Annotated in this window: 112 protein-coding genes, 1 rRNA gene and 2 pseudogenes (1 of these 115 only partly in view); 49 read left to right on the top strand and 66 right to left on the bottom strand. The window is 75.2% G+C overall.

Annotated elements, in window-relative coordinates:
• Positions 1-93, top strand: a 5S ribosomal RNA gene (rrf, locus tag ABT006_RS16645); the annotation flags it as partial.
• A 68-nt stretch (positions 94-161) separates the two neighbouring features.
• Here the strand turns inward: rrf and ABT006_RS16650 are convergent.
• Genes ABT006_RS16650 through ABT006_RS16660 form a run of 3 tightly spaced genes read right to left on the bottom strand, consistent with a single transcriptional unit; the run spans position 162 to position 1,532 of the window.
• Positions 162-461 carry a BON domain-containing protein gene (locus ABT006_RS16650; protein ID WP_350707203.1) on the bottom strand — a complete coding sequence of 100 codons (300 nt, stop codon included), beginning with the start codon at positions 459-461 and terminating at the stop codon, positions 162-164.
• 40 nt (positions 462-501) lie between these two features.
• Positions 502-1,164, bottom strand: a complete 663-nt coding sequence (locus ABT006_RS16655) for an STAS domain-containing protein (RefSeq protein WP_350707205.1) — start codon at positions 1,162-1,164, stop codon at positions 502-504.
• Complete coding sequence (locus tag ABT006_RS16660; protein ID WP_350707207.1) at positions 1,161-1,532, bottom strand: GlsB/YeaQ/YmgE family stress response membrane protein; 372 nt, start codon at positions 1,530-1,532, stop codon at positions 1,161-1,163. Before ABT006_RS16660 ends, ABT006_RS16655 begins: the two co-directional genes overlap by 4 nt.
• Positions 1,533-1,744: 212 nt before the next feature.
• Here ABT006_RS16660 and ABT006_RS16665 point away from each other — a divergent pair, with 212 nt between their 5' ends.
• The 3 genes from ABT006_RS16665 to ABT006_RS16675 are packed head-to-tail and all read left to right on the top strand — an operon-like array spanning position 1,745 to position 4,370.
• The gene (locus ABT006_RS16665) at positions 1,745-2,419 is read left to right on the top strand and encodes a response regulator transcription factor (protein ID WP_350686351.1); all 675 of its coding nucleotides are present in this window, start codon (positions 1,745-1,747) and stop codon (positions 2,417-2,419) included.
• 23 nt (positions 2,420-2,442) lie between these two features.
• Positions 2,443-3,771 (top strand): sensor histidine kinase, encoded by a 1,329-nt coding sequence (locus ABT006_RS16670; RefSeq protein WP_502890994.1) that lies wholly within the window; start codon positions 2,443-2,445, stop codon positions 3,769-3,771.
• Entirely contained in the window at positions 3,768-4,370 is a 603-nt protein-coding gene (locus ABT006_RS16675) for a GerMN domain-containing protein (protein ID WP_350707210.1), read from the top strand. The genes ABT006_RS16670 and ABT006_RS16675 overlap by 4 nt, the downstream gene beginning before the upstream one ends.
• Before the next feature lie 235 nt (positions 4,371-4,605).
• Here the strand turns inward: ABT006_RS16675 and ABT006_RS16680 are convergent, their stop codons facing one another.
• Both ABT006_RS16680 and ABT006_RS16685 read right to left on the bottom strand, forming a co-directional pair.
• Positions 4,606-6,345: a sulfatase-like hydrolase/transferase gene (locus ABT006_RS16680; protein ID WP_350707212.1), complete on the bottom strand. Its 1,740-nt coding sequence runs from the start codon at positions 6,343-6,345 to the stop codon at positions 4,606-4,608.
• Positions 6,338-7,132 carry a CDP-alcohol phosphatidyltransferase family protein gene (locus tag ABT006_RS16685; protein WP_502890990.1) on the bottom strand — a complete coding sequence of 265 codons (795 nt, stop codon included), beginning with the start codon at positions 7,130-7,132 and terminating at the stop codon, positions 6,338-6,340. The genes ABT006_RS16680 and ABT006_RS16685 overlap by 8 nt, the downstream gene beginning before the upstream one ends.
• Before the next feature lie 91 nt (positions 7,133-7,223).
• On the opposite strand from ABT006_RS16685, the gene ABT006_RS16690 reads away from it, so the two are divergent.
• The 7 genes from ABT006_RS16690 to ABT006_RS16720 all read left to right on the top strand — a co-directional run bounded on the left by ABT006_RS16690 (position 7,224) and on the right by ABT006_RS16720 (position 12,923).
• Complete coding sequence (locus ABT006_RS16690) at positions 7,224-8,204, top strand: zinc-dependent alcohol dehydrogenase (RefSeq protein WP_350707214.1); 981 nt, start codon at positions 7,224-7,226, stop codon at positions 8,202-8,204.
• A 3-nt stretch (positions 8,205-8,207) separates the two neighbouring features.
• Entirely contained in the window at positions 8,208-8,606 is a 399-nt protein-coding gene (locus ABT006_RS16695; protein ID WP_350707216.1) for a 6-pyruvoyl trahydropterin synthase family protein, read from the top strand.
• 118 nt (positions 8,607-8,724) lie between these two features.
• Positions 8,725-9,753 carry a glycosyltransferase family 4 protein gene (locus ABT006_RS16700; protein WP_350707652.1) on the top strand — a complete coding sequence of 343 codons (1,029 nt, stop codon included), beginning with the start codon at positions 8,725-8,727 and terminating at the stop codon, positions 9,751-9,753.
• The gene (locus ABT006_RS16705; protein WP_350707218.1) at positions 9,750-10,565 is read left to right on the top strand and encodes a methyltransferase domain-containing protein; all 816 of its coding nucleotides are present in this window, start codon (positions 9,750-9,752) and stop codon (positions 10,563-10,565) included. The genes ABT006_RS16700 and ABT006_RS16705 overlap by 4 nt, the downstream gene beginning before the upstream one ends.
• A 69-nt stretch (positions 10,566-10,634) precedes the next feature.
• A complete protein-coding gene (locus ABT006_RS16710; RefSeq protein WP_350707220.1) occupies positions 10,635-11,567 on the top strand; it encodes a lysylphosphatidylglycerol synthase domain-containing protein in 933 nt (310 codons plus the stop codon).
• An 11-nt stretch (positions 11,568-11,578) separates the two neighbouring features.
• The gene (locus ABT006_RS16715; protein WP_350707222.1) at positions 11,579-12,238 is read left to right on the top strand and encodes a GTP cyclohydrolase II; all 660 of its coding nucleotides are present in this window, start codon (positions 11,579-11,581) and stop codon (positions 12,236-12,238) included.
• The gene (locus tag ABT006_RS16720) at positions 12,231-12,923 is read left to right on the top strand and encodes a RibD family protein (protein WP_350707224.1); all 693 of its coding nucleotides are present in this window, start codon (positions 12,231-12,233) and stop codon (positions 12,921-12,923) included. The genes ABT006_RS16715 and ABT006_RS16720 overlap by 8 nt, the downstream gene beginning before the upstream one ends.
• A 101-nt stretch (positions 12,924-13,024) precedes the next feature.
• Here the strand turns inward: ABT006_RS16720 and ABT006_RS16725 are convergent, their stop codons facing one another.
• The 4 genes from ABT006_RS16725 to ABT006_RS16740 all read right to left on the bottom strand — a co-directional run bounded on the left by ABT006_RS16725 (position 13,025) and on the right by ABT006_RS16740 (position 16,678).
• Positions 13,025-13,588 (bottom strand): GNAT family N-acetyltransferase, encoded by a 564-nt coding sequence (locus ABT006_RS16725; protein WP_350707226.1) that lies wholly within the window; start codon positions 13,586-13,588, stop codon positions 13,025-13,027.
• A gap of 80 nt (positions 13,589-13,668) precedes the next feature.
• Positions 13,669-14,505, bottom strand: a complete 837-nt coding sequence (locus ABT006_RS16730) for an ABC transporter ATP-binding protein (RefSeq protein ID WP_350707228.1) — start codon at positions 14,503-14,505, stop codon at positions 13,669-13,671.
• A 47-nt stretch (positions 14,506-14,552) separates the two neighbouring features.
• Entirely contained in the window at positions 14,553-15,581 is a 1,029-nt protein-coding gene (locus tag ABT006_RS16735) for a FecCD family ABC transporter permease (protein WP_350707230.1), read from the bottom strand.
• Positions 15,578-16,678 (bottom strand): FecCD family ABC transporter permease, encoded by a 1,101-nt coding sequence (locus ABT006_RS16740; protein WP_502890995.1) that lies wholly within the window; start codon positions 16,676-16,678, stop codon positions 15,578-15,580. The genes ABT006_RS16735 and ABT006_RS16740 overlap by 4 nt, the downstream gene beginning before the upstream one ends.
• Before the next feature lie 67 nt (positions 16,679-16,745).
• On the opposite strand from ABT006_RS16740, the gene ABT006_RS16745 reads away from it, so the two are divergent.
• Positions 16,746-17,783 (top strand): ABC transporter substrate-binding protein, encoded by a 1,038-nt coding sequence (locus tag ABT006_RS16745; RefSeq protein ID WP_350707234.1) that lies wholly within the window; start codon positions 16,746-16,748, stop codon positions 17,781-17,783.
• Positions 17,780-18,625: a siderophore-interacting protein gene (locus tag ABT006_RS16750; RefSeq protein WP_350707236.1), complete on the top strand. Its 846-nt coding sequence runs from the start codon at positions 17,780-17,782 to the stop codon at positions 18,623-18,625. The genes ABT006_RS16745 and ABT006_RS16750 overlap by 4 nt, the downstream gene beginning before the upstream one ends.
• A gap of 67 nt (positions 18,626-18,692) precedes the next feature.
• Here the strand turns inward: ABT006_RS16750 and ABT006_RS16755 are convergent, their stop codons facing one another.
• From ABT006_RS16755 to ABT006_RS16780, 6 genes are all read right to left on the bottom strand, one after another.
• Positions 18,693-19,178 carry a GNAT family N-acetyltransferase gene (locus tag ABT006_RS16755; protein ID WP_350707238.1) on the bottom strand — a complete coding sequence of 162 codons (486 nt, stop codon included), beginning with the start codon at positions 19,176-19,178 and terminating at the stop codon, positions 18,693-18,695.
• Between the two features lie 127 nt (positions 19,179-19,305).
• Positions 19,306-20,853, bottom strand: coding sequence for a serine hydrolase domain-containing protein (locus ABT006_RS16760; RefSeq protein WP_350707240.1), 1,548 nt, complete (start codon positions 20,851-20,853; stop codon positions 19,306-19,308).
• A gap of 29 nt (positions 20,854-20,882) precedes the next feature.
• Complete coding sequence (locus tag ABT006_RS16765; RefSeq protein ID WP_350707242.1) at positions 20,883-21,203, bottom strand: hypothetical protein; 321 nt, start codon at positions 21,201-21,203, stop codon at positions 20,883-20,885.
• Positions 21,200-21,535: an ArsR/SmtB family transcription factor gene (locus tag ABT006_RS16770; protein ID WP_350707244.1), complete on the bottom strand. Its 336-nt coding sequence runs from the start codon at positions 21,533-21,535 to the stop codon at positions 21,200-21,202. The genes ABT006_RS16765 and ABT006_RS16770 overlap by 4 nt, the downstream gene beginning before the upstream one ends.
• A 227-nt stretch (positions 21,536-21,762) precedes the next feature.
• The gene (locus tag ABT006_RS16775) at positions 21,763-21,957 is read right to left on the bottom strand and encodes a hypothetical protein (protein ID WP_350707246.1); all 195 of its coding nucleotides are present in this window, start codon (positions 21,955-21,957) and stop codon (positions 21,763-21,765) included.
• Between the two features lie 109 nt (positions 21,958-22,066).
• Positions 22,067-23,620, bottom strand: a complete 1,554-nt coding sequence (locus tag ABT006_RS16780) for an NAD(P)/FAD-dependent oxidoreductase (protein ID WP_350707248.1) — start codon at positions 23,618-23,620, stop codon at positions 22,067-22,069.
• Between the two features lie 231 nt (positions 23,621-23,851).
• On the opposite strand from ABT006_RS16780, the gene ABT006_RS16785 reads away from it, so the two are divergent.
• The 3 genes from ABT006_RS16785 to ABT006_RS16795 all read left to right on the top strand — a co-directional run bounded on the left by ABT006_RS16785 (position 23,852) and on the right by ABT006_RS16795 (position 27,702).
• Positions 23,852-25,099, top strand: a complete 1,248-nt coding sequence (locus ABT006_RS16785; RefSeq protein WP_350707250.1) for a hypothetical protein — start codon at positions 23,852-23,854, stop codon at positions 25,097-25,099.
• A 123-nt stretch (positions 25,100-25,222) separates the two neighbouring features.
• Positions 25,223-26,608, top strand: coding sequence for an FAD-binding oxidoreductase (locus ABT006_RS16790; protein WP_350707252.1), 1,386 nt, complete (start codon positions 25,223-25,225; stop codon positions 26,606-26,608).
• Positions 26,605-27,702, top strand: a complete 1,098-nt coding sequence (locus tag ABT006_RS16795; protein ID WP_350707254.1) for a (Fe-S)-binding protein — start codon at positions 26,605-26,607, stop codon at positions 27,700-27,702. The genes ABT006_RS16790 and ABT006_RS16795 overlap by 4 nt, the downstream gene beginning before the upstream one ends.
• Before the next feature lie 26 nt (positions 27,703-27,728).
• Here the strand turns inward: ABT006_RS16795 and ABT006_RS16800 are convergent, their stop codons facing one another.
• The 3 genes from ABT006_RS16800 to ABT006_RS16810 are packed head-to-tail and all read right to left on the bottom strand — an operon-like array spanning position 27,729 to position 31,209.
• Positions 27,729-30,011 carry an ABC transporter permease gene (locus ABT006_RS16800; protein WP_350707256.1) on the bottom strand — a complete coding sequence of 761 codons (2,283 nt, stop codon included), beginning with the start codon at positions 30,009-30,011 and terminating at the stop codon, positions 27,729-27,731.
• Complete coding sequence (locus ABT006_RS16805; RefSeq protein ID WP_350707258.1) at positions 30,008-30,688, bottom strand: ABC transporter ATP-binding protein; 681 nt, start codon at positions 30,686-30,688, stop codon at positions 30,008-30,010. The genes ABT006_RS16800 and ABT006_RS16805 overlap by 4 nt, the downstream gene beginning before the upstream one ends.
• On the bottom strand, positions 30,685-31,209 hold the full coding sequence (locus ABT006_RS16810) for a PadR family transcriptional regulator (RefSeq protein WP_350707260.1): 525 nt from the start codon (positions 31,207-31,209) through the stop codon (positions 30,685-30,687). Before ABT006_RS16810 ends, ABT006_RS16805 begins: the two co-directional genes overlap by 4 nt.
• 78 nt (positions 31,210-31,287) lie before the next feature.
• On the opposite strand from ABT006_RS16810, the gene ABT006_RS16815 reads away from it, so the two are divergent.
• Complete coding sequence (locus tag ABT006_RS16815) at positions 31,288-31,863, top strand: GNAT family N-acetyltransferase (RefSeq protein ID WP_350707262.1); 576 nt, start codon at positions 31,288-31,290, stop codon at positions 31,861-31,863.
• On the opposite strand, the gene ABT006_RS16820 is transcribed toward ABT006_RS16815, so the two are convergent.
• Entirely contained in the window at positions 31,834-32,430 is a 597-nt protein-coding gene (locus ABT006_RS16820; protein WP_350707264.1) for a TOPRIM nucleotidyl transferase/hydrolase domain-containing protein, read from the bottom strand. The genes ABT006_RS16815 and ABT006_RS16820 overlap by 30 nt on opposite strands.
• Positions 32,431-32,585: 155 nt before the next feature.
• Positions 32,586-33,371 (bottom strand): RNA ligase family protein, encoded by a 786-nt coding sequence (locus tag ABT006_RS16825; protein ID WP_350707266.1) that lies wholly within the window; start codon positions 33,369-33,371, stop codon positions 32,586-32,588.
• Positions 33,372-33,535: 164 nt separating this feature from the next.
• Between ABT006_RS16825 and ABT006_RS16830 the strand changes: the two genes are divergently transcribed.
• The gene (locus tag ABT006_RS16830) at positions 33,536-33,961 is read left to right on the top strand and encodes a type II toxin-antitoxin system Phd/YefM family antitoxin (protein ID WP_350707268.1); all 426 of its coding nucleotides are present in this window, start codon (positions 33,536-33,538) and stop codon (positions 33,959-33,961) included.
• A 45-nt stretch (positions 33,962-34,006) separates the two neighbouring features.
• Here the strand turns inward: ABT006_RS16830 and ABT006_RS16835 are convergent, their stop codons facing one another.
• The 4 genes from ABT006_RS16835 to ABT006_RS16850 are packed head-to-tail and all read right to left on the bottom strand — an operon-like array spanning position 34,007 to position 37,111.
• Positions 34,007-35,071: an ABC transporter ATP-binding protein gene (locus ABT006_RS16835; protein ID WP_350707269.1), complete on the bottom strand. Its 1,065-nt coding sequence runs from the start codon at positions 35,069-35,071 to the stop codon at positions 34,007-34,009.
• Positions 35,068-35,880, bottom strand: a complete 813-nt coding sequence (locus tag ABT006_RS16840; protein WP_350707271.1) for an ABC transporter permease — start codon at positions 35,878-35,880, stop codon at positions 35,068-35,070. Before ABT006_RS16840 ends, ABT006_RS16835 begins: the two co-directional genes overlap by 4 nt.
• Positions 35,877-36,644, bottom strand: coding sequence for a molybdate ABC transporter substrate-binding protein (gene modA / locus ABT006_RS16845; protein WP_350707654.1), 768 nt, complete (start codon positions 36,642-36,644; stop codon positions 35,877-35,879). Before modA ends, ABT006_RS16840 begins: the two co-directional genes overlap by 4 nt.
• A gap of 44 nt (positions 36,645-36,688) precedes the next feature.
• Positions 36,689-37,111 carry a TOBE domain-containing protein gene (locus ABT006_RS16850; protein WP_350707273.1) on the bottom strand — a complete coding sequence of 141 codons (423 nt, stop codon included), beginning with the start codon at positions 37,109-37,111 and terminating at the stop codon, positions 36,689-36,691.
• 356 nt (positions 37,112-37,467) lie between these two features.
• Here ABT006_RS16850 and ABT006_RS16855 point away from each other — a divergent pair, with 356 nt between their 5' ends.
• Together ABT006_RS16855 and ABT006_RS16860 are read left to right on the top strand one after the other, a co-directional pair.
• Positions 37,468-38,655, top strand: a complete 1,188-nt coding sequence (locus ABT006_RS16855; protein ID WP_350707275.1) for a transporter substrate-binding domain-containing protein — start codon at positions 37,468-37,470, stop codon at positions 38,653-38,655.
• Positions 38,547-39,653 carry a hypothetical protein gene (locus ABT006_RS16860; RefSeq protein ID WP_350707277.1) on the top strand — a complete coding sequence of 369 codons (1,107 nt, stop codon included), beginning with the start codon at positions 38,547-38,549 and terminating at the stop codon, positions 39,651-39,653. The genes ABT006_RS16855 and ABT006_RS16860 overlap by 109 nt, the downstream gene beginning before the upstream one ends.
• Positions 39,654-39,755: 102 nt before the next feature.
• On the opposite strand, the gene smpB is transcribed toward ABT006_RS16860, so the two are convergent.
• Both smpB and ABT006_RS16870 read right to left on the bottom strand, forming a co-directional pair.
• A complete protein-coding gene (smpB, locus tag ABT006_RS16865; protein WP_350707279.1) occupies positions 39,756-40,250 on the bottom strand; it encodes an SsrA-binding protein SmpB in 495 nt (164 codons plus the stop codon).
• 52 nt (positions 40,251-40,302) lie between these two features.
• Complete coding sequence (locus ABT006_RS16870) at positions 40,303-41,196, bottom strand: LysR family transcriptional regulator (protein ID WP_350707281.1); 894 nt, start codon at positions 41,194-41,196, stop codon at positions 40,303-40,305.
• A 93-nt stretch (positions 41,197-41,289) separates the two neighbouring features.
• Between ABT006_RS16870 and ABT006_RS16875 the strand changes: the two genes are divergently transcribed.
• The 5 genes from ABT006_RS16875 (at position 41,290) to ABT006_RS16895 (ending at position 46,612) form a co-directional block, all read left to right on the top strand.
• Complete coding sequence (locus ABT006_RS16875) at positions 41,290-42,111, top strand: NAD(P)-dependent oxidoreductase (protein WP_350707283.1); 822 nt, start codon at positions 41,290-41,292, stop codon at positions 42,109-42,111.
• Positions 42,108-42,530, top strand: a complete 423-nt coding sequence (locus ABT006_RS16880; protein ID WP_350707285.1) for a RidA family protein — start codon at positions 42,108-42,110, stop codon at positions 42,528-42,530. Before ABT006_RS16875 ends, ABT006_RS16880 begins: the two co-directional genes overlap by 4 nt.
• A gap of 287 nt (positions 42,531-42,817) precedes the next feature.
• Positions 42,818-44,770: an ABC transporter ATP-binding protein gene (locus ABT006_RS16885; protein WP_350707656.1), complete on the top strand. Its 1,953-nt coding sequence runs from the start codon at positions 42,818-42,820 to the stop codon at positions 44,768-44,770.
• 203 nt (positions 44,771-44,973) lie between these two features.
• Positions 44,974-46,023, top strand: coding sequence for an aldo/keto reductase (locus tag ABT006_RS16890; RefSeq protein WP_350707286.1), 1,050 nt, complete (start codon positions 44,974-44,976; stop codon positions 46,021-46,023).
• Positions 46,024-46,072: 49 nt separating this feature from the next.
• Positions 46,073-46,612 (top strand): RNA 2'-phosphotransferase, encoded by a 540-nt coding sequence (locus ABT006_RS16895; protein WP_350707288.1) that lies wholly within the window; start codon positions 46,073-46,075, stop codon positions 46,610-46,612.
• 129 nt (positions 46,613-46,741) lie between these two features.
• Here the strand turns inward: ABT006_RS16895 and ABT006_RS16900 are convergent, their stop codons facing one another.
• From ABT006_RS16900 to ABT006_RS16910, 3 genes are all read right to left on the bottom strand, one after another.
• The gene (locus tag ABT006_RS16900) at positions 46,742-47,254 is read right to left on the bottom strand and encodes an NUDIX domain-containing protein (RefSeq protein WP_350707290.1); all 513 of its coding nucleotides are present in this window, start codon (positions 47,252-47,254) and stop codon (positions 46,742-46,744) included.
• Between the two features lie 53 nt (positions 47,255-47,307).
• A complete protein-coding gene (gene ybiA / locus ABT006_RS16905) occupies positions 47,308-47,868 on the bottom strand; it encodes a riboflavin biosynthesis intermediates N-glycosidase (protein WP_350707292.1) in 561 nt (186 codons plus the stop codon).
• 61 nt (positions 47,869-47,929) lie between these two features.
• On the bottom strand, positions 47,930-48,301 hold the full coding sequence (locus ABT006_RS16910; protein WP_350707294.1) for an ArsR/SmtB family transcription factor: 372 nt from the start codon (positions 48,299-48,301) through the stop codon (positions 47,930-47,932).
• A gap of 273 nt (positions 48,302-48,574) precedes the next feature.
• Between ABT006_RS16910 and ABT006_RS16915 the strand changes: the two genes are divergently transcribed.
• From ABT006_RS16915 to ABT006_RS16955, 9 genes and pseudogenes are all read left to right on the top strand, one after another.
• Positions 48,575-49,081, top strand: coding sequence for a hypothetical protein (locus ABT006_RS16915; protein WP_350707296.1), 507 nt, complete (start codon positions 48,575-48,577; stop codon positions 49,079-49,081).
• Entirely contained in the window at positions 49,081-50,487 is a 1,407-nt protein-coding gene (locus tag ABT006_RS16920; RefSeq protein WP_350707298.1) for a hypothetical protein, read from the top strand. Before ABT006_RS16915 ends, ABT006_RS16920 begins: the two co-directional genes overlap by 1 nt.
• Positions 50,484-50,774 (top strand): annotated as a pseudogene (locus ABT006_RS16925) (VWA containing CoxE family protein); the annotation flags it as partial. The gene ABT006_RS16920 and the pseudogene ABT006_RS16925, both read left to right, overlap by 4 nt.
• Positions 50,775-50,939: 165 nt before the next feature.
• Positions 50,940-52,010 (top strand): annotated as a pseudogene (locus ABT006_RS16930) (vWA domain-containing protein); the annotation flags it as partial.
• Between the two features lie 15 nt (positions 52,011-52,025).
• Complete coding sequence (locus ABT006_RS16935; RefSeq protein ID WP_350707300.1) at positions 52,026-53,138, top strand: ATP-binding protein; 1,113 nt, start codon at positions 52,026-52,028, stop codon at positions 53,136-53,138.
• Positions 53,135-55,963: a DUF5682 family protein gene (locus ABT006_RS16940; RefSeq protein WP_350707301.1), complete on the top strand. Its 2,829-nt coding sequence runs from the start codon at positions 53,135-53,137 to the stop codon at positions 55,961-55,963. The genes ABT006_RS16935 and ABT006_RS16940 overlap by 4 nt, the downstream gene beginning before the upstream one ends.
• 178 nt (positions 55,964-56,141) lie before the next feature.
• A complete protein-coding gene (locus ABT006_RS16945) occupies positions 56,142-56,492 on the top strand; it encodes a YciI family protein (protein WP_350707303.1) in 351 nt (116 codons plus the stop codon).
• A 2-nt stretch (positions 56,493-56,494) separates the two neighbouring features.
• A complete protein-coding gene (locus ABT006_RS16950; protein ID WP_350707305.1) occupies positions 56,495-57,706 on the top strand; it encodes an RNA polymerase sigma factor in 1,212 nt (403 codons plus the stop codon).
• A 306-nt stretch (positions 57,707-58,012) separates the two neighbouring features.
• Positions 58,013-59,149 carry a carboxylate-amine ligase gene (locus ABT006_RS16955; RefSeq protein ID WP_350707307.1) on the top strand — a complete coding sequence of 379 codons (1,137 nt, stop codon included), beginning with the start codon at positions 58,013-58,015 and terminating at the stop codon, positions 59,147-59,149.
• Between the two features lie 177 nt (positions 59,150-59,326).
• Here ABT006_RS16955 and ABT006_RS16960 read toward each other — a convergent pair whose 3' ends face one another.
• Positions 59,327-61,111 (bottom strand): N-acetylglutaminylglutamine amidotransferase, encoded by a 1,785-nt coding sequence (locus ABT006_RS16960; protein ID WP_350707309.1) that lies wholly within the window; start codon positions 61,109-61,111, stop codon positions 59,327-59,329.
• Between the two features lie 201 nt (positions 61,112-61,312).
• On the bottom strand, positions 61,313-61,738 hold the full coding sequence (locus ABT006_RS16965; RefSeq protein ID WP_350707311.1) for a MarR family winged helix-turn-helix transcriptional regulator: 426 nt from the start codon (positions 61,736-61,738) through the stop codon (positions 61,313-61,315).
• Between the two features lie 79 nt (positions 61,739-61,817).
• Here ABT006_RS16965 and ABT006_RS16970 point away from each other — a divergent pair, with 79 nt between their 5' ends.
• Together ABT006_RS16970 and ABT006_RS16975 are read left to right on the top strand one after the other, a co-directional pair.
• Positions 61,818-63,611 (top strand): ABC transporter ATP-binding protein, encoded by a 1,794-nt coding sequence (locus ABT006_RS16970; protein ID WP_350707313.1) that lies wholly within the window; start codon positions 61,818-61,820, stop codon positions 63,609-63,611.
• Positions 63,612-63,692: 81 nt separating this feature from the next.
• The gene (locus ABT006_RS16975; protein ID WP_350707315.1) at positions 63,693-66,785 is read left to right on the top strand and encodes an NACHT domain-containing protein; all 3,093 of its coding nucleotides are present in this window, start codon (positions 63,693-63,695) and stop codon (positions 66,783-66,785) included.
• A 51-nt stretch (positions 66,786-66,836) separates the two neighbouring features.
• On the opposite strand, the gene ABT006_RS16980 is transcribed toward ABT006_RS16975, so the two are convergent.
• Positions 66,837-67,595 carry a TetR family transcriptional regulator gene (locus ABT006_RS16980; RefSeq protein WP_350707317.1) on the bottom strand — a complete coding sequence of 253 codons (759 nt, stop codon included), beginning with the start codon at positions 67,593-67,595 and terminating at the stop codon, positions 66,837-66,839.
• A gap of 108 nt (positions 67,596-67,703) precedes the next feature.
• On the opposite strand from ABT006_RS16980, the gene ABT006_RS16985 reads away from it, so the two are divergent.
• Both ABT006_RS16985 and ABT006_RS16990 read left to right on the top strand, forming a co-directional pair.
• The gene (locus tag ABT006_RS16985) at positions 67,704-68,645 is read left to right on the top strand and encodes an ABC transporter ATP-binding protein (RefSeq protein WP_350707319.1); all 942 of its coding nucleotides are present in this window, start codon (positions 67,704-67,706) and stop codon (positions 68,643-68,645) included.
• Positions 68,642-70,267, top strand: a complete 1,626-nt coding sequence (locus ABT006_RS16990) for an ABC transporter permease (RefSeq protein WP_350707321.1) — start codon at positions 68,642-68,644, stop codon at positions 70,265-70,267. Before ABT006_RS16985 ends, ABT006_RS16990 begins: the two co-directional genes overlap by 4 nt.
• Before the next feature lie 108 nt (positions 70,268-70,375).
• Here ABT006_RS16990 and ABT006_RS16995 read toward each other — a convergent pair whose 3' ends face one another.
• The 5 genes from ABT006_RS16995 to ABT006_RS17015 are packed head-to-tail and all read right to left on the bottom strand — an operon-like array spanning position 70,376 to position 75,376.
• On the bottom strand, positions 70,376-71,371 hold the full coding sequence (locus ABT006_RS16995; RefSeq protein ID WP_350707323.1) for a transketolase family protein: 996 nt from the start codon (positions 71,369-71,371) through the stop codon (positions 70,376-70,378).
• Positions 71,368-72,261 (bottom strand): transketolase, encoded by an 894-nt coding sequence (locus tag ABT006_RS17000; protein ID WP_350707325.1) that lies wholly within the window; start codon positions 72,259-72,261, stop codon positions 71,368-71,370. Before ABT006_RS17000 ends, ABT006_RS16995 begins: the two co-directional genes overlap by 4 nt.
• Positions 72,262-72,280: 19 nt before the next feature.
• Positions 72,281-73,603 carry an MFS transporter gene (locus tag ABT006_RS17005; RefSeq protein ID WP_350707327.1) on the bottom strand — a complete coding sequence of 441 codons (1,323 nt, stop codon included), beginning with the start codon at positions 73,601-73,603 and terminating at the stop codon, positions 72,281-72,283.
• 17 nt (positions 73,604-73,620) lie between these two features.
• Entirely contained in the window at positions 73,621-74,673 is a 1,053-nt protein-coding gene (locus ABT006_RS17010; RefSeq protein ID WP_350707329.1) for an NAD(P)-dependent oxidoreductase, read from the bottom strand.
• Positions 74,645-75,376, bottom strand: a complete 732-nt coding sequence (locus ABT006_RS17015) for a FadR/GntR family transcriptional regulator (RefSeq protein WP_350707331.1) — start codon at positions 75,374-75,376, stop codon at positions 74,645-74,647. The genes ABT006_RS17010 and ABT006_RS17015 overlap by 29 nt, the downstream gene beginning before the upstream one ends.
• Positions 75,377-75,583: 207 nt before the next feature.
• Here ABT006_RS17015 and ABT006_RS17020 point away from each other — a divergent pair, with 207 nt between their 5' ends.
• Together ABT006_RS17020 and ABT006_RS17025 are read left to right on the top strand one after the other, a co-directional pair.
• A complete protein-coding gene (locus ABT006_RS17020; protein WP_350707333.1) occupies positions 75,584-77,920 on the top strand; it encodes a hypothetical protein in 2,337 nt (778 codons plus the stop codon).
• A 54-nt stretch (positions 77,921-77,974) separates the two neighbouring features.
• Positions 77,975-78,214 (top strand): hypothetical protein, encoded by a 240-nt coding sequence (locus ABT006_RS17025; RefSeq protein WP_350707335.1) that lies wholly within the window; start codon positions 77,975-77,977, stop codon positions 78,212-78,214.
• Here the strand turns inward: ABT006_RS17025 and ABT006_RS17030 are convergent.
• From ABT006_RS17030 to ABT006_RS17050, 5 genes are all read right to left on the bottom strand, one after another.
• On the bottom strand, positions 78,164-79,126 hold the full coding sequence (locus ABT006_RS17030) for a hypothetical protein (protein WP_350707337.1): 963 nt from the start codon (positions 79,124-79,126) through the stop codon (positions 78,164-78,166). The genes ABT006_RS17025 and ABT006_RS17030 overlap by 51 nt on opposite strands.
• On the bottom strand, positions 79,123-79,728 hold the full coding sequence (locus ABT006_RS17035) for a hypothetical protein (protein WP_350707339.1): 606 nt from the start codon (positions 79,726-79,728) through the stop codon (positions 79,123-79,125). The genes ABT006_RS17030 and ABT006_RS17035 overlap by 4 nt, the downstream gene beginning before the upstream one ends.
• On the bottom strand, positions 79,728-80,897 hold the full coding sequence (locus tag ABT006_RS17040) for a hypothetical protein (RefSeq protein WP_350707341.1): 1,170 nt from the start codon (positions 80,895-80,897) through the stop codon (positions 79,728-79,730). The genes ABT006_RS17035 and ABT006_RS17040 overlap by 1 nt, the downstream gene beginning before the upstream one ends.
• Positions 80,898-80,904: 7 nt before the next feature.
• Positions 80,905-81,333, bottom strand: coding sequence for a hypothetical protein (locus ABT006_RS17045; RefSeq protein ID WP_350707343.1), 429 nt, complete (start codon positions 81,331-81,333; stop codon positions 80,905-80,907).
• Between the two features lie 293 nt (positions 81,334-81,626).
• A complete protein-coding gene (locus ABT006_RS17050) occupies positions 81,627-82,154 on the bottom strand; it encodes a hypothetical protein (RefSeq protein ID WP_350707345.1) in 528 nt (175 codons plus the stop codon).
• A gap of 60 nt (positions 82,155-82,214) precedes the next feature.
• On the opposite strand from ABT006_RS17050, the gene brig1 reads away from it, so the two are divergent.
• The gene (brig1, locus tag ABT006_RS17055; RefSeq protein WP_350707347.1) at positions 82,215-83,099 is read left to right on the top strand and encodes an anti-phage DNA glycosylase Brig1; all 885 of its coding nucleotides are present in this window, start codon (positions 82,215-82,217) and stop codon (positions 83,097-83,099) included.
• Positions 83,096-84,007 (top strand): hypothetical protein, encoded by a 912-nt coding sequence (locus ABT006_RS17060; protein WP_350707349.1) that lies wholly within the window; start codon positions 83,096-83,098, stop codon positions 84,005-84,007. The genes brig1 and ABT006_RS17060 overlap by 4 nt, the downstream gene beginning before the upstream one ends.
• A 79-nt stretch (positions 84,008-84,086) precedes the next feature.
• On the opposite strand, the gene ABT006_RS17065 is transcribed toward ABT006_RS17060, so the two are convergent.
• Together ABT006_RS17065 and ABT006_RS17070 are read right to left on the bottom strand one after the other, a co-directional pair.
• Positions 84,087-84,437, bottom strand: a complete 351-nt coding sequence (locus ABT006_RS17065; protein WP_502890991.1) for a hypothetical protein — start codon at positions 84,435-84,437, stop codon at positions 84,087-84,089.
• Complete coding sequence (locus ABT006_RS17070) at positions 84,434-84,727, bottom strand: DivIVA domain-containing protein (RefSeq protein ID WP_350707351.1); 294 nt, start codon at positions 84,725-84,727, stop codon at positions 84,434-84,436. The genes ABT006_RS17065 and ABT006_RS17070 overlap by 4 nt, the downstream gene beginning before the upstream one ends.
• A 313-nt stretch (positions 84,728-85,040) precedes the next feature.
• Between ABT006_RS17070 and ABT006_RS17075 the strand changes: the two genes are divergently transcribed.
• The 3 genes from ABT006_RS17075 (at position 85,041) to ABT006_RS17085 (ending at position 87,314) form a co-directional block, all read left to right on the top strand.
• The gene (locus ABT006_RS17075; RefSeq protein ID WP_350707353.1) at positions 85,041-85,280 is read left to right on the top strand and encodes a winged helix-turn-helix domain-containing protein; all 240 of its coding nucleotides are present in this window, start codon (positions 85,041-85,043) and stop codon (positions 85,278-85,280) included.
• Positions 85,281-86,070: 790 nt separating this feature from the next.
• Positions 86,071-86,634 (top strand): restriction endonuclease, encoded by a 564-nt coding sequence (locus tag ABT006_RS17080; protein WP_350707355.1) that lies wholly within the window; start codon positions 86,071-86,073, stop codon positions 86,632-86,634.
• Between the two features lie 80 nt (positions 86,635-86,714).
• A complete protein-coding gene (locus ABT006_RS17085) occupies positions 86,715-87,314 on the top strand; it encodes a hypothetical protein (RefSeq protein ID WP_350707357.1) in 600 nt (199 codons plus the stop codon).
• A gap of 45 nt (positions 87,315-87,359) precedes the next feature.
• Here ABT006_RS17085 and ABT006_RS17090 read toward each other — a convergent pair whose 3' ends face one another.
• The 20 genes from ABT006_RS17090 to ABT006_RS17185 form a co-directional block, all read right to left on the bottom strand.
• On the bottom strand, positions 87,360-88,268 hold the full coding sequence (locus ABT006_RS17090) for a hypothetical protein (RefSeq protein ID WP_350707359.1): 909 nt from the start codon (positions 88,266-88,268) through the stop codon (positions 87,360-87,362).
• A 240-nt stretch (positions 88,269-88,508) separates the two neighbouring features.
• Positions 88,509-89,237: an HD domain-containing protein gene (locus ABT006_RS17095; protein ID WP_350707360.1), complete on the bottom strand. Its 729-nt coding sequence runs from the start codon at positions 89,235-89,237 to the stop codon at positions 88,509-88,511.
• A 90-nt stretch (positions 89,238-89,327) separates the two neighbouring features.
• Entirely contained in the window at positions 89,328-90,101 is a 774-nt protein-coding gene (locus ABT006_RS17100) for a hypothetical protein (RefSeq protein ID WP_350707362.1), read from the bottom strand.
• Between the two features lie 17 nt (positions 90,102-90,118).
• Positions 90,119-90,577 (bottom strand): hypothetical protein, encoded by a 459-nt coding sequence (locus tag ABT006_RS17105; protein WP_350707364.1) that lies wholly within the window; start codon positions 90,575-90,577, stop codon positions 90,119-90,121.
• On the bottom strand, positions 90,574-91,503 hold the full coding sequence (locus ABT006_RS17110; protein ID WP_350707366.1) for a carbohydrate-binding protein: 930 nt from the start codon (positions 91,501-91,503) through the stop codon (positions 90,574-90,576). Before ABT006_RS17110 ends, ABT006_RS17105 begins: the two co-directional genes overlap by 4 nt.
• Complete coding sequence (locus tag ABT006_RS17115; RefSeq protein WP_350707368.1) at positions 91,500-92,015, bottom strand: phage tail protein; 516 nt, start codon at positions 92,013-92,015, stop codon at positions 91,500-91,502. Before ABT006_RS17115 ends, ABT006_RS17110 begins: the two co-directional genes overlap by 4 nt.
• Positions 91,996-94,590, bottom strand: a complete 2,595-nt coding sequence (locus tag ABT006_RS17120; protein WP_350707370.1) for a putative baseplate assembly protein — start codon at positions 94,588-94,590, stop codon at positions 91,996-91,998. The genes ABT006_RS17115 and ABT006_RS17120 overlap by 20 nt, the downstream gene beginning before the upstream one ends.
• A complete protein-coding gene (locus ABT006_RS17125; protein ID WP_350707372.1) occupies positions 94,587-95,063 on the bottom strand; it encodes a GPW/gp25 family protein in 477 nt (158 codons plus the stop codon). Before ABT006_RS17125 ends, ABT006_RS17120 begins: the two co-directional genes overlap by 4 nt.
• Positions 95,060-95,398, bottom strand: a complete 339-nt coding sequence (locus ABT006_RS17130; RefSeq protein WP_350707374.1) for a hypothetical protein — start codon at positions 95,396-95,398, stop codon at positions 95,060-95,062. The genes ABT006_RS17125 and ABT006_RS17130 overlap by 4 nt, the downstream gene beginning before the upstream one ends.
• A complete protein-coding gene (locus tag ABT006_RS17135) occupies positions 95,398-96,987 on the bottom strand; it encodes a contractile injection system protein, VgrG/Pvc8 family (RefSeq protein WP_350707376.1) in 1,590 nt (529 codons plus the stop codon). Before ABT006_RS17135 ends, ABT006_RS17130 begins: the two co-directional genes overlap by 1 nt.
• Positions 96,984-97,727 (bottom strand): CIS tube protein, encoded by a 744-nt coding sequence (locus ABT006_RS17140; RefSeq protein WP_350707378.1) that lies wholly within the window; start codon positions 97,725-97,727, stop codon positions 96,984-96,986. Before ABT006_RS17140 ends, ABT006_RS17135 begins: the two co-directional genes overlap by 4 nt.
• Before the next feature lie 1,536 nt (positions 97,728-99,263).
• Entirely contained in the window at positions 99,264-99,746 is a 483-nt protein-coding gene (locus tag ABT006_RS17145) for a phage tail protein (protein ID WP_350707380.1), read from the bottom strand.
• Between the two features lies 1 nt (position 99,747).
• The gene (locus tag ABT006_RS17150) at positions 99,748-101,025 is read right to left on the bottom strand and encodes a phage tail sheath family protein (protein WP_350707382.1); all 1,278 of its coding nucleotides are present in this window, start codon (positions 101,023-101,025) and stop codon (positions 99,748-99,750) included.
• Between the two features lie 55 nt (positions 101,026-101,080).
• A complete protein-coding gene (locus ABT006_RS17155) occupies positions 101,081-101,776 on the bottom strand; it encodes a carboxypeptidase-like regulatory domain-containing protein (RefSeq protein WP_350707384.1) in 696 nt (231 codons plus the stop codon).
• Positions 101,773-102,381 (bottom strand): glycine zipper family protein, encoded by a 609-nt coding sequence (locus ABT006_RS17160; RefSeq protein ID WP_350707386.1) that lies wholly within the window; start codon positions 102,379-102,381, stop codon positions 101,773-101,775. Before ABT006_RS17160 ends, ABT006_RS17155 begins: the two co-directional genes overlap by 4 nt.
• An 11-nt stretch (positions 102,382-102,392) precedes the next feature.
• Positions 102,393-102,737, bottom strand: a complete 345-nt coding sequence (locus ABT006_RS17165; RefSeq protein WP_350681930.1) for a hypothetical protein — start codon at positions 102,735-102,737, stop codon at positions 102,393-102,395.
• Positions 102,738-102,865: 128 nt separating this feature from the next.
• Positions 102,866-103,690, bottom strand: coding sequence for an LppM family (lipo)protein (locus ABT006_RS17170; RefSeq protein WP_350707388.1), 825 nt, complete (start codon positions 103,688-103,690; stop codon positions 102,866-102,868).
• 155 nt (positions 103,691-103,845) lie between these two features.
• Positions 103,846-104,778, bottom strand: a complete 933-nt coding sequence (locus ABT006_RS17175; protein WP_350707390.1) for an AraC family transcriptional regulator — start codon at positions 104,776-104,778, stop codon at positions 103,846-103,848.
• A gap of 74 nt (positions 104,779-104,852) precedes the next feature.
• Positions 104,853-105,557 carry an alpha/beta hydrolase gene (locus ABT006_RS17180; RefSeq protein ID WP_350707392.1) on the bottom strand — a complete coding sequence of 235 codons (705 nt, stop codon included), beginning with the start codon at positions 105,555-105,557 and terminating at the stop codon, positions 104,853-104,855.
• Between the two features lie 111 nt (positions 105,558-105,668).
• The gene (locus tag ABT006_RS17185) at positions 105,669-106,655 is read right to left on the bottom strand and encodes a LacI family DNA-binding transcriptional regulator (RefSeq protein WP_350707394.1); all 987 of its coding nucleotides are present in this window, start codon (positions 106,653-106,655) and stop codon (positions 105,669-105,671) included.
• Between the two features lie 158 nt (positions 106,656-106,813).
• On the opposite strand from ABT006_RS17185, the gene ABT006_RS17190 reads away from it, so the two are divergent.
• Both ABT006_RS17190 and ABT006_RS17195 read left to right on the top strand, forming a co-directional pair.
• Positions 106,814-108,034 carry an MFS transporter gene (locus ABT006_RS17190; protein WP_350707396.1) on the top strand — a complete coding sequence of 407 codons (1,221 nt, stop codon included), beginning with the start codon at positions 106,814-106,816 and terminating at the stop codon, positions 108,032-108,034.
• Positions 108,035-108,128: 94 nt separating this feature from the next.
• Positions 108,129-108,464 carry a hypothetical protein gene (locus tag ABT006_RS17195; protein WP_350707398.1) on the top strand — a complete coding sequence of 112 codons (336 nt, stop codon included), beginning with the start codon at positions 108,129-108,131 and terminating at the stop codon, positions 108,462-108,464.
• A 19-nt stretch (positions 108,465-108,483) separates the two neighbouring features.
• Here ABT006_RS17195 and ABT006_RS17200 read toward each other — a convergent pair whose 3' ends face one another.
• Positions 108,484-109,233, bottom strand: a complete 750-nt coding sequence (locus ABT006_RS17200) for an MBL fold metallo-hydrolase (RefSeq protein WP_350707400.1) — start codon at positions 109,231-109,233, stop codon at positions 108,484-108,486.
• Between the two features lie 39 nt (positions 109,234-109,272).
• Positions 109,273-110,721, bottom strand: coding sequence for a serine hydrolase domain-containing protein (locus ABT006_RS17205; protein ID WP_350707402.1), 1,449 nt, complete (start codon positions 110,719-110,721; stop codon positions 109,273-109,275).
• A gap of 108 nt (positions 110,722-110,829) precedes the next feature.
• Here ABT006_RS17205 and ABT006_RS17210 point away from each other — a divergent pair, with 108 nt between their 5' ends.
• Positions 110,830-111,981, top strand: a complete 1,152-nt coding sequence (locus tag ABT006_RS17210) for a sensor histidine kinase (protein WP_350707404.1) — start codon at positions 110,830-110,832, stop codon at positions 111,979-111,981.
• A protein-coding gene (locus ABT006_RS17215) for a response regulator (protein ID WP_350707406.1) crosses the window boundary here: on the top strand, positions 111,974-112,290 show its 5' portion. It continues 340 nt past the right edge of the window; 317 of the gene's 657 nt are visible here — the first part of the coding sequence; its start codon is at positions 111,974-111,976; the stop codon falls past the right edge of the window. Before ABT006_RS17210 ends, ABT006_RS17215 begins: the two co-directional genes overlap by 8 nt.

Raw genomic sequence — 112,290 nt, forward strand, 5'->3', positions numbered from 1 at the left:
ACGCCCGGTTACATTCCGAACCCGGAAGCTAAGCCCTCCAGCGCCGATGGTACTGCACTCGGGAGGGTGTGGGAGAGTAGGACACCGCCGGACAATCTTCCGTTCAGGGCCACCCCCGTTTTCGGGGGTGGCCCTGAACGCATTTGTCGAGCCCGGGCCGGTCAGCGGCGGGGACGCCGGGGGCCGGCGAGCCGCAGCGCGTTGCAGACGTCGACGACACCGCGCACGTCCCAGGCGATCTCGGCGGCCACCTGCCGGGCGTCCCGGCCCGCCACGACGCCCGTGAGGATGACGACCCGGTTCTGCGCGGTCACCACGATCTGCTGGCCGCGCGTGGTCCAGTCGCTGCTCACCCGCTGGGCGACCAGCGCGGCCAACCGGGCGTCCTCGTCCTCGGGCGTCGGCCGGGGCGGCTCGGGACGGAACGCGCCCTCGTCCGGGTACGGCCAGGGCATGAGCATGTGGGTGTCCTCTCGCCAGAGTGCGGGTGACGGTGTCGGCTCAGCGGGACGGCGCGTCGGCCGGCGCCGGGTGGCCGGCCCGGTCCGGTCCGGCCACGGTGGCCGTCAGCCCGGCGGGCTCGCCCGCCCCGGCCGGGCAGAGCCGCCGGACGGCCTCCTCCGGGCTGGCGAAGATCGGGAACAGGCCGTCCAGCCGCATGGTGTGCAGGACGGTGAGGATGAAGCGGGACGGGGCGGCGAGGCAGAGCACGGCGCCGCGTTCGCGGGCCTCGCGATGGGCCCGGACGAGCAGGCCGAGCCCGTTCGCGTCGATCAGGTGGACCCGGGTCAGGTCGACCACGATGTGCCCGCAGACGTCGACCGCCTGCCGCAGCGCGGCCCGCAGGTCGTCGGCGATGTCGACGTCGATGTCACCGGAGGCGGTCGCCACGGCGACGTCGTCGAGGTGGTCCACCCCCAACACCCCGCCGGCCACCTGGGCGCCGCGACCGGCCTCGCCGCCGCGCCCGGCGTCCGGGCCGAGGAGGCTGCAGCGGGGGCAGCGGTGCGGGCCCGTCGCGAAGGGCGAGCCGCTCCAGCCGTGCTCGGCGACCAGGGTCCAGACGACCTCGGCGTCCGGCAGGACGCAGGCGGTTCCCGTCGTCACGTCTCCGCAGCTGTCGCAGATCAGCGTCATCGAGTTGTCGTCCGGTACGACGGTCATGATGTCTTCCTCCACGGGAGGTCGGGCGAGGCGACGCGCCGGTCCGCGACCGGCGGCGTCGGGTGGGAATCGAGGTCCGGCCGCGTCCGGCGGGCCGGCACGGGCGGGCGCCGCGGGCCCGCCGTGGCGGCCACGAGAGCGACGCCGAGGACGGCGGAGCCGGCCGGTACGGCCAGGTGCCACAGGCCGGACCGGCCGGTGTCGAGGCCGACGATGCGGGCCAGGATGACGCCGAGGACGGCGGTGACGATCCCGGTCACCAGTGCCAGCCAGGCCGGCACCTTCCGCCGGCGGGGGAGCGCCAGCCAGCCCGCCGCGGCGATGAGGAGACCCACGGCGAGTGCGGTGAGAAGACCGGCGACGGTCATCTAGCTCCCTCCTCCGCAGGACCGGTCGGTCGACGGCTGCCGCTCCGGCGGGCCCGGCCCGACCGCGGTGACTGGCGGCCGGACCGGTGTCGTACACCACCCTGGGCGGCGCCCGTGGCGCGGGCCACGCGGTTGTATGACAGTTGCGTGACAAAACCGTCGAACGCCGGACACGGTTGGGCGCTCGCGCCCGCCTTGGGGATGATGCGGGTATGACGGGCGTGCTGGTGATCGAGGACGACGACCGGATCCGTCTGGCGCTGCTGCTCGCGCTCGAGGACGAGGGCTACGCCGTCCGGGGGGCGGCCACGGCCGAGGAGGGCCTGCGGATGCAACGCCGGGAGCCGGCCGACAACGTGCTGGTCGACCTGATGCTGCCGGGCCTCGACGGCTTCGAGTGCATCCGGCAACTGCGCCGCGACGACGACGTACCCATCGTGGTGGTCAGCGCCCGCGACGACACCCACGACATCGTGGCGGCGTTGGAGGCCGGCGCCGACGACTACGTGGTCAAGCCGGTGGCGGTCAAGGAGCTGTCGGCGCGCCTGCGGGCGCTGCGCCGCCGGGCCCGGGCGGTGCCCGCGCCCGTGCCGGTCCTCACGTTCGGCCCCTTGGAGATCAGCCCGGACGCGGGGGAGGTGCGCCGGGCCGGCCGACCGGTGCCGGTGACCCGCACCGAATTCCGGTTGCTGTGCGAGCTGGCCGAGCACGCCGGCCGGGTGCTGTCGCGCCAGCAGCTGCTCCAGCGGGTCTGGGGCTACGACACCGGTGACGAGCGGCTCGTCGACGTGCACGTGGGTCGGCTGCGGCAGAAGATCGAGGACGACCCGGGCAGCCCCCGGCACCTGGTCACCCTGCGCGGCCTCGGCTACAAGCTGACCCGGTGAGGCGGCTCGGGCTGCGGGCCCGGGTGTCCGCCGGATTCGCCGTCGGCGCGCTGCTGCTGTCGGCGTCCATGGCGCTCGTCTCGTACGAGTTGACCAGGCGGTCCCTGCTCGACGAGCGGGAGCGCACCGCGGTGCGGGCGGCGTACTTCGACGCGGCGGTGGTGCGTGCCGGGCTGGACACGGAGGACCCCGACGTCGTGGAGGTGCTGCGGTCACTCGACACCGGCGGCAACCGCCGACCGCTGTTGCACCGCGGCGACGACTGGTACGCCCGCAACGCCGACGCCGGCCTGACCGCCGCGATCCCGGTCGACCTGCAACAGCTCGTCCGGACGGGGGAGCCGGCCGTGCAGCGGGTGCGGGTCAACGGCCAACCCACCCTGCTCGTCGGCCTGCCGCTGGCCCCGTCCACCAGCTACTACGAGCTGACCTCGCTGCGCGAGCTGGACGAGACCCTCCAGGTCCTGGCGCTCGCGCTGACCGCCGTCGCCATCGTGGTCGCCGGCTCCGGCGCCGCCCTGGGCTGGTACGCCACCCGGCACAGCCTGCGCCCGTTGACCGCGGTGGCCGACGCCGCCCAGGAGATCGCCGACGGCAACTTCTCCGCCCGGCTCGCGCCGACCACCGACCCGGACCTCACCCGCCTGTCCACGTCGTTCAACCACATGGTCGACCAGCTCTCCCAGCGCATCGAGCGGGACCGCCGCTTCGCCGCCGACGTCAGCCACGAGCTGCGCTCGCCCCTGCAGACCCTGGCGGCGGCGGCCAGCGTCCTGGCCCGCCGCCGGGAGCACCTCGACGACCGGACCGCCACCGCGGCCGGCCTGGTGGCCGACGAGATCACCCGGTTCCAGCAGCTGGTCAACGACCTGATCCAGCTCGCCCGCAGCGACCAGCCGGCGGACCGGGGGCCGGTCGACGTGGCGGCGCTGGCCCGTCGGGTGTGCCAGGCACGCGGGCTGCCGGGCGCGCTCGTGCACGCGGCCGGCGGGGCCGCCACGACCTGGCTGGTCGACCAGCGCCGCGTCGAGCAGATCCTGGCCAACCTTGTCGACAACGCGGTCCGCCACGGCGGTGGCCCGGTGGCGGTGCGGCTGTCGCAGCGGGGCGGGACGGGCATCGTCGAGGTCGACGACGAGGGGCCGGGCGTGCCCCCGGCCGACCGGGACGTCGTCTTCGACCGTTTCGTCCGTGGCCGCGCCGCGCACGCCCGCGCGGCCGGCGACGGCACCGGCCTCGGGCTCGCCATCGTCGCCCAGCACGCCGCCGCGCACCGGGGACGCGCCGGTGTGGGCGACCGTCCCGGCGGGGGCGCCCGCTTCCGGGTCGAGCTGCCCGGGGTGTCGTCGTGAGCCGCCGCGCGCGCCGGCCGGGACGGTGGCGGGGGGCCGGTGCTGCGCTCGTCGCCCTCGGGCTGCTCGTCGGCTGCGGCGTCCCGACGGAGGACACCCCCCGCACCGTGGCGCCGCCGCCCGGGCCGTTCCCCACCTCGGGCACGGTCGTGGCGACCCCGACCCCGACCCTGACGGCGGGGCGGGCGACGGCGGTGCTCTGCTTCGTCCGCGACGACCGCCTGGTGCCCGTCGAGCGCCGGGTGGACGCCACGCCCACCGTCGACGCCCAGCTCCAGCAACTGCTCGCCGGCCCGACCGCCGCCGAGCGCGACAGCGGCCTCAGCACCGCACTCCCCGGGGCCGTCGCGGCCGCCGTCGCCCGACCCCGGGGCACCGACGTCGACGTCGACGTCGGTGAGGCAGGCGACGAGACGGGCCGCAGCGACGAGGTCCTCGCCTTCGGCCAGATCGTCTGCACCCTGACCGCCCGCTCCGACGTCGACACCGTGGCGTTCCTGCGGGGCGGAGTGCCGCTCGGAGTGCCGCGCGCCGACGGCTCGCTGTCCCGGCGCCCCCTCACCGTCGCCGACTACGCCGACCTCGTCGCGCCCCGGTGACGGCCGGCCTCCCCGCCGGTCGGAGCCGCCGGGTCGCCTGCGACGGCCGGCAGAAGCAGGCGGGGCCGCCCGCCGGCACCGCAGCAGGGCGGCCCGCCGGCAGACCGGCACCGGAGCAGGCAGGGCCGCTCGCAGACCGGCACCGGAGCAGGCGGCCCGCCGGCAGACCGCCGGGGCCGCGACTGGGCAGGTGCCGATGGCGTCGCCCCCGGTCAGCCCCGGAGCGCCGGGGGAGTCATCCGCCGAAGGCGGTCAGGAACCGGTCGCGGAAGGCGTCCATGGGCCACACCGGAGCGTCCGGGTCGGGCCGCAGGCCGTCGGTCCAGCCCCAGCCCGCGATCCGGTCCAGCACGGCGGGATCGCGGGCGACGACGGTGACCGGCACGTCCCGGCCGGCGCCGTCGCCGGTGACGACCGGGGCGGGCTGGTGGTCGCCGAGGAAGACCAGCACGAGGTCGTCGTCGCCGTGCCTCTCCACGTAGGACACGAGGGCGGCCAGCGAGTATCCGACGGCCCGGCGGTAGCCGGCACGCGCCTGCGACGACGGGCTCTCCTCGGTCTCCCCGTGGAAAACGCTGCCGTCGCCGACCGCCGCCCAGTCGACCAGCCGGGGGATTTTCGTCCAGGGGGAGTGGCTCGACACGAGCGCGATCTCGGCCATCACCGGCGCCCGGTTGGCCCGAGCCCGCTCCAGGCGCTCGAAGGCGGCCAGCGTGTACTGGTCGGGCATCGGCGCGTAGCCGAACCTCGGCCCCCGGTAGCCGAGGCTGCGACCGTCGTAGAAGCGCTGGTAGCCGAAGAAGGCGCCCTCCGGCCAGGGCCGGGTGGCGGCCGGCATCACGCCCACCGTGCGCCAACCGGCCCGGCGGAACGCGCCGCCCAGCGTCAACCGGTCGCTGGCCAGCAGGCTGCGGTGCCGCTGCTCGTTGTCGATCCACAGCCCGGACAGCAGCGTGGCGTGGGCCAGCCAGCTGCCGCCGCCGACCGTCGACGAGGTGAGGAAGCCGCTGCGGGAGGCGTAGCCGGCCGCGCGCAGGCGGCGGTCCCCGTCGGCGAGCACCGCGCCGACGGCCGGGGCGAACTCCGGGTCCTCCACCGCGTCGCGGCCGTAGCTCTCCACGAAGGCGACCACCACGTCCTTGCCCCGCAGCGCGGTCAGCAGCCGGTCGCCGGGGACGTCCCGGAACGGATCGGCCCCGACCTGGGCCGCGAAGACCTCCCGGTCCCGCAGCCGGGCGCGTACCTGGAGCGCGTGACCGCCGACCAGGTCGGTGGCGGCCGTGTCGGCGACCGGTACGCCGGGGACGATCCGCACGCCGAACGCGGCGCAGGCCAGCCACACGACCACCAGCCCCGCGACTCCCCGCCGCGTGGCCGTGCGGCGCCGGACCAGCAGGCGGGTCAGCCGCAGCACGGACCGCGTCGTCCCGACGACCAGGGCGGCGAGCAGCAGCACGGCCGCGACGACCGCGCCGGTCGCGCCCGCCCGGCCCAGCGAGTCGGTGAGGAACCCGACGGCGTCGTCGAGCAGCGCCCAGTCGAGCACCATGTCGAACGGGCGGCCGAGCGCCGCGAGGAAGCCCAGGTCGGCGACCTTCAGCACGGTCAGCAGGCCGAGCAGCGCGCCGGCGAGCGCCGCCACCGGCCGCCGCGCCCGCCCCGGCAGGGCGAGCAGCAGGGCGACGGCGAGCAGCCCCTCCAGGGGGATCCGCACGAACCCGCCGGGCGTGAGCCGACCGGGCTGGTGCGGCACGGTCAGGGCGGCCAGCACCAGCAGGGCGGCCGACGCGGTGATCACCCGCGCCGCGACCCGGCGCGCTCCCCGCCGAGCCCCGACCGGCCCGGGGGTACGTGCCGTCGAGTCGCGGTCGGTCGGCGCGGGCGAGCGGCGGTCGGTCGCGGGCGGCGGCGGGTCCGGGTGCGGCGCGGGCGGCGGCGGGTCCGGGTGCGGCGCGGGCGAGCGGCGGTCAGTCACGGGCGGCGACGAGTTCCCGGCGTACCGGCGACGGCCGCGCGCCGACCGGGCTCGCCGCCCCGGGCCGCCGGGGCGGGGCCGGTCGGGCGGGCCGGTGCCGCCACAACCAGCCGACGTCGCGGCCGAACGACTCGACGAGCAGGGCCAGCGCCACCACCAGCACGAGTGCGGTCCCCGACCCCGGCAGTACCCCGGCCGCCGCCACCAGCAGCAGGACGCCCTGCGCCGCCGCGACGACCTTGCGCCAGTACCGCGCCGGCAGCGGCTGGCGCATCCAGGGCAGCGCCCAACCCGCGGCGACGAAGGCGTACCGCATGGCGCCGAGGAGGAGCACCCAGCCACCCACGGCAGGCGCGACGTGCAGGCCGAGGACGAGGATGAGGAACGCGTCGACCTCCATGTCGAAGCGTGCCCCGAGCGCGCTGGCGGTGCCCGTACGCCGGGCCACGTACCCGTCGACCGCGTCGAGCGCCAGCGCCACGGCGGTGAGGGCGACCAGCATCCCCACCGGCGCGGCCCGGTCGACGGCGGGCGGGAGCGCGTCCACGGTCAGCGCCGTCACGCCGCCGACGAGGAGGGCCCGGGCCAGCGTCACCCGGTCGGCCGGCCCGAGGACGCGCCCCGCCACGCGGCGCAGCCCCCGGCTGAGCGCCAGGCACAGCACCGCCCCGTACGCGGTCCCGGCGAGCCAGCCCGCCGGCCCGAGGCCGACCGTGCCGGCCAGTCCCGCCAGCAGGACGATCTGGACGACGAACCCGATTGCCGGGCCTCTTCGAACCGTGGGCACCGTGCCTCCGTGTCTATGATCGATGACTCTCGACAGGAACTACGGGAAATGTCGCCGTCCGGTTCGCTCCGGACGCGGGTGAGGGGAGCCGGTGACCCGTGAGGCGCGCGCCTTCTGGCTCCGTACGCCCGGCGAGGGCGAGATCCGGGCGGCGCCGCTGCCCGTCCCCGGCCCCGGTGAGGTGCTCGTGCGCAGCCGCTACTCCGGTGTCAGTCGGGGCACCGAGACCCTGGTCTTCGCCGGTCGCGTCCCCGCCGACCAGCATCGCGCGATGCGCGCGCCGTTCCAGGAGGGCGACTTCCCGGCGCCGGTGAAGTACGGCTACCTCAGCGTGGGCGTGGTCGAGCAGGGGCCGGCCGAGCTGCGCGGCCGGACGGTGTTCTGCCTGCACCCGCACCAGACGGCGTACGTGGTCCCGGCCGAGGCGGTGGTGCCCGTACCGGATGCGGTGCCGCCGGCCCGCGCGGTGCTCGCCGGGACCGTGGAGACCGCGGTGAACGCGCTCTGGGACGCCGCGCCCCTGGTCGGCGACCGGGTGAGCGTGGTCGGCGGCGGTATGGTCGGCTGCTGCGTCGCGGCCCTGCTCGGCCGCTTCCCCGGCGTGCGGGTCGAGTTGGTCGACGCCGACCCGGCCCGGGCGGAGGTCGCCGCCGCGCTCGGCGTCGGGTTCGCCCCGCCCGCGCGGGCCGCCGGCGGGCGGGACCTGGTGGTGCACGCGAGCGCCACCGCCGCCGGCCTGCGGCGGTCGCTGGAACTGCTCCGCCCGGAGGGCACGGTCGTGGAGCTGAGCTGGTACGGCGACCGGACCGTCGACCTGGCGCTGGGCGGGGCGTTCCACTCCGGACGGTTGAACATCCGCAGCAGCCAGGTGGGCGCGGTCGCGCCGGCCCGGCGGGACAGCCGCACCCTCGCCGACCGGCTGGCGCTGGCCCTGGAGCTGCTGGCCGATCCCGCCTTCGACGCGCTGCTGACCGGGGAGTCCCCGTTCGCGGAGCTGCCCGACGTGCTCGCCCGCCTGGCCGCGGGCAGCCTGCCCGCGCTGTGCCACCTCATCACCTACGACGGGAAGTGATCCGTGTTCAGCGTTACCGTCCGTGACCACATGATGATCGCGCACAGCTTCCGGGGGGAGGTGTTCGGCCCGGCGCAGCGCCTGCACGGGGCGACCTTCGTCGTCGACGCCACCTTCCGCCGCGCCGACCTCGACGCCGACGGCGTCGTGGTCGACATCGGACTGGCCACCGAGCAGCTCAGGGCCGTGCTCGGGGAGCTGACCTACCGCAACCTGGACGACGAGCCGGCCTTCGCCGGGGTGAACACGACCACGGAGGTGCTCGCCCGGACCGTCGCCGACCGCCTCGCCGCGCGGGTGCGGGCCGGCGACCTCGGCGCGGGCGCCCGCGGGCTCGCCGGCATCACCGTCACGCTGCACGAGTCGCACGTCGCCTGGGCCAGCTACGAGCGGCCCCTCTGAGGCCCGGGTGGGCGACCATGGGGCCGCGCCGGCCGGAAGCGGGGCCGCGTCGGGCGACCACAAGGCCCCGCCGGGCGGAGGCGAGGGCCCGACCGTCGCCGGGCGTCGCCGGGCGACCGTGCACGTCGTGCTGCCGAACGACATCGACGACCCGGCCACGCCGAGCGGCGGCAACACGTACGACCGCCGGCTCTGCCGGGGCCTGTCGGCGGCCGGCTGGGCGGTCCGGGAGCACGCCGTGCCCGGCGACTGGCCCCATCCCGACGCGACCGCGCGCGCCGGGCTCGCCCGGGTGCTCGCGGCGCTGCCCGACGGGGCGGTGGCCCTGCTCGACGGGCTGGTCGCCTCGGCCGCGCCGCAGGCGCTCACCCCGCACGCCCGGCGGTTGCGCCTCGTCGTCGTCGTGCACCTGCCGCTGGAGCACGACGCCGAGGGGGCGGCCCTGAGCGCCGCCGTCGCGGTGGTCACCACCAGCGAGTGGACCCGGCGGCGACTGCTCGACCGGTACGCGCTGCCCGCCGACCGGGTGCACGTCGCCCCGCCGGGCGTCGACCCGGCCCCGCCCACGCCCGGGACGCCGGCCGGCGGGAACCTGCTCTGCGTCGCGGCGGTCGCCCCGCACAAGGGGCACGACGTGCTGGTGGAGGCCCTGGCGGCGGTTGCCGACCTGCCGTGGGACTGCGTCTGCGTGGGCGCGCTGACCCGGGACCCGGGCTTCGTGGCGCGGCTGCGCCGGCAGTTGGTCGGGCGCGGCCTCGCCGACCGGGTGCGCCTGGTCGGCCCGCGCACCGGGCCGGCTCTCGACGCCGCGTACGCCGCCGCCGACCTGCTGGTGCTGGCCTCGCGCCGGGAGACGTACGGGATGGTGGTCACCGAGGCGCTCGCGCGCGGGATCCCGGTGCTGGGCACCGCCGCCGGCGGGCTGCCCGAGGCCCTGGGCCGCGCGCCGGACGGCACGCCGCCGGGCCTGCTGGTGCCGCCCGACGACCCGGCGGCCCTGGCCGGCGCCCTGCGGCGCTGGCTCGGCGAGCCGGGGCTGCGCCGGCGGCTGCGGCGGGCGGCGCGCGACCGGCGGGACACGCTCGACGGCTGGCCGGTCGCCGCGACGGTGGCGGGCGCCGTGCTGGAAGGGGTGACGACCGCATGACCGTGGAGCTGCCGCCGCACTTCGCGGACTGGCTGACGCTGCGCGAGCCCGCCGACGCGGCGGCCCGCGCCGGGGACCTGGTGGACCTCGTCCGCGGCCGGTTGGCCGGGCCGCTCGTCGTGCACGACCTCGGCACGGGCACCGGGTCGATGGGGCGCTGGCTGGCCCCGCGACTGCCCGGGCCGCAGCACTGGGTCCTGCACGACCAGGACGCCGACCTGCTGGCCCGCGCGGCCGCCGGGCTGCCCCGGGCCGCCGGCGGCGGCCCGGTCACCGCCGAGGTCCGGCGCGGCGACCTCACCCGGCTGACCGCCGCCGACCTGGCCGGCGCGTCGCTGGTGACCGCGTCCGCGCTGCTGGACATGTTCACCGCCGAGGAGGTCGAGCGGCTCGTCGTGGCCTGCGCCGGGGCCGGCCGCCCGACGCTGCTGGCCCTCTCGGTGACCGGCCGGGTGCGGCTCACCCCGGCCGACCCGTGGGACGCGGAGATCGCCGCCGCGTTCAACGACCACCAGCGCCGCACGGTCGGCGGGCGCGCCCTGCTCGGGCCCGACGCCGTCGACGCCTGCGCGGCGGCGTTCGCCCGGCACGGCGTCGACGTGGCGCTGCGGCCCAGCCCGTGGCGGCTCGGCCCGGAGCAGGCCGCGCTGGCCGGCGAATGGTTCACCGGCTGGCTCGACGCGGCCATCGAGCAGCGGCCCGAGCTGGTCGGCCCGACCCGGGCGTACGCCCGCCGGCGCCGCGCCGAGATCGCCGCCGGCCGGCTCGGCGTGCTGGTCGACCACCTGGACCTGGTGGCAGGGTGTGGCTGAACCCGGGAGGTGTCCGGTGCGTGCCTACCGACAGGAAGACCGCCGAGGGAGGGCCGAGGTGGAGGCGACGTGACCGTGCCGGCGCGGCGGTTCGGGGCGTGGGCGCGGGCGCTCGGCGGCCTGGCCGTGCTCCTCGTGCTGCTGGGCTGGCTGGGCGCCGGCCCGTTCCTCGACGGGCTCCGGCTGATCGACGCCCCGGCGCTGGCCGCCGCGCTCGCCATCGGGGCGGTGACCACCGTCTGCTGCGCCTGGCGGTGGAGCCTGGTGGCCGGGGGACTGGGTGTGCGGCTGCCGCTGCCGACCGCGGTCGCGCACTGCTACCGCGCCGTGTTCCTCAACGCGACGCTCCCCGGCGGCGTGCTGGGTGACGTGCACCGGGCGGTGCGGCACGGCCGCGACGTCGGCGACGTCGGCCGGGGCGTCCGCGCGGTGGTCTGGGAGCGCACCGCCGGGCAGGTGGTGCTGGCCGCCGTCGCGGTGGTCGTGCTCGCCGCGTTCCCCTCCCCGGTCCGGCCGTACCTGCCGGCCGTCAGCGTGCTGCTGGTGGCGGCCGGGCTCGGCGCCGTCGTGCTGGCCCGCGCGCTGCCCACCGCCGGGCCGTCGCGGTGGGCGCGGGCGGCCCGCGCGGCGACGGCCGACGTCCGGGCCGGGCTGCTCGCCCGCCGGACCTGGCTGGGGGTGCTCGTGGCGTCCACCGTGGCCGTCGCCGGCCACCTGGCCACGTTCGTGCTGGCCGCACGCACCGCGGGCTCCACCGCGCCGCTGACCCTGCTGGTGCCGCTGACGCTGCTGGCCCTGCTGGCCACGGGGTTGCCGGCGAACGTCGCCGGCTTCGGCCCCCGGGAGGGCGTGGCCGCGTGGGCCTTCGACGCCGCCGGCCTGACCGCCGCCGAGGGCGTGGCCGCCGCGACGGTGTACGGGGCCCTGGTGCTCGTCGCGAGTCTTCCCGGCGCCGCCGTCCTGGTGGCCCGTCGTGTCCGCGTGTCCGCCGGCACCGTCTGACGAGGAGTCCGATGTCCGAAACCCCGCCCGCCGCCACGGTCCGTACGCAGGTCACGGTCCCGTTGAGGTTCCCCGACGGATACGCCACCACCGCACGGGTGTTCTCCTTCGACGGCCTGGCCGACGGCCGGGAGCACCTCGCGTTCGGCCTCGGTGACCGGGCCGGCCCGCGCGACCGGGGGGCGGCGCCTCCGTCGTCGCCGCCGCTGGTGCGCCCGCACAGCGAGTGTCTGACCGGGGACGTGTTCGGCAGCCAGCGCTGCGACTGCGGCCCCCAGTTGCGCGAGGCGGTCGAACGCATCGCCGCCGCCGGCGGCTACCTGCTCTACCTGCGCCAGGAGGGACGCGGCATCGGCCTGTACGCCAAGCTCGACGCGTACGCGCTGCAGGACGCCGGGCTGGACACGTACGAGGCGAACCTGGCGCTGGGGCACCGGCCCGACGAGCGGGACTACACCGTGGCCGCGCAGATGCTCGCCGCCCTGGGCGTGGACCGGGTCGCGCTGCTGAGCAACAACCCGGACAAGGCGGCGCAGCTCGGCCGCCTCGGGGTGGCGGTCGCCTCGCGGGTCGCCACCGGGGTGTACCTGTCCCCGGCCAACGCCGGCTATCTGGCGGCGAAGGCCAGCCGCGGCGACCACGCCCTCGACCTCCCGCTCGTCCGTGACTGAGCGCCCGTACGTCCTGCTCAGCTGCGCGACGTCGATGGACGGCTACCTGGACGACGCGAGCGGGCAGCGGCTGGTGCTGTCCAACGAGGCCGACCTGGACCGGGTCGACGAGGTCCGGGCCGGCTGCGACGCGATCCTGGTCGGCGCGGGCACGGTCCGGCGGGACAACCCGCGCCTGCTGGTCCGCTCCGCGCGGCGCCGCGCCGCCCGCCTCGCCCGCGGCCTGCCGGCCTCACCGCTCAGGGTGACGTGGACGGGCTGCGGCGACCTGGACCCGACCGCCCGGCTCTTCACCACCGGCGGCGCCGACCGGATCGTCCACTGCGCCACCTCGACGGTGGAGAAGACCGCGGACCGGCTGGCCGGCCTGGCCACGGTGGTGGACGCGGGCGAGCCCGTGGACCCGGCGCGGGCGCTGGCCGACCTCGCCGCACGGGGCGTGCGCCGGCTGATGGTGGAGGGCGGGCCGACCGTGCTCGCGCAGTTCCTCGCCGCCGGCCTCGCCGACGAGTTGCACCTGGTGGTGGCCCCGTTCTTCGTCGGCGACCGCCGGGCGCCCCGGTTCGTCGGCGACGGCCGGTTCCCGTGGCACCCCGGCCGCCGCGCCCGGGTGGCGGAGGCCCGCCAGATCGGCGACGTGGTGCTGATCCGCTACGCCCTCTCGGCGCGGTGCGACGGGGACTGAGCCCACCCGGCGTTGCCCGCCGGCCGGACCGTGCACGGCCGGGCCGGGGTGGCACGTGGGGCGGGGCCCCGCCGCCTGGCCCCGGGGAGCGCCTCCGGCGGTCAGCGGCGTGCCTCGAACGACTCCCGGTCGAGGAACATCAGCCGCGCCCGCTTCTCGGGCAGGTCGATCAGCGGGCCGGCGACGAAGCCGGTCCGCAGCAGCCGGTCCACCGCCTTGTCGTTGCGCGCGTCCGGCTCCATCACGATCCGCCGGCGCAGCGGGTCGGCGAAGACGAAGCCGAGGAACACGTCCAGCAGCGCGCCCGTGAAGCCCCGCTCGGTCGTGGTCGGCGGGCCGATCAGCAGGTGCGCGCCGTGGTCGCCGGGCCGGACGTCGTAGCACTGGCCGACCGGGTCGGCCGCCGGCTCGTACGTCTGGAACAGCGCGACCGGCACGCCGTCGCGGTGCACGAGCCACGCGTGGTGGGTGGTCAGCGAGTCCAGGTAGCGGTAGATCTCGGCGACCCGCTCGCGACCGGCGTCGCGCATGCCCCAGAAGCGGGCCCGTTCCTCGCTGACCCAACCGTGGATCAGGTCGACGTCGGTGTCCGGGTCGACGGGGCGGATCGTGACCCGGCCGAACCCGTCGACGTCCTGTCCGTAGGTGCTGGTCGCCTCACGCATCGCGCCCACCGTACGACGATTCCGGTCGATGCGCACGGACGTGGCCCCCGCGTGGCGCCCGGCCGACGGGAGGCGGGGGCTCAGGCGGGGCCCCCGCCGGCGACCGCGACCGCCGGGGCGCCCGCGCCGGTCCGGCGGCGGGCGGCGGGGACGACCAGGGGGGTGCCGGTCTCCGGGTCGTCGATGACCCGGCAGGGCAGCCGGAAGACCTCCTCGACCAGCTCCGCGGTGACCACCTCCCGGGGCGGGCCGGCGGCGACCACCCGCCCGTCGCGCATCGCGATCAGGTGCGTCGCGTAGCGGGCGGCGTGGTTGAGGTCGTGCAGCACCGCCACCAGGGTGCGGCCCTGCTCCTCGTGCAGCCGGGCGCAGAGGTCGAGGATCTCGATCTGGTGGGCGATGTCCAGGTAGGTGGTCGGCTCGTCCAGCAGCAGCAGGGGCGTCTGCTGGGCCAGCGCCATTGCGATCCACACCCGCTGCCGCTGCCCGCCGGACAGCTCGTCGACCGGCCGGTCGGCCAGGTCGGCCACCCCGGTCGCGGCCATCGACTCGGCGACCACCCGCTCGTCCTCGCGCGACCACTGCCGCAGCAGCCCCTGGTGCGGGTACCGGCCGCGCGCGACGAGCTCGGCGACGCCGATGCCGTCCGGGGCGACGGACGTCTGCGGCAGCAGGCCGAGGGTGCGCGCGACGCCCCGGGCCGGCAGCCGGTGGATGTCCTCCCCGTCCAGCAGCACCGCCCCGGCCGTCGGCTTCAGCAGCCGGGACAGGGCGCGCAGCAGGGTCGACTTGCCGCAGGCGTTGGGGCCGATGATGACGGTGAAGGAGCGGTCGGGCACGGCGACGCTCAGGTCCTCGGCGATGGTCCGCCGCTCGTAGGCGAGGGTCATCGCGCTGCCGCTCAGCCGGGACTGCATGCTCCGTGCTCCGTTCTCGTCGTGGGCGGCCCGCCGGCCGTGCGCGGTCACAGCCGGCCGGCCCGGCGTTCGGTGGCGAGCAGCCAGATCAGGTAGGCGCCGCCCAGCACCCCGGTCACCACGCCCACCGGCAGTTGGTGCCCGGGGAACGCGCGTACCGCGAGCTGGTCGGCGGCGACCAGCAGCACCGCCCCGACGGCCGCCGACGGCAGCAGGTTCGGCCCCGGCGCCCGGGTCAGCCGCCGGGCCAGGTGCGGTGCGGTGAGCGCCACGAAGTTCACCGGCCCGGCGGCGGCCGCGGCGAGGGAGACCAGCAGCACCGCCGCCGCCAGCACGACCAGGCGCACCCGCTCCACGCGTACGCCGAGGGCGGAGGCGGTGTCGTCGCCCATCTCGACCAAGCGCAGGGCCGGCCCGAAGCCGACCAGCAGCACGGGCACCAGCACCGCCAGCGCGACCAGCAGCGGCAGCGCGTTGACCCAGCCGCGCCCGTCCAGGCTGCCGGTGAGCCAGAGCACGGCGCGGGCGGCGTCCATCAGCTGGGCCCGGGTCAGCAGCCAGCCGTTGACGCCGGTGAGGATCGCCATGGTGCCGATGCCGACCAGGATCAGCCGGAACCCGTGCACGCCGCGCCGCCAGGCGAGCGCGTACACCAGGATGCCGGTGGCGAGGCCGCCGACCACCGCCGCCGAGGCCAGCAGCACGCTGCTGCCGCCGAGCACCACCACGACCAGCGCGCCGGTCGACGCGCCCTGGGTGAAGCCCAGCATGTCGGGGCTGCCCAGCGGGTTGCGGACCAGCGACTGGAAGACCGCGCCGGCCAGCGCGAGCGCGGCGCCGACGCAGAGTGCGGTCACCAGCCGGGGCAGCCGCAGCTCGGTGACGATGAACTCCTCGGCCGGGCTGCCCCGGCCGGCGAGGGCGCGCAGCACGTCGGCGGGGCTCATCGGGTAGTCGCCGCTGCCGATGGCGAGCACGCTCAGCGCCAGGGCGAGCACCACGCAGGTGAGGCCGACGGCGATGGCGCGGGGGCGCAGCCGCAGGGACAGGCCGCCGGGGGTGCGGATGGTGATCACGGGTGGGCCACCCGCCCGCGCAGCACCAGCCAGAGGAAGAGCGGCCCGCCCGCCACGGCGGTCACCATGCCGACCTGGAGCTCGCCCGGCCGGCTCAGCACCCGGCCCAGCACGTCGGCGCCGAGCAGCAGCACCGGGGCGAGCACCGCGCAGTACGGCAGCAGCCAGCGCAGGTCCGGTCCGGTGAGCGCGCGGACCAGGTGCGGCACCAGCAGCCCGACGAAGACGATCGGCCCGCAGGCCGCCGTGGCGGCGCCGCAGAGCAGCGTGATCGCCACGATGACCGTGCCCCGGACGAGGGCCGGCCGGGCGCCGAGCGCGCGCGCCGCGTCGTCGCCGAGCGCCAGCGCGTTGAGCGCGCGGGTGGCGGCCAGGGCGACCAGCAGGCCCGCCGCGATGAACGGCGCGACCGTGCGCACGGTCGACGCCTCGGCGCTGGCCAGCGAGCCGACCGTCCAGAACCGCAGCCGTTCCAGCGACGCCGTGTCGAGCAGCATCACCGCGCTGACGTACGAGTAGAGGGTCGCGTTGAGCGCCGCGCCGGCCAGCGCCAGCCGGGCGGGGGTGGCCCCGCGCCCGCCGCCGACGAGGTAGACGGCGGCGGTGACGACGGCCGCGCCGAGCAGCGCGAACCAGACCTGGCCGCCGACGCCGCCGATGCCGAGCAGCGCCGCCGCGCTGGCCACCGCCGCCGAGGCGCCGGCGTTGATGCCGAGCAGCCCGGGGTCGGCCAGCGGGTTGCGGGTCAGCGCCTGCATCACCGCGCCGGCCACGCCGAGCGCCGCGCCGGCGAGCAGGCCGAGCAGCGTACGCGGCAGCCGCATCCGGTGCACGACGGCGTACTCGGCGGCGTCCCGGTGCAGCAGGCCCTGCCACACGTCGGTGAGCGGGAGCTGCTTGGCGCCCACGGCGATGCTGAGCACCGCGACGGCGACGAGCAGCAGCACCGACGCCGCGAGGCCGGCGGCCCGCGGCGCGGCGCGGTCACGCCGGGGCGTGACGGGCGGTGCCGGTGGCGCGCCGTTGCGTGAGGTGAGGGTGGCGGACAGTGTGGGCTCCGATGTGGTGCGTGATTTCGGGCGGGGCTTGACAGCGATTTAGGTTAGGTTAACCTAACCCCGCTGTCCATGGTCCTTCGCCCGACCCTGATCGAAAGACACCGTCATGCCGCATCCCGTGTCCGCCCGCCGACTCTCCCGCCGGGGCCTGCTCGCCGCCGGTGGCGCCGCCACCCTGGCCGCCCTGCTCGCCGGCTGCGGCCGGGACGACGACTCCGCCGCCCCCTCCGCAGCCGGCTCCGGCGGACCCTGGTCGTTCACCGACGACCGCAACGAGAAGGTGAGCGCCGCCAACCGCCCGACCCGGGTGGTCGCCTTCACCGGGGTCGCCGCGGCGCTGGTCGACTTCGGACTCGACAAGCAGATCGTCGGCGTGTTCGGCGAGACGAAGCGCGCCGACGGCACCGCCGAGCCGCAGGCCGGCGACCTGAACGTGGACGCCGTGGAGGTCCTCGGCAACGTCTGGGGCGAGTTCAGCCTGGAGAAGTACGCGGCCCTGCGACCGGAACTGCTCGTCACCCACATGTACGACCCGGGCGCCCTGTGGTACGTGCCGGACGAGAGCAAGGACAAGATCCTCCCGCTCGCCCCCAGCGTGGCGATCACCACCGCCCGGGTGCCGATGACCACGCCGATCGAGCGGTACGCGCAGCTCGCCGAGTCCCTCGGCGCCGACCTGTCCGCGAAGAAGGTCACCGACGCGAAGGCCCGTTTCGAGGCCGCCGCCGAGGCGGTCCGCCAGGCGGTCAGGGCGAACCCGGGCATCAAGGTGCTGGCCTCCTCGGGCAGCCCCGACCTGTTCTACGTCTCCAACCCGAAGGTCAGCACCGACCTGATGTACTTCGCCGAGCTGGGCGTGGAGATCGTCGTCCCCACCAAGCTGGAGGCCGGCGACTACTTCGAGGCCCTCAGCTGGGAGAACGCGGGCAAGTTCCCGGCCGACCTGATCCTGCTCGACAACCGCAGCACCGCCCTGCAGCCCAAGGACATGGCCAGCAAGCCGACCTGGCAGCAACTCCCGGCGGTCACGGCCAACCAGATCACCCCGTGGGACGCGGTGCCCCGCTTCTCGTACGCCGGCGCCGCGCCGCTGCTGGAGAACCTGGCCACCGCCATCCGGAACGCGAAGAAGGTGACCGCGTGACCACGGCTGTCGCCCTCCAGTACCGCTTCTACGCCGCGCAGGTCGTCGGCGCGCGGCGGATCGGCGCCTCCCTGATCCGGGTCACCCTCGGCGGGCCGGAACTGGCCGACTTCGCCGGCGGCGGCCGGGACCAGAGCGTCTCCCTGTTCCTGCCGCACCCCGGCCAGCCCGCCCCGGTGCTCCCGGTCGAGGCGGGGGAGGACTGGTTCGGCGCGTACCGGGCGATGGACCCCGACGTGCGCGCGGTGATGCGCTCCTACACCATCCGGGAGCAGCGGCCCGAGCGCGCCGAGGTGGACATCGACTTCGTCAGCCACGGCGACACCGGCCCCGCCTCCCGCTGGGCGGGGCACGCCCTGCCGGGCGACCGGGTGGTGCTGCTCGGCCCGGCCGTCCGCGACAACCGCAGCGTCTGCTTCCGCCCGCCGGCCGGCACCGACTCGGTCCTGCTGGTCGCCGACGAGACCGCGCTGCCCGCCGCCGCCGGGATCCTGGCCTGGCTGCCCGCCGACGCCCGGGTCCGGGCCTGGATCGAGGTCCCCGACGTGGCGGACATCCAGGAGCTGCCCACCGCCGCGCGCGCCGAGGTGAGCTGGGTCGTCCGGGGCGGCACCGCCCCGGGCAGCACCCTGCTGGCGGACGCGGTCCGCGCCGCGCGGCTGCCGGCCGGCACCCCGTACGCCTGGGTCGCCGGCGAGTCGTCGATGGTGCGCGCCGTGCGGCGACACCTCGTCGGCGAGCGCGGCCTCGACCGGCGCCACGTCACGTTCGCCGGCTACTGGCGTCGCGGCGCCTCCGAGGAGGACCTGCGCGCCGAGGCGACCGCCGCGGCCGTCGCCTGACGGCCGGCGGCCCGCCGGCGGGCCAGCGGCGGTTCGGGCGCCGCCCGGTGGACCGGGCGGCGCCGGGTCAGAACTCCCGGTACATCACGTGCAGACCCACCCGGCCGAGGGTGGGGTGCGCGAACGCGCCGGGCACGGTGCCGACCACGGCGAAGCCCTCGCGCCGGTACAGCTCGACGGCCGAGGTGTTCGTCTCGACCACCGCGTTGAACTGCATGCCCGCGTACCCCCGGTCGCGGGCCCAGTCGAGCGCGTGCCGGCACAGCGCGGTGCCCACGCCCCGGCCGCGCGCCGCGCGGTCGACCATGAAGCTCGCGGTGGAGACGTGCGACCCCGGCCCGGGGCGGTTGGTGCCCATCTTGGCGGTGCCGAGCACCCGGTCGCCGTCGACCGCCACCACGGTGCGGCCCGGCGCGGCCTCCACCCACATGTCGTACGCCTGCTCGGCGGTCATCTCCGGGTCGTAGGGGAAGGTCTCCCGCGACCGGACCACCTCCCGGATGATCGGCCACACCTGGGCCCAGTCGGCCTCGTCGAACTCACGGATCAGCACGCCGGCACCCTAGGGGGCCGCCACCGGGTCGGCAAGGCGTTTCCGGCGGGACCGGACCGCGCACGACAGCGGGTCGCCGACGCCGCGCGGGCCGGGCACCGCCGGATCCGGCACCCGTGCCACGCCACTACACCGATGCGGGCAGGGGGTCCTCCTCGGAGGCGGCGCGCGCGGGCCGGGAGCGGCCCACGGCGTTGCGCGCCCCGGCCAGGGCGAACACGGTACGGGTCAGCGCGAGGGCCCCGGCCGCCACGGCGACGGCCACGGTGGCGTGACCGATGTCCGGTGCCCAGAGCATCAGCGTGCCCAGGCCGCCGCCCAGGGACGAGGGCAGCACCCAGAGCGCGGCAGCGGCCAGCGCCGCCCAGCCGACCGCCCAGGCGGCGGCCGCGACCAGCGCCCGTACGCCCGGCGGGGGACCGGTGCGGCGCCGACGCAACCCGCCGAGCACCGTCCCGACCAGGACGACCACGAGCAGGCCGGCGACGCCGAACAGCGCGGGGGCGACCGAGAACAGGAGGGTGTCGTTCGCCGCCGGTGCGGGCGGAGCGCCGAGCAGTATTCGCGCGATGTCGAAACCGGCCGAGGCGAGCGCCGGGTCGGCGGCCGGGTGGTAGAGGTTGGCCAGCACGATCACGGCCAGCTCGGAGTCGGGCACCAGCACGACGTGCGCGAAGTAGCCGGGGGTGGCGCCGGCGTGCCAGACCAGCCGTGCGCCGTTGCCGTCGAGGGTCGTGTCGCGCCAGCCCAGGGCGTACCGGCCGCCGCTGCCGAGGGCGGCCTGGCCACGGTGCATCTGCTCGACGCCGGCGGCCGACAGCAGCCGGGAGTCTCCGTACCGGCCGCCGTCGAGCTGGGCGACGGCGAAGTGGCCGAGGTCGGTGAGGCTGGCGGTCAGGTAGCCGTACGGGACGCCGGAGGTGTCGTACGGCGGGTCGAAGCCCTGCGGCCGACCGAGGTAGCGGCGATGGCCGGCGGGCAGGTCCACCCGCTCCGCCTCGTCGTCGGCGGCCGCCGCCTGCCGCATCCGCAACGGATCGAGAACGGCGCGACGCAGGTGGTCGGCGAAGGTGCGACCGGTGACCTCCTCGACGAGCGCGCCGAGCACCATGTAGTTGCCGTCGCTGTAGCGGTGTTTCGCACCCGGCGGCCCGGCCAGCGGCACGTCGGCGAGGTCCCGTACCGACCGGGCCAGCCCGCCGGGGGTGTTGTCGTAGCGGTCGGTCAGGCCCTTGCTGGCGACCTCGGGCAGCCCACTGGTCTGGGTGAGCAGGTGCCGGACGGTGATCCGTGCGGTCGCCGTCGCGTCGCCCAGCCGCAACCAGGGCACGTACGCACGGGCCGGCGCGTCGAGGTCGATCCGGCCCGCCTCGGCGAGCTGCAGCACCGCCAGCGCGGTGAACGGTTTGCTCACCGAGCCGAGCAGGAAGGGTGTCCGCGCGGTCACCGGCGCGCCGTCGCCGGTGACCCCGGCGACGTGTTCCTGCACGACCCGGTCCCCGCGTACGACGGCCGCTGCGAGCCCGGGTATGCGGTTGGCGTCCCGGTAACGGTCCAGGTACGCCCGTACCCGGGCGGTCTCGTCCTCGGCGGCGTGCGCCGGGATTCCGCCGGCGGTCGCCAGGCAGACGACCGCGGCCAGGACGGCGACGGTACGTCGTAGCTGATGTCTCACTGTGCTGTCCCTGTCTGTGGGATTCCGGTTCACCCGATCTGGCTGAGCAGGCGCTCCAACTCGGTGAGGCGCGCCCTGACCTGCGCCAACTCCGCGTGGGTCGCCTGGACGTCCGACCGCAGGCCGGTCAGCTCCGTGGTCGTCTGCCGTGCGTTCTCGGCCAGCCGGGCCTGCGCGTCGCCGGCCTGCTCGGCGAGGGCGCGGTACTGCGCCTCGCGGGCGGCGGCGTGCCGGGCCCGGTAGATGCCCAGCGCCACGAACGCCACGATCGCCACCAGGGCGATCAACAGAACCGTCCACGTGACGATCGCGACCTGGGCGATGTCGTCCTCGGCTGCTGCTGTGATCACTTCTTGTCCTTTCCGAAGCCACCGGCTTCCAACGTCGGTACGGCTGCCGCGACCGTCGCGGGTGTCAGCGTCAGCGCGAACGGAACCACCTCGAACCACTTCACCGAGTTGCCGTCGGGCGCCGTCTCCAACGAGCCGGTGACGAGCCCGGCGGCCTCCAGCCGCTGCAGGTGCATGTAGAGCAGGGGCCGGTTCATCTCCAGACGCCGTGCCAGCGCGCTGACGTAGCTGCGGCCCTCGGCGAGCGTGGCGATGATCCGCAGCCGGTGCGGACTCGCGAGCGCGGCGAGCGCGGCGAGCAGTTCCTCCCCGTTCGGCGGCGTCTCGTCCATCACCTGCACCTTCCCGGGTGTCAGAAATCAATGACACCCCCTGTCAGAAGATACTGACATGGGAGGGGCGGGAGCGCCAGCGAACAGTGTTCGACGCCACCGTCGTCCGTGCCCGGACCCGTGATCCAGTCGGCTCCCGGCCCCGGCGACCGGGGACACCGCGATCTTCCGGGGCATGCCGAACCGCTGCCGCCGTCGGGCGAGCGGAGCGTCACGCGGCGACCGCGTCAGCTCCGGGCGAGGCCGGCGAGGTCGCGGCGGAGCAGGTCGGCGGGGAGGGCGTGCCGCCGCGGGGCGGCGGGCGTGGTGATGCCCCGGCTCGGCATCGCCACCGTGCGCCGGCCGGGGCCGAGGGACGCCCGGAGGCAGCCGGCCACGTCGCCGGCGGTGAGCGTCCGCTGCGCGGGGTCGGGCCTGCTCACCGCCCGCGCCGCCGGACCAGGCTGGTACGGCGGTCGCCGCCCGGCTGTCCCGTCGACCCGTCGCCGTCCCGGCCCGTGCGCGCCCACCCTCGGCCGCGCGGCGGGCGGCTCAGCCGAGGCGTACCTGCGCCGGCCGTTCGGGCCGGGGGGCGCCGTCGAGCGTGATGCCGGCCGGGGCGACGGGCCGGGCCGGCACGATGGGGGCGTCCCGGCCGGTGCCCCCGCGGCCGTTCCCGTCGCGCGTCGACTCCTCGTGGTAGTCCTGCTCCACGTTGACCGACCAGACGTCGTGGCAGGTCCCGCAGGCGATGTTCTCGGCGGTCAGCATCGCCGTGAGCATCGAGTGGTCCTGGTTGTTGTAGCGGTGCATGCCGTTGCGGCCGACCGGGTGCACGTTCGGCACCTCCCGCGCCAGCCAGTCCCGGATCACGCCCACGTTGCGCTGGTAGCGCTCGTCGTAGACCGGGTAGGCCTTCGGCATCCGCACCACGTACCCGGCCTCGACGACGCCCGGCCGGACCAGGCCGAGCCGCTCCAGCTCGGCCGTCGCGGCGGCGACCAGCTCGGCGTCCGGCGTACGCCAGGTCTCGTCGTCCTCGAAGACGAAGTACTCCAGCCCCAGGCAGGTGCGGCCGTCCTTGACCAGGTACGGCGACCACGACCCGAAGTTCTGGATCCGGCCGACCTTGACCGCCGGGTCGTGCACGTAGATCCAGTTGTCCGGGAACGAGAACTCCTCGGGCACCACGAGCGCGACGGTCAGGAAGTCCCGGTACCGCAGGTCGGCCGCGGCGGCCAGCACCTCCGGCGGGGCGGCCGGGCGCAGCGCGGCCACCAGTTCCGAGATCGGCATTGAGGAGACGACGTGCTCCGCCGGCTCGGTCCGCTGCCCGCCCACGCCGTTGACGGTGACCGCCACCGCCCGGCGGTGCGTCGGGTCGCGGTGCACGGCGGTCACCCAGCTGCCGGTCTCCACCCGGCCGCCGCGCCGGCGGACCTCCTCGGCGCAGCGTTCCCACATCATCCCGGGGCCGAGCTTCGGATACTGGAACTCCTCGATCAGGCTGGTCACGTCCTTGCGGTTGCGCCGGGGCAGCACGGCGTTGCGCACCGCCTTGGCCAGCGACAGGTTCTTGATCCGCTGCGCGGCCCAGTCGGCCTGCAACCGGTCGGCCGGCATCCCCCAGACCTTCTCCGTGTACGTCTTGAAGAACATCGAGTACAGCCGCCAACCGAACCGGGCCGAGACCCAACCCTCGAAGTGCGACTGGTCCTTCGGCGGGCGCAGCCGGGCGCGGGCGTACGAGCCCATGCACAGCGCCGCCTCCCGGACGCCCAGGTTGCGCAGGGCGTTCGCGGCGCTCAGCGGGTAGTCGAACAGCGCGCCCCGGTAGTAGATCCGGCTCATCCGGGGCCGCAGCAGGAAGTCCTCGTCGGGCAGGATCTCGTGCCAGAACTCCTCGACCCTGGCGACCTTGGTGAAGAACCGGTGCCCGCCGATGTCGAAGCGCCACCCGTCCCGTTCGACGGTGCGGCTGATCCCGCCCACCACGTCGTCGGACTCGAACACCCGGACCGGGGCGCCCAGCCGGAGCAGCTCGTACGCCGCGGTCAGCCCCGCCGGTCCCGCGCCGATGACCACCGTGCCGCGCTGTTCGTCCATGCCGTGCCGCTCCCTGCTTCCGCCTGCCGGAGGCGGCCCGCTTACCCGGCATCGGCCCGAACTCACCCCGGATCCGGATGCCGGTTCCGCCGCCCGGCGACCTGGCCGGGCGGCCACCGGCGGCCCCGAGCGCACCGCCGGGCGGCCGGGCCCGCGTGCCGCGTACGCGTGTCAAGCGCCCCGGAACGGGGATGTGGCACCGTTCTGGCGGCCGGATCGGGAGACGCGGTGATGGACAGGTGGCGGGCCGTCGCGGACGCGCGGCGGCGGGTCGGACGCCTGCCCGCCCGGCTCGCCCGGCGTGGCCACGACCTGCGGCGCGCCGCCGGCCGGGTGCCGGCGCCGTGGCTGTTCGTCGTCGGCGTCTTCCTCGGCACCAAGATCGTGCTCAGCCTCGTCGGGCTGCTCGCGTTGAGCGCCTTCGACGACGTGCCGTGGGCGCCGCCGCCGGACGAGGCGACGATGCGCGAGCAGCAGCGGGCGGTCTCCGGGCACCGCGCGGTCTGGCTCTGGTTCGCCTGGGACTCGTTCCTCTACGACCACCTGGCCCGGGTCCCGCTCGACGAGCCGTGGCGGGACTTCGGCTTCCCGCTGCTCTATCCGTTCCTGGCCCGGCCGCTGGCGCCGCTGCTGGGCGGCGACACCGCGCTGGCACTGCTGCTCGTCGCCAACGTCGCGTTCCTGCTGATGCTCTACTACGCCCACCGGCTGGGCGAGCGGCTGCTCGGCGACGACGCGGCGGCCCGCCGGTTCGTCCGCTACCTGGTGCTGCTGCCGGCCGCGTTCCTGTTCCAGGCGGCGCTGACCGAGTCGCTCTTCCTCTGCCTCGCGCTCGCCGCCTTCCACTACGCCGAGCGGCGGCGCTGGCTGCTCGTTGGCGTCGTGGGGTTCTTCCTGGCGCTGAGCCGCTCGGTCGGGTTCTTCGTGGTGCTCCCGCTGGCCCTGGTGCTGCTGCGGCAGCACGGCTACCGGCTGGGCCCGCGCGCGCTGGGGACGTACGTGCGCGTCGGGTGGCCGTTGGTGCTGGTGCCCGCCGGCTGGCTGACGTTCATGGCGTTCTGCCGGTGGCAGAGCGGCGACTGGTTCGCCTACAAGCACACCCAGGAGAGGGGCTGGGGCATCTCCGTGCAGAACCCGCTGGCGGTGCTGTGGCACGGCCTGACCGGCACGCCGGCGCGGGACGCCCTGCGGGTGTGGCTCGCCGTCGTGGTGCTGGTGGTCCTGGTCGCGGGCGTCCGCCACCTCGGGCTGCCCTACCTCGCGTACGGGTTGATCATGGTCCTGGTGCCGCTGTCGATGGGGCCGCCGGTCTACAAGAGCCTGCTGCGCTACCTGCTCGCCGCGTTCCCGGTGGGCCTGGTGCTGGCCCGCTGGGCCCGGCACGCCACCGCCGACGCCTGGCTGACCGCCGCCCTCGCCCTCCTCCAGGGGACCCTCTTCGTCACCTGGCTCGCCTACTGGACCCACTTCATCATCTGACGGGCCCGGTGCCGTCTTCACCTGACGGGCCTGGCTCTCTATGATCGGTTGAAAATTTCGCCGACCGTCAGGTTGGAATTGGCAAAAAGCTACGGGCGCGGAGCCGCGCCGGGAAGGGCTGGCATGGCGCTCTCCGCGACCGTCCTCGCCGAGCTGCGCGGCATCGTCGGCCCGGCCCACGTGCACGACGCGGCCGGCGACCTCGTGGCGTACGCCCGGGACGCGACCCCGCTCTTCTCGCACCGGCCCGACGCGGTGGTGTTCCCGGCCGACACCGCCGAGGTCGCCGCCGTGCTGGCCCTGGCCACCCGGCACGGCGTGCCGGTGGTGCCGCGCGGCGCGGGCTCCAACCTGTGCGCCGCGACCGTGCCGCTGCGCGGCGGGATCGTGCTGGTGCTGACCCGGCTGAACGCGATCCTGGAGGTCAGCGCCGACGAGCTGCTGGCCCGGGTGCAGCCCGGCGTGACCAGCGCCGCGCTGGCCGACGCCGCCGCGGCGCGCGGCCTGCTCTGGGCGCCCGACCCGGGCAGCCGCACCGTCGCCACCGTCGGCGGCACCATCGCCACCTGCGCCGGCGGGCTGCGCGGGCTGAAGTACGGGGTGACCCGCAACTACGTGCTGGGCCTGGAGGCGGTGCTGCCCACCGGCGAGGTGATCCGCACCGGCGGTCGGCTGTGGAAGGACGTCGCCGGCTACGACCTGACCCGGCTGCTCACCGGCTCCGAGGGAACCCTCGCGGTGATCACCGAGGCGACGGTGGCGCTGCTGCCCGCGCCCGCGTCGAGCAACACCGGGGTCGCCTACTTCCCGACGCTCGCCGAGGCGGGGGAGGCCGTCGCCCGGGTGATCCGGGCCGGCGTGGTGCCGGCGACGCTGGAGTTCCTCGACCGGGCCTGCATCACGGCGGTGGAGGACTTCGCCCACCTGGGGCTGCGCGCCGACGCGGGAGCGCTGCTCCTCTTCGGCGACGACGGCCCGCCGGACCTGGTCGCCACCCACCTCGACCGGATCGGCGCGGCCTGCGTCGACGCCGGCGCGGTGGAGGTCACCACCGCCCGCGAGGTCGCCCAGGCCGAGGCGCTGCTGGCCGCCCGCCGCTGCGCGCTGCCGGCGCTGTCCCGCCGGGGCGGGGTGACGATCCTGGAGGATGCCACCGTGCCCCGGCCGCGGATCGCCGAGATGGTCGACCGGATCGACGCGATCGCCGTCCGGCACGACGTCGCCATCGCCACCTTCGGTCACGCCGGGGACGGCAACCTGCACCCCACCTGCGTCCTCGACTCCGCAGAGGACCACGACGCGGTACGCCGGGCCGAGGCGGCCTTCGCCGACGTCTTCGCCGCCGCCCTCGACCTCGGCGGCACCATCACCGGCGAGCACGGGGTGGGGGCGGCGAAGCTGCCGTTCCTCGCCGCCCGGCTCGGCGACGACCAGCTCGCCCTGCTGCGCCGGATCAAGAGCGCCTTCGACCCGGCGGGCGTCCTCAACCCCGGAAAGCTGGGCTCGTGAGCGGCGACGTGTTCAACCCGGAGCAGCTGTCCCGCTGCATCTCCTGCGGGTTCTGCCTGCCGGCCTGCCCCACGTACGCGATGACCGGCGACGAGGCGTCGTCGCCGCGCGGGCGGATCACGCTGATGCGGGCGCTCCAGGACGGCACCCTGCCCCCGGACGACGACACGCTCGCCGAGCAGTCCTCGTTCTGCCTGGGCTGCCGCGCCTGCGAACCGGTCTGCCCCGCCGGCGTGGAGTACGGCAGCCTGCTGGAGCAGTGGCGGGTGCACCAGTGGCGCGGCCCCCGCCGGCCACTGGTGGCCCGCGCGCTGATGCTGCTGGTCGAGCAGCGGTGGGTGCTGCGGCTGCTCGGCCTGGTCCGCCGCGCCGCCCACGGTCCGGCCGCCGCCCCGTCGGCCGGGCCCGGTGCTGCCGGCGGGCCCGAGGCGCAGCTCATGCTGGGCTGCGTCGAGCGGGGCCTGTTCCCGGCGGTCAGCCGGGCCGCCCGGGCGCTCGACCCGGGGCTGGCCGTCCCCACCGCGCAGGGCTGCTGCGGCGCGCTGCACGCGCACAACGGCGACCTGGCCGGCGGCGAGCGGCTGGCCGAGCGCCTCGGCGAGGACCTGCCGGGCACGATCGTCACCACCTCCGGCGGCTGTGCGGCGCACCTCGCCTCCGTGCTCGGCCGCGACCGGGTGCGCGAGCTGTCCACCTGGCTCGCCGAACGGCCCGCCGGCGCGGAGCTGCGGGTGGCCGGCCGGCGCGCTCGGGTCGCCCTGCAGGACTCCTGCCACCTGCGCAACGGCCTCGGCGTCTTCGCCGAGCCGCGGGCGCTGCTGCGCCAGGTCGCCGACTACGTGGAGCTGCCCTCGGCGGCCACCTGCTGCGGCGCCGCCGGCACGTACTCGCTGCTGCGGCCGAAGGAGTCGCGGCGGATCCTGGACGCGAAGCTCGACGAGATCGAGGCCGCCGGGGTGGACCTGGTGGTGGCGGTCAACCCGGGCTGCCTGCGGCAGCTGCGCACCGGGCTGCGCCGGCGCCGGTCCCCCGTCCGGGCCGTGCACCTGGCCGAGCTGCTCACCCGCGTGGAGCCGGCGTCCCGACCGGTCTGAGCGGGTCGGGACGCCGGCTCGCGGCCTCACTCGGTGCGGATGCCGTCCGGCCGGGTCAGCCGCCACAGCGCCGGCAGGCTGAGCCCGGTGACCAGCAGCACCACCGCCGCGCCCAGCCCGGTGGAGATGCCCAGCGCCGACCAGGCGACCGTGACCGGCTCCCGCACCATGCGCAGCAGCACCGCGCCGAGACCCAGCCCGAAGACCACCGCCAGGACGAGCCCGATCACCACCGGCACGGCGGTCTGCCACAGCACCGACCAGCTCAGCGTGCCGCGCCGGGTGCCGACCGCGACCAGCATCGCCAGCAGCCGGCGGCGCTCCCGCAGCTGCTCCAGCACGCCGACCAGCATGCTGGCCCCGATCAGCAGCAGGGTGACCGCCGCGCCGACGTAGAGGCCGCGCCGGATGTTGACGAACTGGGTGGCCTGCGTGGTCCCGGTCAGGGTGAGCACCGAGGCGAACGGGTCGACGCCGGCGGCGACGTTGCGGACGTGCTCCAGCGCGTCCGGCCGGTCGGGCGCGAGCCGCAGGTACGCGTCCGCGCGCAACGGGCCCAGCCGGGCGGCGTCGACGGCACCGGGGGTGGCCAGCACGCTGGTCTGCGCGTGGCCGGCGGGGCCGGGACGGATCGGCGCCTCCCGGGCGTCCCGGGGGATCTGCCAGGCCGACCCGTCGACGTCCGGCACCGTGACGGTGGTGCCCGGCCGGATCTCCGCCTGCGGCGCCGTGGCGTCGCGGACCAGGAAGACGTCGCCGTCGGCGCACCCGTCGAGCCGGGCGAACTCGGCCAGCGCAATGCAGTCGCCGATCCGCAGGTCGACCAACGTGCCGCCCCCGGCGGCCCCGACGACGCTCCGCAGGGTGGCGTTGCTGCCGGTCACGCCGGGCGCGGCGGCCAGCCGGCCCAGCGCCGCGGCGGCGTCGGGGCGGGCGGGGAACTCCACCTGCACCTGGGCCCGGGAGGTGTCCTGCCCGGTGGCGACGGTGAACCGGTCGGAGACGCCGGCGAAGAGCATCTGCAGCCCGATGGTGCCCGCCACGGCGACCGCGATGCCGTTGACCAGGCGCGCCGAGGCGGCGCTGTCGAGCTGGATGCGCCGCACCGCGAGCTGCCACGGCACGGGACCGCCGCGCATCCGGCGTACCAGCAGGTCCGTCAGCCAGGGCAGCAGGGTGACCACGCCGATCAGCAGCAGCACCGCACCGGCCGCCGTCTGCTGCTCGGCGCCCAGCGGGGCGACATCGGCGGCGCCGGCCAGCAGCAGCCCGAGCCCGGCGGCCGGCAGCAGCAGCCGCCACGCCAGCCGGCGGCGCACCGGCGTCGCGCGCCGGGTCACCCCGAGCGGCTCGACGAGCACCGTGCGCATGGACACCAGGGTCACCACGACGGCGAGCGCCGGCACCGCCACCACCACGGCGGCGACCAGCGGCAGCGGCGGGCGCACGTCCGCGGCGTACACGCTGAGGTCCATCAGGGTGACCAGCGGCGCCACCTGGCGGCCGAGCGCGAAGAGCGCGCCGCCGACCGCGACGCCGAGCAGCGCGGCGCTCGCGGCCTCCCCGGCGGCGATCCGCCGGACCATCGCGGCGTCCGCGCCCACCAGCCGCAGCGCGGCCAGCCGCCGGTCGCGGCGTTCGCTGCCGAACCGCACCGCCGCGCCGAGGAAGACGGCGATGGGCAGCAGCAGGACGACGAAGATGACGACCACCAGCACCATCAGCACCGGGCCGAAGCCCTCGCCGGGCAGCCCGCCGCCGAACGCGTCCAGCCGGGTCGCGCCGTCGTCCGCGCTCAGCCGGTCGCTGCCCAGGTAGAAGGCCAGCTCCCGGGGGCCGGCCAGGCCCTCGTCGCCGATGATCCCGGTGACCCGGGCCCCGCCCAGCCGGGGTGCGAACAGCGCGCCGTCGGGGGAGTCGAGCAGGTCGCGCAGCGCGGGGGAGACCACGACCTCGCCCGCGCGGGGCAGCGTCGCCACGCCCGGCGGCGTCGGTGCGGCCGGCCCCTCGGCCTGCAGCATCCGGCCCCGCACGGGCCGCTCCCGGAACGCGGTGTCGACCTGCCGGAGCAGCAGCGTGTTCGCGGCGGCCGGGATCTGCCCGCCCATCCGCAGGTCGTCGCGGGCGTCGCCGCGCGCCTCGCGGGCGTCCAGCGCGCCGGGCACCGATGCGGCGAGCAGCAGCATCGCCACCCCGACGCCCACGCCGACCGCCGTCAGCACCGCCCGCAGCCAGCCGTCGCGGCCGCCGGTCAGCACCATGCGGGCGCCCATGGCCAGGTCGGCCGCGCCGTGGCGCAGCCGCGTCACGCCACGACCTCCAGGTCGCGGGTGCGGCCGTCGCGCACCACCACCTCCCGGTCGGAGTACGCGGCGACCCGCGCCTCGTGCGTCACCAGCACCACCGCCGCGCCGGTCTCCCGGGCGGCAGCGGTGAGCAGCCGCATCACCCGCTCGCCGTTGAGCGAGTCCAGCGCGCCGGTCGGCTCGTCGGCGAAGACCACCCGGGGGCGGGTGACCAGCGCCCGGGCGACCGCCACCCGCTGCCCCTGCCCGCCCGAGACCTCGCCGGGCCGCTTGCCGGCCACCTCGGCGACCTCCAGGCGCTCCAGCCACTCGGCGGCCCGGCGCTCCGCCTCGCGGCGGCCGACCCGGTCCAGCCGCAGCGGCAGCGCCACGTTCTCCAGGCAGGTCAGTTCCGGCACGAGCTGGCCGAACTGGAAGACGAAGCCGAACGACTCCCGGCGTAGCGCGCTGCGCTCGGCGTCGGTGAGGGTCGCGAGGTCACGGCCGGCGAAGAGCACCTGGCCGGAGTCGGGCCGGACGATGCCGGCGAGGCAGTGCAGCAGGGTGGACTTGCCGGAGCCCGACGAGCCCATCACGGCGAGCACCTCGCCCTCGTGGACGCGCAGGCTGGCGCCGGCGAGCGCCCGGGTGGGGCCGAACGAGCGGTGCAGGTCCTCGGCGACCAGCAGCGGCGCGGTCACGACCGGACCGCCGCGGCGAGGTCGTCGAGACGGGCGGCGGTCAGCTCCAGCCAGCGCAGGTCGGCCTCCAGGTGGAACAGCGCGTGGTCGCAGATCAACTGCTCGGCGAGGTCGCCGTCGCGCTTGCGGCGGGTCAGCTCGCGCATCATTCGCAGGTGCTCGCCGCGCTGCACGTCGAGCAGGTCGGCGGCGGAGCGGCCGGTCAGCAGGGCCAGCACCACCTTGGTGTAGAGGATGCTCTGCAGGTACGGCTCGGGCTTCTCCGCCCGGGCCAGCCACTGCCCGACATCGGTGACGCCGGCTTCGGTGATCGCGTACCGCTTGCGCTCCGGGCCCTCGCCGGGCTCGACCGCCTCCACCTCCACCAGCCCGCTGCGCAGCAGGCGGGAGAGGGTGGCGTAGACCTGCCCGTACGCGAGCGGGCGGGCGTGACCGAAGCGCTCGTCGTAGAGGCGTTTGATGTCGTAGCCGTGGCGGGGGGTGGCCTCCAGCAGGCCGAGGAAGGTCTGTCCGATCGACATGACGGGCACTATACACATCATGTATACGCGGTGTGTATACCGGTAGGGTGTGGCGGTATCCGCCGCATGGGAGGTCATGTGTTCGCCCTGTCCCTGACCGAGGACGTCGAGATGCGTCCCCTCGAACCCTGGCGGGCCGAGGAGTTCCTCGCCCACCTGGACCGCGCCCGCGAGCACATCGCGCCCTGGGTGTCGCCGGCGTTCGTGGCCACCGACCTCGACTCCGCCCGGGCCGTGCTCCAGCGCCACGCCGACCGGTACGCGCGCGGCGCCGGCGGCATCTGGGGCCTCTGGCGGCAGGGCACCCTGGTCGGCGGGGTCCTGTTCGTCTCGCTCGACACGGCGACGGGCGTCTGCGAGGCGGGCTGCTGGCTGGAGCCCGCCGCCGAGGGCCACGGGCTGGTCAGCCGGGCGGTGGAGCGGATCGTCGACTGGGCCGTCGAGGAGCGGGGCATCCACCGGGTCGAGTGGCGCACCAACGCCCGCAACGCCCGCAGCATCGCCACCGCCAAGCGGCTGGGCATGCGCCACGACGGGACGCTGCGCGAGGTCTACCCCGGCCCGGACGGGCGGATCGACCTTCAGGTGTGGTCGGTGCTGGCGCCCGAGCGGCGGGCCCGCCGGTCAGACGTGGGCGAGCACCGCGTCGAGTGAGCGGGGCACCCGGTCCGGCTCCAGCGCGCGCACCAGCAGCTTCGCGTACGCGCTCTTGCGGCCGGACCGGGTGCCGAGGAACCGGCGCAGCTGCGCCTCGACGGCGCGCCCCTGCTGGGCCGGCTGCCGCTGGAAAAGCTGGAACGTGCGCAGCTCACCCTCGGCGGCGATGACCTTCCGCACCCCGGCCACGCCGACCGCGCGGATCAGCTCGTCCTCCAGGTCGGCCACGCAGGCGTGGAACCCCAGGGCCGCCAGGTCGGACCGGGACAGGCCGGCGCCGAGGCCGCACCGTTCCAGCCCCCGCCGGAAGAAGCCCTCCTCGGCGTCGTCGTAGAGGCCCGCCAGCCGCAGCCGGCGCCCGGACGGGCCGAACAGGTCGAGGAAGTGGCCGATGTTCGTCGCGCCGCCCATCGACACCACCCGTACGCCGTCGGCGTCGAGGTCCCGGCCCCGCCTGGCGGCGAGCGTCTCCAGCGCGACCCGGTCGCTCCTGCCCTCGACGAGCACCACGGCCCGCGCGTCGATCCCGGCCGTCAGCTCGTGGATGCTCCGCACGGTCGCCACCCCGCCTCCTGGTACGTAGCCCGTCGGGCCGCACGTTGCGGCGTGCGCCCGGCCCGGATCAGTCAGGGGATCGTGGCCCGGCGTGCCCGGCGGTGCAAGCGAGTTGCGCCGGGACCGGCCCGGCGGCGCGTACGGGACGCGCCGCCGAGCCGGGGTCAGCGCCGACCCTCGCGGCGCCTCAGCGTGCGCTCGTAGTCCTGGAACCGCGCCTTGGCGATGACCGAGCGGTCCGCCGTGCGGAGCACCAGCCCCTCGGACCGGCCGGCCGGCCCGTCCAGGGCCACCGTGGTCCGCGGCAGGTGGTCGACGAGGAACGTGTGGGTCTTGTCGATCTCGCGGGGCAGGTCCCCGGCGGCGACGGTGGCGAGGCGGGGCACGGTCGCCAGGCCCAGCGCGTCGGCCCGCGCGACGAGGTCGGCCTCGCCGAGGAATCGCTGGCCGCCGCCGTCGCGCCAGGCCGAGATCCGCTGGGCCGGCCAGGAGAGCATCGGCGCGGGGTCCTCCAGCACCGCCACGTCGAACAGCCGGTGCCCGACCCGCCGGCTGGCCGTGTAGTGCCGGGAGGCGGCGGTGACCTTGCCGCCGTACACCTCGAGGTAGAAGACGGTGACTCGGTCGTCGGCCGCCGCGCCGGTCAGCCGCTCGGCCACGTCGCGCAGCGCGTCGACGATGCCGAGCGCCGGGTTGCCGATCAGGTCGCCCCGCGCGTACAGCAGCTCCTCCCGGCTGCCGATCAGGTACGCGCCGTCGGGCAGCGCGACGATCCGGGCGTTCGTCCCGTCGATCTTCTCGGTGAGGGTGACCGGCCCGGTGAACTCGACGCACTCCGCCAGCAGCCCGCCGTCGCGGGGGTCGAGGGCGTGGTAGGTCGGGATCGACGGGTACTTGGTCAGCGAGTTGATCGCCCGCAGGTCGACCGTCCGGACGTCGAGGCTGGACACGGCTTCCTCCTGGGTGGCAGCTTCGCCGCACCGGGCTGCGGCGCGGCGCTGGGCGAGCAGCGTATCCGCCCGCGACGGGGCGCCTCGTGGCAATTTCCGCCCGCCGCGTCCACCCTGGACCGTCGACGGGCGGAAATGTCGTACCCGGCGGCGACCATCCATCCATGGCTGTCCCCGCTCTCACCCCGCACACCGACCAGCCGCGTTCGGTGCCGCTGCGCGAGGCGCGCACCCGGCTCACCCAACTCGTCGCGCTGGCCGAGCTGACCGACGCAGTCACCGTCGTCACCCGCGACGGCGATCCCCGACCGGTCGCGGCGATCGTGCCGGCCGCCGCCGCCCGCACGGCCGCCCAGGCCCGCGCCGACGCGGACCGCCTCGCCGCCGTGACCGCCGGCTGGGCCCGCCGGCTCGACGAGGCGCACCGACGCAGCAGCCGGCGGCACTCCGCCGAGCTGCGCGCGGTCACCGCCGCCCTCGCCGAGGCGTGGGCCGAGCTCGACCGCCGCGTCCGGCCGGGCAGCGACCCCGACCTCGCCCGGCTGCGCGCCGCCCACGCCGACCTGCTGGCCGCCGACCCCGCGCCCTGACGGCGGCGATCCCGTGCCCGGACGCGCCGCGACCCGCCGGCGGCGTCAGACGGCGGGGTACGCGTGGGTCTCCGCCGCCTTGACGGCGGCCCAGACCGGCTGCCCCGGAGCCAGCCGGAGCTGGGCGGCGGCGGCCGGGGTGACGTCCGCCGCCACCTCGACCGGCCCGTCGAGCCGCACCCGCAGGTTGTCTCCGTGCCGCTGCACCCCGACCACCGTCGCCGCCCAGGTGTTGCGCGGGCTGCCCTCCGGCCGGGACGGGTACAGGGCCACCGCCGACGGCCGGAACGCGACGAACGCGTCCCCGTCGAGCCGGTCGGCGACGGTGAGGGTCAGCCCGTCGGCGACCCGGACGCGGTGCCCCTCGGCGCGGCCCCGGTGCAGGTTCAGCCCGACCAACCGGGCCACGTAGTCGGTGCGGGGCCGCGCGGTGACCGTCGCGGCGTCCCCCTCCTGCACCACCCGCCCCTCCTCGACGATCACCAACCGGTCGGCCAGCACCAGCGCGTCCAGCGGATCGTGGGTCACCAGCAGCGTGGCCCCCGGGTGCGCGGCGAGGTGCCGGTGCAGCTCGGCCCGGGTGTCCAGTTTGGTGCGCGCGTCGAGCGCGGCGAGCGGCTCGTCCAGCAGCAGCAGCGCCGGCGCGACGGCGAGCGCGCGGGCCAGCGCCACCCGCTGCGCCTGCCCGCCCGAGAGCTGCCGGGGCCGGCGGTGGGCGTGCTCGGCCAGGCCGACCCGGTCCAGCCAGGCGCGGGCAGTCTCCCGGGCGGCGCGCCGGTCGGCGCCGTGCCGCCGCGGCCCGAACGCCACGTTGTCCAGGGCCGTGAGATGCGGGAAGAGCAGGTAGTCCTGGAACACCACGCCGACCGGTCGGCGCTCCGTCGGCGTCCAGGCGCGCCGCGCCGGCCGGTCCAGGTCGACGCCGTCGAGGGTGAGGTGGCCGGCGGTCAGCGGGAGCAGGCCCGCGAGGGCCCGCAGCGCGGTGGTCTTGCCCGCGCCGTTGGGGCCGAGCAGCGCGACGACCTCGCCGGCGGCGAGCCGCAGGGGCACGTCGAGGCGGAATCCGCCCCGGTCCACGACGAGGTGGGCGTCGAGCAGGGGCGCGCTCACGGGCTGGTGATCCAGCGGTCGCGCAGCCCGGCCAGGATGGCCACCGAGACGGTGAGCAGGACGAGGCTGAGCACCACGGCGGCCTGCACGTCCGTCTCCAGCGCCAGGTAGACCGCCAGCGGCATGGTCTGCGTCCGGCCGGGATAGTTGCCCGCGAAGGTGATGGTGGCGCCGAACTCGCCGAGCGCCCGGGCCCAGCACAGCACCGCCCCGGCCGCCAGGCCGGGGGCCACCAGGGGCAGGGTGACGTGGGTGAACGTCGTCCACCGGCCCGCGCCGAGGGTCGCCGCCGCCTCCTCGTACCGGCGGTCCGCGCCGCGCAGCGCGCCCTCGACGGCGATGACGAGGAACGGCATCGCGACGAACGCCTCGGCCAGCACGACGCCGGCGGTGGTGAACGGCAGGGTGATCCCGAAGGTCGCGTCGAGCCAGCCGCCGAGCAGGCCCCGCCGGCCGAAGACCAGCAGCAGCGCCACCCCGCCGACCACGGGCGGCAGCACCAGCGGCACGGTGACGAGGGCGCGTACCAGGCGGCGGCCGGGGAACTCGACGCGGGCCAGCAGCCACGCCAGCGGCACCCCGAGCAGCAGGCAGAGCAGGGTGGCGAGGGTGGCGGTCAGCAGGGACAGCCGCAGCGCGGTGAGCACGCCCGGCTCGGTGAGCCGCTGCGGCAGGGTGGCCCACGGCGTACGGGCCAGCAGCCCGACCAGCGGCAGGACGAGGAACGCCAGGCCGAGCACGGCCGGCAGCAGCAGCGCGACCGGCACCCCGGCGCCCCGCCGTCGCCGCACGCCGTCGGTACGCCTCACGGCGTCTGGAAGCCGGCCTCGGTGAGCACCGTCCGCCCCCGCTCCGAGCGGACGTACGCGACGAAGGCCCGCCCGCCGTCCCGGTTGGGCGCGTCGCGCAGCGCCACGATCGGGTAGTCGTTGACGGCGCGGGCGGACTCGGGGAACTCGACGGCGGTCACGTCGGCCGCGGCGGCCAGCGCGTCCGTGCGGTAGACGAGGGCCGCGTCGACCTCGCCGAGGCGCACCTTCGACAGCGCGCCCCGGACGTCCTGCTCCAGGGTGACCGGGGTGAGGCTGACCGAGGCGGCGTCGAGCGCCGTGCGTGCCGCCGCGCCGCAGGGCACCTGCTCGGCGCAGAGCGCGACGGTCAGCCCGGGGCGGGTCAGGTCGGCCAACCCGGTCACGCCGCGCGGGTTGCCCTTCGGCACGGCGACGACGAGCTGGTTGCGGGCGAAGGTGGCGGGGTCGCCGTCGGCGTTGCCGGCCTCGGTGACCGTGGCCATGTTCCGCGTCGCCGCCGAGGCGAACACGTCGGCCGGCGCGCCCTGGTTGATCTGGGCGGCCAGCGCCGAGCTGCCGGCGAAGTTGAAGACCACGGTGGTGCCCGGGTGGGCCGCCTCGAAGTCCCGGCCGAGCCGGGTGAAGGACTCGGTCAGCGAGGCCGCGGCGAACACCGTCACCGTGCCGCCGACGCCCGTGCCGCCGGCCGGGCCCCCGGCGGCCGAGCCGCCGCCGCAGCCCGCCAGGCCCGCGAGGGCGAGCACCGCCGCCACCGTACGCAGCCAGCGCCGGCCCGGGCGTCCGGGCCGTGGCCGGGGTGTCGCCGTCAAGATGTCTGCCTCCCTCTGCTGGTCGGGGTGGTGGCCCGTTCCACCACCACCGTGGTCGACTTGATCACCGCGACGGCCAGCGAGCCGACCCGCAGGTCCAGCTCGTCGACGGCCTCCCGGCTCATCAGCGAGACGATCCGGAACGGCCCGGCCTGGATGTCGACCTGCGCCATGACCGTGTCCTTGACGACGTTGACCACGATGCCGCGCAGCCGGTTGCGGGCCGACGAGGAGTCCGACCGCTCGTCGGGGTCGGCGGCCTGCCCGCGCGCGAACGCGGCGAGGTCGACCCCGTCGATCACCCGGTGCCCGTGCTCGTCGCGGCCGGCGGCGAGCCGGCCGGCGTCCACCCACCGGCGCACGGTGTCGGCGCTGACCCCGAGCAACTCGGCCGCCTCGCCGATGCGGAACGTCGTCACCGGCCCATCCTAACCATCCGGCAGATGCGATGGGTCAGCCCCCTTTCGCCCTCGCGATTGCCGCCTCCTGAGCGGCTGGCCCTGGCGTTCGCGGGTGGCGACACGCATCGTGCGGTTGGCACGCGGGGAGGCGGCATGCGTCGGGGGTGGACGCCGCCAGGGGAGGGCGGGTGACGTCGACGCACGGCGGGGTCGGCCGGCGGCACGGGCGCCGCCGGCGGGCCGGCGACACGGGCCGTCGCAGCAGGGCGGGTCGGAAAACGGGTGCGTGGCCGGGGGCCGGCCGGCGGCGCGGGCGCGATTCGGCCGGGGTGGCGACACGGGCCGTGCCGGTCGCCTTCCGTACTGTCGCGGCGGTGCGGCATGGACCACAATGGAGGGCTCGCGCGGGCGGCGACCGGGAGGCCGAGTTGGGTCAGGACAAGGAGACCGGCGGCGACTCGCCGGGGCTGCCGGCCGTGGCGGCGGCGTCCGGTGGCGTGTCGCGGTCCCGGCAGGTGCGCCTGGCGGCGCTGCTGCTCCTGCTGGTGGTGGTCGCGGTCGCCGCGGTGCGGGTGATCGTCGCCAGCGGCCCGCCCACCTGGGACGAGCTGCGCGAGCGGGCCGGGCTGACCAACCGCGACAGGCTGCTCATCGGGGTGAAGGACGACCAGCCCGGGGTGGCGCAGAAACTGGAGAACGGCGCGTTCGAGGGCTTCGACATCGACATCGCCTACATGATCGCCGAGGACCTGGGCTTCGACGCGCCGGAGGTGACGCTGCTGCCGATCGAGAGCGAGGACCGGGCCCGACGGCAGGCCCGCGACACCGACGGCAGCTTCGTCACGGTCGACCTGGTCATCGCCTCCTACAGCATCACCGAGGAGCGCCGGGACCAGGGCGTGGTCTTCTCCTTCCCGTATCTGGAGACCGAGCAGTCGGTGCTGACGCGGGCGTCCGACCGCCGGCAGGTCGCCAGCCTGCGGGACCTCGACAAGGCGAAGGTCTGCACGCTGGGGACGTCCACGTCGGAGCAGCGCCTGCGCGAGGCGGGCGCGAACCCGATCGGTCGCAACCGGATCAGCCAGTGCGTCCAGGCGCTCTACGACGGCGAGGTCGACGCCGTCACCACCGACGCGGCGATCCTGGCCGGCTTCGTGGGCCCGCGTCCGCCCGGCGAGCTGCCGCCGGCGACGAAACTGCTGCGGCGTACGGAGTTGCGGCACTGGGACATCGGCGCGGACGCGGCGGAGAAGTGGGGGGTGAACACGGGGCCCAACCCGGCGATGCGGGACCTCGTCAACCTCTCCCTCTACCAGTCCGCGAAGGGCCCGGACGGCGACCGGTGGAAGGCGGCGTTCGACCGCTATCTGGCCTCGGAGCAGCAGCACAGCAACCCGCAGCAGGTGGCGGTCGGCCGGCAGCCGGAGCCCGAGGAGAAGGTGGAGGTGCGGCAGTGGCCGTGGGAGAGATGGGCGCTGCCGTCTCCGAGCCGGCCGCCGTCGGGCGTCCGGACCGCCGCCCGGGCACGAAGCAGGCGCAACAGGCGCAGCAGTGGCTGCTGACGCTGCTGCCCGCGTTCCCGGTGCTGCTGCTCGTGCTGCGGCTGTGGCGGCTCAGCCGGCAGGACATGCCGACGATGCTGCTGCTGGTGCAGTACGTCAGCCCGCTCGGGCTGCTCAGCGCCCTGCTGATCGCGCTGGTGTGGGCGTTCCCGCTCGTCGTGCTGGTGCTGGCCGCCCTCGGCCGGCTGCTCCAGGTCAGCGCGCCTGACCGGTTCGACCCCGAACGCTCGCTGCTCGCCTACGGCACCGTGCGTACCCCCGGTTGGGTCCTGGTGGCGGCGATCGCGCTGGCGGCCCTCACCTGGCAGTTGCGGTTCCTGCCGCTGCTGCTGATGCTCGCCCTCTGGCTGCTGGCGCTGCGGACCCGGCTGCGCCACCCGGACCGGCCCCGCCGGCTCCTGGTCACCGGCCTGGTGCTGCCCGTCGTCGCGGGGGCCGCGAGCTACGCCTGCCTGGCGCCGGCCGTCGTGGCCGCCGGCCGGCAGGGGGAGCTGGCCACGGCCCTGCTGCTGGTCGTGCCGCCGCTGGGGGCGGCGGTGCTCACCGGCCCGGTGCCGCGCCCGGTCGCCCCGGCGCTGACCCGCACCCTGGCGTACGCGGTGGCGGCGGTGGTGCCGCTGGTGATGGGGGTGGTCTTTCTCCGGGTCCCGCTACTGCCCGCCGTCGCCGTGGAGGTCGGCGCCGAGTCGGGCCCGGCCCGGGAGGTGGTACGCGGCCAGGCGGTCACCGTCACCGACCGGATGACGATCGTGCTCGACGGGCGGGGCGAGGTGCGCTTCCTGCCCAACGACCTGGTACGCGGCCAGCGGCTCTGCCCCGACCCCGGGCGGATCCCGGTCAGCCGGGTCGACGTGTACGGCTGGCACGTGGAGGAGACGGCGCTGGACTGGATGATCCCCCGGCAGCCGGTGGGCCGGCCGGACCCGCGCTGCCTCGGCCGCCTGCCGGCCCCCGGTCCCGCCGCCCCGCCCACGCCGCCCTCCCCGGGCCCCCGCTGACGGAGTCGACCAATGCGGGCCGCGCGTCCGCGCTGCGGTGGCGACGCAGCGTGACGCGACGCCACCGCAGGCGGCGAACCAGGGAAGAGGTGGCGGCGGCGGTCAGCCCCGCCGGGCGGTGCGGCCCTTGAGGCGGCGGCCCAGCTCGCGGGCGATCTCCCGGTCGGCGTCCCGCGCGGCCAGCGCCTGCCGCTTGTCGTACGACTTCCGGCCCTTGGCCAGGGCGAGTTCGACCTTCGCCCAGCCGCCCGCGAAGTACATCGACAGCGGCACCAGGGTCAGCCCGCCCTCGCGGGTCTTCTCCAGGATCCGGGCGATCTCCACCCGACGCAGCAGCAGCTTGCGGGTCCGTCGGGGCGCGTGGTTGGTCCAGCTGCCGAAGCCGTACTCGGCGATGTGCAGGCCGTGCAGCATGAGCTCGCCGTCGTGTTCCTGGGCGAACGCGTCGACCAGCGACGCCCGGCCCTCGCGCAGCGACTTGACCTCCGTGCCGGCCAGCACGATGCCCGCCTCGTAGGTCTTCAGGATCGTGTAGTCGTGCCGCGCCTTCTTGTTCGAGGCGATCAGCGTGCGCTCGGTCTGCCGGCCCGCGTTCACCCGGTGGAGGATATCCGCCCGGCGCCCCGGGTGACGGGCCTGGTCGCCGTGTTCAGAGCTGGCGGGCCTCCCCGGCCAGGCCGGCGAGCAGGCGGGCGACCGTGGGCGGGTGGTGCCGCCCGGCGGCGGTGGCCGCGTACACCCGGCGGGCCGGGGCGTCGTCGGCGTGCAGGCGCAGCAGGGCCAGGTCGGCCGGGGCGGCCGGGACCGCCAGCGCCGGCACCAGCGCGACCCCGAGACCGGCCGCCACGCAACCCAGCTTGCCGGTCCAGTCGGCGGCGACGATGTCCACCCGGGGCCGGAAGCCGGGCGGCATGGTGGCGCGCATCAACGGGTCCTCGCCGTTGGGCGACCCGGCGACGAACGGGTCGTCGGCCAGCTCCGCCAGGCGCACCGTGCGGCGCCGGGCCAGCCGGTGCTGCCGGGCGACCGCCACCAGCAGGCGCTCGTCGAGCAGGTGGTGCAGGTCGAAGCGCCCGGGGTCCAGCGGGCGGTCGGGCGGCGCGCTCACCACGGCGACGTCGGCGTCGCCGGCGAGCAGCCGCTCCAGCAGGTCCGGCGTCCGCCCCTCCACCACCGACAGGGCCACCCGCGGGTGCGCGTCCCGGAACCCGGCCAGCGCGCGCGGCACGAGGGCCGCCATCGCGGTCGGGAACGCGCCCACCCGCAGCCGGCCGCCGCCCAGCCCGCGCAGCGCGTCGAGGTCCCGGTGCGCGGTGGCCAGCCGCTCCAGCACCGCGTCGGCGTGCGGCAGCAGGCACCGCCCCGGCTCGGTCAGCGCGACGCCGCGCGGAAGGCGGTCGAACAGCACCACCCCGAGGTCGGCCTCCAGCGCGGCGACCTGCCGGGAGACCGCCGACTGCGTGTAGCGCAGCTCGCGGGCGGCGGCCGTGATCGAGCCGTGCCGGGCCACCGTCCGGAACACCTCCAGGGCCAGCGGTTGCATCCCGCGAGCGTACGCCGACCCATGCGCGTCTCGCATGGCGGCTATCGGAAAGATTCGTTGGTCGCATGGCGGCGCGCTGCCTACGGTTTCCGCATGACGAAGATCGCCGTACTCGGCACCGGGCGGATGGGGGCGTCGATCGCCCTGCGCCTGCTCGACGCCGGACACCAGGTGACGGTGTGGAACCGCACCGCCGCCCGCGCCGCCCCGCTCGGGCAGGCCGGCGCGGACGTGGCCCGGACGCCGGCCGGGGCCGCCCGCGACGCCGAGGTCGCCATCACGATGCTCACCGACGCCGCCGCCGCCGAGGCGGTGCTGTTCGGGCCGGACGGGGCCGCCCCGGCCCTCCCACCGGGCGCCTGCCTCGTCGAGATGTCCACCATCGGCCCGGCCGCCGTCCACGCTCTGGCGGCGCGGCTGCCCGCCACCGTCGACCTCGTCGACGCCCCGGTGGGCGGGAGCGTGGCCGCCGCCCGCGCCGGCCGGCTGCGGGTGCTCGCCGGCGGCACCGACGCCGCCGTCGCCCGGGTTACCCCCGTCCTGGCGGCGCTCGGCGCCGTACGCCACTGCGGCGGCACCGGCAGCGGGGCCGCGCTGAAGCTCGTGCTCAACACCGCGCTGCTCGTGGCCCTCGGCGGGCTGGCCGACACCCTCGCGGTCGCCCGCGCCGTCGGCGTCGACCCGGCCGCCGCCCTCGACGCGCTGGCCGGCGGTCCGCTCGGCGGCGTGCTCGGGCGGGCCGCCGCCCGCGACGCCGACTTCCCGGTCGCCCTCGCCGGCAAGGACCTCGACCTGGCCCGCGCCGCGCTCGGCGCCACGGCCGCCCCGCTGGTCCGGGCGACCCGCACCGTGCTCGACGCCGCCCCCGACCCCACCACCGACATCGCCACCCTCGTCAGCCTGGAGCGCTCGTGAACCTCACCCTCGACAACCCGCCGGCCGTCGCCGCGCCGTTCGGCGACCGGTTCGCCCACGTGGCCCGCCTCGACCTGCCCGGCGGCGCCCTGCTGGTGCTCGCCGGCCAGGTCGCCGTCGACGACGCCGGTCGCCTGGTCGGGCCGGGCGACATCGTCGCGCAGTCCGAACGGATCTTCGAGATCGTCGGCGGCGTGCTGTCGGCCCACGGCGCGGGACTGGCGGACGTGCTGCACATCCGGACGTTCATGACCGACCTCGGCGACCTGCCCGGGTACGCCTCGGTCCGGCGCCGGCTCTTCACCGCCACGCCCCCGCCCGCCAGCACGACGGTGGAGGTGAACCGCCTCTTCCTGCCGGGCGCGCTGATCGAGGTGGAGATAACGGCCGCCGTCACCGGTCCGGGCGCCGCGGCCTGATCCATGCCGGCCCGGTCACATCCGGCGGTGGCCGGGCCGGCGGGCGTGGTCGCGGTCACCCCGGGTCGACCGTAGGGGCGGGACGTCGCCGGACCGGCCGGGCGGCGGCGCGGGCCGCCCCGCGACACGCCGTTAGCACGCTCGTTCGACACGCCGACCACGTGGAGACATCGCGCGATCGCAGCCAGTAGTCTCGGGCGGTCCTCGCCGGTCGGACGCGTCACGGCCACCCCGCCCGGCGGGGGCATCCGGTCAGCCCCGCCGCCCGAGGAGCGTCCGTGGAGTCGATGACCCGCCAGCGCCAGCCGTCCGGGGAGGACGACCACCCCGACGACGCCTCCGCCACCGCGCTGCTGCCGGAGCTGGAGGACGCGGACTGGATGCACCACGCGCGGGAGTTCGCCCACACCAGCTTCGGGGCGGTCGCCCGCCGACTGCCCCGGCTGGTCCGGGAGGCGGTCGCGCTGGCCTGGGCCACCAGCCGCCGGGACACCGTCGCCTCGATCGGCCTGAACGTCGCCGCCGGGGTGATGACCACCTTCGGGCTGCTCGCCACGACCAGCGTCCTGCGCGAGCTGTTCACCGCCGGGCCCACCCCGGACCGCGTCCGCGCCGCGCTGCCGGCGCTGACCCTGGCGGCGGCGGCCGTGGCGGCCCGTGGCGGGCTGACGATCGCGGCCGGCTGGGCGCAGGCCCGGCTGACCCCCCAGATCAACTACGAGGTCGAGCTGCGGCTCTTCGAGGCCACCACGGCGGTCGACCTGGCCGCGTTCGACGACGCCGGGTTCGCCGAGGAGATGGACCGGGCCCGGGACCGGGGCATGGGCGAGGCGGCCTACATCGTCGACCACACCGTCAACCTGGTCACCGGGGTGGTGGGGATGCTCGCCACCGCGGTGGCGGTGACGGTGATCCAGCCGGTGCTGCTGCCCTGCCTGCTGCTCGCGGCGGTGCCGCAGGCGGCCACCGCCGTCCGGATCGCCCGCCGGCAGTATCTGGCCATGCTGGCCAGGATCACCCGGCAGCGGCGGATGCGGATGCTGGCCCAACTGATGGCCAACCGGCACACGGCCGCCGAGGTCCGGTCCTACCAGATGCGCGACTTCCTGCTCGCCGAGTACCGCGCCATGATGACCGTCGAGACCCGCGCCCACCTGCGGCTCGTCCGCGCGCAGACCACCACCCGGGTGGCCGGCGCGACCGCCGCCGGCCTCGCCGCCTTCGGCGTCTACGCGGTCCTCGCCGCGCTGCTGCTGAACGGCATGGTCGCGCTCGCCGCCGCCGCGACCGCCCTGTTCGCCCTCCAGTCCGCCCGCACGAGCCTCAACGTCGCGGTCCTCGCCACGAACTCGCTCTACGAGGACGCCCTCTACTACCAGGACTACCGCGACTTCCTCGACCGGGCCGGGGCGCGGGTCCCGGCCGGCGGCGGGCGGGCGGTGGACGGGTTCGACGCGGTCGAGCTGGACCGCGTCAGCCTGCGCTACCCGGACACCGAGCGGCCGGCCGTCGACGAGGTCAGCCTCACCGTGCGGCGCGGCCAGGTGGTCGCCCTGGTCGGGGAGAACGGCTCCGGCAAGACGACCCTGGCCAAGCTCATCGCCGGGCTCTACCGGCCGACCGGCGGCGCGGTCCGCTGGGACGGGGTCGACGCCCGCGAGCTGGATCCGCGGGCCACGGGCGGACACGTGGCGGTGATGACGCAGGACTGGTGGAGGTTCCCGTTCACCGCCCGGCAGAACATCCGCATCGGGCGGCACGACCGGGCGCCCGAGCGGCCGGGGCCCAGCGTGCACGACGCCGCGCGGGCGGCGGCCGCGCACGACATGATCGCGGGCCTGCCCTTCGGGTACGACACCCTGCTCGACCGCGAGTTCAAAGACGGCCAGGACCTCTCCGGCGGGCAGTGGCAGCGGCTCGTCGCCGCCCGGGGCCTCTACCGGCACGCCGCCCTGTTGATCTGCGACGAGCCGTCGGCCGCCCTGGACGCGCGGGCCGAACACGCGCTCTTCCAGCACCTGCGTCGCCGTCCCGACCGGGCCGTCGTGCTGATCACCCACCGGCTGGCCAACGTCCGGCACGCCGACCAGATCTTCGTGATGGCGCAGGGCCGGCTCGTCCAGCAGGGCACCCACGACGAGTTGATGTCGGCCGACGGCCTCTACCGGGAGCTGTTCGACCTGCAGGCCAGCGGCTACCTCGCCCGTTCCCCGGCGACCGACGACGGCCTGCCCCGCTGACCGACCGCCCCGCGCTGACCGACCGCCCCGCGGGTGGCCGGGCGGTCCGCTGGCCGGCGGCCCGACGTCGGCGGCGAGGCGCGCCGGAGACCGACCGGCGGCCCGGGTGGCTCCGGTGTTGACTTCCAGCGCACTCGAATTCCTAACGTGGCCCGGACGCCCGGCGGACCCACGCCGGGCGCGGCGACACGAGGAGCACGAGCATGCGTTACCGCGTCCTGGGCGGCACCGGCATCGAGGTGAGCGTCCACGCCCTCGGCACGATGATGTTCGGCGCGGTCGGCAACCCCGACCACGACGACTGCGTCCGGATCATCCACGCCGCCCTCGACCGCGGCGTCAACCTGGTCGACACCGCCGACATGTACTCGGCCGGCGAGAGCGAACGCATTGTCGGCCGGGCGCTGCGGGGCCGCCGGGACGACGTCGTGCTCGCCACCAAGGTGCACTTCCCGATGGGGGAGGGGCGCAACCGGGGCGGCAACTCCCGACGCTGGATCCTGCGGGCCGTCGAGGACAGCCTCCGCCGGCTCGACACCGACTGGATCGACCTCTACCAGGTGCACCGCCCCGACCACACCACCGACATCGAGGAGACCCTCGGCGTCCTGAGCGACCTCGTCCGGGCCGGCACGATCCGGGCGTTCGGCTGCTCCACCTTCCCGGCCGAGGAGATCGTCGAGGCGCAGCACGTCGCCGAGCGGCGCGGCCTCGGCCGGTTCCGCACCGAGCAGCCGCCGTACTCGATCCTGGCCCGGGGCATCGAGGCCGACGTGCTGCCGGTCTGCCAGCGGTACGGCATGGGGGTGCTCGTCTGGAGCCCGCTCGCCTCGGGCTTCCTGTCCGGCCGCTACCGCCACGGCCGTCCCGTCGACCTGGCCGCCGGGCGACCCGCGCTCACCCCGGCCCGGTTCGACCCGTCGATCCCCGGCAACGCCGCCAAGTACCAGGCGGTCGAGCGGCTGGTCGAGCTGGCCGGGGAGGTCGGCTGCTCGCTGCCGGAGCTGGCCGTGGCGTTCACCGTGGCCCACCCCGCGGTCACCTCGACGATCCTCGGGCCGCGGACGATGGAGCAGCTCGACGGCCTGCTGGCCGGCGCCGCGCTGACCCTCGACGACGCCGCGCTCGACCGGATCGACGAGATCGTCCCACCCGGCACCGACCTGTATGCCCCGGACGGCGTCTGGCGCCCGCCGGCGCTCACCGACCCGGCCCGCCGTCGCCGCCCGACCGCCGACCGGCCCGCCGCCTGACCGCCCAATCGCCTGGCGCGGATCATGCTCGGGGAGGCAGACTTCGGGGGTGGATCATCGGGCGATGGTGGGGCTGAGCAAGCGGATGTCCCTGGCGTTGCGGCACCAGCCCGCCCGGTTCGGCCTCGTGCCCGACGGGGCCGGCTGGGTGCCGGTCGACGACCTGCTCACCGCGCTGCGGGTCGACCGCGTCGACCTCGACGCCGTCGTCGCCGGCAACGACAAGCAGCGTTTCGCCGTCGAACGCGGCGCCGACGGTGTCGAGCGGATCCGGGCCAACCAGGGGCACTCCATCCCGGTCGACCTGGGGCTCACGCCGTGCCCGCCGCCGGCGCGGCTCTACCACGGCACCAGCAGCGTCGCCCTCGACTCCATCCGGGCGTCCGGCCTGCACCGGGGCGGCCGGCACCACGTCCACCTGTCACCGGACGTGGCGACCGCCCGGCAGGTGGGCGCCCGCCGGCGGGGAGCCGTGGTGATCCTGACGGTGGACGCGGCGGGGATGGCCCGCGACGGGCACGCCTTCTACCGCAGCGCCAACGGGGTCTGGCTCACCGACGCGGTCCCCGCCCGCTACCTCGCGGTCTGACCGGCCACGCCCCGAGCCCGACCGGACCGGCGCCGGACGGTACGGGCCCGGTCAGGCCGCGCGTCGTGCCGGCCCGGATCAGGTAACGCGGTGCCGGCCCGGGGGCAGGCCGCGCGGTGCCGGCCCGGGTCAGGCCGCCCGCTGCGCGAGGAAGTCGGCGAGCACCCGGGTGTGGGTGGAGAAGGCCAGCTCCGTCGGCTCGGTGAGCACCAGCCACTCGGTGGCCTCCTCGGTGGGTGCCGAGGGCGGCAGCGCCTCGGCCCGCTGCTCGGGCAGCTCCCCGAAGACCATCATGGTGCCGCCGGCCGGGGCGCTGTGCACCGCGAAGATGCGGGCGTCGGCGGCGTCGGCGCGTAGGCCGGTCTCCTCCCACAGCTCCCGGACCAGGGCCTCCTGCCACTCCTCGCCGTACTCGATGAAGCCGCCCGGCAGCGCGAGCAGGCCGCGCGCCGGCTCGATGTCCCGGCGGACGACGACCACGCCGAGGCCCGCGTCCGTGCGGACCGGCAGCACCGCCACCGCGACGGGCAGCGGGTTGCGCCAGACGGTCTCGCCGCAGGCCCCGCAGACCCGCGGCCACCCGGTCGCCGCCGGGTAGGCCACGCCGCAGAAGGAGCAGTGGGAGTACGCGGCGGCCGTCATGCCGAAGCACGTTACCCGCCCCGCTCCGGAGCCGCCCGGCAGCGGTCCCGCGGTCAGGGAGCGCCCGTGCGGAGGGCGTCGCGGGCGTCCATCAGGGCGAAGCCGAGCAGGTTCGCGCCCTGCCATGCCTGCGGATCCTCCGCGCGCGGATCGTCGGCGGCCAGCCCGATGCCCCAGACGCGGTCCACCGGGCTGGCCTCCACGAGCACCCGCTCGCCGGTGGCCAGCAGGAACGCCCGCAGGTCGTCGTGCTGGCCGAACTTGGCGACGCTGCCCGCCACCACGATGTCGTAGCGCCGGGCCGCCCAGGTCGCCTCGTCGAAACCGCGCACGCGGCGGCCGAGCGACTTGGCGCGGTGCGGGTGCCCGGCCGCCAGGACCTGGGCAGCGACGTCCGCGTCGCCGAACAGCACCGCCTTGTGCCACATCATCCAGTGCTCGGCGGTGGCATACGTCCGGCCGCCGTCGCGGAACGGCGCGGGCCACCACTGGCTCAGGCAGCCAGGCCCGACGCTGCCGTCGCGGCGCGGCCGGTGGCCCCAGAAGTGCAGGTAGCGGACCCTCTCGCCGGCCTGCGTGGCGGCGACGAGGGCGGCGACGGATCGCGGCGACATGTCGGAGAGTCTGCCCGACGGCTCCGACAGAACGCCGCACGTCTCTCCGGCGGCGGCGTCCTCAGCGGTCGCCGCCGTCGTCGGGCGCGTCGCTGGGGCGCCCGCGTAGCCGCCGTTCGCGCATGCCTCGGGCGAGCTCGGTCGCGAGGGCCTGCAGGGGCGGCGTCCAGAACCGACGGAAGTGGTCGAGCCACTGGTCGACCTCCCGCAGGGGCCGGGGGTCGACGGCGTAGAGCCGTCGGGTCCCCTCCGCGCGCACGGTGGCGAAGCCGTTGTCCCGCAACACCTTGAGGTGCTGCGAGACGGCGGGCTGGGAGATCCCGAACTCGCGCCGGATCACGTCGCACAGCCCACCGGCGGTCATCTCACCGTCGGTGAGCAGTTCGAGGATGCGGCGCCGCACCGGGTCGCCGAGCACATCGAAGGCGTGCACCGGTCATTTATATCAACTTCAACTTAATTAGGCGATACCTGATGTACGCGGGTCGGTGTCGGAGACACGACGCCAGGTCGTACGCCCGTGCCGCCCTGACCGCGACCGACCGCGACACCCCGCGCCGGCGGTCGTCGCCCCTGGCGTCGCCGGCCCCCGGCGACGATGTCGGACCCGTGGTCCATGATCCTCGTCGTGACGGCGACGCCGGGTCCATCCGGCGTCGGCGTGGTCACGGCGGCGCCGCGCGGCGGCGGACGGGAGGTTCGGACAGTGGCGGACGCGGAACTGGCCGCGTGGAGACGGCGCAGCACCGTGCGGGTGGTGCCGCCCGCACGGCCCCGCAAGCTGGCCAAGGTGCCCTTCGTGGAGCTGGCCGACGGGCGGTTGCAGGGCGTGGTGTCCAGCGGGTCGGACGTCGAGCGGGTCTACGTGTCCTCGATCGCGGCCGGCACCCACGCCTACCACTGCAGCACCAACAACAACCGCCCCTGCGGCGGGCTGCGCGGTGTCCTGTGCAAGCACCTGCACGCCCTCGTGGACGAGGCCGTCCTCCAATACGGCGTCGACCGGGTCGCCCGCTACCTGCGGGTCGAGGCCGGCGACGGGGCGAGCACCGGCGGGGACCTGATCGCCGCCCTGGACGAGCGGCACGAGCCGACCCCCGCCGCGGTCGTGTTCAGCCGCTTCCTGCGCCACCTGTCCTATCTGGAACTTCCCGGCAGCACGGCGCCCCTGCCCGAGCTGCACTGGTTCCCGGCCACCGGGGCGGGCCGCTGATGCTCGGCACGCAGCTCGCCGTCCTGCGCGACGGCGCACCGACCGGTCTGACCGACGCCCTCGACCTCGTCGCCGGCCTCGACGACGCCCTGGTCCGCGGGTTCGCCCGGGTCAACGAGGAGGACGCGGCGGCGCTGGCCGCGCTGGCCGGAGCGCTCGCCCCCACGCCGCTCGGTGACCTGGTGGCCGAGGCGGTCGGCAAGGTGACCGCCGGTTCGGTGACCGAGGAGCATCTCGTCGCCCTCGCCGGTGCCCGGTGCGCGCTGCTCGGCGCGGCCCACGACGCGCTGCTCGGGCAGCTCGACACCGCCCTGGGCCGGGCGCGCGCCCCCTGGGCGCCGGGCCCGCCCGGGCCCGCGGCGGACGCGCCGCCGCCGCTCGCCGGCGTCCGCGCGTGGCTGCACGAGCTGGCGCTCGCGGGGTGGGGCGGCGTCGACCACGAACTCGTCGCCGCGGCCGCGACGCCGATCGAGGCCGCGCTCGCCGAGCCGGGCCTGCGTCGGCTGGCGGTGCTGCTCGACGGCCTGGCCGCCGAGCTGCGGGCCTGCGCGCCGGTCGCCACGATGGCGCATCCGCCGGTCCGGCGCTGGGCCGACCTGTGGGCGCGGGGCCTGCTGCTCGCCCAGGACGCGGCGGCCGTGACCGCCCCGCCGGCCGTCGAGGAGGTCTCCGGGCGGCTCCTGGTGCTCGGTGTCGACGTGCACGAGCACGACACCGCCGTGCAGGCCCAGGTGCACGGGATCCTCGAACCGGCCGACGGTGCGGCGCCCCGCCTGGTCCGCGCCACCGTCGGGGCGGTCAAGGTGGAGACGATCGTCGGGCCGGCGCTGTGGCGCCTGCTGGACGCCCACCCCGTGCTGTTGGCCGCGCTGGCCGAACGGCGGGGCCTGACGGTCAGCGGCCTTGCGCTGCGCGGCGCGGATCTGATCTGGCGTGACGACCGGGCGCGACTCGGCGAGGCAGCCGACCCGTTCGCCACCGCGCGGGTCCTGCTGCCGGCGGCGGTCGCGGCGGCGCCGGCGCCGCTGGACCGGCACCCGGTCGGGATCGCCGAGCCCGTCCTGCTCGAGGGCTACACCGTCCGCGACGACGACGGCGCGCTCACCGTCGAGCTCGACGGCCACCCGCTCGCCGTCGCGGTCGACCGGCTGCCCTCCTGCGGCCCGCTCACGCCCGACCTGATCGCGGCCTCGTCGGCGTGTCTCGGCCTGGTGCGGTGGGACGACGGCCGGTGGCTGCTCCAGCCGCTGGCGGTGCAGGCCACCGTCAAGCGCAAGCCGGTCGGCGCGCACACCGGCGACTGGGCGTGCGGAGTCACCGACCCGAAGGCCGCCAAGGCCGACGCCAAGGCGGGCGACGCCGTGGCGGTGCTGCGCGAGCGCGCGGGACGGTTGCTGCGCCGATGACCGACTCCCTCGCCCCCGCGGGCCACGCCGACGCCAACCGACGCCAGGTGCTCTACTGGCGCCTGCTCGCCCGGCTCTTCGACCCCGACGAGCAGCCCGCCCTGGAGTCGGCCAGCATGGCGGTCGTCGACGACCTCGGCCTGCCGGCCGCCCTGCTGGACCCGGCGGTGTCGGTGGACACCGTCGTCCAGCGCTTCCCGGCCCTCGCCGCCGAGCTGCGCGGCCTGCTCCGATCCGGGCAGGACGCGGGCGCGGGCCCACCGCCGGACGGCGGGCCCACCCCGCCCGGCCCCGCCGCCACGACGGACGCCGGGGCCGGCGCCGACACCGGATCGAGCGCCACGACGGGCACCGGGCCGGGCGTCGACCCCGGGTCCGGCGCCGACACCGGGTCGGGCGCCGACACCGGGTCGGGCGGTGCGGAATCGGGCGGCGACGGGCCGGCGGCCGGGCCGGGCGCCGCGGAGGTACGCCGCGCCGCGCTGGTGTCGAAGCTGCTGCTCAACGTGTTCGCCACCGGCCACGGGGCGGTCGACGCCGGCCAACTGGCCCGGTGGCAGTCCGACGCGGGCTGGTTCGAGCAGGCGCTCGGCCTGGAGCCCGGGGAGCTGCGCCGGCAGGGCGGCACCGACGCCCTCGGCGGGGTGCTCGCCGGCCTGGAGGGCGACCTGGTCCGCCGGATGCACCTGCGGGAGGTGCTGGCCGACCCGGCGCTGGCCAGCCGGCTGACGCCGAGCATGTCGCTGATCGAGCAACTGCTGCGGGACAAGGCCAACCTCTCCGGCGTGGCCCTGGCCAACGCCAAGGCGCTCATCCGCCGCTTCGTCGACGAGGTCGCGGAGGTGCTGCGTACCCAGGTCGCGCAGACCAGCGTCGGCGTCGTCGACCGGTCCGTGCCGCCGAAGCGCGTGTACCGCAACCTCGACCTCGAACGCACCATCTGGCAGAACCTGACCAACTGGAGCCCGGAGGACGAGCGCCTCTACGTCGACCGGCTCTACTACCGGCAGACGGCCCGCCGGGTCACGCCGGCCCGGCTGATCGTGGTGGTGGACCAGTCGGGCTCCATGGTCGACTCGATGGTCAACTGCACCATCCTCGCGTCGATCTTCGCCGGGCTGCCCAAGGTGGACGTGCACCTGATCGCGTACGACACGCGGGCGCTGGACCTGACGCCGTGGGTGCACGACCCGTTCGAGGTGCTGCTGCGTACCAACCTGGGCGGCGGCAACGACGGCCCGGTCGCGATGGCGATGGCCCGCCCCAAGATCGTCGAGCCGAAGAACACGGTCATGGTGTGGATCTCGGACTTCTACGAGTTCGGCCGCTCCCAGCCGCTGTTCGACGGCATCGAGGCGGTGCACCGCTCCGGGGTGCGGTTCATCCCGGTCGGCTCGGTCAACAGCTCGGGCCAGCAGAGCGTCAACCCCTGGTTCCGGCAACGCTTCAAGGACCTGGGCACGCCGGTGATCTCCGGCCACATCCGCAAACTCGTCTTCGAGCTCAAGAGCTTCCTCACCTAGGAGAACGAACCCCTCATGTCCGAGATGCTGCGTGCCCCCGCCGAGGTCAAGTACGCCGAGGAACTCGACTACCTGGAGTCGGTCGACACCGACCCGAAGCCGTTCTCGTGGCGGCTGAGCCCGCGGATGGTGCGACTGTTCGTCCTCGGCTCGGAGCGGGCCGACGGGCTCGACCGGGAGATCCCGCAGAAGTGGTTCGGTGACCGTACGTTCGTCGAACGGAGCATCGTGACCCTGGCGTCGGACCGGGGCCTGCTGCTGATCGGCGACCCGGGCACCGGCAAGAGCTGGCTCGCCGAGCTGCTGGCCGCCGCGGTCTGCCGCAACTCGACGCTGGTCGTGCAGGGCACCGCCGGCACCACCGAGGACCACATCAAGTACTCGTGGAACGTGTCGATGGTGATCGCCAGGGGACAGTCCCGGGAGTCCATGATCCCGTCGCCGATCATGACGGCGATGGAGCAGGGCGTGGTCGGCCGGTTCGAGGAGTTGACCCGCTCCACCAGCGACGTGCAGGACGCGCTGATCTCGATCCTGTCGGAGAAGTACGTCTCCATCCCGGAGCTGGACCACGACAACATCGTCTTCGCCAAGCCCGGCTTCTCGATCATCGCCACCGCGAACAGCCGGGACCGGGGCGTGAACGACCTCTCGTCCGCGCTCAAGCGGCGGTTCAACTTCGTCCGGATCCCCGTGGTGACCAACAAACGCAGCGAGGCGGAGATCGTCCGCTTCCGCACCGAGGAGCTGCTGCGCCGGCACCAGATCACGCTCGACGTGCCGCCCACCCTGCTGGACATCCTGTTGCAGAGCTTCGCCGACCTGCGTGCCGCCGCCTCCTCGGCGACCAGCGACGACGAGAAGCTGGAGTCGGCGCTGTCCACCGCCGAGCAGATCGGCGTCCTGGAGGACGCCATCCTGCACAGCCAGTTCTTCGGCGACCGCACCCTGCGCGCCGCGACGCTGGCCGGGTCGCTGGTCGGCTCCCTGGCCCGGCGCAGCCCGGAGGACCTCGCGATCCTCAACAAGTACCTGCACGGGGTGGTGGAACCGCGCGCCAAGCAGGACGGCGGCCCCTGGGAGGGCTTCCTCGACGGCGGCCGCCAGGCCATCGCCTCCCTGTCGTGACCGCGCCCACCGAGGCCGGGCCGTTCGGCGAGCTGCGCCAGCAGCTCGCCGCCGCCGCCACCGCCTTCGCCGACAGTCCGGGCGCCGTCGCCGACATCCTCGCCGGCATGGTCGACGACGTCGACCGCGCCCTCGGCGAGGAACTGGAGATCTTCCCCGTCTGCCACCACTCGCCGGCGTCCGCGCTGGCCATGGTCCGGCGGCTGCGTGTCAAGCAGCCGAAGGTGATCTACCTGGAGCTTTGCGAGGACCTCCAGCCGCTGCTGGGCGAGCTGCGCAACTGCCGCCTCCCGGTGGCGGTGCAGGCGTTCGCCTCGGAGCTGGAGGGCTTCCCGGCCGACTGGGGGCCGCTCAGCGTGGTCGCGCCGATCACCGAGGCCAGCGCCGAATACCAGGCCATCGCGTACGCGCTGGAGACGCCCGGGGTCGAGCTGGTCCTGGTGGACCGCTCCACCGACCACGTCTTCCAGTGGCTGCCCCGCCCTCCCGGCACGGCCGACGAGGCCCCGGTCGGCGGGGACGTCGAGCCGACCGCGCCGGCGGAGGAGGAGGCGGCCCTGCACGGGGACGCCGTCGGGGTCGAGATCGGGGACCTGCGGCCCCGCTTCGCGGAACTCGAGGCGTACCTGCTGCACCACGGCAAGGTGCGGCACTGGTCGGAGTGGTGGGACCAGTACGTCGAGCAGCCGCTCGCCGACGCCGACCACGACACCTACCGGCAGGTGATGGTGCTGATCGGCAGCCTGTTCCGGCGGCTGCGCCCGGCCGGGGCGGACCGGCGTGACCGCGACGAGGACCGGGAACGCTACATGTGGACCCGGATCCGGGAGCATCTGGCCAGTTCGGGTGCGGATCCGGCGGAGTGTCTCCACGTCTGCGGGGCGTTCCACGCCGCCAGCCGGGTCGAGCAGTTCGGGCTGCGCGCCGACGCCCCGTTCGAGATCACCCCGCGCACCGGCACCCGGTGGCACTACGGCCTGATCCCCTCCAGCCACTCCGCCATCGAGGCGCAGTTCGGGCTCGCGGCCGGTTCGGTGTCGATCGCCGCGGCGACCTGGACCAAGGCGGTCGCCCGGTCCGGGCTGTCGCCGTTCCAACTCGAGGGGCAGCGCGGCACCCGCACCCGCGCCGGGCGCCGCCGCGCCGCACCGGCCCCCGTGCCCGCGGCCCCGGTCGCCGACCGGCTCTCCGGCTACCTCGGGCGGCCACCGGCGGTGCAGGGCCTCGACGAGGCGGAGCTGCGGGGCTGGTGCGTCGACATCGTCCGGCTGGCCCGGCGCAACGGCTACCTGGCCAGCACCGCCGACGCCATCGCCGTCTTCGAGACCTCGATCCTCCTCGCCGGCCTGCGCAACCGGGCCCGCCCCACGCCGTACGACTTCGCCGACGCGGCGGTCACCTGCATCGAGAAGGACGTCGTCCCGGGCCGCCGGGACGTCCGCCGGCTCTGCGAGATCCTGTTCGGCGGCGACCGGATCGGCCAGGTGGGCTACGAGGCCCTTCCGCCGCTCGCCCGCGACGTCCACGACCGGCTCGCCCCGCTCGGGCTGGACCTGGAGAAGCGCCAGGTCCAGCGGGCGCTGCTGGACCTGCACGCCGACCCCAAGCTGGCGCCCTGCTCCGACCTGCTCTGGCGGCTGCGGCACCTGCTGCCCCCCGACGCGGTACGACCCATCATGGGCGAGCGCCGGTTGGGGCACCGCTCGATCCAGGAGAGCTGGGACCTGGCCCTCGGCCGCCACCAGCGGGCGCTGATCGAGCTGGGCTACGAGGGCGTCACCGTCGAGCAGGTGCTGGAGCAGCGGCTGCGGCGCGCGGTCCGGGGCCCGGACGCCACGGCCTCGGTCGCGCTGGAGGCCGTGGAGGACGCCGTACGACTGCTCGACAGCCCGCGCCTGGTCGACGAGCTGGGCAACCGGGCGGTGGAGCTGCTCGCCGCCGAACGCACCGTCGACGACGCCCCCGAGGTGCTGCGCCGGATCCGGCGGCTGCTGGCCCACCATCGCGCCACCGGGCCGCTGCCGGCCTGGTGCGAGGCGTTCGTGACCACCGGGTACGCCCACTACTGCACGCTGCTGCCCACGGCGTTCGTCGACGAGGGGAGCGGGGTCCGGCAGGTCGGCGCCATGCTCGGCTTCCTGTTCGGCATGGAGAGCCTGGCGCTCTCCCTGGGCTGCGACCGGTCCCAGCTCGAACTCGCCGTCGCGCAGTCCCACCCGGAGGCGCCGGCCAAGGTCGCGCTGCTCTGGGTCGCCCGGCACCAACTCGGCCTGCTGACCCTGGCCGAGCTGCGCCGGCGGTGCGCCGACCTGCTCGGCAACCCGCTGGTGGTGCCCGCCTTCCCGCAGTACCTCAGCGGCTTCGTGCAGGCCCTGGAGTCGGTGCCCGGGCTCGCCCCGTTCGTCGTGGAGGTGATGTCGTCCGCGTTCGCCCGGCTGCCCGACCCGGTTCTGCTGCCCTGGCTGCCCACGCTGATCACCACTCTGCGCGACCACGGCCCGGAACTGGTGCCGCTGCTGGTGCGGGAGGCGGGCCGTACCTTCCCCGCGTCGCTGCCTGCGCTGGACTCCTGGGTGCCGCCGTGGTCGGCGTCGGCGTCCCCGCCGTCGCCGGCGGTCCCCGCCGTCGCGTCCGGTCCGGTGGCCGCCCTGCTGTCCGGCCACCCGGAGGCCGTCAACGCCGTCGCCGCCCTGCTCGGCTGCGACGGCGGGTGGCGCGAGGAGGCCGCCGCACCCGCCACCCCGCCGGGCCTGACCGCCCTGCTGGCCACGCATCCGGCCACCGCCGACGCCGTGGCCGCGCTGCTCGCGGGCGAGCCGGGCTGACGGCGGGCCGGCGGGAGGTCCGACCCGCACGACGGGCCGATGGCGCTCGTCGGCCCGCGGGCGCGGACCACCGCCGGCGAGCCGGATCTCGCGTGCGGGTTGTCGATCCGGGCTCGCCTCGTTCGTGTGGAGGGTGAGAGGCCGGCGGTGGCGCCGGCCGTCGACGCGAGGAGAGGCCATGAAGGAGTACCTGCTCAGCATCTACCAGCCCGGCGGCGAGGAACTGGTGGACCCGGACTTCCTGGCCGGGGTGATGCGCGAGCTGGGCGCGATCCGCGAGGAGCTGGAGGCGTCCGGGTGCTGGGTCTTCGGCCAGGGGCTGCACGCGCCGGACACGGCGACCGTGCTGCGGCCGTCCGACGGCGACGTGCTGATCACCGACGGGCCGTTCGTCGAGGGCAAGGAGTACCTCGGCGGCTTCACCATCATCCGGGCGCCCGACCTGGACGCCGCGCTCGCGTGGGGCCGCCGGTACGCGCTGGCCACCACCCTGCCGATCGAGGTGCGCCCCTTCCAGGGCGAGGACTGAGCGTGTCCGACGTGGAGGCGGCGTTCCGCACGGAGTACGGCCGCGCGGTCGCCGTCCTGGTCCGCCTCCTCGGCGACCTCGACCTCGCCGAGGAGGCGGTGCAGGAGGCGTTCACGGTGGCGGTGGCGCGGTGGCCCGAGACGGGGCCGCCGCCCAGCCCGGCCGGCTGGATCATCACGACCGCCCGGAACCGGGCGATCGACCGGCTGCGGCGGGAGGCGTCGCGGGCCGACCGACACGCCCAGGCCGTCCTGCTGCACACCCGCGACGTACCGGCCGGGGAGGGACCCGTGCGCGACGACCGGCTCCGCCTGATCTTCACCTGCTGCCACCCGGCGTTGGGTCAGGCCGCCCGGGTCGCGCTGACCCTGCGGCTGCTCGGCGGGATGGGCACCGCCGAGATCGCCCGGGCCTTCCTGGTTCCGGAGGCGACGATGGCCCAGCGGATCGTCCGGGCCAAGGCCAAGATCCGTGACGCCCGCATCCCGTACCGGGTGCCGGGGGACGCCGACCTGCCGGACCGGCTCTCCGCCGTGCTGGCCGTGCTCTACCTGATCTTCACCGAGGGGCACACCGCCAGCTCCGGGGACCGGCTGGTCCGCGACGACCTGTGCGCCGAGGCGATCCGGCTGGGCCGGCTGCTGGTGGAGTTGATGCCGGACGAGCCGGAGGCGCTGGGGCTGCTGGCGCTGATGCTGCTCACCGAGGCGCGCCGCCCCGCCCGCACCACCACCGACGGCGTGCTGGTCCCGCTGGGCGAGCAGGACCGCCGCCGGTGGGACGCCGGGCTCGTCGCGGAGGGGCAGGCCCTGGTCCGCCGCTGCCTGCGCCGCGACCGGCCCGGTCCGTACCAGATCCAGGCCGCGATCGCCGCCGTGCACAGCGACGCGCCCAGCGCCGCCGGCACCGACTGGGCCCAGATCCTCGCGCTGTACGACCAGCTCACCGCGTGTGCCCCCGGCCCGGTGGTGGCGCTGAACCGGGCCGTCGCGCTGGCCGAGGTGGCCGGGCCGGCGGTGGCGCTGGCCGCCGTCGACCGCCTCGACCTGGCCGGATACCACGTGTTCCACGCCGTCCGGGCCGACCTGTTGCGCCGACTGGGCCGGGCGGGGGAGGCGGCCGAGGCGTACCGGACGGCTGCGGAGCGGACGGACAACGCGGCCGAACGCGCCTTCCTGGCCGCGCGGGCGGTCTCGGCGCGATCAGGCGGATAGCGCCGCCCGACGGCGTTCGGCGGTCGTCACTTCGGCGGGGGAGCCACCAGGCATACCGCTGGCGACGAAGCGCCCCGGCTCGCCGGCGCGCTTCCGGGCCGCCGGAGAGCGCTGCGGGGCCGCCGGAGAACGCTGCGGGGCCGGCGGCCGACGGGCACCGCGGGCCGGTGGAGGCCTACCGGCACTGGCCGAGGCGGCCGGCCGGCGCCGGTGCCCGGCGTTTGCCCGCTCCCGGGGCCGGGAACGCGGGTCTTCCGGCAGCGCGGCGCCCCGGCGCGCCGCCCGACGAACGGATGCCGACGGCCCATGACGTACCGCCCGGCAGTCACCACCGCGGTGCCCGACCTGGCCGCCCTCACCCTCGGGGTCGAGGAGGAGTACCTGCTGCTCGATCCCCGGACGGGGGAGAGTCTTCCAGTCGCCGACCGGGTGCTCGCCGCCCTGTCCGGGACGGCCCGGAACCAGAGCCGCCAGGAGTTCCGGCACAGCATGGTGGAGATGGTCACGCCGGTCACCGCCGACCTGACCGAGCTGCGCGCCCACCTGGTGGCGCTGCGCCGTTCGGCCGCCGACGCGGCCCGTGCCGCCGGGGCCCGGCTCGTCGCGGTCGGTGCCACCCCCGTGCACGAGCCGCACCGGACGGTGCCGGACAAACCTCGCTACCACGCCATGTCCCGCCGCTTCGGCCCGGTCGCGCACGATCCGGCGGTCTGCGGCTGCCACGTCCACGTCGGGCTGCCCGACCGCGAACTGGCCGTCCAGGTGTGCAACCACCTGCGCCCGTGGCTGCCGGTGGTGCAGGCGGTCACCGCCAACTCGCCGCTGCACGACGGCCGCGACACCGGACACGCCAGCTGGCGTTCGATGCAACTGGAACGCTGGCCCAGCATCGGGCCGACCCCGCACTTCGACTCGGCCGCCGACTACGACGCGACGGTGGACGACCTGATCCGCGCCGGGATCATGCTCGACGCCGCGATGGTCTACTGGTACGCCCGCCCTTCCACCGCGTACCCCACCGTCGAGATCCGGGTGGGCGACGTCTGCCCTGGCGTGGACGACACGGTGCTCGTCGCCGGCCTGGTCCGGGCGCTCGTCGCGACACTGGCCGACGACGTCCGCGCCGGGGTTCCCGCCCCCCGGATCCGGGGCTGCCTGGTCTCCGCCGCGCACTGGCGGGCCGCCCACGACGGACTGGAGGGCGACCTGATCGACCTGCGCTCCGGCGGCGCCCGCCCCGCGTGGGACCTGGTCGACGAACTCGTCGCCACCGTCGCGCCCGCCCTGGCGCGCCACGGCGACCTCGACCACGTACGCGACCAGGTGGCCCGGGTGCGCCGGGACGGCACCGGCGCCGCCCGGCAGCGCCGGGTGATGGCCCGCACCGGCAACGACGTACGGGCCGTCCTGGACCACCTGGCCGCGGAGACCCTCGCCTGCTGACGCCGCCCGGACCCCGGGTGCCACCCCGCCACCCGTGGCGTTCCACCCGTGAGCGCACCGGCTGGGCTCAACCCGAGCCGGGGTTGGCCGTGCGGTGTGACGCTGCCGGGGTCGCCTCTACCGTGACCGGGCCGTGGGATCGGAGGGGTGCGGCCGAGGCGGGCCGGGGGGTGCCGGTCAGCGGATGTCGTGGGACTGGAGCCACAGCTCCAGCAGGCCGAGCTGCCACAGCTTGTTGCTGCCGGCGGCGGCCTGCGCCCGGTCCGGCACCGCGAGCAGCTCGTCGAGGTACTCGCGGCGGAACAGGCCGCGTTCCCGGGCGGCGGGGGCGGCGAGGGCCTCGGTGACGAGCTGCCGTACGGGGCCGTCGACGTTGCGCAGCGCCGGCACGGGGAAGTAGCCCTTCGGCCGGTCGACCACCTCGGCCGGCAGCACCTCCCGGGCGATCTCCTTCAGCACGCCCTTGCCGCCGCCGGCCACCTTGTGCTCGGGCGGGCAGGCCGCCGCGAGGGCGACCAGATCCTGGTCGAGAAAGGGCGTGCGCACCTCCAGCCCCCACGCCATGCTCATGCTGTCCACCCGCTTCACCGGGTCGTCGGGCAGCATCAGGTGGGTGTCCAGGCGCAGCACGGCGTCCAGCGCGGTGTCCGCCCCGCTCGCCGCCAGGTCGGCGGCGAGCAGTTCGCGGCTGGCGTCGCGGTCGCAGGCGTACGCGGGGCTGACGACCCGGCACAGTTCGGCGTGGTCCCGGTCGAAGAACGCGTCGGCGAAGGCGTCCGCCGCGCCGTCGCGGGGCACCCGGGCGAGGGGCTGGTGGTAGCCGTAGCCGGCGAAGACCTCGTCGGCGCCCTGCCCGGACTGGGCCACCTTGACGTGCCGCGCGACCTGTTCGGACAGCAGGTGGAAGGCGACCACGTCGTGGCTGCCCATCGGCTCGGTCATCGCGTGGACGGTCCGGCGTACCGCCGGGACCAGGTCGTCGTCGGCGAGCCGGATGCGGTGGTGGTCGGTGTCGAAGGCGCGGGCGACGAGGTCGGAGTAGTGGAACTCGTCGCCGACCTCGCCGCCGCGGCTGTCGAAGCCGATGCTGAACGTCTGGAGGTGGTGCTGCCCGGCCTCGGCCAACAGCGCCACGATCATGCTGGAGTCCAGGCCGCCGGAGAGCAGCACGCCGACCGGAACGTCGGCGACGAGCCGCCGTCGGACCGCCGTGCGCAGCGCGCCGCCGATCGCGGCCCGCCAGTCCCGCGCGTCCATCCCGCCGTGGGCGGGGTCCCGGGCGTAGTCGGGCCGCCAGTAGACGTGCTCGCGGCTGCGCCCGTCGGCCTCCACGACCCGTACGGTGGCCGGCGGGAGCTTGCGCACGCCGCGCAGCACGGTGCGGGGCGCCGGCACGATCGAGTGCCAGGACAGGTAGTGGTGCAGCGCCACCGGGTCGATCGTGGTGTCCACGTCGCCGGCGCGCAGCAGCGCGGGCAGGGTGGAGGCGAACCGCAACCGGCCGGGGGACTCGGCCAGGTACAGCGGCTTGATGCCGAGCCGGTCGCGGGCCAGCACCAGCCGCCGCCGCTGCCGGTCCACGAGGACCACGGCGAACATGCCGACCAGGCGGTCGACGAAGCGTTCGCCCCACTGCGCGTACGCCGCCAGGATCACCTCGGTGTCGCTGGTGGAGTGGAAGGTGTGCCCGGCCTCCCGCAGCTCGGCGCGCAGTTGCGGGTAGTTGTAGACGCAGCCGTTGAAGACCAGCCCCAACCCGAGGTCCTCGCGCACCATCGGCTGGCCGCCCGCCGCGGAGAGGTCGATGATGGTGAGGCGGCGGTGCCCGAGGGTGACCCAGCCGTCGTTCCACAGGCCCTCGCCGTCGGGGCCCCGGGACCGCATCGCCTCGGTCATCCGGGTCACCGCGTCGGCGTCGGGGGGCGACCCGTCGAACCTCGCCTCGCCACTGATGCCGCACATCGTCAGCGGTCACCGGCTTTCGGGGGAACCGGACCCACCGTAACCACTCCCGTCGGCGTCGCAGGTGGCGGACCACCCGCTCGCAGGGGCCCGGTCCCGTCGCCAGGACGGGCGGCTGGGCTACCCGGCCCCGGGCGGGTCAAACCCCGGGCAGTGGCCCGGGGCGGCCCGCGGGGCGGTGCCGGCGCCGTCGGCGGCCGGTCAGTCGCGCAGCGTACGCAGGATGCGGGCGAGCTGTGCCCGGTCGGCCGGCGCGAGGACACCGAAGAGGTCCTCGGCGGCGGCCCGGCGGGCGGCGTGGATGGCCTTGCCGGCCCGCGTGCCCTCCTCGGTCGGGGCGACCAGGGTGGCGCGCCGGTCCGCGGGGTCGGGACGGCGTCGCACGAGGCCGCGCGCCTCCAGGTCGTCGACGACCTCGGTGGCCGAACGCGGGGCGATGCGCAGGTGCTCGGCGAGCGCGCCGGGCCGCAGCGCGCCGTGCCGGATGAGCACGCCGAGCGCCCGGGACTGGCCGGGCGTGACGTCCCACGGCGCGAGCGCCTCCCGGGTGCGGTGCCGCAGCCGCCGGGTCACCGCCCAGAACGCCTCGGCGAGGCCGTCCCCGGCGTCGTCGGTGTCTCCGGTCACGGGGAATACGGTAGCAGGAGGAGCTGTTGTTCCCTCATGTTGAGGTAACCTCAGCATCTCCGATGTGAGGGAGCACCCCTTGGAACCCCACCCCTCCGGCCGCGACCGCGGCCCCCGCAAGGTCAGCGCCGCCGAGAAGGCACAGGCCCGCCAGGTGTCGCTGCGGCGCATCGGCGGGCTGTTCGCCCGGCACCGGGGCGCGCTCGCCACGGTCACCGCGATCATCGTGGTGTCCTCGGTGCTCGCCATGGCTTCCCCCTTCCTGCTCCGCGCCGTGATCGACCGGGCCCTGCCGGAACGCGACCTGGCGCTGCTCGTCTGGCTGGTGGCCGGCATGGTCGCGGTCGCCGCGGTGACCTCGGTGCTCGGCGTCCTCCAGACCTGGATCTCCACCCGGGTCGGGCAGCAGGTCATGCACCGGCTGCGCACCGACGTCTTCACCCACCTGCAACGGCAGTCGCTGACGTTCTTCACCCGCACCCGGACCGGCGAGGTGCAGTCGCGGATCACCAACGACATCGGCGGCATGCAGAGCGTGGTCACCTCCACCGCCACCTCGATCGCGTCCAACCTGACCACCGTGGTGGCCACCGCGGCGGCGATGGTCGCGCTCTCCTGGCGGCTCTCGCTGGTCTCCCTCGTCGTGCTGCCGCCGGCGGTCTGGCTGACCCGCCGGGTCGCCCACCTGCGCCGCGAGATCACCGCGCGACGCCAGCGCGAACTCGCCGACCTCAACGTCACCGTCGAGGAGGGGCTGTCGGTCAGCGGCGTACACCTGGCGAAGACCCTCGGCACCGGCCCGGCGCTGGCCGCGCGCTTCACCGCCTCGTCGGCCCGCCTGGTCGACCTTGAGCTGCGCTCCGAACTCGCCGGCCGCTGGCGGATGGCCTCGATGAGCGTCGTCTTCGCCGCCATCCCGGCGGTCATCTACCTCAGCGCCGGCCTGCCCGGCGCCGCCGGCACGCTCAGCATCGGCACCCTGGTCGCCTTCACCGCGTTGCAGGGCGGGCTGTTCCGGCCGCTGATGGGCCTGCTCAACGTGGGCGTCTCGGTGACCGCCTCGTTGGCGCTGTTCGCCCGGATCTTCGAGTACCTGGACCTGCCGGTCGAGGTCGACGACCCCGCCGAGCCGGTCGACGTCGACCCGCGCCGGGTCCGGGGCGACCTGCGGTTCACCGACGTCACCTTCAGCTACCCGGGCAGCGACACCGCCGCCGTCGCCGGGATCACCCTCGACGTGCCGGCCGGCACCGGCCTCGCCCTGGTCGGCGAGACCGGCTCCGGCAAGAGCACCCTGGCCGCGCTGGTCAGCCGGCTGCACGACCCGACGAGTGGCCGGATCACCGTCGACGGCGTCGACCTGCGCGACCTGCGCCTGGCCGACCTGGCGGCGATCGTCGGCGTGGTCAGCCAGGAGACCTACCTGCTGCACACCACCGTGCGGGAGAACCTGCGCTACGCCCGCCCGGACGCCACCGACGCCGAGATCGAGGCCGCCGCCCGCGCCGCCCGGATCCACGACCTGATCGCCGGCCTGCCCGACGGGTACGACACGGTCGTCGGCTCGCGGGGGCACCGCTTCTCCGGCGGCGAGAAGCAGCGCCTCGCCATCGCCCGCACGCTGCTGCGCGACCCGCGCATCCTGATCCTCGACGAGGCCACCAGCGCGCTGGACACCGAGACCGAACGCGCGGTGCAGCGGGCGTTCGACGAGGTGGCCCGGGGCCGCACCACCATCACCATCGCCCACCGGCTCTCCACCGTGCGGGACGCGGACCGGATCGCCGTGCTCGACCACGGCCGTATCGTCGAGTCCGGCACCCACGACGACCTGCTGGAGCGCGCCGGCCGCTACGCGACGCTGGCCGCCTGACGGCCGGGGCTGCCGCCGGCGGTGTGCGTCGACCCCGACCCCGGGCCGCCCGCGCGGCCGCTGGACGATCACAATCAGGCGGTGCAGCGTCGGGGATGGACATGGGCCCTGCTCGTCCTCGTGGCCGTCGTCGCGGCGGCCGGGACCGCCTGGGTCTGGTTGCGGTACGACTTCGAGAAGGTCAACTGGGCCTGGGGCGTGATCGCCGGTGTCATCGCCGTCTACGTCGTGCTGGACCAGGTCCTCACCAACCGGCAGGCCGCCTCGGCAGCGGCGGCGGTCCACCGCCGGGCGGCCGCGGACGAACTCTTCGAACTGGTCCGGCGCGAGCCGGGCGACGAGGCGCTGCTGCGGGCGGTCGACGAGCCGTACCCGCTCCCGGTGACCTGGCGCACCGCCGCAGAGCGGCTCCTGCCGTCCTGGCGGGCCATCGGCCGATCCAGCGAGGCCGGTCCGATGGACCTCTCCGGCCGCCACGGGACACTGTGGAGCCGCTACCGGAGCATCCCGTCCGGGCGGTTGCTGGTGCTGGGGCCGGCCGGGTCCGGCAAGTCGGTCATCGCCCTGCGGATGGCGCGCGAGCTGCCGCCGAGCCGGGACCCCGAGGCGCCCGTGCCGGTGCTGCTGCCCGCCGCGTCGTGGGACCCGACCGTGGAGACGTTCCGCGACTGGCTGGTGGACCGCCTCGCCCGGCGGTACACGCAGCTCGCGCCCCGCCATCCCCGTCGCGTGGCGGTGCTGCGCGACCTGGTCGAGACGGACCTCGTCGTGCCCGTCCTCGACGGCCTGGACGAGATGCCCGAGGAGCAGGTGACCGCCTGCCTCGAGGAACTCAACGAGCTGCCCACCCAGCGCTTCGTCCTGACCTGCCGGACGTCGGTGTACGAGAGGTACCTCGCCCAGGGCGAGAAGGTGCGCGGCGCCGCGGTGGTGGTGATCGATCCGCTGGTTCCGGACGAGGTGGCGGAGTACCTGGTCGACGCCGCGCCCCTGCACCAGGCCGGCAACTGGTCGACCGTCGCCGCGCGCATCGACGGCGACACGGAGCTGAGCGGGGCGCTGTCCACGCCGTTGATGGTGGCGATGGCCCGCAGCGCGTTCGACCAGCCCGGCACCGACCCCCGCGACCTCGTGCCGCTGGCGGCCAGGCGGGGGCGGGGCGCCGTGGAGGACGAGCTGCTGTCCCGGGCGGTCGACGCCGCGCTGCGGTCCCGCCTGGGCGCCCAGGGGCTGCGCCGGTGGGAACCGGACGTGGCCCGGCGCTACCTGGCCTTCGTGGCCGCGCACCTGGAGTCGCTCGACGTCCGCGAGTTCCGCTGGTGGCAGCTGCCGGCTGCGCTGCCCCGGTTGTTCTGGGCCGTCGTCGACGGCCTGCGTACCGGGCTGGCGGTGTGGCTGGTCCTCGCTCTCGCCGGGGAGGCGCTCCGGTCGGTGGCCGGGATGGTCGCCGACCCGGGCACCCGCGAGCTGCTCACCGCCCTCGCCGACCACCCCGCCGACCTGGGGGCGGCGGCCGCCGCGCTGGCCGTGCCGGCCGCCGCGCTGGGCGGCGGCGCCCGCGACCTGGGCCGCCGGCCGAAACGGGTGCTGTTCGTCGGCGGCCGGGGCGCGCTGCGTGACGGCGTGCTCGACGGGCTGGTCCGGGGAGCGTTCTGGGGCTTCCTGACCTGGTTCGTGCTGTGGCTGTTCACCCCACCGCCCGAGCTGGTCGCCGCGACGGGCCGACTGCCCGGGCTGGCCGGATGGCCGGTCGAGCTGCGGGCCGCGGTCGTGCTCGGCGCCGTCTGGTTCGCCCTCGTCGCGGTCCGGTCCGCGCTGCGGGTGGACGTCGCCGCCCCGGCCGCGGAACTCGGGGCCACCGGCGTGGTCGAGACCGTCTGGGCCGACCGCGCGGCGACGATCGCGTCGGTGGTGCCGAGCGTCGCCGCCGGGTTCGTCGGTGTGCTGGCCGGCTCCGGGCTGCTGTGGGTGACCGGCCTGCTGCCCCGGCTGCCCTCGCCGCAGGCCCTCGGCTACGCCGGGCTCGGCGCGGGGCTGGGCTGGTGGGTGCACACGCGCGGGGACGGCGCGTGGGTCCGGTTCTGCCTGGCCCGGATGGCGCTGGCGGCACGCGGCCGCCTGCCGCACCGGCTGCTGGCGTTCCTCGGCCACGCCGAGACGGTCGGCCTGTTGCGGCACGGCGCCGGGGCGTACCGGTTCCGGCACGGCCGCCTGCAGAGCAGGCTGGCGGCCGGCTCGCTGGCGGGGCGGCGGGGCGGCCGGCCGCGCGAGGAGTTCGGTGTCGAGCTGGCCCGGGCGGGGTTCTGGCCGGAGGCGCTCGGCGTGTTCGCCGCTGTCACGCGGGCCCGCGCGGCGAACGTCGAGCCGGCCGACGACCTCACCCTGGCCTCGCTGCGCAAGGCGCTGCTGGTGGGCGCCGCCGCCGGGGAGTGGAGCCGGCTGGGGGACCTGCTGGCGCCGATGCCGGCACCGCTCGCGTCCACCGGGGCGACGCCGCTGGCGGCGCAGCGTCGGCGGGTCTCCGAGCTGGTTGCCGCCGCCGCGCCGTTGGACGAGTTGCGGGCGGCCGGCGACGAGCTGCTGCGCGGGGAGGAGCAGGCGGGCTGGCCGCTGTCCGCCACCCGGGAGTTCGTGGCGGTCGTCCGCTACGCGCAGGGGGACGTCGACGCGGCTCGGCAGCACCTGGAGCGGCTGCTCGCGGCGGAGAGCGACGACGACGGCCCAGGTCGGTCGATGCCCGTCGGCGCGGGAGTGCTGGCCCGGATAATGCTCGACGGGGACGGGGACCCCGGCGCGGCCCTCGCCCTCTGCCGCGAGCAGCTGCTCCTGGCCGACGGCTCCGACGGCTCCGACGACCGCACCGACCCGCTGCTGCTCGGGCAGGCGTGGGGCTGGTCGGTGGCGGTGATGCGACGCGTCGTTGACGAGCGGGCGGAGGTGCGCGATCGGCTCCGGGCCGTGCTCGCCGAGCGGCGGGCCCGCGGGCGGCGGATCGAGCTGGGTCGACGGGAGCTGGCCGAGATCGGCCTGCAGGCGTGCCACGCGGTGGTCGGCCACCCGACGCTGGGGGCGCCGGCGGTGGCCGCGGCGCGCAGGCTGGTCGCCGTGTTGTCCGCCCCGGACATCGCGGCGCGGACCCTGCGCCGCGGCGCGCCGATGTGGCACGACGGCTGACCGGTCGGCAGGCTCCTGCGGCGTCTCAGAACTGTCTTGTAACGTGTCTCATTATTTTGCGACGACCGGGTCCAGGTGGCGGTAGACGGTGGCCCGCGAGACCCCCAACGCGGCGGCGATCTCGTCCGCCGAGTGGCTGCCGGCGGCGTGCATCCGCCGGGCCGCCTCGACCTGCTCCGGGCTCATCGCCCGCGGCCGGCCGGGCCGGCGTCGGCCGCTCGCCGCGCCGCCGCCGTCCCCGGTCGCAGCCGGGTGGTCCCCGGGCGGCGCGCCGTCCAGCAGGCGGTGTACGCCGTCGAGCATGTCCGCCCGCAGCACCTCGTCGGGCACGTCGGTGAAGAAGACGACCGGGTCGCTGCACATGGCGACCGCCTGCACCGCCCGGACCCGCTCCCGCCGCCCGGCGTCGGGCCCGGCGATGAGGTTGTTGGCGCGCATCGCGATCCGCATCAGGCGGTGGTACGTGTCGCCGCGCGTGATCAGGGCGATGTCGTGGAAGAGCATGCCGAGCGGGCGGCGGTGGGTCAGCATGGTGTCCACCCAGCCCTCCAGGACCGTCCGGCGCGCCCGCTCGGCCGGCCCCGCCTCGGCCGTGTCCAGCAGCGTCTCCAGGTCGGCCACCAGCGGCTCGACCAGGGCCGTGAGCAGGTGCTCCTTGGTGGGGAAGTGGTAGAGGATCGCGGCCTTGGTCAGCCGCAGCCGCTCGCCGATCTGGCGCAGCGAGGTGCGCTGGTAGCCGTGTTCGGCGAACAGGTCGAGCGCGGCGCGCAGGATCCGGGTCCGCGTGTCGTCGGGTGCCTCGACGGTCATGCCGGCAAGCCTAGCCGCGTCTGACCGGTGGGTGACACCACCGTTGATTCGACTGACCGTCGGTCAGTACAGTGGGGACGGTCGGCACCGCCAGTGGCAGGAGGGGTCATGCCCGTCATCTCCATCGACAACCTCGTCAAGACGTTCGGCAGTGTCCGGGCGCTCGACGGACTGGACCTGCGGGTCGAGGCGGGGGAGGTGCACGGTTTCCTCGGCCCCAACGGCTCCGGCAAGTCCACCACCATCCGGATCCTGCTTGGCCTGCTGCGCCGCGACGCGGGCGACGCGCGGGTGTTCGACGCCGACCCGTGGCGGGAGGCGGTCGCCCTGCACCGCCGGCTGGCGTACGTGCCGGGCGACGTGAACCTGTGGCCGAACCTCTCCGGCGGCGAGGCGATCGACCTGTTCGGCAAGCTGCGCGGCGGGCTCGACCGGCGCCGACGCGACGCCCTGCTGGAGCGCTTCGACCTCGACCCGACGCGCAAGTGCCGCACCTACTCCAAGGGCAACCGGCAGAAGGTGGCCATCGTCGCGGCCTTCGCGTCCGACGTCGAGCTCTACGTGCTCGACGAGCCGACCTCCGGGCTGGACCCGCTGATGGAGGCCGTGTTCCAGGACGAGGTCCGCCAGCTCAAGCGCGACGGCGCCACCGTGCTGCTCTCCAGCCACGTGCTGGCCGAGGTCGAGGCGCTCTGCGACCGGGTCAGCATCATCCGCGAGGGCCGGGCCGTCGAGTCCGGCACCCTCGCCGAGCTGCGCCACCTCACGCGTACGGCGGTCACGGTCGAGACCGCGCGGCCGGCGACCGGCCTGGCGGCCCTGCCGGGCGTCCACGAGGTGCGCGAGGTCGACGGCCGGATCCACCTGGAGATCGAGCCCGCCCACCTCGACGAGCTGCTCGGGCACCTCGTCCGCTTCGGCGTCCGCGCCCTGACCAGCGCCCCGCCCACCCTCGAGGAGCTGTTCCTGCGCCACTACGGCGACGAGCGCGCGGCCGTCGCCGCCAACGGTCACCGGGCCGGCACCGAGCGGCAGGCGGGCGCCCGATGAGCGCGTTCACCGGCACCGGGCGGCTCGCCCGGCTCGTGCTGCGCCGCGACCGGGTCCGGCTCGCCGTCTGGGTGCTCGGCACGCCCCTGCTCGGCTACGCCCTCGCCGGCAGCGTCAAGGAGTTCTACCCGGACGAGGCGTCCCGGGTCGGATACGCCACCACGTCGGCGTCCAGCCTGGTCGCCCGCGCGTTCAACGGCCCCATCGCCGGCACCGAACTCGGCGCGGTGGTGGTCGCCGAGACGTACGTGACGCTGGCCCTGCTCGCCGCGCTGCTGAGCACCTTCGCGGTGGTCCGGCACACCCGGCAGAACGAGGAGACCGGCCGGGCGGAGCTGCTGGGCGCCTCCGTCGTCGGCCGGTACGCGCTGCTCACCGCCGCCCTGCTGGTCGTCGTCGCGGCGAACGTGCTGGCCGCGGCCCTGCTCGCCGTCGCCCTGGCCGGCGCCGGCCTGCCGCTCACCGGGTCCGTCGCGGCGGCGGCCGCCGTCGGCGGCGTCGGGGTGTCCTTCACCGGCATCGCCGCGGTCACCGCCCAGGTGTCGGTCACCTCCCGGGGCGCCAACGCGCTCGCCGCCGCGACCGTCGGGGTCGCCTTCCTGCTCCGCGCGGCCGGCGACGTGCTCGGCGAGCAGACCGACGGCGGCGTACGCGTGGTCAGCGCCTGGCCGTCCTGGCTCTCCCCGCTCGGCTGGGGCAACCAGGTCCGCGCGTACGTCGGCGAACGGTGGTGGGTGCTCGCGCTGCCCGTCGCGCTGCTGGTCGCCGGCGTGGCGCTCGCCTACGCCCTCGCCGAGCGGCGGGACGTCGGCGCGGGGCTCGTCGCGCCCCGACGGGGGCCGGCGGCGGCCTCGCCCCGGCTGCTCAGCCCCGCCGGGCTGGCCTGGCGGTTGCAGCGCGGCGCGCTGCTCGGCTGGGCGATCGGGGTGGCGGTGCTCGGGCTCTCGATGGGCATCGCCGGGGACGAGTTCAACGCCATGATCGAGGAGAACCCGGCCGCCGCCGAGGCGATCAGCGCGATGGGCGGTGGCGCGAAACTGATCGACGCGTACCTGGCGGCGATGCTGGGGCTGTTCGCGCTGACCATCGGGGCGTACGTCGTGCAGGCGCTGCTGCGCACGCGCAACGACGAGGCCGGCGGCCCGCTGGAGGCGATCCTGGCCACGGCCGTCAGCCGCACCCGCTGGCTGACCACCCAGGTGGTCGCCGCCACGCTCGGTGCGCTCGCCCTGGTGCTGCTGGGCGGCCTCACCACCGGGCTCGGCTACGGCCTGGTCACCGGCGACCCGCTCGGGCAGACCGCCGAGCTGGGCGCGGCGGCGCTGGTGCGGCTGCCGGCGCTGCTGGTGGTGGCCGGGGTGGTGACGGCGCTGTTCGGGCTGCTGCCCCGCTGGTCGGTGGCGCTGTCCTGGGCGGCGCTGATGGGGTTCCTGCTGCTCGGGCAGCTCGGCGCGGTGCTCGACCTGCCGCAGGCGGCGCTGAACCTGTCCCCGTACACGCACGTGCCGTCGGTGCCGGCGGTCGACCTGGCGGCGCTGCCGCTGGTCGTGCTGACGGGGGTGGCGGTGGTGCTGCTGGCGGCCGGCCTGGCCGGCTTCCGCCGCCGCGACGTCCCGAGCTGACCCTGTGCAGAAACGCCCCCGAGGAAAGCGGGGCGTCCGGAGGTGTTCCCCGGTTCGGGCGGGCGGGGGCACCTCCGGACGCCCCGCGGTCGGCGGGCCGGCGGACGGTCAGCCCAGCTCGGCGAGGACCTTCTCGACCACGGCGTCGGTGGCCAGGCCGTACCGGTCGTGCAGCGTCGGCAGGGCGCCGGAGGCCAGGAACTCGTCCGGCAGCGCGACCGGCACGACCCGCTTGCCGAGCCCGGCCCGGACCACGGCCGAGGCGACCGTCTCGAAGAGCCCGCCGACCACCGTGTGGTTCTCCAGCGTGAGCACCAGCCGGTCGGTGTCGACCTCGGCCAGGACGGTCTCGCTGTCGAACGGCTTGATCGTCGGCGTGTGGACGACCGCCACGTCGACCCGGTGCCGGGCCAGCCGCTCCGCGGCCTGCAACGCCCGCATCGTCATCAGGCCGCTGGAGACGAGCACGACGTCGGCCCCGCCGCGCAGCACGGCCGCCTTGCCGAGCCGGAACGTGTAGTCGTACTCGTCGAGGACCGTCGGCACCTTGCCGCGCAGCAGGCGCAGGTAGGTCGGCCCGTCGCTCGCGGCGAGCTGGGGCACCGCCTGCGCGATGTCGACCGAGTCGCACGGGTCGACGATGGTCAGGTTCGGCATGCCCCGGAAGATCGCGATGTCCTCGGTCGCCTGGTGGCTGGGGCCGTACCCGGTGGTGAGGCCGGGCAGGCCCCCGACGATGTTGACGTTCAGGTTCGGCTCGGCGATGTCCAGGCAGAGGAAGTCGTACGCCCGCCGCGCGGCGAACACCGCGTACGTCGAGGCGAACGGCACCAGGCCGACCTCGGCCATGCCCGCCGCCGCCCCCAGCAGCAGCTGCTCGGCCATGCCCATCTGGAAGAACCGCTCCGGGTGGGCCTTGGCGAAGATGTGCATGTCGGTGTACTTGCCCAGGTCGGCGGTCAGCCCGACGACCCGCTGGTCCTGCTCGGCGAGGGCGGCCAGGGCGTGGCCGAAGGGCGCGTCCGCGGTCTTCTGCCCGGCGTCGGCGAAGGACGCGATCATCGCCGACGTGGTGAGTCGCTTCGGTGCCGTCGCGCTGGTCATCGTGCCTCTCCTGCCTGGTGTCCTGCCGTCAACTGCTGGCGGCACAGTTCCCACTCGTCCGCGTCGATCCGCATGAAGTGGGCCTTCTCGCGGGTCTCCAGCAGCGGCACGCCGCGCCCGATCCGGGTGTCGCAGAGGATCACCGAGGGGCGTCCGTGCGGCTCGGCCTGCGCGGCGACCGCGTCGAAGGCCGTGAGCAGCGCCTCGACGTCGTTGCCGTCGACCCGCTGCGTGAACCAGCCCGACGCCGCCCACTTCTGCTCGGCCGGCTCGATCTGGAGCACGGACTCCGTCCTGCCGTCGGCCTGGAGGGCGTTCATGTCGACCAGCGCGGTCAGGTGGCCCAGCCGGTGGTGCGCCGCGCCCATGGCGGCCTCCCACGTCGAGCCCTCGTTCAGCTCGCCGTCGGAGAGGAAGTTGACGACCCGGGCCGCCCGGCCCTGGTGGCGCAGGCCGAGCGCCATGCCCACGGCGACGGTCAGCCCGTGCCCCAGCGAGCCGCCGGAGATCTCCATGCCCGGGGTGTACGAGGCCATGCCGGACATCGGCAGGCGCGAGCCGTCCGAGCCGTACGTCTGCAGCTCCTCGACCGGGACGATGCCCGCCTCGGCGAGGGCGGCGTAGAGCGCGATGGCGTAGTGGCCGGTGGAGAGCAGGAACCGGTCCCGGTCCGGCCAGTGCACGTCGTCGGGCCGGTGCCGCAGCTGGTCGACGTAGACGGTGGCCAGCAGGTCGGCGGCGCCGAGCGCCTGCCCGACGTAGCCCTGCCCCTGTGCCTCGCCCATGTCGAGGATGTGGTGGCGCATCCGGTACGCCGCGTCGCGCACCCGCGCGGCCCGCGCCGGCAGGGCGAGCCGGTCGTCGGATCGCGGTTCGCTGATGGTGGTCACGTCGTTCACGTCCTTCGGATCAGACGAGGGCTGGCTGGGACTTGGCCGGTGTGGCCTGAGGGTCGCCGACCTTGGCCGGTGCGGTTTCGGGCGTGAAGGCGGCGGCGGCCGTGGAGACGACGCCGAGCAGCATGAACAGCACCGCCGGCCCGATCCAGCCGATCCAGCCGTAGAGGGCGGTCGCCCCGAAGGGCAGCAGCCCGGCGACCAGGGAGGCCCCGTTGTAGCCCAGCGAGATGCCCGAGGACCGGACGTCGCGGGGGAACTGCTCGGAGAACCAGGACGACTCGACGGCGAAGATCGGGTCGTGGCTCAGCAGCAGCCCCAGGGCCACCGCGACGATCACCATGATGAACGCCCCGGTGTTGATCAGCAGGAACATCGGGATGCCGAAGGCGATGGTGAAGACGGAGCCGATCAGGAAGACCGGCTTGCGGCCGACGCGGTCGGAGAGCGCGCCGAAGAGCAGGTGGCTGCCGAGGCCGAGGGCGGAGCCGACCATGGTGCCGATCAGCACGTTCTGCTTGTCGGTCAGCTCGGCCAGCACCACGTACGAGAGCATGAAGCTGGTGGTGACGTAGTAGCCGCCGGTCTCCGCCAGGCGCAGCGTGATGATCTTGAGGATGACCCGCCAGTCCCGCCGGATCACCTCCAGCGCCGGGGCCTTGCGGATCTCGTTGTTCGCCTTCATCTCGGTGAAGTCGGGGGACTCGGCGACCCGCATCCGGATGAACAGGCCGACGGCGACCATCACGATGGAGAACAGGAACGGCGCGCGCCACACCCAGCTGCCCTCGAACAGCGCCTCGCTGAGCAGGAAGGCGCCGTTGGCCAGCAGCAGCCCGGCGGGGATGCCGATCTGCGGCACCGCGCCGAAGAAGCCGCGGCGCCGGGCGGGGGCGTGCTCGACGGCCATCAGGACCGCGCCGCCCCACTCGGCGCCGAAGCCGATGCCCTGGACGATCCGCAGCAGGATCAGCAGGACCGGCGCGATCACGCCCGCCTGGGCGTACGTCGGCAGCACGCCGACCAGGACGGTCGCCACGCCCATGACGACCAGCGACCACATCAGGATGGTCTTGCGGCCCAGCCGGTCACCGTAGTGCCCGGCGAGGTAGCCGCCGAGCGGGCGGAAGAGGAAGCCGATGGCCAGCGTCGCGAACGACGCGAGCACGCCGACGAGTTTCTCCTCGGTGTGGAAGAAGACCGTGCCGAAGTACGCCGCCGAGGCGGTGCCGTAGATGAAGAAGTCGTAGCTCTCGACGGCCGTGCCGATCATCGAGGCGAAGGAAACCTTGCCGGGGTTGTCCGGGCGTGTGGCCACGCCGGTGGCAGCACTCATTGTCCTGCTCCTTGCTGTTACCGATGGGGGTCGGTGGGGGACGGGTATGTCTCGATGACGCGCGAGTCGTCGCGCGTCGCAAGGCCGGCGTCGGCGGCCTGTTGGTAGCGCGCCCGGGCGATGTCCAGCAGCGGGGTGTCCGCATCGGCGGCACGGGCGGCGGCGGCCACGAGGCCGCTGTCCTTGACGAAGATGTTGATCGTGCTGGTGACCTCGACGTCGGTGCCGCGCAGCATCCGGGGCCCGCGGTCGGAGAGCATCCAGGAGCCGGCCGCGCCCTGCTCGACCAGGGACAGCACCTGCTCCCGGTCGAGCCCGAGCCGCCCGGCCAGGGCGAGCGCCTCGGCCGCCGCCACGATGTGCACCGCGCAGAGGTGCTGGTTGACCACCTTGATCGCCTGGCCGTCGCCGACCGCCGCGCCGACCGGCCGGACGGTGCCGAACCGGTCGAGCACGACCCGGGCGGCGTCGACGTCGGCCGCGTCGCCGGAGGCGAACAGGGTCAGCTCGCCGGTGCGGGCCCGCGCCACCCCGCCGGTCACGGGCACGTCGACGACCCGCGCGCCGGCCGCCGAGAGCCGGGCGGCCTCCTGGCGTACGGCGTCCGGGCCCACGGTGCTCATCACGATCCACCGCTGCCCGGTCAGGTCCGTGGCGACCGCCTCGGTGACCAGGTCCGCGAGCTGGGCGGGGGTGGCGACCATGACCACCACGAAGTCCGCCTGGGGCGCGGCGGCGAACCGGTCGACGGCCGTCAGTCCGGCGGTCGTGGCCCGTTCCCGGACGGCCGGCACCGGGTCCACGCCGGTCACGGGGTGGCCGGCGGCGACCAGTCGGCTCGCCATCGGCAGCCCGATGGCGCCGATGCCGACGAAGACGACGCTGGGGTTGCTCATCGCTGTCCCTCCGGTCCGGCGCCGGGTGGCGCCCTGTGCGGTCAGGCTGTTTTCGGGTAGCAGCCACCCGGTGCGCGGCCAGGATCGCCGCGTCACGGGTGGGTGTGCAGTTCTGTGGGGGTAGGTGGCGGGCCTACCAGCCGGCCTACCGGCGGGGCTTCCCGTCCGGCGCACCGGCGGCAGGGGAGGCGGTGAGGGAGGACCAGACCGTGAAGTGGCGGCGCATCGCGATCCGGGCGCCCTCGCCGTCGCGCTCGCCGATCGCCTCCACGATCCCGTAGTGCACGGTGTCGATCACCCGGGTCTTGCCCGCCTGGAGGGGCTCCCGCTCGGCGGCGCGCCGGCGGCGCTCGACCACCTCGCTGCGCAGCGCGTGGCTCAGGCCGTCGTGCAGCAGAGTGAAGATCGGGTTGTCGACGATCCGGTAGAGCCGGCGGTGGAATTCCAGGTCCGCCTCCAGGGCGCGGTCGTCCTCACCGGCTGCGCTGGCCTGGACCATCTCGTCGACCAGGCCCCGCAGGGCGTCGACGTCGTCGGCCGTGGCCATCCGGGCGGCGGCCTCCGCGACCGACACCTCCAGCATCTCCCGTGCGGAGGTGAACTGGTCGTTGCTCAGGTGACCGAGCTGCCGGCAGAGGTCGAAGTAGAGCTGGATGAAGCTGGCGTCGGGCACGTCGAGGTAGGAACCCCGGCCCTGCGTACGGTCGAGGAAACCGAGGATCTCCAGCATCGACAGTTGCTCCCGCAGCGCGCCCCGGCTGACGTCCAGCGACGCGACCAGTTCGCGCTCGGTGGGCAGCCGGAGGCGGCCGGTCTGCGGCTCGGGGTTCGCCCGCTCGGCGAGGCTCTGCACCAGCAGTGCCAGGTCGGTGCCCATCCGCCCACCTCCGTGTGAGATTGGTCGTACCAATGCCCTGAGGTTATGTCGGCGTTACGTGCGCGTCAACAAATTGGTCCAACCTTTCTGGGTCGGGGGTGGGGCGGGCACGCCCCGGCGGCGCCACCGGCCGAGGATGGCTCGGATGCGTGGAGTAGTCTGTCCATGACTTGGGGTAGTTGCCGTTGGGGTCGGTTCGAGATGCCGGTGCAGAAGCACGATGCCCGTCCGGTGGAGCGGCCCTCGGGTCTGGTGCCACCGGCCGTCGCGCTCGACGGCGTGACGGAACTGCGGCTGCACGGGGTCGGGGGCACGACACCGGAGAACCTGCTCGCCGACGTGGCACCGCAGCTCGTCTCCGGCGACGGGGTGGCCGGCTTCTTCCGCACCGCCGACGTCAAGGGGCGCCACGCCGAGGCGTACTCCTGGGGCGGGCTGACCTCGCGCAGCGCCACCCGCGCGCTGTGGTTGCTGCTGCTGCCGTTCACGCTGGTCAACGTCGCGGGCTGGATGTGCACGCCGACGGCGTGGCGCGGCGCGCTCCGGTTCCGGGTGCACCGCGCGGTGGTCCGCTGGGCGGCGCTGGGCCTGACGGTCAACCTGCTGCTGCTCGTCGCGATGACCACGATGGACGTCGTCGCCTACCAGTGCGGCGTCCGCGTCGCCTGCGCCGACCGGTGGTGGCTGCGGTGGCTGCACACGGACCCATTCGTCGACCATCCGGCGCGCCGGGTCCTCGTCGGCGCACTGGTGCCGTTGCTGGTCGCGATCGGACTGCTGGCCCTCAGCGGCCGGTCGCTGTCCCGCTACGAGCAGGTGCCGCCGCCGCAACGGGGTGAGTCGCTGCGGGCGATGAGCGACGTGACGCCCGCCCGGCCCGGGGTGGGCCTGACCGACCCCGACTTCTGGAACGGCGGCGGCAGCGTCGCCCGGCTCGCGCTGCTGCACCTGGGCGCGGCCTGCGGCTTCGTCGGCTGGATCACCGCGTACACCGCCCGGTCGATCCCCCTGGCGGCGGGTGTGGCGCCGGCGTACGACGGATTGGCGACCCTGGTGACCTGGCTCGCGGCGGCGGCCGGCCTGGGCGCGGTGCTCCTGCTGACGCCGGCCCGGATCGGGCGGGCGGCGGCGCTCTCCGTCACCGGACTCGGCCTGCTGGCGGTGACCGGGGCGGTGGTCGTCGCGCTGGCACAGCCGGCGGTCGCCCCGCCCGGGGCCGACCGGTGGGCGCCGCTGCCGGGCATGCAGACGGCGGTGGACTGGACGTACGCCCTCTGCCTCGGCGCGACGGCGGCCGTGCTCGCGTCGGCCGCCGTCAACGGGCACCGGCGCGGCGCGTTCCGCTACGCCGGCCCGTTCGCGCTGACCGTGCTGGCGGCGGTGGTGCTCAACGCGGTCGGGATCGGCACGATGATCCGCGTCGCCGACCTGCTCGGCACGGTCTCCAACCCCGGCACCGGCGACGGCCGCCCCGACCGGCTCTACGTCTACGACATGGTCTACGCCCTCACGCCCTACCTGACGCTGCTGCCGATCGCGATCGTGGTGGGCTTCGCGCTGGTGCAGGCGGTGGTGCTGTGGCGGGCGGCCGGCCCCGACCGCCGCCGGCGCATCCACGACGAGTACGCCGCCCTGTCGACACCGGATCCGCCGAGCGCCTGGGACGCGTCCGCCCTGAACGAGCCGGCGCGCCACAACCGAGCGTGGCCCGGCGGCTGGACGGCCCGGATCGCCCGGGGCCGGCAGTTGGCCGTGCTGGCCCGGGACGTCGACCTGCTGTTCAGCCTCCTGACCGTCGCCGCCCTCGCCGTCTTCGGGTACGTGCTGGTCACCGCCGTGGTCCACCACTCGCTGCCGTGGGCGCCGCGCGGCGCGCTCACCGTGTCGACCTGGCTCGCCGCCGGGGCACCGGTGGCGGTGCTGACCCTGATGCTGCGGGGCTGGCGCGGGCTGGCGGACCGCCGCCACCTCGGCGTGCTGTGGGACATCGGCACCTTCTGGCCCCGCGCCTACCATCCGCTCGCCCCGCCGTCGTACACCGAGCGCGCCGTGCCGGACCTGCAGCGCCGGCTGTGGCGCGTCCACGACCACGGCGGCGCGGTGGTGCTGGCCGCGCACAGCCAGGGCACCGTCATGGCGGTCGCCGCGCTCCTGCAGGAGAAGAGCCGGCCGCAGCGCGACGGCCGGCCCGCCGGTCACGTCGCGCTGGTCACCTTCGGCAGCCCGCTGACCAAGCTGTACGCGTGGGGATTCCCCGCCTACTTCGCCGACGGCGCGCTGGGTGCGGACCGGCCCACGGTGTGGCGGTGGCGGAACTTCTACTACGAGACCGACTTCATCGGCGGCCCGATCTTCCCGGACGACCCGGCGAACGAGGTCGACCAGATGCTCACCGACCCACCGACCGCCTGGTACGTGCACGGCCAGCAGCCACCCGTCCTCGGCCGCCACTCCGGCTACTGGACCGACCCCCGCGTCTGGGACCTGGTCGACCGCTACGCCGAGGAGTTGCCGCTGCCCGGGAACCCTCCGCCCGCCCGCTGACCCGCGGCGAACGGGGTTCCCACCACCTGCTGACCTGCCCCTAGGGTCGTCCGCATGCAGGAGGGCCGGTGGACGACGATCACGCCGTCGCAGTTCACGCACGAGCGGGAGGCGCTGGCGCACGTCCAGGCGCTGCTGCCCGACACCGAGCCCTACCGCGCCTGGTCTAACTTCACCTTCACGGCCCAGACCGGCCACCAGGACGGTGCGGTGGTGCGGGTGGGCGACAACGAGTGGATCGCCCTACCGGACGCCTGGATCGTCAACGCCCACCGCAGCGCAGTCACCGCCTGAGGCATGGCCGTCCGCCGTGGGCTCGACGCTCCGGGCCACGTCGTTGCCGGGCGCCTGAAAGGTCGTGCCCGTGTAGGCAGGGGCCTCGTGCGCGAGGGCTTCCATGTTCTCCGGCGCGCGGGCGACGGCGAGGGCCGGGGAGCCGTGCAGCCCCCACACGCCGGCCTCGACCCAGCAGAGCTGACGGTACTTCCCCGGCGCCATGGCCTGCGAGCCGAAGTCCCAGCCGACGGCTGACACGGGCTTGCCGCCGAACTGCCGCCGGGCCCGTTCGCGGTAGGCGTCCCTGGTGACTGTCGCGGGATGCAGGAAGGACAGGTCGAACCCGTTCTCGGCGAGCCCGAACGCGGCCAGGCCGAAGAGCATGGTGCACTCGATCCCGCTGTCGGCGCAGTAGTCCGCGATACGTGCGGCACCGTGCAATGCGCCGGCGTACGACAGCACGTACAGGCGGCGGACCGGGTGGAACCGCCGGTATTCCCGCAGCGCCGCCACGATCGTCGCGCCGGAGGCGACCGTGTCGCCGATCAGCAGCGTCGAGCCGCCGGCGTCGAAACGCGCGTAGGACACCTCGACCGTGGCGTCGTCCGGGGCCACGGCCACCCTGCTCGTGGAGACCAGGTTCGCCGGCAGGTTCCGGCCGGCCTCCAGGGCGACCGCCTCCGCGAGCTGGTAGACCAGGCCCTTGCTCAGGATGACCAGCTCGGCGATGTCGGCGCCGTCGAGTTCGTCCCGGATGTGCCGGACGAACTCCCGGCTGCCGGCGAGGCAGGCCCGCCGGAACGGCAGGTCCGTCAGGTTGCGGTCGAACAGCAGCGCTTCCAGGTGCCGGTTGTGCACCAGGTGGAGACCGGTCACACCGGTCCTGGCGCCGATCGGCTCGACGGCGCTGGACCCCGTGTCCTCGATCATGCCGTCGTGCTGGGCACTCGCGACCCGCAGGCCCTGATCCTTCGTAGCGCGTCGAGCATCGGCCTGTCGATGTCGAGCACGTTGTTCTCGTATTCGTCGAGCGCGGCGGACAACCAGGCAGGGCGAGGTTGGGTCGCCTTGGGGCGCTCGGCCAGCGACACGAGGGCACGACCGGCGGCGGCGAAGTCGTCGACCACCTCGGTGGCGAGCGCCGCCACGTGCGGGTGCACGTAGTCGGTCACCCGCACACCGCGATACTCCAGGACGTCGCTGCGGTACTGCGAATTGCGGGGAGCGACCACGACCACCGGCGTTCCCAACGTGACCGCCGCCGCCATCTCCACCCCGATGCCGATGCCGCGGCGTACCCGTGCGTCGACGACGACCGCCGTCGCCACCATCACCTGGTACATGTCCCGGCCGAACTGGCCCAGCGTGTTGCCCGCGTCCGGTATCGGGTCGTCGGGGTTGAGGAAGACGACGTCGCAGGGAGCAGCGCCGCCCGCGACCTCCTCCCGCTCCACATCCGTCCAGCAGAGACGTTGCTGGTCGCCAGCCCCTTTAATGATCGATCCGGAACAGTAAACGGAAATCACCATCATCATGCCCTTCGGTCGGGATCCGTCTGGTTCAACGTGACATCGAGCTTGCTGGCGACGACGGACACCACGGTGTGTGCCTGCTGAACGGTCGTCGCGTTCTGGAGCTTGATGCGCTTCCGCCCTCGGATAACCGCCTCGCGGAGCCGCGCCCGGAGCACCGGGTGTTGCGTGGCGGTGGCGATGGCGCCGAACTCGGCGGTGGAGCGCAGGGAGAGCAGGTCGCGCCAGCGGGCGCCGCGGTGGACGAATTCGTGGATGCCGAGCCAACGAAGGCCGAGGTCGAACGAGCGGGCGGAGAGCCCCCGGTCCGCGAGGGGCGCCTGCATCTGCCGTACCCCGCAGGAGAAGTCGCCGAAGTCGAAGTCGGCGACGATGGCGGCGTCGAGGTCGCGGAGGTAGCTGGCGAGGTATTCGCGGGACAGGAACATGTCGACCCTGGCCCGTTCCTCGGCGTCCAGCGTCACCGGGACGGTCGCGCGGACGAACCGGCTGATGAACGCCTGCCCGTCGAGCCGTTCCGGCACCTCCCGCAGGTGTGTTTCGACGTCACCCAGCCTGGCCGGCCAGCGGCGGGCGATGCCGGTGAGGGTCCCGGCCAACTGGCCGTCCGGCTCCAGCGCGGCGCGCCAGCTCTCGCCGATATCGGTGGCGGTGTTCTGCGCGTAGCGGGGTCGCCACACGAGGCCGTCGGTGAGGCTGCGGTGCGGGGTCAGCTCGTAGGGATTGCGGACGTCGCTGCGGTATTCGACGGCCTTGTGTTCCACGTACGAGTCGAGGTCGGCGATGTGCGACGAGTAATGGACCGTGCCGCGAACCACGAGCGACCTGATCCGGGTCAGGAAGACCGACAGGCTCGGCACCTCGAACAGGTATGACGCCGGAAGGATCAGGTGCTCGTCGGTGGCGAGCACGGCCAGCCGCGTCGCGTGCAGCGCCTGCGACAGATCCGTTTCGGTGAAACTGGCCGTCGGCGGGCGGCCGTAGCAGGACCGGATCTCCGGATTCAGATACTGCACGAAGATCGGCCGCGCGCGATCGTAGGTCAGCGGCGTGGCGAAGCGTTCCTCCGGATAGAGGCTGAGCTGTTGCCCCGCCACATGCAGGTGCAGGTCCCGGCCTGCGACATAGCCGTCACGCCGCGCGCTGACGTCCTGCTGGGGCACGGTCACGCGTCGCTCATGGTGCTCGTTCGGGGCGATCCACGGTGAGATCACGGCCTGCGGTGTACGCGTCCCGGCCTGCGGTCACGTTCTGCTGCACGGTGGTCGACTGGTCGACGGCACCGCCGGCCGCCCGGACCGCCGCGAGCAGGTCCCGTACCGCGACGGCGAAGCCGGGGTCCTCGTCGAGCCGGGCCTGCAACCGGCCCTCCCACCGGGCCGCCTCCAGAGCGGACGCCTCATCCCTGCGCTCCGGTGGAGCAGCGACCAGCCGTTCGCGCGAATCCTCCAGGACCCGGTCTGCGCGGGCCACCGATGCTGTCTCGTCGCGACCGAGAATGCGTGCCGCGTGGGCTTTCACGTCGAGCCACACGTCCGAGACCATGGCCTGAATGAGAGCCGCGCTCGCTGCGGCGGCCAGGCCTGCTGCCGACAGGTCGTCCATGGATCACCGCATCTGTTGTGATTGCGCACGCCGGGGGAGCGGTCACGGCCCAGTATGCCAACGCCAAAATGCCTGTCAAGGACGGTTCGCTCTTCCCGGTATTGATCACGCTGACGATGAATCGACGTTTGCGGGGAATCGTCTATTGCTTGTGCACCGGTCGGTGTGGAAGCTGATCGTAGGCGGGCCTCGCGTGTGTCGATATCACGACAGTTCGCTTTGGGCGGTGCGACCAACCGTCGACGCTTCGCATGGTTATTCGCCGCCGCCGGCGGCCGAGTGGTGGGAGCGGGCTACCCGAACAGCGACAGCAGCCCGGCCTGCTCTGGTGTGAGGCGTATCGGGGCGTTCGCCCCGGCGGTGGGGAAGACCTGGGCGACGTCGAGGTCGCCTCTGCGAATGCTCGTCGCGGTTTCGATCTTCACGCGCCTGGCGGTCAGGGTTTCGAGCAGGCGTCGGGCATCCAGAAGGTACGCAGCGGAGATCCGCCGTCGGTGGTGCCGCACGGCGCCCGGGGGCCGGGCTGGCCCGCTGAGGACCAGGTAGAAGTCGCAGGTGTGCGGGCTGATGTCGATGCCGGCGAAGGCGTCGCCGTAGGTCTTGACGTTCACGGTCCGGCCGGCGAGCGGACCGGATCGGAAGATGCCGTCGTAGCCGGCCTGTGTCGCCGTACCGGCCAGTTCGATGTCGAAGACCTGTGCGGCGATGAACTCGCCGATGTCGCCCGGCCGCGCCGATCGCCCGGTGAGCGCCGCGATCTGGGCGTCCAGTTCGTCGCGAGCCCGCAGCAAGGCGGCCAATTGGTGCAAGGTCCCGGTCACGAGGTTGATTCTTCGCGTTGCGCGCTGGCCGGACCAGTCACGCGTCGCTAACTTCTCGTCATGACGACCTCCGCACGGCAGCGCGTCGCGGCCTTCTGGGACGCCCATGTGGATTCGTGGCTCAGGGGCGAGGATCAATTGCCGCAGCATCTCCAGGCATGGTTCGACTCCTATGTGGGCGTCGGCCCCGGCGCAGTGACCCGCGAGGGTTTCCCGGAGCCCTACCACGGTGACCTGCTCGGTCTGGAGCGCACGCCACAGATGGTGGTGCTCGGCCTGAACCCCGGCGAGTTTCGCCCCCGTTTCCAGGCGCGGGACGGCATCTTCGCCAAGGAGATCGCCGAGCACGGCTCATACAGCAGGTGGGCGACGACCCGCCCCTACAACCGGCCGCCCTGGACGCTGCCGCAGGAGATGGGCATGAACCGGCACTACCAGGCGCGGCTCGCGTTCACCCGCCGGTGGCTCCAGGACCCGAGCGCCGACCATCGTGATCTGTTGATCTTTGAGTGCTACCCATGGCACTCGAAGTCCATCACGGCCCCGCTATGGCCACCGCCGGAGGTCATCGAGGAGTACGTGTGGCAGCCGATCGCGGAGCTGCCGGTACGGGACGTGTTCGCGTTCGGCCGGCCCTGGGACGGCATCGCCCAGGCGCTCAAGCTGCCGCAAACGAGCGCGCTGGGATTCGGCGGCACGGACTACGGGTCGAAGGTGCCCAGCCGGGCGGTGCGGACGTACGCGTTGCCGTCGGGGCAGCGGCTGGTCGTCGAGTGGCATGCCGGGTCAGCCGGCCCGCCGAGCGCCAAGGAGACGGCCCTTCTCAGGGACGCGCTCGTCAGCGGGGGAGTTGGGAGTGACGGCAGCGGGTCACCGCCCCCACGACCCAGGGCCGGTGGCACCGAAACCGGAGTCGATAGCAGTCATGCCGAGGTGTCGCCGTGACCGCGGCAAGCGACACTCTCGCCACGGCCCGGCGCGTCGAGCGGCTGCGCCAGTACATGGGCGCGCAGGTGCTCGGCTCGTCGGGTGAGTGCGTCTGCCGGAAGCTGGGCAGTTGTCGGCGGAGCGTCCTGTTCGACGGACGCGGGGCACCACGGCCCGAGGTGTCCTTCGCCGCCGGGCAGCTCTCGCACGTCGGCCGTCACTACGACCTCACGTTGGGCGGAGTGCCGTGCCGCATCTTGGTCGTCGCCATGGACACGGTGCGACCGAGAGAGCACGTGACTCTTGAACAGCGCCACGCCGAGGTAATGGAGTCCGCCGAGCTGCCGTTCAACCGCCGGAATCCGCACATGAAGGGCACTGCCAGTGCGCTCCGGCTCGCCGTGGGGCGGGAGCCGGGCAGCGACCGCGAAGGCGAGCAACTCCACCTGAGCGGGGTACGGCAACCCGTGCATCTCTTCGACGCGTACGCCATGGCGAACCTGCGACTCTGCTCGGCCACGGCCGACGGACAGAGGTCGTTGAGCAACGCGACCATGAGCCGCAACTGTCTTCCGCACCTGGCAGCGACGATCATGATCCTGGAGCCGACGCTGTGCATCGTGCAGGGCGTCCAGGTCGGCAAGGTGCTCACTGAGCTGATGAGTCGGCGTCGGAACCTTGCCCCACGCCTCGAACGGGCGCGAATCGCGGGCGTCGACACCCTCGTCGCGGCGTTCACCAACCCCTCCGCGCGGGGCAGCTACCGGTGGGGAGGGCTCAACGGCGTTCCCTACCTGTACGAGACCGTGGCGCCGGCGCTCCGGGTCGCGCACCAGTTGGTGGTTGGTGCGTCCGCACCGGCCGGCAACGCCACCGTGCACCCGCAGCGGCGGCCGGCCGACGCCGATCGTCAGCCGCCAAGGTAGCGGCCCTATCGGTGGGGGCGGTCGCCTCGACGTACTCGGCACCGGCTGGCGGCACGTGCCACCCGTAGCGCCGACGGCGTCACCCGGCGTCAACGCCGGCAGGCAGCCCCGAGCGGGCGCGGGTCGCGGCGCTGTCCTGATCACGCCGCCGAGCAGGGGACGAGGCCCGGCGGGACCGTGGGGTGCGGCGGGCCGTGGGTTCGGGAGGGCGGGCCGGGCGGAGGCCGGCGAGCTGGACGTAGATCTCGCGCTTGGCGGTCGCGTTGCCGCGACGGTCGAGGACGTAGCCGGTCAGCCAGATCCAACCGGCGTACGTCGGTTGGTCGGACACCGAGACGACGCGGAAGGTCAGGGCGCGGTCCCCGGCGAACTGCACCGAGGCGCGGCCGTCGACGACGAGCAGGTCGCCGGGGGAGGGGCGCGCGGTCACCAGTGACCGGAGTTGTGCTGGTACTCCTGCGGCGGCCGGCACTCCCGCGCGTGCATGGTCTGCCAGTCGCGCAGCGCCCGCTTGACCCGGTCGTTCTCCTGGGTGAGCAGTCGTACCGCCTCGTTGAGCATGGCCAGTTCGTCGGCCACCCGGGCCTGGAACTCGCGTACCTCCACCGGGTCGACGCCGCGCCGGCGCGCGACGAACTCGCGGGTCCGCACCTCGTGCGGCGTCAACCGGCCCGGGTAACCGGCCGGGTAGGGCTGGCCGCCTCGATACACCTGAGCCACGACGATCCTCTCTGCGGGCAGGCGGGAGCGCGCAGGCTCCGCGCGGTGGGTCTGGAAGGGCGGGTCGTCCGCGTGGGGGCCGCGGACGACCCGCCCGCTCCACCGCCGCAGCTCGATTCAGCGGTACGACAGCAGAGCAGCCCGGCGGGTCGGGACGGGCACGGGCACCCGCCCCGACCAGGGGGATGAGCCGAACTCGTTGCCACGCGAGGATCGGCTCGGAATCAACATAGCTAGACATGTCAGATGAGTCAACGCTGCTTGTTAGGCGCGTCGCGGTGTGATCGAATCGGATTGCCACGCGAGGAGTGCCATGCGAGAAGTGCCGGATTACTGGCGCATCGCCGACGATGTGATCGCCGACGTCAGATCCAAGAAGTTGGAGCCGGGGGACAAGCTGCCCTCGATCGCCGAGCTGCGCGCGAGCTATGGCGTCAGCCACGGGACCGTGCAGATGGCCTACGCCCGACTGGAAGCGCTCCGTGTGATCCGCCGGCAGCAGGGCAAGGGCGTCTTCGTCACCGACCCGAAGACCTGGATGCGGGAGCCGTAGGTAGCGGGCCGAGTCGGTCGAGAAGGTGCGCCTCCGCCTGCGTGGCGAGTACGACCACGCCTTCAAGGTCGGGCGTACCGCCACGTGGGCGGCCTGGCGGGACGAGCGGGTGACGCAGGTCGCCGTCGCCTGGGTGCTCGGTACCGCCTTCGTGCGCTTCTGCGAAGACAACGGCCTGCTGCCCTTACCTGGCGGGACCGGGGGACCGGTTGCTCCTAGCCGAAGAGGCCGAGGCGCAGTTCTTCCGCGATCAGCCCGACAAGACGCTGCGCGACTGGCTGCACCAGGGCTTCGACGCCATCGCCAGCACCCAGGCCGGTAAGTCACTCTTCGACAGCGGCACAATCCGCTCTACCAGATCCCGCTGTCTACGACGAGGCGAAGAACGCGATCGCCTTCTGGCGTCGACGCACGGAGCAGGGCGTTCACGAGATCGGTGATCGGTGCGATGTGCGGCGTTCTGAGCATGAGGGCGTCAGTGTGGTTGCCCGCTGCGGACGGTCGGATGACGGCGGGCGGAGGCGCTCACAAGGTTCGCAGATTGGTGCCAGAGTGACGGGTAGTCGACAGTATCGACGTACGCGCACATGTTGTGTCACACCCGGGCGGGAAGCTGATTGTCCCCTCTTGGAGGTGCCGCATGCCGTATGTGAGGTCGCACATCCGCCGTGACGGAGCCCGGGTCCGGGCGCACTATCGCAAGCGGCGCCGCGCGGGCAGTGGAGGATCTGCGCGACGGGGTCGATCCGCAAGCAGTTCGCGAAATGGCTGGGGCCTCGCCTTCTGGGCGGTGTCCGCTCTCATCGCGGTCGTCCTGGTCGTCGACTTCGTCCAGCGGCATCCGTACTGGTCGGCCTTCCTGGCCGTGGTCGTCGTCGCGGCCGCAGGCGCGCTGCTGTCGATCGGGGTGAAGCGGCGGGCACGCCAACGAGCCGAGCAGGCCGAGCGGGACAGGGCGATCGCGGTGACCGACCCGATGACGGGTCCCGAGTTCGAGCAGTGGTTCGCCCGGTTGCTCGGGGCGTCCGGGTTTCGGGACATCCGGGTCCGGGGTGGCTCCGGGGACCGGGGTGCCGATGTCACGGCGATCGCCCCGGACGGCCGCCGCGTCGTCGTCCAGTGCAAGCGGCAGAGCACGAAGAACCGGGTCGGCAGCGCCGCCATCCAGCGGTTCGCCGGGACCTGTCGCGAGGTGCACGGAGGTGAACTGTGCATGATCGTCACAAACGGATTTTTTACCGCCGGCGACGGCGTGCAGCTCGCCCGACAGCTCAACATCGTCCTGGTCGACCGGCAGGTGTTGGAGCAGTGGGCCTGGACGCGTACGCCGCCCCGGAGCATCGTCGGCAGGTGAGCTGACCCGGTTTCGTAGCTCGACCCCTCCCGGTAGCGGCGCTGTCGTCGGTCTTGCCGGCGGATGGCAGGCTCGACGCCATGGGAGGCGTCGTCGCACAGTTGCCCGCACTTCTCGGCGTGCTGATCGGCACGATCGGCACGATCGTCGCCACCTCCATCGCCGACCGCACACGATGGAAGCGGAACCAGACCGTCCGCTGGGACGACCGTCGGCTGGACGCCTACGTCGAGTTCGCGCAGGTGCTGAAGGAGATCCACGCCATCGCCGTTCGGATGCTCGCCAATGCCCGCCCCAACTCCCGCGGACACCGGATCGACCAGGAGGAAGGCCTGGCACGGTTGGCAGACGCCGACGTCCGGCACACGCTGGCCTGGGAGAGCGTCCTGCTGCTGGGGGACGCCGCGACGGTGTCGGCGGCACGTGGCTGGCGCGACGCCGTCTGGGCGATCGAGCGTGCCGCTCGTGGCCTGACCGGTCAGGACGACGTCGGCCATCTGTTGCACCGGGCAAACGAGGCGCGCGACCACTTCTACAGCGCCGCCCGTGGTGGCCTGGGCGTCGGCGGCGGCTCGGTCGCTCAGGCGATGCTGCTGTCAGGGCGACTTGCGCAAGCGCTACCGAACAGGATGTCGTCACAGACGACCGCCCGGCCCGCGCCAGCCGACCGGTCGGGGTAGGGCGGTGGTGCGTGTCGACCTGCTCGGGTCATGACGCGATGGCTCTCACAGGTCCGGGCTTTCGGGCGCTGCCCCCGTCGGTGTTTCCGGCCGTTCGGGCGTCTCTTGCCTCTGGCTCGGCGGAGACAGCAGGTCCACTGGGGTCAGCGGGTCGAAGACGGTGCTGTCGGGAAACCGGTCGCAGAGCAGGTCTTCGATCCACTCCGCGGCCGCCTCCTGCAGGTCCAGCATGTGCTGTAGCGCGTCGGCGTGCTCCTCGTTCCCGGTCGCCGCTCCGTCAGCGGACGCGCCGTCGATGTGCTCTCTCAGTATCGACACCCATCGCCGGCTGAGCCGTTCGGCGTACTGCGCCCGCCTCAGGTGCTCGTCGTATCGGGACGCCAGGGCGATGTGGCGCTCCCAGTGGGGTTGGAGGGCCTGCTTGACCCGTTGGTCCAATCTCACCCAGGCGCCCGGCTGACAGGTGACGACCACGTCGCCCCGCTCGTAACGCCAGGGGGTCTGCTCGGCGAGCGCCCGCTGGAGCGCCACCTCCATGTCGCCGGCCCGGTGCGGTGAGAACTCGCGCGCCCGCTCCGCCGCGAGGCGGGTCAGTTGCTCGATCGCCTGGGGCATGAAGTACTGCGCGTACCAGCTCAGCGCCTCCGGCCGTAGGCCCTCCGATGACCAGGTGAAGGTCGCGCGGACGTGGAAACAGAACACGTAGCCCCGGGCTGGCACGGTGATCGGACCCGCCGGGTCGCGCTGTTCGGTGTGTCGGCCGGGTCGGGGCGGTGGAGGGTACGGCGCCGGGAAGGAATCCTCGTCCTGCAGGTAGGCGACCAGCCGCCGCCAGCGCAGCAGCAACGAGCGACCGGATTGGAGGCTCGCCTTCCCGGCCGTGACGAGGCCCCGGGTGGCCCGCCGTCGCCACCGGTGGAAGGACGTCGACTGCCGGTCGGAGGCGTCCGTCATGTCACCCTCCCCTCAGCACGGTTCGGTCCGCGTCAAGCCGATCCACCCGCGTTGCCGGACGCCGTGTGGTGGATTGCGGATTGACGAGGTGCCGTCGCGCGAGGGGTGCGCAGAACAGCTTCAACCCCATGACGTGTCGGTGGTCTGTGCCCTCACGCTAACCGGGAGGCGTCTCATTCGGGCGCAGCCGCGCCGAGGCGGAGAGCGGGGTGGCCGGGCCCGCCCGACCGACCGTAGCGGTCAGTTGGCCTGGGCGGGCTGGTCGAGGATGGCGCTGAAGCGCTCCTCGGCCAGGTCGAGCTGGTCGAGGATGTGCCGCTTCACCGGCGCCGACAGGGGAGTGTCCGGCCGGGTGACGAGGTCCCGGTAGACCGGCACCAGTGGCCGGTACTTCGCCGCCGACGAGGCCACCTTCGGCCCGACGGTGTGGATGACGCCCACCCCGTTGTCGGTGAAGTCGGAGATCTTGATGACCCGCGCCCACGGCTCCCGGGCCAGGCTGGCCGCCACGTGCTCGCGGTACTGCACGTGCTTGTCGCGCCCCGGGTCGTACGCCGGGTTGGTGACCGCGCCGACCAGGCGGGCCACGCGCGGGCCGAACCGCTCGGCCAGGACGGCCAGCGCGGCGGCGGTCGCGTCGTCGCCGGCCTGCTCACCGGCCAGCTCGTCGGGGTGGTCCTCCACCGCGTCGTGCAGCAGGCCGGCCACGATCACGTCGACGTCGCGGACCTGGTAGTGGTGCATCATCCGGATCGCCACCCGCAGCAGGTGGTTCAGGTAGGGCTCGCGTACCCGCCGGTCGTCGCGGTGCAGCTCGGCGGCCAGGTCGAGGGCCTCGGTGAGCCGCTCCCGGGCGGCCTCGTCGAACGCGCGCAGCTCCAGCCGGAACCGGGCCAACAGGCCGGGCTCGCCGTGGATCTCGGTGATCGCGTGCATCGGCATGGTGGCCAGGTAGGCGGGAAATTCCATGCGCCACTTATAGCCGATCTTCACCATGTCGCGGGCCCCTGCCGTCGGGTGCCCGACGCACCGCCCCGCGCACGAGGTCCGTCGCGCGGCTCAGGCCCGGCCGCCGCCAGAGCCCTCGGTGACGGCGCCGGTGACCCGGACCGCCTTGACGACGGCCGGGATCGAGCCGATCAGCAGCACCAGCCCCCAGGCGAGGGCGACGACGGCGAAGACCAGCGCCCCGAGGTCGTCGACGACGCTGACCAGGATCACCGGCACCAGGCGGTGCAGGAACTCCAGCACGACGGTGCACAGCAGCGTGGTGAGGGCGAGCAGCACCAGGCCCTTGTTCTGCAGAAACCGGGGTTGGGCCGCCACGAGCAGCCCGGCCCAGGCGAGCTTGAGCAGCAGCACCAGCCCGAGCAGGACCGAGGCGTCGCCGACCGGGAAGAACCCCCACAGGGCCAGGTAGGCCAGCGTGCCGAAGGGCGGGGCCAGGAACAGCGACACCATGACGGTCAGCTCGACGAAGGCGACCAGCAGCGCGACGAACGCCACGACGATCAGCACGATCGAGAAGACCAGCGTCGCGGCGCCCTGCACCCGGCCCTGGACCCGGTCCGGCAGCACCAGGCTCAGGCAGAACAGCCCGGTGCTCCAGACCGCGACCGCGTCGACCAGCGCCAGGTAGCCGGTGCCCCGGCCGGACGGCTCGCTGACCCCGGACACGTCGGCGACCCGCACGTCGAGCGCCCCGGCGCTGTCCCGCAGCGCCGCGCCGGCGTCCCCGCCGCCGACGAGCAGCCCGGCGCCGATCTCGACACCCAGCGCCAGGCCGACGGCGAGCATCGCCAGCAGCAGGAACGGCTTGCGCAGCTCACCCATGTCGGGCCTCCGATGGGTCAGGACGTGGTGACCGTGACGGCGCAGCCGCCGACGCGGGGGCAGTTCAGCAGCACGTCGGTGGCGCGGTCGACGGCGATCCGGGCGACCGCCCCGGTGCCGTCGGTCGCCGGGGTGACCTCGTCGCGGACGGTGAACTCGGCGTCCCCGGGTGCCGGGGCCTCGACCGTGAACGGGGCCGGGCTGCGCAGGACCAGCGTCCGCAGCCCGCCCGGGTCGGCCACGCGCAGCACGCAGGTGCCGGTGAAGACCAGCCGGCCGGCCTCGGCGCAGTCGGCCCGTACCGTCGCCGGGTCCACCGCGGTGCGCTCGCCGCCGAGCCGGCCGAGCCGCTCCACCAGCCCGGAGGGGTCGCCGGGGTTGCCGGTGTCGTCCCGGCCGGCGCCGACGGCGACCGCGAACAGCGCCACGAGCAGCACGCCCAGTGCCGCGAGCAGCGCCTTCTGCCCGCCGCTCATCGGGCGTCGGCCGGCGCGGGGACCTCGGTGAACCGGATCGCGTCCACGCCGGCGAAGTAGCGGTCGGTGCCCTGGGTCTTGCCGACCACGACGAGCGTGACCCGGTGCGGCCCCCGGGTCAGCGCTACCGTGCCGACGTCGACCCAGTCCGTCTTCCGCACCTCGGGGGTGAAGCCGAGGAAGGCGCCGCCGACCTGGGCGCCGTCGATGGTGAAGACCGTGTTGGCGTAGTCGAACGAGGTGGTGCGGACGGCGGCGAACCGCCAGGTGCCGTCGGCGGGGATCTCCACCGTCACGCTCACCTGGTCGCCGATCGCGCGGCCCTGGAAGAACAGCTGGGCGTCCCCCGACCAGGTCACCCCGCAGCAGTTGGGCTGGACCTCCACCGCCACCGACGAGCCCATCGGCGGCCCCAGCACCGCGCCGGCCACCAGGCTCTCCGCCTCGACGGTGACCACCCGCGGCTCGCCCGGCGCCGGTTCCCCGTCGCGGGCCAGCAGCCAGACCACCGCCGCGCCGACGACGAGGACCAGCGCCGCCGCGGCGGCGATCCACGGCCACGGCGTACGCCGGGGCGGGGCGACCGCCCGCACCTCGTAGGTGACCCGCCCGCTGGAGCGGGAACTCTCCTCCGGCGCGGTGTTCGCCGAGTACGCGAACCCGGTCATGTCGTAGCGCCGGGGCGCGGTGCCCGGCGGCACGGTCAGCCGGACCAGGAAGGAGACGGAGCCCTGCCCGGGCACCACCCGCTGCGGTTCGGTGACGGTGAACCAGGACCGCTGCGAGCCCTCGCCGGGCGCCACGTCGAAGACGACGGTGTCCGGGGCGGCGCCGGGGTTGGAGACGGTGAACGTCAGCTCGCCGGTGTTGCGGGTGTCCAGGGTGAACTGCTCGGCGGCGGCGACGACCGCCCACTCGGTGGTCATGGTGGCTCCTCTGCGACGACGATCTCGGCGGTGGTCGACGCGGGCTTCTCCGCCTCGACGATGCGGGTGATCACGGCGAGCTGCCCGGCTGCGGCCGGCGGCACGGTGACCACGACGTGGAACGGCCGGTCCCGGGGCTCGTCGATGGCGAAGCCGCGCGTCCCGGTGGCGACCTCCAGGGCCCTCCGCATGCCGTACGGGGTGCCGCGCCAGCGGGCCAGCAGCGCGCCGTGGGACACCAGGTCCCGCAGCCGGCCCAGCGGCAGCGGCGGCGGGGCGTCCGGCCGGGGCGAGGCGACCACGTGGTCCATCGCCACCCAGCGGGCCAGGTAGGCGACCATCCCGTCCGGGGCGCGGTACGGGTCGAACAGCGCGTCGACGTCGGCGAGCACCGCCTCGTCCGGGGCGTGCAGCGCCTCCATGACGTCCAGCAGCGCCCACAGCACGCTGCCCGGCACGCAGGCCCGCTGGTACGCCGCGGGCAGCAGCCGCTCAATCGCCGCGCGTCGCATCCTGCCGCACCACCTCGATGTCGTGCTCGCCGGAGCAGAGCAGCCACGTGTCGGGAACGGTCACCACGTCGGCGGTGGCCTGGTTGGCGCTGGCCGCCCAGTCGACCGCGTCGGTGCTGCGGTGCACCCCGCGCTCGCCGCCGGCCAGGATCAGCCGGTCCGGGCCGCCGGTCGCGGCGACGGCGTCCACCGGCACGAACCGGGTGCGGTCCCGGAGCGGCAGCCCGCAGTTGACCGACACCGGCGCCCACTGCGGCGCGGCGGCGAGGGTGTCCAGCCGCAGCACCCCGCCGCTCTGCGTCGCGGCGACCGCGAGCGGCCCGGAGAACGCGAGGTCCCGGCAGGTGCCGCCGATCCAGCCGGACTGCACCGCCTGCCACTGCACGTCGGACTCGAACAGCCGGGCCCGGCGGCAGCCCTGCCCGGGCTTCTTCGGGTCCGGCTCGCCCGCGCCGCTCCACAGCAGGGTGGCCGGGCCGTCGTACTGGACGGCGAGCACGCGGTTGTCGACGTTGGCCAGCCCGACGTGGGCGAAGCTGCCCGGGCGGCCGGCCTGGGTGGACAGGTAGACCCCGAACCCGGCCTGCGCGGCCACCGCCACGCCCGGCGCGCCCCGCTCGGAGACGAACGCGCGGACGGCGTAGAAGCCCCGGTCGGCGTCGCCGGGGTCGACCAGGATCTGCAACGGCACCGCGCCGGGCAGCAGGGAGACCTCGTACAGGCCGGTGTCGGTGGCGACCAGCAGCGCGCCCGCGCCGTCCCGGTCGATCCAGGCCAGGTCGGACACCCGCGAGTCCAGGTCGGTCAGCATCGACCACGTCTCGCCGAGGTCGGTGCTCAGGTGCACCCGGGAGCCGCCGTCGGCCCGGACGGTGGCGACCGCCACCGAGCCGGGCCGGGGCACGATGCCGGGGCGCACCGGGGCGGGGGCGGGCGTCACCCGCAGCACCGTCTCGCCGTCGGCGAACCGGCCGGCCGGCTCCCACCCGGCGCTCGCGTTGGTGGAGCGGAACAGCACCGGCCCGCGCCCGGCGTACCAGGTCCGCGGCTGGTACTGGTCCACGGCGAGGGTACGCACCTGGGCGTCGGGCGCCTCGTCGACGACGAAGCGGACCGACTCGACGTAACGCACCCCCGGCTCGGCGTGCTCCAGCAGCCGGTACACGTTGGACGCGCGCAGCGGCTCGCCGAACGCCCAGCCGGCCGGGTTGAGCGGGGTCGGCAGCGGGCTGAGCGTGGAGTGCAGCCGGTCGTGGATGCGCCGTCGGACCGCCTCGACGTCCTCCTCCCGGCGCACCACCACCCGGGCGCGGACCGACACCGCCTTGTAGCGGGCCCAGGTCGCCCGGCAGGAGGTGCCCAGGGCGCGGCGGCGCTCCAGGTCCGCCTCGACCCGGGCCCGGGCCTGGTCCACCTCGTGCTCCCGCAGCACCGCCACCGGCAGCCGCCCACCCGGCCGGGCCGCTTCCGGCACGTACGGCACCAGCACCACCTCCACCTCGCCGGGCCGGGCGAAGCTGTAGACGGCGGCGCGGGTGAAGGCGCGCGCCCGGGCCACGGCCCCGGAGCCGGTGGCGAGCACCTCGAAGTCCCGCGCGGTGACCGCCCGCTGCTGGGCGAAGAACTCGTACGGGCCGCGCAGCAGCGCCGACTCCATGGACTCCATCTCCCGCCCGCCGGCCGCCGGCGCGGGGTTGTCGACGCGGACCCCGGGCAGCGGGTCGCGCAGGCTGGTCAGCGTGCCGGCCGCCACGTTGCCCGCCGGCCCGCCGCCGGCCCGGTACCACAGCCGCACCTGCCGCCCGGCCGGCGGCACGGCGGCGACGGTCACCGGACCCGTCGCAGGGTCGGCGGGGTCGCGCACGTCCAGGGCGGGGGCGAAGGTGACCGTGCCGGAGCAGCGGTCGACGAGGTAGACCCTGTCCTGCGGGCCGAGCCCGGCGAAGCTGTCCACCGGCCGCCAGATCTCGAACGTGCGGCCCTCGTGCTCCCGCGCGGCGGCGCCCAGCTCCACCGTCCCGGCCGGCACCTCGACGCCGAGCAGCAGGTCCAGCGGCTCGGCGGTGCGCGCCAGCGGCGCCCGGGCGGCGCGCAGCACCTGACCGGGCTGGCCGGTGCCGACCCCGAGCAGTTCCGCCTCCACCGGCTCGCAGTGGTGCATCCGGACGGTGACCTCGCCCTGCCCGGCCGGCAGCAGCGCCGGCTCGGTGGTGACGAAGACGACCGGCCGGGGGTCGGCCCCGCGCGCGGCGGCCACCCGGGTGCCGGCCGGGATCCGGACCGGCCCGCGGTCGCCGCCGGACCGGGTGAACCGGACGTCCGCCCAGGCCACCGTCGGGGCGTGCCGGGTCACCCCGAGCAGGTTCAGGAACGCCACGTACGCCTTCTCGGGCAACTGGTTGAGCCGGTAGATCATCACCTCGGTGAGGTGCGCGAACGCCTCCAGCAGCGCGATGCCCGGATCATGCGCGGACAGGTCCGTCCAGTCCGGGCAGGACTGCCGGATCCGCTCCCGGGCCTCGGTGACCAGGTCCAGGAAGGCACGGTCGTCCAGGTGCGGCACGGGCAGGGTCACGACGCTCCTCCCTCCGGTGGCACCCGGCCGCCAGCCGGGCGGTGACCGGCCTCCCGCTCCGGGTCGTCGGCGGGCAGCAGGTCGACGGAGAACACCAACTGCCCCGGCGCGAGGCTCGCCCGGATCCGGTAGTCGAGCCGGATCACCAGCCGCCACTCCTCGTCGGGGTCGGGGCCGGCGTCGACGTCGACGACCTCCACCCGGGGCTCCCACCGGGCGACAGCCGCCCGGACGTAGTGGATGGCCAGCCCGGCGGTGGTGTCGTCGTTCGGCGCGAAGACGAGGCGGTGCAGCCGGGAGCCGTACCCGGGACGCATCAGCCGCTCGCCCGGGTTCGTGGACAGCAGCAGGAACAACGCCTGGCGTACGGTCTCGTCGCCCTCGGTCATGGCGAGGCCGCCGGCGGCGGTCAGCGCGAGCCCGCCGCCCCGCCCGGGCTCGAAGCCGGCGCCGACGAACCGGAAGGCCCTCACCGGTCCGCCCCCAGGAAGCCCTGCCGTGGGTCGCGTACCCGGTGGTGCACCAGGCCGGGCGGGGTGCCGTCGGTGAACCCGTCGAGGTGGGACAGGACCACCCGCCGGCCGCCGACGCGCACCCAGTCGCTGTAGCCGACCCGCACCCGCAGGGTCCTCCCGCACGGCTTGATCGTCGGCCCGTAGTTCGGGCAGGCGGTGATCTCCCGGCCCTCCGGGTCGTCGTCCACCAGCACCGGCACGCCGGCGACGGTCACCCAGTCCTGCGAGGCCCGGTTGCCGACCCGCCCGTCGTGGTCGCACCTGATCACCGAGTCGCGGTGGATCCAGCGCATCAGCCGCCTCCTTCGTGGTGGGCGCGGGCCAGCGTCCGGGCCCGCTGCGCGGCGGTCGCCGGATCCTCGGCCGCCTCCGCGTGCAGGAAGTCCACGCTGCGGGCGCGCACGACCATGGCCCGGCCGGGCGCGGAGAGCACCAGGTCGGTCGCGGCGTGCAGGGTGGCCAGTTCGGGGGTCAGCTCCAGCCAACTGCCGCCCTCGGTGGCCAGCCGCAGGCTCCGCGCGGCGTCGTCGACCACGATCGACTGGCCGCGCGCCGTCCGCAGCGACCAGCGCCGCGCCCGCCCGTCGTCGACCCCCGCGTCGTACGCGCCGGCGGCGCCGAACAGCGCGCCGAGCACGATCCCGGACGCCGGCTCGCCCCCGGGCAGCACCACCAGCACGGCGTCCTCGGGGTCGGGCAGCGCCACGAGGCCCTTGCCGGGGCCGGCACCCGGGCAGAGCACGGCCAGCCACCCGGCGTCGAGCCCCCCGTACGCGGGCAGCTCGACCCGGGCCCGGCCCAGCCCCTCGGGGTCGGCGACGTCGGTGACCCGGCCGAGGGTGACCACGGCCGGGGCGGGCGGCCCGGCCGGCGGGGCCGGGGGAGGGGCGGTGGAGAACCGGCTCAGCTGGCCGGCGGCGTCGACGGTGTGCACCACCTCGGTCAGCACGTACGTCCCCTCGACGGCGGCGGGCACGCCGGTGAGCGCGATCCGCCGGCCGGGCCGCAGCGCGGGGTCGACGTCGGCCACCCCCTCGGCGGTGACCAGGGCGGCGACCCGCGCGTCCAGCCGTGCCTGGGCGAGCGCGGCCAACTCGTCGTCGCCCCGCCCGGGCTGGTCCACGGCGGTCCGTACGCCGTCCGCGCCCACGTCGGCCGGGTCGGGGTCGGCGACGATCCGCCGACCGCTGCGGGCCGTGCCCACCTGCTGGCTGATCGGCTCGGCCCGCTGCGGGTGCCAGCCCAGCGCGCTGCTCTCCCCGCCGGCCGTGTCGAGGTTGGTCGACAGCCGCAGCGAGTGCAGCCCCCGGCCCAGCTCCAGGCCGACCGGCTCGCCGTGGCCCTCCAGGGTCAGCAGATGCAGCCGGTCGCCGTCGGCGACCACGTGCAGGCCGGCCCGCCCGGTCACCTCCCGCAGCAGCTCCAGGTCGCTGTGCCGGTGCTGGGACAGCCGCTCCAGCCGTGGGCCGTCGGCCTCGGCGTGCACGGTCAGCCCGACGTCCCCGCACAGCTCGCGGGCCAGGTCGGCGGCGGTCACCGCCTCGAACACCCGCAGCCGCTGCCGCCGGCGCAGCCGGTGCAGCGCGTCGTACGCCCGCACCCGCAGCAGCGCCGCGCCGTCGGCCGCGTACTCGACCTCGACGCAGGTGACCTCGCCGGCGAAGAGGGCGTCGGGATGACCGTCCAGGCGTAGCTCCAGGCTCGCCCCGGTGCGCACCCGCGGGGTGAGCGCGGCGGAGCCGGGCGCGGTGGTCAGCGCCACCTCGCACTGCGTCGGCCGGTCGAGCCGGGCCGCCACCCGGGCCGACACCAGCCGGCGGGCCGCCCCGTCCGGCAGCGGAGCCCCGTCGAGCAGCACGGCGAGCGCGCGCGGGGCGGTCACGGCGCACCCGCCGGGTGGGCGGCCGGGGCCGGCTGCGGCGGCACCGCCAGCGGCGTACCGGGTGGCACGGTGAGCGGGTCGGTGATCCGGTTGTGCTCGGCCAGCAGCCGCCACCGCAGCGGCGAGCCGAGCGCGTCGTGGGCGAGCAGGTCGAAGCGTACGCCCGAGTGGTCTGGCCCGGTCGCGCCGTCGCCGGCGGCCACCACGGCGCTGCCCGGCGCGGCGGTCGGGGTGCTCGCCGCGGCGAGTTCCTCCGCGAAGCCCTCCCGCGCCCGGTCGGCGTCCTCCGCGACCCGGACCAGCTTCAGCCGCAGCCAGGACCGGCGCGGCGAGCCGGTGGCGGTGAACGCGTCGAAGCGCTCGGCCACCGCGACGACGACGCCCGGCACGTTCCAGGTCTTGCCCCAGACCAGCCGTACCAGCGGCGGCCGGAGCCAGCCGTGCTCGGTGGCGGAGTTCTCGGCGAGCATCCACAGCGGACGGGTGAGCGCCCGTACGTCGGTCGGTCGGACCTGACCCTCGGCGAAGTCCACGTCGAACAGCAGGTCCAGCACCAGCTCGGTGCGGCCCCCGCCGGTGAAGACCAGCGGGTCGTCGGCGAGCCCGGCCCCGGTGAGCTGCCCGCCCGCCGCGCCCCGGTGGCGCACCCCGGCCAGCCGGGTCACCTGCACCGTCTCCGGGTTGAGCAGGCAGTCCACCCGCTCGCCGGTGGCGTCGATGAGGAAGGCGACCCGTTCCATCAGCCACCCGCCTGTTCCCGGTCCAGCCGGCGGACGCGCTCGTCGTCGAGGGCGGGCGCGGGCACCATCCACAGCAGCCGGTCGTCCGGCAGTGTCGGCCACGGCCCGTCGACCCGCTCCGACCCGCCGGCGTGCGCTGGTCCCGCACCGTCGGCGTCGGGCAGCGCCGGCCAGGGCGCGGTCCCGTCCGGCCGCTGGTGCGGACGCCCGGGCGCGGGTCCTGGCCGGTCGGCGCCCGGGCATCCCGTCCCGCCGCACGCCCCCGCTCCTGTTCCCGCCCCCGTTCGTGCTTCCGCTGCCGCTCCTGCTTCCGTCCCCGCTCCGGCCGCGCCGGGCCCGGCCGGTGGGTCCGCCCACGCCCCGCCCAGACCGCCCGGCCACGTCAACCCCGCCCCGGTCGCGCCTCCGGACGCCGCGGATCCTGGTCCGTGACGGCTCCTCCAGCGCCCGTTCCGTACCAGGATCTCGGGCGACAGCTCGTCCGCGTCGCCTGACTGGGCGGTGCGGGGGTGGGACGGAGCGGCGGGTGCGGCCGTCGTGCGGTCAGGCGCGTCCGATCGCGGGTAGCCGGGCGGTGCCGTGTCCGTGGCGTTCGGCAGGGGCCGGCTCCCTGAGGTTTCCGCCGCGCCCGAGGCGTGCCGGACCGGTGTCACGCCCGCCGCGCCCGACGTCATCCCCCGGTCGGGTGCCGCGCCCGTCGGGCCGTGGGCGTCCCGGTCGCCGGCCGACCACGGGCCCGTGCTGCCGACGGCGGGGCTGGTGGCGGCAGGGCTGGCGGCGGCCGGTGCGCCGGGGCGCGTCACCGCCCCGGGCGGGGGAACCGCCGGTCGGAGCACGGGCCGGTCGGCCACCGCCGACGGTCGGCCGACCGATCCACCCCCTGGTCCACCTGCCCGGCCGCCGACTGCCGACGGGTCTCCCGGCCAGCCCTGCCCGCTCGACGGGACGCCTCGGCCCGGCCAGGGGTCTCCGCTCGACCGTCGGCCGCCGCTCCGCCAACTGCCCTCTGCCGGCCGGGCGTCCTCGTCCCGGCGGCCCGACGTCGACGGGTACGAGCGGGCAACGGTAGCCCGCGTCGAGCCCCACCCGGGTCCGGCGGCGGGCGGTCGTGGACCGGCCGTCCAGGGCGGCCCGTCGCCCAACGGATCGTCAGCGGGGCGAGTCGCGCGGTGGCCCGCGCCGGCCGGGCGGCTCGGGCCGTGGTCCGGCCCAACGGGGTGGCTCGCGCCGTGGTCGGCGTCGACGGGCGGCGGGGAAGCGGGACCGGTCGGGCCGGGGTCCAGGTCGAGGTCGCGCAGCAGGCCGGGGGCGTGCGCGGACACCACCCGCAGCCAGTGCTCCGGGGGCTGGCCGGGTCGGCGTGCCGGCGCCTCCGTCGCCGCGGCCGGCGGTCGGCCGGGCGGGGACAGGTCCTCAGCCGAGGACCGGTCGTCGGGCGGGGACGGCGGGCCGGATGCGGCCGGTCCGGCGGAGTCGACCAGCCGGGCCAGTTCGTCGACCGCCGTGGCCGTCGCGCGCAGCCGGGCGGCCAGCCAGCTACGCGGTGGTCGGCGCGGCGGCACCGCCGGTCTCCAGTTCGAGGCTCTCGTACCGCAGGGTGAGCGCCGCGATCGCCAGCTCCTGGCCGAGGGTGTTCAGGTGGGCGCCACGCCACCTCGTCGGCCAGGCGTTGATCAGGTTCCAGCGCAGCACCTCCGCCGTGCCGGCCGCGTCCAGCAGCACGATCGAGACGTTGCGCCGGCTCACCGTGCCCCGGGCCACCGCGTACGTCCAGTCCCACAGCTCCCGGGAGGCGGTGAGCCCGAAGTGCAGGGTCACCGGCGCGTACTCCACCTGGCCGGGGACCATCCGGATGCGGTCGTTGCCCTGTTCCCGGTACGGCACGCCGGGGATGGTCATCTCCAGACCGCTGACCTCGGTGAAGTGGCCGTTGGTCACGCCGTTGACGAGGAGCTTGAAGTTGTAGGCCCGGTACGGGTCGACCGGGGCGCCCGGCTGCGGGGTGGCGGTGGTCGGCATGTCAGCCTCCGATCGTCTCGGTCTCGGCGCCGCCGGCCCACTGGCTCAGCTTGAACACCACGAACTCCGCCGGCTTGACCACCGCGATGCCGATGTGGGCGACGACCATGCCCGCGTCGCGGACGTCCGCCGGGTTGGTCTCCTCGTCGCACTTGACGAAGAACGCCTCCTCGGGCGTACGCCCCAGCAGCGCGCCGTCGCGCCAGACCCGGGTGAGGAAGGCGCCGATGTCGCGGCGGATGGACCGCCAGAGGGTGAAGTCGTTCGGCTCGAAGACCATCCACCGGGTGCCGTTGGCGATCGCCTGCTCGATGGCGATGCAGAGCCGGCGGACGTTGAGGTAGCGCCATTCGCTGGCCTCGGCGGCGAGGGTGCGGGCGCCCCAGACCCGGATGCCCTCGCCCGGGAAGTAGCGGATCACGTTGACGCCCTTGGGGTTGAGCACGTCGTGCTCGGGCCGGGTGACCAGGTGGGCGAGGTCGACGGCGCCGCGTACGGGCTCGTTGGCCGGCGCCTTGTGGACCCCGCGCAGGGCGTCCGTGCGGGCCCAGATGCCGGCCATGTGCCCGCTCGGCGGGGTGAGCACCAGCTCGCCGCTGAGCGGGTCGCGTACCCGCAGCCAGGGATGGTAAAGCGCGCCGAAGTCGGACTGTCGGGGCCGGCACGCCGTCGGCGCCTCGTCCCCCGACGCGGACCCGCCGGAGCCGGACCCCGGGCCGCCGGAGCCCGCCGAGCCGGACCCACCGGATCCGCCGGAGCCCTCGGCCGGCTTGGGCGGCTTGCCGGTGGACGGCGTCGCCACCCTGGTCAGCGCCGAGATGTCCGTGACGTCCGGGGGCGGGTCGCAGATCGCCACCATCGTGCGCGTCCGCTCCGCCATGCTGAGCAGCGCCTCGTGTGAGACCGGGTCGTGGAAGCCGGGCGCGGCCACGATGGAGACCTCGTCGACGGCCTCCAGCAGTTGCAGGCCGCCGCGCCGCTTCCCGGTGCCGGTGATCTCGCCTTCCGCGCCGACGTTGACGACCCAGCAGCGGCTGCCGCCGTTGTCGAGGAAGCCGAAGACGGCCCGGGCCAGCGGGGTGCTCTCCAGGCGGTCCCCGTTGGCGTAGAGCCGCAGGAACTCGGTCCAGTTGTTGACCGCGACGGCTCTGCCGAGCTGCGCGGCGGGGTCCGGGGCGACCCCGACGAAGGCGGCCGTGCTGGTGCTGGCCGGTCCGATCGGGCGGGCGCCGCCGGGGACCTCCTCGACGTAGATGCCGGGCGAGAAGTAGGTGGGCATCGGTCCTCCCGGTGCGGTTCGCGGCCGGCGGCGCGGGACGTCCGCCGGAACGGGGTCAGCGGGGCGGGGGTGCGCAGACGATGACGATGTCGGGCTCGGTCGGGTCGACCTCGGCGGTGAGGACCCGCCCCCGGCCGGTGAGCCGCAGCCGTACCGGACCGGGGTGGTCGGGGTCGTGCGGCACCCCGACGACGCGGAACCGGCCGGCGGGGTCGGTCGTGGTGGCGCACGCCGTGCCGACGACCTCGATCCGCACGGCCGCGAGGGGCTGCTGCTCGGGCCCGACCACCCGGCCGTCGAAGGCCAGCATCTCGAGCTGCCGCAGCCGCAGCGGCCGCAGCACCGGCGGCGCCGGCGGCGTCGGGTGGGTGACCTGGGCCGGCACGTCGATGAGCAGGGCCGGGCGGGGTCCGGTGCCGAACGCCGCCCAGAGCCGCGGGTCGCCGGCCTCCAGCACGACGGCGCGCTCCCCGCCGGCGGTCGCGGCGGCGAGCACCCGGTCCAACCCGGGCAGCGCCGCCGGCCCGCCGGCGCAGAGCAGGTAGCGGACGGTGAAGCGGTACGGCTCGCGGCCGCCGCTGCCCCGGGTCTGCCGGGCCGGGCGCAGCTCCATCGGCCAGAGCGTGAGCCGGGCGGGGTCGTCGTCGGGGCGCGGCGGACCGACCGGGACGGGTTCCCCCGCCGCCCCGGCCAGCCAGGCGGCCAGTTCGGCGGTGGCCGTCTCGATCGGGCCGCGCCCCGGCGTGGTCATCGCGGCGGCGTCCCCTGGACGCGGTACGCGATGGCCTCGTTCCACACGTGCGGGTAGACGCCGATCTCGAAGTACCGGGTGAACCGGTTGATGGGTGCGTTGGTGTGGTCGTGGTAGAGCAGCCAGACCGGGGCGATGGTGAACAGCACGTAGTTGGCGAGCACCAGCGGGATGTAGAGCGGGCCGAGGATGCGCGCCTGGAGGATGTGCACGTCCTCGTGCCGTTGGATGCCCGGCCCGGAGCCGGCGCAGACCGTGCCGATGGTGGTGGCGTACCGGGGGGAGACGCCCTCGACCACGTTGACCCGGCAGCTGTGCTGCGAGGTGGGCCGGTCCAGCGAGTGCCCGACGAGCACGTGCGCGGCCAGGTAGACCGCGCCGACGACGGTGTTGAGCAGGCTCCAGGTGTGGTCGACGACGAACAGGAGGACGCCCTTCGGGTCCGGGCCGTAGACCCGGGCCGAGGCGACCGCCCAGCCGAAGATCCCGCCGACGAGCAGGCCGGCGACCGCGCCGATCAGCAGCCCGACGGTGCCGCCGGCCAGTTGGCCGAGGACCGCGCCGGTGACCACGTGTGCGACGGTGCTGAGGATTCCGTAGATCATGACGGCTCACCTCATACCCACGAGCGGAGGATGCGGGGCTCGCGTCCCTGCGCGAGCTGGGTCGGCGACGCCTGGGTCGCCTGCCGGTTGCCGGGCGGGAGCTGGTTGATGCCCAGCGCGGCGGAGAAGATGACCAGCCCGTTGAAGAACGCGATGATCCACTTCTCGGCGCCGGCGTCCGTGGCGAACGCCGCGGTGAGGTAGGACAGCGCGAGCGCGATGCCCAGCGCGATCCACTTGCGGGCCTTGTCGCCGCTCGGGCCGATCAGCCCGCCGATGACGTTGGTGGCGAGCAGCGTCGCGGCGCTCGCGCCGGTGAGGCTGCCCAGGGCGGCCCAGGTGAAGAGATCGTTCATCGCCGATCTCCCTTCGGTTGTGCGGTGGTGCGACCGGGGTGTGGTGGTGGTGAGGCCGGCGGCTCCGGGGAGTCTCCGACGGGCCCGGTCCGCCGCCGGCGGGCGGCGGGCGGGAAGGGGTGGGGGCCTCAGGCGGGCCCCGGTGGGCCGGCCGCCGTCGGGTCACCGGGCGACTGGCCCGGCGCGGCCGTCGGGCCGGTCGCCTGGGTCGGCACGACCGGGCCGCCGGCCGCCGGCGCCGGCCGGCGCGTACGCCGCAGCAGCAGGACGACCACGACGGCGACGAGCAGCAGGAGCGCCGCCGCGCCGGCGACCAGCAGCCAGGGGAACGCGCCGCGGCCGTCGTCGCCCGTCGCCGGGGAGGCCGACGGCCTCGGCGGGGCCTCCGCGACCGCCCGCAGTTCGGTCGGCTTCTCCTGGTTGCTGCCGACCTTCCAACTGACCGACCGGCCGTTGACCGTGCCGTTGGTGTCGAGGACCCGGCCGGGGAAGGTCACCGATATCTCGAACGACATCAACCGCATGAACGCCTGCTGATTCTGCGGATTCTGTTCCGCCACCTTCCCGCCGTATTTCTTCGGGTCGAGGGGAAGGGTGAAGCGGTAGAGATCGTCCTCCCGGACGAGCCGCACGCTCTCGCTGTTGAAATCGCGCAGCGGGGTGTTCCGATAGGTGATCTGGGAACCGAAGAGCTTGGCGTCCTCGTAGCGGGTCTCCTCGCCCGGCGGCAGGGCGGGAATGTTCTTCCGCAGCTCGGCGAAGCCGGCCTCGACGGTGCGGTTGCCCGAGGTCAGCACGCTCTTCTGGGCGGTCAGCAGGAGTTGGCCGTCGACCGTGTCGTCGGCGTTGACGGTCAGTCCGAGATTCAGTTGCATGCAGCCGGTCAGCGCGGCCGCCAGAACGAGACACGCCGCGCCGCGGAGTGTCCTGCCGCGGATGAGTCCCGTATTCATGGGCATAGTGTGTGTGATCCAGATCACTACCATCAGTCAGCGATCAGTCACAACGAAGTCGCCGATCTTACCGGCCCGCTGTCCCCTTCGGCTGAGGTCGGAAATCGCCGAAATCGATATCCTGAAGGTTTGGCCCAGGCTGCCGTTTCTGCCGGTCAGGAGGTGGCGAGGCGGTGGTCGCGCGGGGTGACCCCGCGGACCCGGCGGAACGCCGTGCTCAGCGCGAACGGGCTGCCGTAGCCGACCTTGCGGGCGACCGCGCCCAGGGTGGCGTCCGGCTCGCGGAGCAGGTCGGCGGCGAGCGCCAGCCGCCACCCGGTCAGGAACGTCATCGGCGGCTCGCCGACCAGCTCCGTGAACCGGCGGGCCAGCGCCGCCCGGGAGACGCCCACCTCGGCCGCGAGGGAGGCGACCGTCCACGGCCGGGCCGGGTCGTTCTGGAGCAGCCGCAGCGCCGGGCCGACCACCGGATCGGCCGCAGCGACGTACCAGGCGGGCGCGGCCCCGGGCCGGGCGAACCAGGTGCGCAGCGCGGCGATCAGCACCAGGTCGAGCAGCCGGTCGAGGACCGCCTCCTGGCCTGGCGCGTCCCGGGTGACCTCCTCGGCGAGCAGGGGCACCAGCGGGCTGCGCCACTCCTCGCCCCCGACCACGAGCAGCGGCGGCAGGGCGGTGAGCAGCCGCCGGCTCAGCTCCCCGGGAAGCTGGTAGGTGCCGGTCAGCAGCACGGTCGCGCCGTCCGAGCCCGTGCCCCAGGTGCGTACGCCCAGCGACATCGTCTCGGCCAGCGGCTCCCCGCGCAGCGTGGTGCACCGCTGCCCGGGATGGATGACCACCTGCGGCGGGGTGGCCGGGTCGTCGGCCACGAGATAGCCGTCGGGCCCGCGCAGCACCGCCACGTCGCCCGGCCCCAGCGCGACGGGCGCGCCGTCGTCGGGCACCACCCAGGCCGCGCCGCGGACCAGGGCGACCACGGTCAGCGGGGCGCGGTCCTCGATGCGCAGCGCGAACGGCGGATCCAGCAGCGACCGGAGCAGGAAGGCGCCCCGGGCCCGCGGCCCGTCGAGCAGCCCGGTGAGCGGATCCATCCCGCGAGCGTAGACGAGCGCGCATGGCGCCGGCGGGCACGCGTCGTCGGGCGTCTCAGCGGGGACCGCCCGGGTCAGTCTGCGATCGTCAGCCAGTCGGCGGCGCGGTGGCGGATGTCGCCGGGCACCTCGTGCGGGCCCGCGAACTCGTCGTAGGTGACGTCGTAGCCGAGCGAACGCAGCCGGGGCACCAGGCGGCGGCTGCACACGTCGGCCGGCAGGACCGGGTCGTCGGCGCCGTGCGAGACGTAGACGCGGGGGCGGCCGTGGGTGACCAGCGGCGCGGCGAAGCCGGGGGAGAAGGCCACCACCGCGTCGACCAGGTCGCCGTTGGTCAGACCCAGCGAGAGGGCGTACGAGGCGCCGTCGGAGAACCCGCCGAACGCCACCTGCCCGACGGGGTAACCGGCGAAGGCCGTGGCCAGCAGCCCGTCGATCCGTCGGACGTCCACCCCGAAGCCCTCCACGATCAGGTCCCAGCTGCTCGACGCCGCCTGCGGGGCCACCAGCAGCAGTTGGTGCGCGTCGGCGACCGGCAGCAGCAGGTCCAGGCCCTGCCGGGCCGAGCCGCCGGCCCCGTGCAGCAGCAGCACCAGCCGGTACGGCCGGCCGTCGACCGGCTCCGGGGCGTACACCATCGCCAGCGGACCGCCGTCGGCGTCGGTCAGCGTCACCATGCCGGTGGCCGCCCGGGTGACGGGTGGCGCCGGACGCGCGGTGAGCCGGCCGTGCCGTGGGTTCTCCTCCGGCTGCCGGTGCGGCGCGGCGGGTTCGGCCACGGGATCACCGCTCCTCGTCCTCGGCGGGGTGCGCCAGCGGTTACCCCGCTGCCCCGGGGTTAACCCTGCCGGGCCGCCTCCGGCGCGGTCAGCGGCCCCTGCCGGGCCGGCTCACCCGCTGACCCGGCGGACCAGCCGGGACGGGAACACCGTCGCCGGCGGCACCGGCCGTCCGGCCAGCACGGCGGTCGCCGCCGCCGTGGCGATCCGCCCCACCGGGTGCGTCGCCGTCGTCAGCGCGGGGGTGGTCATCGCGGCGAGCGGGATGTCGTCGAAGCCGGTGACGGCGATGTCCCCGGGCACCTGGACGCCGTCGCCGCGCAGCCCGTCGATCACCCCGAGCGCGGTGGCGTCGCTGATCCCGACGATCGCGTCCGTGTCCGGCCAGCGCGCCAGCACCTCCCGGGCCGCCGCCCGGCCCCGGCCCGCGCTGAAGTCCCCCGGCACCAGCCGCACCGGCAGGCCCGCGTCGCGCACCACCCGGCGGTACGCGCCCACCGACCGGCCGGCGCAGGACAGCCAGCGGGGGCCGGTCACCATCGCGATGCGGCGGCGGCCGGTGGCGTACAGGTGCCGCACCACGGCCTCCGTGCCGCCGCCGTTGTCCACGTCGAAGGCGGGTACGAGGGCGGAGCCTATGCCGATCGAGGCCACCCGACCGCGCAGCGCCGCCGGGACCGCCCGGAGCACCGCCTCGGTGGTGTTGACCAGGATGATCCCGCCGACGCTGCGGTCCTCGGCCAGCCGGCGCAGCCCGGCCGGCTCCCGCCTCGGGAGCCAGTGCAGCGCGACCCCGAGCCCGTACGGCGCGCAGACCCGGGCGGCCGCGCCGACGATCCGGTCGACGTACGGGTCGTCGAGGACGGTCGGGGCGACGCCGCACACCGCGACCACCAGCCGCACACCGGTGCCCCGGACCAGCGCGCGGGCGGCCAGGTTCGGTGCGTACCCGAGCCGGTCGGCGGCGGCGGTGACCCGGTCGCGGGCGGTGGGCGAGGCGTAGCCGGTGCCGGCGATCACCCGCGAGGCGGTGGCCCGGGAGACGCCCGCCGCCCGGGCGACGTCGTCGAGTGTGGGCGGTCGGCCAGCCGTCGTCATACCTGTCCTCCCCGTGGTCGCCGTCCCCGGCGCGGACGGTCGACGCGCATCATCTCCCTCGCGGGTCGGCGACGGTAAGGGGTGGCAGGCGATTGTCCTGGCAGCGCTCTCAGGTGTGGGATCGTGCGGCAGACCGCCCGAGGCGAGAGGACGCCACCGTGAGCCGCACCACCGCCCCGCCCGCCGCGCCGACCCCGGCCGTACCCCGGGCGGTGCTGGCCGCCCGCACCGGCGTGGCGGTCGTGTTCGCGCTCAACGGCCTGGCCGTCGCCACCTGGTTCTCCCGGGTGCCCGCCGTCCGGGACGCGCTGGGGCTCAGCGCGGGCCGGCTCGGGCTGCTCCTGCTCGCCATGTCCGTCGGCGCGCTGCTCGCGATGCCCACCGCCGGCCTGGTGGCCCAGCGGCTCGGGGCGGCCCGCACGGTGGCCCTCGGCTGCCTGCTCGTCGCGGCCGGCCTGACCGTGGCCGGGGTCGCCGCCCCGGCCGGTTCCCTGGTCGGGGTCGCGGTCGGGTTGTGCGCTCTCGGCTACGGCTCCGGCATCTGCGACGTCGCCATGAACGTCGAGGGTGCGGCGGTCGAGCGGCGGCTGGGACGCACGATCATGCCGCGCTTCCACGCCGCGTGGAGCCTCGGCTCCGTGGCCGGCGCCGGGCTCGGCGCGGGGGCGGCCCGCCTCGGCCTGCCGGTCGCGGCGCACCTCGCCGCGCTGGCGGCGGTGGTGCTCTGCGGCACGCTGCTGGCCGTCCGGTCGTTCCTGCCGGCGGCCGAGAGCGGCACCGCCTCCGCGTCGGCGGCCCCGGCCGAGCGCCGCCGCGACCTGCTCGCCGCCTGGCGGGAGCCGCGCACGCTGCTCATCGGCCTGCTGGTGCTGGTGTCGGCGTTCGCCGAGGGCAGCGCCAACGACTGGCTCGCCGTCGCCTTCATCGACGGACACGGCCTCAGCGAGGCGGCCGGGGCGGCCGTGTTCGGGGTCTTCGTCGTCGGCATGACCCTGGGCCGCACGGCGGGCACCGTCGCGCTGGACCGGTGGGGCCGGGTGCCCGTCCTGTCCGGCACGATCCTGCTCGCCACCGTCGGCGCGGGCGTGGCGGTGCTCGCCGGCTCCGGGCCGGTGGCGGTTGCCGGCGTCGCGCTCTGGGGGATCGGCGCGTCGCTCGGCTTCCCGGTGGGGATGAGCGCGGCGGCCGACGACGAGCGGCGGGCGCCGGCCCGGGTCAGCGTGGTCGCCGTGATCGGCTACACGGCGTTCCTCGCCGGCCCGCCGCTGCTCGGCCTGCTCGGCGACCGGGTCGGCACGCTGCCCGCCCTGCTCGTGGTGCCGGTGCTGCTGCTGCCCACCCTCGCCCTGGTGCCGGCCACCCGCCCGCCGGCCCGCTGACGCGGCACCTCCGCAGGGCACTCACACCCGGCTCGCAGCCGCGTCCCAGGAAACGGTGCTGCACTGGGAGGACGCCGAGGAGAGGAGCGGGGGGATGGGCTGGTTCAGTCGACGGCCGCGCGGCACCGACGCGGCCCCCACGAAGCTCGACCGCGAGGCCACCCGCGAGGACCTGGCCGCGCTGGAGGCGTTCGTCACCAGCCGCCGGGGCGTGGAGTTCTACCTGGAGCCGGAGACCACGGCGACCGACACCACCGTGGTGGCGATCGCCCACGACGGCGAGTGGATCCGCCGCCGCACCGGCTCGCCGCGCGCCGCCGGGTCGATCGCCCGCAAGCACGCGGTGCCGCTGTACGAGGCCGCCCGCACCGGCTACCCGGAGCGGATGCGGGCCTGGAACCGGGCCCACCCGGAGCGCCGCGTCCGCTGAGCGTGGCGCCGCCGCGGCGTCACCGCGCGGCGGCGCCCGCCGCGCGTGCCTCGTCCAGCGTCATCGGCGGCTGGTGGCTCGCGACGTACCAGTGGACGTCGTCGGCCAGCAGCCGGCGTACCAGGGCGAGGTCGGGCCGGTCCTCGGGGGTGCGCAGGTGCGCCGGCGGCGGATAGAAGCAGTCGCCGAGCAGCAGCACGCCCGAGTCCGGCACCGCCACCACCGTCGAGTCCGGCGCGTGGGCGCCCCCGACGTGCCGCACCCGTACGCCGACCGGCAGCTCCAACTCGTCGGTGAAGGTCCGGGTCGGCGGCAGCACCGCGAAGCCGTCCCACGAGTCGACCGCCAGCGCCCGGGCCCGGAAACTCGGGCCGAGCCGCGGGTTCGCCCGCACCTGCTCCCGCAGGTACCGGTGGCTCCACGGCCGGGCCGCCTCCTCGCGCAGCAGCCGTTCGCCGGCGACGTGGCCGACGATCTCCACGTCGGGCCAGGCGCAGGCGCCCCACACGTGGTCCCAGTGGTGGTGCGTGTAGACCAGCCAGCGGGGCGGGGGCAACCCGGCGGCGGCCAGCGCGGACCGGATCTCCCGGGCGTGCGCGGGGCTCTGCCCCGCGTCGACCAGCACGCTGCCCCGCTCGTCGGCGACCAGCGCGACGCCGGCCTGCACGCTGGCCGGATCCGGGTCCCCGGGGCAGATCCAGACACGCCCGGCGAGGTGCTGGAACGCCATGTCGATGATGACGTGATCCTCTCCGTCGATGGTGGACATCCGCCCGCCGCCGTAGATCGTAGACCGCAGGCGCTGTCGTCAGCCGCGCCTGCTACGTCCGAGTCCGACGAGCCGGGCCACGAGGACGGCGGCGCAGCCGAGCGTCGCGGTGACCAGCAGCACCATGAACGTCGGATAGATGTACGCCACCTGGATCCAGGCGACGTCACGACCCCGGTAGAGCCAACCGACCACCCGGTGGATCGAGGCGAGCAGCGGCAGCGGCGCGAGCAGCGGAAGCAGCCGCACCAGCGTCCAGGGGCGTACCGTCCGGCCGGTGGCCCAGCGGCGTGACCGGAGCACGCCCAGGCCGGCGAGTGCGGCGGAGGCGACCGCCAGCACCAGCAGCACGGCGTCGACGACCACGAGCGGCGTGCCCGCCGAGGACGCCGGCGTTCCCTCGATCAGCGCGATGAGCCGCTCGGCGAGGGCCGACGCGTGGCCGTACGCCAGTCCGGTGTTCGCCATGACCGCGACCCCGTAGCCGGACGCGGGCAGCAGCGCCTGGTACGCCGTCGAGGTGAACAGGTCGCCGCTGTGCGCGATCATCGGCGCCCCCGATCCGGTCTTCTCCACGAACCAGCCGAGGGCGTAGGCGTCGGAGACCGCGGACGGGCGGTGCAGCGTGGCGAGGCCTGCCGGGGAGACGACCGCCGTGCCCTCCGGACCGCGGCCCTGGTTGCCCTGCGCGATCAGCCACGCCGCCATGTCGTGCGCCGAGCTGAGCACCCCGCCGGAGCCGTTGCCGAAGGCCGGCGGCTCGGGCAGGGCGACCGGCCTGCCGAGGATCATGAGGTGGCCGCGCGCGCTCGACGGCAGGTCGGCGGCCACGTCGAGGGTGCGACTGTCGGTCATGCCGAGCGGGGCGAAGACCCGCGTCCGCAGGTACTCGTCGAACGGCAGCCCGCTGACCACCTCGACCAGTCGCGCGGCCACCTGGAAGTTCGGGTTGTGGTACTCCCACCTCGTGCCGGGGACGGCGGCCAGCCGGGCCGTACGCATCCCCGCGACGGCCTCCCGCAGCGAACCCGGCTGCCGCCTGCTGAACGCGGGGAACGTCGTGTCCGACATCCCGGAGGTCTGGTCGAGCAGCTGCCGCACGGTGATCCGGGCCGCCCGGGGGTCGTCCATCGTGAACTCCGGCAGGTGCCGGTGGACCGGGCCGTCGAGTTCCACCCGGCCCGCCTCGACCAGCTGCATCACGGCGAGGGCGGTGAACGACTTGCTCACCGACGCCACGGCCATCGGGGTGCGCGCCGTGATCGGGTCGCCGGCGGGGGTGCGGCCGTACCCGGCGGCGTGCACCACCTCGGTCCCCCGGGTGACGGCCACCGCGGCGCCGGGCAGCCCGGTGGCGTCGCGGTACTGGCGGACGGCGGCGTCGACGGCGGCGGCGTCGATCCCGGCCGGGGGCGCGGCCGGGGCCGCCGGGGCGGGCGGCGCGGCGAGCGCCACCGCACCGGCCAGGACGAGGAGTCGCGTGATCATGGTCGGAGTTTCGGCCGGTCGGGGACCCCGCACATCGGATCGTGGTCCGAACCCGGGATCGGACCGTGGTCCGACGCCCGGCGGCCGGCCGGTGGATACGGTGGTCCGGTGGTCACCTCGGGGCGGCTCGGGCTGCGGCAGTTGATGGCGTTCGACGCGCTGGTGGGCGTCGCCCTCGTGCTCCTCACGGTGTTCCGGACGCCCGGCGCCCCGGCGCTCGCCGGTGGCCTGGCGGTGCTGTTCGGGGCTCCGCTCGCCGTCCGCCGGCGCTGGCCGGCGCCGGTGCTCGCCGTCGTGGTGCTGGCGGGGGCGGTGGCGGTCGCCGTCGGGGTGGCCGGCGACGCGGTGGTGTTCGCGGTCGCGTTCGCGCTCTACCCGGTCGCGCTGGCCACCTCCACCCGGGACGGCGTGTCGGCGCTCGTCGTGGTGCTGGCCGCCCTCACGGGCGCGGGGCTGGCGGGCGGCACGGTCCCCGGGCTGCCGATCGTCCCGACCCGGGCGGGGGAGGAGTCGTTCGCCGCCACGCCGGTTCCGGTCCTGCTCTACGCCGCGACCGTCGTCGCCGCTTCGTGGGCGCTCGCCCGCGCGGTGCGCGCCCGTCGACGTCACGTCGCCCAACTCGCCGCGTCGCGTGCCGACCAGGCGGTGGCCGAGGAACGGTTGCGCATCGCCCGGGACATCCACGACGTGGTCGGGCACAGCCTCAGCCTGATCGCCATGAAGGCGGCCGTCGCCAACCACCTGGCGGACAGCCATCCCGAGCAGGGCCGGGCCGCCCTGGGCACGATCGAGCGGGTCAGCCGGAGCGCGCTCGACGACATCCGGGTCGTGCTCGGCGCGCTGCGCGACCCGGCCGACACCGCGCCGAGCTTCGCCGAACTCGACCGGCTGGTCGAGGCCGTCCGGTCCGCCGGTGTCACCGTCGACGTCGACGGGGCGGCCGACCTGACCCGGGTACCCGCGGCCGTGCAGGCCTCGGCGTACCGCATCGTGCAGGAGGCGCTCACCAACGTGCTGCGCCACGCCGGCCCGACCCGCTGTCGGCTCGCCGTGGCGGTCGAGCCCGGGGTGCTGGCGGTCGCCGTCGTCGACGACGGGGGGTCGGGGCGCGCCGTCGGGCCGCCCGGCCACGGGCTGCGGGGCATGCGCGAGCGTGCCGTGATGCACGGCGGTGCCCTGGAGGCCGGCGTCGAGCCCGGCGGCGGCTTCGCCGTGCGCGCCCGGCTGCCGTTCACCCCGGCGGTGTCGGACGATGGGTGAGCCCGTACGCGTGCTCCTGGCCGACGACGACGTGCTGCTGCGCGGCACCCTCCGGCTGCTGGTCGACGCCACCCCGGGAATGACCGTGGTGGCCGAGGCGGGCACCGGCCGGGCGGCCGTCGAACTCGCGGGGACGTACGCGCCCGAGGTGGTGCTGATGGACGTCCGGATGCCCGAGATGGACGGCATCACCGCCACCGAGCAGGTCACCGCCGGCCGGGACGCGCCCCGGGTGCTCGTCCTCACCACCTTCGACCTCGACGATCACGTGTACCGGGCGCTGCGGGCCGGGGCGAGCGGCTTCCTGCT

Source organism: Micromonospora sp. NPDC002717 (assembly GCF_040295705.1).
In the GTDB taxonomy this organism is placed as follows: domain Bacteria; phylum Actinomycetota; class Actinomycetes; order Mycobacteriales; family Micromonosporaceae; genus Micromonospora.

Excerpts from the sequence above, each read along its gene's own strand:
- ABT006_RS16785 (WP_350707250.1), top strand. The coding sequence starts at position 23,852 with ATGGACAGGTGGCGGGCCGTCGCGGACGCGCGGCGGCGGGTCGGACGC.
- ABT006_RS17185 (WP_350707394.1), bottom strand. The coding sequence starts at position 106,655 with ATGACGACGGCTGGCCGACCGCCCACACTCGACGACGTCGCCCGGGCG.
- ABT006_RS17105 (WP_350707364.1), bottom strand. The coding sequence starts at position 90,577 with ATGAGCGGCGGGCAGAAGGCGCTGCTCGCGGCACTGGGCGTGCTGCTC.
- ABT006_RS16900 (WP_350707290.1), bottom strand. The coding sequence starts at position 47,254 with ATGACGGCCGCCGCGTACTCCCACTGCTCCTTCTGCGGCGTGGCCTAC.
- ABT006_RS16665 (WP_350686351.1), top strand. The coding sequence starts at position 1,745 with ATGACGGGCGTGCTGGTGATCGAGGACGACGACCGGATCCGTCTGGCG.
- ABT006_RS16995 (WP_350707323.1), bottom strand. The coding sequence starts at position 71,371 with ATGACCAGCGCGACGGCACCGAAGCGACTCACCACGTCGGCGATGATC.
- brig1 (WP_350707347.1), top strand. The coding sequence starts at position 82,215 with ATGACGACCTCCGCACGGCAGCGCGTCGCGGCCTTCTGGGACGCCCAT.
- ABT006_RS16790 (WP_350707252.1), top strand. The coding sequence starts at position 25,223 with ATGGCGCTCTCCGCGACCGTCCTCGCCGAGCTGCGCGGCATCGTCGGC.
- ABT006_RS16725 (WP_350707226.1), bottom strand. The coding sequence starts at position 13,588 with ATGCGTGAGGCGACCAGCACCTACGGACAGGACGTCGACGGGTTCGGC.
- ABT006_RS17095 (WP_350707360.1), bottom strand. The coding sequence starts at position 89,237 with ATGGAATTTCCCGCCTACCTGGCCACCATGCCGATGCACGCGATCACC.
- ABT006_RS17115 (WP_350707368.1), bottom strand. The coding sequence starts at position 92,015 with ATGCGACGCGCGGCGATTGAGCGGCTGCTGCCCGCGGCGTACCAGCGG.
- ABT006_RS16705 (WP_350707218.1), top strand. The coding sequence starts at position 9,750 with ATGACCGTGGAGCTGCCGCCGCACTTCGCGGACTGGCTGACGCTGCGC.
- ABT006_RS16770 (WP_350707244.1), bottom strand. The coding sequence starts at position 21,535 with ATGGACGAGACGCCGCCGAACGGGGAGGAACTGCTCGCCGCGCTCGCC.
- ABT006_RS17045 (WP_350707343.1), bottom strand. The coding sequence starts at position 81,333 with ATGGACGACCTGTCGGCAGCAGGCCTGGCCGCCGCAGCGAGCGCGGCT.
- ABT006_RS16960 (WP_350707309.1), bottom strand. The coding sequence starts at position 61,111 with ATGTGCGGCATCAGTGGCGAGGCGAGGTTCGACGGGTCGCCCCCCGAC.
- ABT006_RS17165 (WP_350681930.1), bottom strand. The coding sequence starts at position 102,737 with ATGAACGATCTCTTCACCTGGGCCGCCCTGGGCAGCCTCACCGGCGCG.
- ABT006_RS17195 (WP_350707398.1), top strand. The coding sequence starts at position 108,129 with ATGGGCTGGTTCAGTCGACGGCCGCGCGGCACCGACGCGGCCCCCACG.
- ABT006_RS17100 (WP_350707362.1), bottom strand. The coding sequence starts at position 90,101 with ATGGGTGAGCTGCGCAAGCCGTTCCTGCTGCTGGCGATGCTCGCCGTC.
- ybiA (WP_350707292.1), bottom strand. The coding sequence starts at position 47,868 with ATGTCGCCGCGATCCGTCGCCGCCCTCGTCGCCGCCACGCAGGCCGGC.
- ABT006_RS17015 (WP_350707331.1), bottom strand. The coding sequence starts at position 75,376 with ATGGGCACCGACCTGGCACTGCTGGTGCAGAGCCTCGCCGAGCGGGCG.
- ABT006_RS16990 (WP_350707321.1), top strand. The coding sequence starts at position 68,642 with ATGAGCGCGTTCACCGGCACCGGGCGGCTCGCCCGGCTCGTGCTGCGC.
- ABT006_RS16875 (WP_350707283.1), top strand. The coding sequence starts at position 41,290 with ATGACGAAGATCGCCGTACTCGGCACCGGGCGGATGGGGGCGTCGATC.
- ABT006_RS16985 (WP_350707319.1), top strand. The coding sequence starts at position 67,704 with ATGCCCGTCATCTCCATCGACAACCTCGTCAAGACGTTCGGCAGTGTC.
- ABT006_RS16885 (WP_350707656.1), top strand. The coding sequence starts at position 42,818 with ATGACCCGCCAGCGCCAGCCGTCCGGGGAGGACGACCACCCCGACGAC.
- ABT006_RS16955 (WP_350707307.1), top strand. The coding sequence starts at position 58,013 with ATGACGTACCGCCCGGCAGTCACCACCGCGGTGCCCGACCTGGCCGCC.
- ABT006_RS16980 (WP_350707317.1), bottom strand. The coding sequence starts at position 67,595 with ATGACCGTCGAGGCACCCGACGACACGCGGACCCGGATCCTGCGCGCC.
- ABT006_RS16650 (WP_350707203.1), bottom strand. The coding sequence starts at position 461 with ATGCTCATGCCCTGGCCGTACCCGGACGAGGGCGCGTTCCGTCCCGAG.
- ABT006_RS16890 (WP_350707286.1), top strand. The coding sequence starts at position 44,974 with ATGCGTTACCGCGTCCTGGGCGGCACCGGCATCGAGGTGAGCGTCCAC.
- ABT006_RS16935 (WP_350707300.1), top strand. The coding sequence starts at position 52,026 with ATGTCCGAGATGCTGCGTGCCCCCGCCGAGGTCAAGTACGCCGAGGAA.
- ABT006_RS17075 (WP_350707353.1), top strand. The coding sequence starts at position 85,041 with ATGCGAGAAGTGCCGGATTACTGGCGCATCGCCGACGATGTGATCGCC.
- ABT006_RS16870 (WP_350707281.1), bottom strand. The coding sequence starts at position 41,196 with ATGCAACCGCTGGCCCTGGAGGTGTTCCGGACGGTGGCCCGGCACGGC.
- ABT006_RS17130 (WP_350707374.1), bottom strand. The coding sequence starts at position 95,398 with ATGCGCTGGATCCACCGCGACTCGGTGATCAGGTGCGACCACGACGGG.
- ABT006_RS16745 (WP_350707234.1), top strand. The coding sequence starts at position 16,746 with ATGCCGCATCCCGTGTCCGCCCGCCGACTCTCCCGCCGGGGCCTGCTC.
- ABT006_RS17085 (WP_350707357.1), top strand. The coding sequence starts at position 86,715 with ATGGGAGGCGTCGTCGCACAGTTGCCCGCACTTCTCGGCGTGCTGATC.
- ABT006_RS17030 (WP_350707337.1), bottom strand. The coding sequence starts at position 79,126 with ATGATCGAGGACACGGGGTCCAGCGCCGTCGAGCCGATCGGCGCCAGG.
- ABT006_RS17205 (WP_350707402.1), bottom strand. The coding sequence starts at position 110,721 with ATGATCACGCGACTCCTCGTCCTGGCCGGTGCGGTGGCGCTCGCCGCG.
- ABT006_RS16715 (WP_350707222.1), top strand. The coding sequence starts at position 11,579 with ATGTCCGAAACCCCGCCCGCCGCCACGGTCCGTACGCAGGTCACGGTC.
- ABT006_RS17155 (WP_350707384.1), bottom strand. The coding sequence starts at position 101,776 with ATGACCACGCCGGGGCGCGGCCCGATCGAGACGGCCACCGCCGAACTG.
- ABT006_RS17025 (WP_350707335.1), top strand. The coding sequence starts at position 77,975 with ATGCAGGAGGGCCGGTGGACGACGATCACGCCGTCGCAGTTCACGCAC.
- ABT006_RS16945 (WP_350707303.1), top strand. The coding sequence starts at position 56,142 with ATGAAGGAGTACCTGCTCAGCATCTACCAGCCCGGCGGCGAGGAACTG.
- ABT006_RS16655 (WP_350707205.1), bottom strand. The coding sequence starts at position 1,164 with ATGACCGTCGTACCGGACGACAACTCGATGACGCTGATCTGCGACAGC.
- ABT006_RS16830 (WP_350707268.1), top strand. The coding sequence starts at position 33,536 with ATGGCTGTCCCCGCTCTCACCCCGCACACCGACCAGCCGCGTTCGGTG.
- ABT006_RS17110 (WP_350707366.1), bottom strand. The coding sequence starts at position 91,503 with ATGACCACCGAGTGGGCGGTCGTCGCCGCCGCCGAGCAGTTCACCCTG.
- ABT006_RS17035 (WP_350707339.1), bottom strand. The coding sequence starts at position 79,728 with ATGATGGTGATTTCCGTTTACTGTTCCGGATCGATCATTAAAGGGGCT.
- ABT006_RS17160 (WP_350707386.1), bottom strand. The coding sequence starts at position 102,381 with ATGATCTACGGAATCCTCAGCACCGTCGCACACGTGGTCACCGGCGCG.
- ABT006_RS17150 (WP_350707382.1), bottom strand. The coding sequence starts at position 101,025 with ATGCCCACCTACTTCTCGCCCGGCATCTACGTCGAGGAGGTCCCCGGC.
- ABT006_RS17090 (WP_350707359.1), bottom strand. The coding sequence starts at position 88,268 with ATGACGGACGCCTCCGACCGGCAGTCGACGTCCTTCCACCGGTGGCGA.
- ABT006_RS16920 (WP_350707298.1), top strand. The coding sequence starts at position 49,081 with ATGCTCGGCACGCAGCTCGCCGTCCTGCGCGACGGCGCACCGACCGGT.
- ABT006_RS17170 (WP_350707388.1), bottom strand. The coding sequence starts at position 103,690 with ATGAATACGGGACTCATCCGCGGCAGGACACTCCGCGGCGCGGCGTGT.
- ABT006_RS17200 (WP_350707400.1), bottom strand. The coding sequence starts at position 109,233 with ATGTCCACCATCGACGGAGAGGATCACGTCATCATCGACATGGCGTTC.
- ABT006_RS16810 (WP_350707260.1), bottom strand. The coding sequence starts at position 31,209 with ATGTCGATCGGACAGACCTTCCTCGGCCTGCTGGAGGCCACCCCCCGC.
- ABT006_RS17175 (WP_350707390.1), bottom strand. The coding sequence starts at position 104,778 with ATGGATCCGCTCACCGGGCTGCTCGACGGGCCGCGGGCCCGGGGCGCC.
- ABT006_RS17005 (WP_350707327.1), bottom strand. The coding sequence starts at position 73,603 with ATGAGTGCTGCCACCGGCGTGGCCACACGCCCGGACAACCCCGGCAAG.
- ABT006_RS16780 (WP_350707248.1), bottom strand. The coding sequence starts at position 23,620 with ATGGACGAACAGCGCGGCACGGTGGTCATCGGCGCGGGACCGGCGGGG.
- ABT006_RS17145 (WP_350707380.1), bottom strand. The coding sequence starts at position 99,746 with ATGCCGACCACCGCCACCCCGCAGCCGGGCGCCCCGGTCGACCCGTAC.
- ABT006_RS16660 (WP_350707207.1), bottom strand. The coding sequence starts at position 1,532 with ATGACCGTCGCCGGTCTTCTCACCGCACTCGCCGTGGGTCTCCTCATC.
- ABT006_RS17140 (WP_350707378.1), bottom strand. The coding sequence starts at position 97,727 with ATGGAACGGGTCGCCTTCCTCATCGACGCCACCGGCGAGCGGGTGGAC.
- ABT006_RS16730 (WP_350707228.1), bottom strand. The coding sequence starts at position 14,505 with ATGCAGTCCCGGCTGAGCGGCAGCGCGATGACCCTCGCCTACGAGCGG.